Below are 115,343 nucleotides of genomic sequence, written 5' to 3' on the forward strand. Positions count from 1 at the left end.
AGCGGCGGCATGCGCGATCGCCGCCGCAGGCGCCGCTGCGCGGACCGTGCCGCCGCTAACCACGGCGACCGCGTCCGCCAGCGGCAGCAGCGCGTCGAGGTCGTGCGTGGCTACGACCGCTCCGCGCCCCGCCGCCCTATGCGCTTCGAGCACCGCGTACAGGCGGCGGATACCGACGGCGTCCAGACCCGCCGTCGGCTCGTCGAGCAGCAACCATTCCGGCTGACACGCCAGCAAGCAGGCGATTGATAGCCGTCGCTGCTGCCCGCCGCTGAGCGTCCAGGGATCACGCTCCATTGTCTCCAGCGGCAATCCAACCTCTGCTAATGCATGCTCAATCCTCTTCACGGCGCTTGCCTCATCCAGTCCGTAAGGCTTAAGTGAATACAAAAGCTCGTCCCGTACTGTCGCAGCAAACCACTGCGATTCAGAGCTTTGCATGGCTATGCCATACTTGAGCGCCACATTTCGGTTTATCTGTTTTCGTCTTTTTCCTTTTATCCAAAGGTCTTCATCGCCGAGCTCGATGTTGCCCTCCTCTACCTTCCGAATACCTGCCATCGTCTCTAGAAGCGTGGATTTACCAGCTCCATTGCAGCCGATTAACAGCGTAATTTCGCCAGCATTAATAAACATATTAATATCTTTAAGCAGCTCTTTTTTATCATTACCTTCGGCGACTACGGATACGCCGGTAAGCTTCCAATCAGATTTCATAGCGCTTCACCGCCTCTGCCAACATGTTCGCGGTGAAGGGAAATGGTCTCAATCGAACGCCTTGTGTATCCAGCTCCCAAGCTACCTGCGCCGCATATGGAGCCTCAAAGCCATGCTTCTCGCATAAGCTGTCATTCACTCCCGCTTTGGATCTGACAAACCAAGATTCGGCTTGCCCATCAAACAAAATAGTTCCCTCGTCCATCGCAATGATCCGATCGCCTGGCCGCAGCTCTTCCAGCTTCTGTGTGATCCAAATAACCGTCACTCCCGACTGCTGCAGGCTTCTTACCTGTTCCAACACGGAGCTCGCAGACTCGGGATCCAGCATAGCCGTCACTTCATCAAGCACCAGTATAGGTGTTTTCGCTGCCAAACAACCAGCTATAGCAACAAGCTGCTTCTGTCCCCCGGAAAAGGTTTCAATCGGCTGGTGAAGCCGCTCGCCCATGCCCACATTCCTCAGCGCACACTCTGCTTCATAAGGTATGTCCAGCGTCTCCAGCCCATTCTGCTCAAGCATAAGCACGACATCCTCCCAAGGGGTCGCCCCGATCATCGCAGCTTCGGGCTGCTGCATGACTATGGGGATCGGCTTGCCTAGCGCTGCAGTCTCAATGCTGCGTAACACTTGGCCAGTGACACCTGCAATACGGTAACCAGCAGCAACTTTTGCAACAGTACTTTTCCCGCTTCCGTTACGGCCTAAGAGCGAAATCCACTCCCCCTGCCTGATGGAAAGAGACACATCCTTTACGATTGGCTGCAGCATTTGTCCATCTAACAGCGTTGGCGGCGTCACTGTTATTTGCTTTAATTCGATTTGATACACATGGTTCAACTTTATTCACCCAGCCTCTTCCCCAAAACGATTGACTATGCTACAATTCGATTTGTTAACCTCACTTAAATATAAATGGTTAACAATAAAACCACAACTACATAAAGGAGTCGTTATCACCATGCAAAGCAATAATATTCGATCGCTTGTATTTATCGCCTTATTCGCAGCACTTTTTATCATCATGAGTTCACTTACAATTAAGTTTGGAGGCTCGTTTGTTCCAATTACCCTTCAAACATTGGCCGTTATATTAGCCGGCCTTTTCCAAACGCCGCGCAACGCATTTTTGAGTATATTTGTTGTCATTGTTCTTGCCGCTTTTGGCTTGCCTTTGTTCAGCGGCGCAGGCGGAATTACACATCTCATCGGCCATACCGGCGGCTTTATCTTCGCTTTTCCGTTTTGTGCGCTTTTAGTCAGCCTAGCGGTAGGAGCATATCTTCGCAGCTCGGTCTCAAAAGGAAATAAAATGATCGCATTTATCGCTTTTTTCGTTATTTTCGAGTTGTTCAGCTCATTAAGCGCTTATGTAACAGGGATTCCGTGGCTTATGCACGTTCTCGATTTTTCATTCCAGAAAGCAATGACAGTCGGTTTTTATCCGTTCATTATCGGCGATGCGTTGAAATCACTTGTAGGTGCGATTCTTGCCGTCTCTTTAACACCTTACATCGTATACATTCGCTCGTCAACCGCCAGCCTCAGCAGGCAGCAAACATCCTATAAAGCTTAAAATACACCATAATCGATAGAAAAACCGCTTATTCCTTCTTTGATCTTCATCAAGGAATAAGCGGTTTTTTACGTTATCACTGAAGTCAAGTGCTTTCTTAATGCTGAGTAAACATGTCAAAAAGCGCCTGTCCTATTCGGCAAGCGCTTCTGATTTGTGCTCTATTTGTTGTTTATCGCTTCGCTTAGTCGCTGCATTCTTCTGGAGCCGGCTCCGATGCATCCTCTACGCTGATCTTCTCGGAAACCGTGTCGCGTACAATGGATATGACGAGCTGCAGCAAGTAGTTGATATCCGTTTGGCTTTGCTGGAATTCAGAGACAATTGGAATGCCGTCAAGCTCATCCTGCAGCGTTTCCATTTCGCCTTCAATTTTTTTAACCATATCCGCGTTTTTGAAAGTCGTTTCGAATGCCACAACTTCCTTTTGTTTTTTCTTAATCTTCGTAATAAGCTGCTGTACGCGCTCATTGCCATTGATTTGCTGCTCCGCGCGGCGATAGTGCTGTACTTCCTCCGATGTGAAAATCAAATTGGCCAACTCTTTCGCTTTTTTCGAAATATCCTCACGAACGATTAAATCGCGGGTATGGAAGCTTGGAATTCCGCAGCCTTCCCCGTGATCATGATCGCAATGCGCTGCTTGATTTTCTGCTGTATGCTGCTCTGCCATTTGTCATCTCTCCTGTTTTCCCGTTAGCTAACGGCTTCTTGTGCGCTCTGTTCTACAGATTCGGCTTTGATATACCAGGTTTGAGCTTCTGTTACCTTAGCCATGACGAATTGTCCGATCCATTCCTTGGGACCTTCCAAATGTACTAATTTATTCGTGCGCGTGCGTCCCGAAAGGGTGCTCGCATTGTTCTTGCTCTCGCCTTCAATGAGCACCTCAACAATTTGACCTATCAACTGCTCATTCTTTTCTCTCGCATTAGCCGCGAGCTGTGCGTTTAGACGCTGCAGGCGCGCCTTTTTCACCTCTAGCGGAACATTGTCCTCCATGCCGGCGGCAGGAGTTCCTTCACGCGGAGAATATAAGAAAGTGTATGCTGAATCAAATCCGACTTCCTTAACTAGCGTCATCGTATCTTCAAATTGCTCATCTGTTTCACCTGGGAAACCAACGATTATATCCGAAGTCAGCATCGCGGTCGGTATCGCTTTTTTAATTTTTTCAACAAGCTCCAAATACATTTCACGCGTATACTTGCGGCTCATTCGTTTCAATATTTCAGTGCTGCCGGATTGAACGGGCAAATGGATATGCTCCACCAGGTTGCCGCCCGTGCCAAGCACTTCAATTAAATGATCGTCGAAATCACGCGGATGGCTCGTCATAAAACGGATACGCGGAATATCGATTTTGGACATGTCAAACATCAGATCGCCAAAGCGGTAGCTGATGTCCTCAAAATCCTTTCCGTACGCATTAACGTTCTGTCCAAGCAGCGTAATTTCTTTAAAGCCCTGTCTGGCCAGTTCGCGCACTTCAGCAATAACGTCCTCAGGCCGCCTGCTGCGCTCCTTGCCTCGTGTGTATGGAACGATGCAGTATGTGCAAAACTTATCGCAGCCATACATAATATTAACCCAAGCACGCATTCCTTCGCGTTTCTTAGGCATATTTTCAATAATATCGCCTTCCTTGGACCATACTTCAACGACAAGCTCTTTGCTGAAATAAGCGTTCTGCAGCAAATAGGGCAGCCTATGAATATTATGCGTTCCAAAGATCATATCGACAAAAGCATGCTTTTGCAAAATACGCCCGACAACCGATTCCTCTTGGGACATACAGCCGCAAACGCCTAGCAGCAGATCCGGCTTTTCGGTTTTCAGCGTCTTCAGGTGGCCAAGCTCGCCAAACACTTTATCCTCCGCGTTTTCACGGATTGCGCATGTATTTAGTAGAATCACATCCGCAAGCTTGCGATCCTCCGTAGCGGTATACCCCATCTCTTCGAACATGCCCTTCATAACCTCGGTGTCATGCTCGTTCATTTGGCAGCCGTACGTTTGAATCAAATAATGCTTGCCAACGCCCATCGTCCGCAGCTCGTCTGGTATCGCGAAGTCATAATGCACCTCGATATCCTCTTTGCCGCGTTTCTTCTCATCCTTATGGCTGGGTGCAGCATTTATATTGACGATCCTTCCTTTAATGCGGTAGGTCGTTGAATTCTCGTCTTGGTCTATCACTTTTGCATCGCTAAAATCAAAATATTTGGAGTAATCCTTAAGTTGGTTTTGCTTCTTGTCCGAAGCGAGCTGGTTACTATCCTTCGTCAATGCCGATTCACTTCCTTATGGGTACTAATAGTTGCCTCGTACGCTTGTATAGCCCAATTCAGTATTATACCAGTTAACGGAATAGAGGGTCAATAAAGGTCAAACAAAATCGGTCCTGAATTTCTTCACAAGTATATCCCATTGCATATTTAAGATGATTGAAAGTATGCGGCGAGTGTATTGAGATTAATGAATGAGCCGCATAGGCCGGATCAACGGATTTAATTTGTTCCTTTTCGATAGCTTCTTTAAAAAGCTCGCTGATCGTATGATGCAGAAATACATATGGCGGTGATTGAAAAAAATCGGATTTATCATCCTCCATTTTTTTGTAGGTATGCAGAACGCCCAGCCATTCCGATTTATGATCAATAAATGCTATAATCTTGCGCATCACTATGCTTAATCGCACTTGTACAGAAAGCTGTGTTCCCGTTTTTAAAATGTCATCGATCTCTTTGATGAAAACCTCGAAGTTTTCTTTCATCATATCCATACACAATTCGCCTTTGTTTGAATACCGACGATAAAGGGTGCCTTGTCCAATGCCTACCGATTTGGCGATTTGATGCATGCTGACCGATTCTACCCCATGCTCCGTAAACAAGTGATTGGCTGTATGCAGGATTGCTTTGCTCAATGCTTGTTTCGTTCTGCCGTTTTCTGGTGCAGTCATCGTTCCTGTCTCCTTTTCCCGCTTTACAAATGAAACGATTGACAATTGCTCAAATCGTCTTTATTATTCAGTAGTGCGGACAATTGTCCGCACATAGATGCGGTCATCTTTTATTGTAGCCTGATTCGTTAGGACAGGTCAACAAAAGGAAGAATAGACCCCTATAGAAGAGATAGGAGGAAATGAAATGGCTTCAACATCACAAAAAGCAGCACCCACTGGCGATCCCATGTCGATTCGCAATATTCTCCCCCCGCTACTCGCCATCATTGTCGGTATGTTTATGGTCATCTTGGATGGTACAGCAATGAATGTAGCTATGCCGGGCTTGATGGCTGATTTCAAAAGCTCAATGTCTCTCGTGCAATGGACGATAACGGGCTATGCACTTGCACAAGCCGCTGTTATTCCATTAGCGGGATGGATGTCTGATCGTTTCGGAGCCAAGCAAATTTTCTTGTTCTCCATCATTATGTTTACGATCGGCTCTGGACTTTGCGCTCTCGCAACAACTGCCGAGCAGCTTATTGTATTCCGAATCATTCAAGGTCTTGGCGGCGGTATGGTTGCTCCAATTGCAATGGCCTTTACTTTTAGACTCAGCCCTCCAGGCAAGCAAGGGGCTGTTATGGGTATGATCGGTATTCCGATGCTTCTAGCTCCTGCATTAGGACCTGTCGTGGCAGGCTGGCTTGTTGATTATGTATCGTGGCACTGGATTTTTATCATTAACCTTCCAATTGGCGTTATTGCCGTTATCGTAGGCATTCGCACTCTTCCTAAGGTTGAACGCAAACGCGTGCCTTCCCTTGATTTCTTAGGCATGATTTTTGCTCCTCTTGCATTCGCTATGCTCGCTTACGGTGTAAGCTCCGCAGGCGGCGAGGGCGGCGCAGGCAGCGGTTGGACCTCGCCTGAGGCTCTGATCGGCATGATTGTAGGCGGCATCGCTCTTATTATCTTTATTATCGTTGAGCTGAGCCGTAAAGAACCATTGCTTGAACTGCGTGTTTTCAAATCAAGCAATTTCACGCGCGGCATCATACTGCAATGGATCGTTCAAATCGCTTTGTTCGGAACATTATTCCTAATACCTATTTTCTTACAAATCGCCAAAGGCTACTCGGCGTTTGACACCGGTCTAATTTTGCTGCCGCAGGCTCTTGCAGCTGGTATATTCATGCCGATCGGCGGCAAGCTGTTTGACCGTTTCGGAGCGCGGCCTATAGTCATTACAGGCTTAGCCATTGTTACCGTCGCAGGCTTCATCTTAAGCCAAATTTCAGCAGAAACAACCCTTCTTACACTAATGATTCCGATTGCTATGCTTGGCGCAGGTATGGGCTTATCGATGATGCCACTTAACACGCACATCATGCAATCCGCTCCAAAAGAGCTGGTAAGCCGCGTTACTTCGCTTACTGCAGCCGCACAGCAGGTTATGACCTCTTTTGCGATCGCAGGATTGTCAACCATACTCGCAAGCAGAATAGAGCACTACGGTACGACTAATCCAGGACCGAATGTCGTCTATTCTTCTTATGGGGATACGTTTTTCATTCTAGCTTCTATTTCTATCATCGGTGCGATCGTTGCCTTATTGCTGCGCAGACCGAAGCAAGAGGTAGGCACAAGCCCGGATGAAAAGCCTGAAGTTTCCATGATGATGGGTCACTAAATTCAATTTTACTTATAAGGATCTCAAGCGTAAACGGCTGTCGCCGTCCTCTGTGGCAAAAGCAGTCGTTTCGCGGAGATATATAAGCACATTTATATGTGAAAACATATAAATTCTTATATATAAAAAAAGGCAGCTTCCAGGTCGTCATTGACGAAATGGAAGCTGTCTCTTTATATACCTCCATAAGCGACTTCATTTGCCATAGAGGACGGTGACAACCTTTTACCCTTGTTCAAGGCCTAATCTATAATTTCAGCTTTATCTCCGTTCTTCACGCCTGCCGCGTTCGCTTCATCAGTATCGATATGCATATCAAGCGCGAATTGATCAGATACGCGTGCAACTACATTTTCGAAAATGACACCGCGCTCGCCTGCAAAACGTACCCGAAGCGACTGCTTGTCCGCGATGCCAAAGCGCTCAGCATCGCTTGTGTGGAAATGAATATGCCGAGCAGCAACAATAACGCCTTCCTCAATGACAACCTCACCTGCAGGCCCCTGAAGCTTGATGCCCGCTGAGCTCTTTGTGTCACCAGATTCCCTAACGGGAGGATTTACGCCAAGCGCGAATGCATCTGTACGAGAAACTTCAAGCTGAGTCTGTTTTCGTGTCGGACCCAAGATTCTAACCTTCGCAAAACTGCCCTTCGGTCCAACAACAGCAACGGTTTCATTGGCTGCATATTGGCCGGGCTGAGACAATGGCTTCATTTCCGTTAACTCGTAGCCAGCACCGAACAGCAGCTCGACATGCTCCTGTGATAAGTGAATATGTCTGGCAGATACTCCGATTGGAACTTCTTTATGTATCATGTTGTCACTCTCCTGCTATATAATGAACGTTTTTCCTCAACCTTCGAAAGAAAAAGCATACGGCTGTTCAGCCGCATGCTCATCATACCACTTATTTAAATTCGGCAACAAGCTTCTCGAATTCCTCTGGGGTAATCTTGATATTTTGCTTGGCCAAGCCTTCCGCCTTGAAGCCCGTAACGAGATCCTCGTAAGACTTACGTGTTTTGTTTTGATAAATAAGACCAGTTAGCATGCCGTTTGTTTCCATGATCTTATTCATCGCTTGCACGCGATTCGTTGGATCGTAATCCGGGAATTGTTCCAGATTGACGATATTTTCTTTAAACCAATCATAAGTATTGATTTTGTTGAAGGTCACGCATGGGCTGAATACGTTGATTAGAGAGAAGCCTTCATGATTGATCCCCTCTTCAATCAGCCTTGTCAACTGCTTCAAATCGCTCGAGAACGATTGGGCTACAAATGTCGCACCAGCAGACAATGCGATTTCAAGCGGAGAAAGCGTTGATTCGATCGAGCCTTCCGGCGTCGATTTTGTTTTGAAGCCCTCTGCGCTGCGCGGTGACGTTTGACCTTTTGTTAAACCATAAATTTGGTTATCCATAACAATATACGTCACGTTCAGGTTACGGCGAATGGCGTGAACCGTATGGCCCATCCCAATAGCGAAGCCGTCGCCGTCACCGCCTGAAGCAATGACCGTAAGCTCGCGGTTAGCCAGCTTAACGCCCTGCGCGATAGGAAGCACTCGTCCGTGAATGCCGTGGAAGCCGTATGCGTTAATATAACCGGAAATTCGCCCTGAACAGCCGATTCCGGAAATAACCGCTAAATTCTCGGGCTCAAGTCCTACATTGGCTGCAGCCCGTTGAATAGCTGCTTGAATAGAGAAATCTCCGCAGCCTGGGCACCAGTTAGGTTTTACATTATTTCTAAACTCTTTGAACGTTGCCATCTAGACTCAACTCCTTGCAGGCTTTGTGAATGTCGGAAGGCAAGAACGGATTACCGTCGTATTTCAGCAAGCTCTCGATTTTTTCTGCGAAACCGGCATTCATTTTAATTTGAGCAGCGAGCTGTCCGGTAGCATTGTTTTCGATGACAACAACTTTTTTCGCCTTTTGCAAGTAAGGAAGCAGAGGTTTCGTTGGGAACGGGTGAATTTGACGAATCGTTATATGGTTTGTTGTTATACTATCACCTATAAGCATGCTTCTCGCCTCGTCAATTGTGCCGCCTGTGGATCCCATGCCAATAATGAGCAAATCTGGCGTATCATGAGGAGCATCCACTCGGATTGCATCGCGAATGTACATGTCGTTCAGCTTGTTCAAACGTTTATCCATCATGTTTTGACGGTTTAATGCGTTTTCGGATGGACGTCCCGTTTCATCATGCTCGACACCTGTTACATGATGCAGACCGCCCTTTTCACCCGGCAATACACGTGGAGATACGCCGTCATCCGTAAGCTCATAACGTTTAAATAAATCATGGCCTTCAAGCGCAGGCACATTTTCGACAAGCTTACCGCGTTTGATTTCTATCTTTTCATAATCGAGCGGTTCGCAAGATTGTTTGCCTAGAGACAACTGCAGATCCGTCATCAAAATAACCGGTACCTGATATTCCTCTGCGAGGTTAAAAGACTCTAACGTGTCGTAGAAGCAATCCTCGATAGATGCCGGCGCAATAACGATCTTCGGAATTTCACCGTGCGTACCGTAGACCATAGCGTTGAGATCGGATTGCTCTTGTTTCGTAGGAAGACCCGTTGACGGACCGCCCCGCTGCGTATTCACAATGACAAGCGGTGTTTCTGTCATGCCCGCCAAGCCGATTGCTTCCATCATGAGGGATAGACCTGGGCCCGCCGATGCGGTCATCGTACGAACTCCGGCATAGTTTGCTCCAATCGCCATCGTAACTGCCGCGATTTCATCCTCTGTTTGCACTACAGTACCGCCGAATTTAGGCAGCTTCTTAATCAAATATTCCATAATCTCGGAAGCAGGCGTAATCGGATAAGCAGCCATCAAGCGGCAGCCTGCCGCAATAGAGCCCAGTCCAATTGCTTCATTGCCGATCATGAACATTTTTTGCAGACCGTCAGCCGCGTCAAGCTTGAACTCGTCGAGCGGTCCGCCTGCTTGCTCAAGAACGAACTCGGCACCGCGTTTAACCGCTTCGATATTTTTCTCAACGATAGCCGCGCCTTTACGTCCGAATTCCTCTTCGACCGCTTTATTGAATACTTCAATCGGCAGTCCAAGCAGTGCCCATGACGCTCCGGACGCAACCATGTTTTTCATCAAGGATGTGCCTAGCTCCTCGGCCATAGCCGTAATCGGAACCGAAAATAGTCTTGCATTAATGCCTTCCGGTATCGTTGGATTGAACTTCGCATCCGCAACAATCACGCCGCCAAGACGCAGCTCCTTCGCATTCAAATCGATGCTTTCCTGATCGAATGCTACTAGAATATCTAAATCATCGGAAATCGCACGAATCGGTTTCGTGCTTATACGAATTTTATTGTTCGTATGTCCGCCTTTGATTCTCGATGAAAAATGCCGATAACCATATAAATAATAGCCCAAACGATTAAGCGCCGTAGAAAAGATTCGGTCCGTACTCTCTACGCCTTCTCCTTGTTGGCCCCCGATCTTCCAAGACAATTGACTAATCAAAATGCCCAACTCCTCTTTTTCTAGAACGTGCAAATATTCAATATCGTCAAGTAATTATATCGTAAAAGTCATAACAGTCACAACAATTTTAAAGCGCAGCATTACAAAAATCAAGATGTAAACGCTTAACAGAAACATAGTTTGTTTCGATCAATTCCATACCGCAAACAGATTGAACCATTTTTAAGAAAAAGGAAGATTTTTTCGGAGAAAACGCAGCGCGTTGCCGGACATAAATTGTTCGGTTTGCTTCTCAGTATACCTTTTCAACAGCGCATCCTGAAGAGCGATAAGCTCACCAGGATGTGTTAAGTCCTGCATGTATCGGTCAATGCCGTCAAAATCCGAGCCTAGCATGATATGGGATTCTCCGCCCAGCTCGCAGATATGCTCAATATGGCGCAGCAAATCATCGATGAGCACAACTTCTGAGCTCGATACAAACCAAGGCACGAACGTTATGCCAATCAAGCCTTGCTTCGCAATAATCTTCTCAATCTGTGTATCATTCAAATTGCGTGGGTGATCACAAATCTCCTTTGCGTTAGAATGTGATGCAAGGATCGGTTTTTGCGAATGCTCAGCGACGTCCCAGAATGCACGCTCTGACAAATGGGACACATCTAATAGTATATCCAATTTATTACATTCTTCTACTAATAATCTGCCTAAACTCGTTAATCCGCCGTTTCTCGGCTCCATCGCGCCGTCTGCAGCCCAGTTAGCATGGTTCCAAGTTAATCCCGCAGCGCGGATTCCTAATTGATGCAATATGCGAAGCAGGGGCATTTGCCCTTGAAGACCGTCAACACCTTCAAGCGACAACAGCGCTCCAATTTTTCCATTTGTTATACAGAAGTCCAAATCCTTAGCCGTCCGAATCCACATCATGTCCTCGCAAGTTAATACCATTTGGTGAAATCGATCCACGCTTTCCAGAATAGGCTCTAAACGCCCGTTCATCGATTGCGGAATATAGATCGCAAAAGTTTGTAGAATCGTCCCTGCTGCCTTTAAACGCTCGTATGTAACATCTAAACTGCCAGGCTTGCTGGCTTGAAAAGTAAGTTTTTCATTAATTAGCAGTTTGCAGAGCACATCGCAATGAAAATCTATTACTTTCATAGACGCACCTCACCATTCGTATGACTCGCAGCAAAAAAACCTGTCTACGACGTAAACAGGCGAATCATTTCATTTTATCCAATTGGCTTATTCATTTCCGCCTCTTGGACTTGCTACCGAGGTTCAACAATCAATTTGATTGCTGTTCGATCCTCCCCGTCAATAACAATGTCAGTAAAAGCCGGAATACAAATTAAATCCACCCCGCTGGGAGCGACAAATCCTCTAGCAATCGCAACGGCTTTGATTGCTTGGTTTAACGCACCAGCTCCAATGGCTTGCAGTTCCGCACCACCACGTTCACGAAGAACGCCAGCTAGCGCACCTGCAACGGAATTTGGATTGGACTTTGCTGAAACTTTTAATACATCCATAAAAAGAACCTCCCCTTGGACTGTTGGATGGATTCCACTTTTAAATAGTATTCGGGGGAGATTAAAAAATTCCTGCTTTTATTCCGTTAATTCACAAACAGTTCTGAATTGTCGGAACTTTTCAAAGATTCTAAGCGTTACATCAAAAGCCATTCATCTTCCGTAAGGCGTATTTTTTCAATTTTTCGCGCTTGTCCCGTTGCATCGTCAATCTGAACGGAAATCGCATGCAGATGCCACTTTCCTTCATCCACTACAAAACGGACAGGCAGCTGTGTAATGAATTTATGTAAAACAGCAGTTCGCTCCATGCCGAGCACGCCTTCTTTAGGACCTACCATACCAACATCCGTGATATAAGCTGTCCCGCCGGGCAATATCGTATCATCATTCGTTTGGACATGCGTATGTGTTCCAAGCACGATTGAGGCTCTGCCATCCAGATGCCAGCCCATTGCGATTTTCTCAGAAGTCGCTTCCGCATGAAAATCAACAAGAATATTGTTCGTCTGCTCTTTTGCTTCTTCGATCAACTCGTCCGCCTTGCGGAAAGGGCAATCAATTGGCGGCAAAAATGTGCGTCCCTGCAAATTGATGATAGCAAGCTGCTTTCCAGCGGCTTTAATAAAAGCCATACCTTGACCAGGAGCGCCTTCTGCATAATTCGCCGGACGTACCAGACGCGGTTCCTCGTCAATCCACTCGAATATATCTTTATTATCCCACGTATGGTTACCCATTGTGATGCCATGGATGCCCCATTCGAAAAATTCCTTAGCAATGGTTGCTGTTATTCCGCGGCCTGCAGCGGCATTCTCGCCATTCGCAATAATAATATGCGGATTATATTTACTTTTAAGTGCAGGAAGCACTCGTTTTAAAGCACTTCTGCCTACGTTTCCTACAATATCTCCGATAAATAATACGTTCATGTGAATACACTTCCTTTTTTTATGCGCCTGCAAACAGAAAAGTGGCTAACAAGCAGCCACTTTTCTGAAAAGCTGATATTTTATTGTTGATTACTTCGCATATTCAACCGCGCGTGTTTCTCGAATGACCGTTACCTTAATATGTCCCGGATAATCAAGTTCGCTTTCGATTTTCTTCGTAATATCGCGTGCAAGACGGAAAGCTTCTGTATCGTCGATTTTTTCTGGCTGCACCATGACTCGCACTTCGCGGCCAGCTTGAATCGCGTACGACTTCTCTACGCCCTCAAACGATTCAGAGATATCTTCAAGCTTCTCCAGTCGTTTGATATACGTTTCAAGCGTCTCACGGCGAGCTCCAGGGCGCGCAGCGGACAATGCGTCAGCCGCTCCTACGAGCATCGCGATTACGGAAGTAGCTTCCGTATCCCCGTGATGAGAAGCAATACTGTTTATAACGACAGGATGCTCCTTGTATTTCTTAGCAAGTTCAACACCGATTTCTACATGCGAGCCTTCCACTTCATGATCCAATGCTTTACCGATATCATGCAGCAAACCTGCGCGCTTCGCCAATGTAACATCCTGGCCAAGCTCTGCTGCCATCAATCCAGTCAAGTAAGCAACCTCTATGGAGTGCTTCAACACGTTCTGACCGTAACTTGTCCGATACTTCAATCGTCCCAAAATCTTGATTAAATCCGGATGCAAGCTGTGAACGCCAACCTCGAAAGTAGCTTGCTCACCGTATTCACGGATGCGCTCGTCCACCTCTTTACGAGATTTTTCAACCATTTCTTCAATGCGGGCAGGATGGATACGACCGTCAGCCACAAGCTTTTCCAAAGAAGTGCGGGCAATTTCGCGTCTTATCGGGTCGAAACCTGATAAAATGACCGCTTCCGGTGTATCGTCGATAATTAGATCGATACCAGTCAATGTTTCCAAAGCACGGATATTACGGCCTTCACGCCCAATAATGCGGCCTTTCATTTCTTCATTAGGCAATGTTACGACGGATACCGTCGTCTCAGCCACATGATCTGCCGCACAGCGCTGAATAGCTAGTGAAATAATATCACGGGCTTTCTTATCGGCCTCTTCTTTCGCTTGCTGCTCGATCTCTTTAATCATCTGTGCTGTTTCATGTCGTACTTCCTGTTCAACATTGGATAAAATGATCGATTTGGCATCTTCCGTTGTCAGACTCGAAATACGTTCCAATTCACTCAGCTGCTGCTTGTAAATGGAATCGATCTGCTCTTGCGTTTCTTCGATCCGTTTTTCTTTGTTGGCTACAGTTTCTTCTTTGCGTTCTAGCGCTTCTAACTTTTTATCCAGCGACTCCTCTTTTTGGAGTAAACGTCTTTCCTGACGTTGAGCCTCGTTGCGACGTTCACGAATGTCTCTCTCGGCTTCGGAACGAAGTTTGTGGACTTCATCTTTTGCTTCTAGCACGGTTTCTTTCTTCTGAGCTTCCGCTTCTTTCTTCGCATTTTCTACGATTACAATGGCAGCTTGCTCAGCGCTTGAAATTTTGGCCTCGGCAATCGACTTTCGAATAAAATAACCAATCCCAAAGAAAATTGCGCCAACAAAGAGACAGATCAAGATCCAAATGACCTCATTAGGCATCTTGTTCACCTCCTTGTTGCATACACCAAGGCACTGCTTGGGATGATATTAGGTTTTCAACCGGCTTCAAACCGTTTCAACAATTACTAATTTGACGAAAATAATCGTATTGAATCAACTTTTGGAAGGAAAATTGATTCAATATTGAAGGAATACAACCTCATTTTATCTTTTCGTAAAATCAATTGTCAAGCAAAAGCCCATCAACTTCCTCGAATGCATCATCTTCACCAATCAGATCTATCGACTTTATGGCTTCCTTCACGATATCTCCTGGAAAGCCGCTGCGCATTAAATACCCCATAAGCTTGCGCTTTTTCTCAAACGGCTCCCCTTTTATGGAGCGCCATTTCTTCTCTGCGGCCTTCTTCGCTGACGCTAATTCAACTTTATGGTCCAATGCATCGATCGCCTCTGCAGCGACTTCTTTCGACACGCCTCGCTGCGCCAGCTCTTGCTGGATAAAGCGTCGACCCTTCAGTCTGTTCTTAAGTCTTCCAGCCGCAAATTGACGTGCATATTGTTCATCATCCACAATATGTTCCTTTTCTAAACGGTCCAGAGCATATTGAATATTGTCTGACTCAAACAGCTTGCGGTTTAAATATTGCTCGATTTGTTTTCTCGTTCTCGGTCTAGCTCCTAAATAGGCGATTGCCAGCACGTAGGCACGGTAACGTTCATCTTCCATTCGTATTTCTTCGATTTGGACCTCCGTTAATAGTTGCCCCTTCGTCAAACGAAACCGAATTAATATATCTTCATGTACAGATAAAATCGGTTCCTCTGACTCGGCAAAGAGATGATATAATTTTCTTTCCTTCTTATCAAGACGAACCGATAAGATCATCCATTCTTCTTCATTTTCAGGGTCACTGTAAGCCACAGCGTACATCCTCTCTAAACACAGCTTCGCCGCCCCTAACAGGGCGGCGAAGCATGAATACGTATGCTATAAGATCATTTTATTCCAGATCTTCGAACTCTTCGTCGTCTTCATCAGGTTTGAAATTTGCCTGAGTCGCAGCTGCCGACATGTTACTCGCATCGCGAATTTGCTTCTCGATAACCTCTGCAACATCCTTGTGATCCTTCAAGTACTGCTTCGCATTCTCGCGCCCTTGGCCCAAACGCTCGCCATTGTATGAGAACCATGCTCCGCTCTTCTGAACGATATCCATCTCTACACCGATATCCACAAGAGTACCTTCTCTGGAAATACCCTCGCCGTACATGATGTCGACCTCAGCTTGTTTAAACGGAGGTGCTACCTTGTTTTTCACGACTTTAATACGAGTACGGTTACCAATCATGTCATTACCTTGCTTCAACGTCTCAATACGGCGCACATCTAGTCGCACGCTGGAATAAAACTTCAAAGCGCGTCCGCCTGGCGTTGTCTCAGGGTTACCAAACATAACGCCAACCTTCTCACGCAATTGGTTGATGAAAATAGCAATCGTCTTCGATTTGCTGATTGCACCCGAAAGCTTTCGCAAAGCCTGCGACATCAAACGAGCTTGAAGACCAACGTGTGAATCACCCATGTCGCCTTCGATCTCCGCTTTTGGTACAAGTGCAGCAACGGAGTCAATAACGACAATGTCAACCGCGCCGCTGCGTACAAGCGCTTCAGCGATTTCCAATGCTTGCTCGCCTGTATCCGGCTGAGAAAGCAACAGCTCATCAATATTTACGCCAAGCTTACTAGCATAAAGCGGATCCAGTGCGTGCTCCGCATCGATAAAGGCAGCTTGTCCGCCAATTCGTTGAACCTCTGCAATCGCATGAAGTGCAACAGTTGTTTTACCGGATGATTCCGGTCCATATATTTCAATAACACGTCCACGCGGCAAGCCGCCTATTCCTAATGCAATATCTAGAGCAAGTGAACCGCTAGGCACGGTTTCTACCTGCATGTGTGTGGATTCTCCCAATTTCATGATGGAGCCTTTACCAAATTGCTTCTCAATTTGACGCAAAGCCATTTCTAGTGCAGCGCGACGATCCGACAAGAAACTCACATCCTTCTTTATTTATAATGTTATGATACCTTTTTTCTGACGGGTTGACAAGCATTTTTTCGAACATACATTCGCCTTTTCGCTTCGCCCCCTCAAATGGACATAAAAAAACCGCAGCAAAGTATTCTTCGCCACGGTTCTTCCGATAACTAACTTTAATTATAACGGGCTAGCCCGCAATTGACAAACATTATTTATTTTTATTACTTCGAAATTTCCGGTACTTATTGAAGACTAAGTCCCAGACTATATTGTCAATATGAAATGGCCTTCGCTTCCGGAGCCAACCTCCCTCTCCGAGAGCAATGCCCATTTATTCGCCTTTATCCGCCTGAAGCGCCAGCCATAATCGGTACAATGCTGCTTTCACGGCGCGAAGCCTTATCATGCTTCTGCCGCCGCTTAAATTCAAAGTAAAAACTTCGGTATCTTTTCCCCGCATCGAAATGCCTACGTAAACAAGACCAACAGGCTTGCCCTCGGATTCCGCCGGACCGGCGACTCCTGTCAAGGATACGCCAAAGTCAGCATCTGAAAGCTCTCTTACCCGCTCCGCCATTAAAGCCGCTGTCGAGTCGCTGATCGCACCGGGCGCGCCCTCGCCTTCTAGCTGCGTCATCGGTATGCTTAGCAAGTGATGCTTCATTATATTGGTGTAAGTGACCACTCCTCCTACATACTCTCCACTGCTCCCAGGAACGTTTGTAATAAGCTCGGCCAATAAACCCCCGCTGCAGCTTTCCGCACTCGCCAGCTTGCGCCTTGAGGCTCTCAGAAGGTGTACAACCTCAACCTCGAGAGGTACGTCCTCCTGCGCATACAAGAACTCTCCCACTCGTTCCTTTATCTTTTCTACGCTTTCATCTATTTTCCGATCGGCATCGATGGCAGAGTTTGCTTTAGTCGAAACCCTTATGGAAACCTCGCCTTCCTTCGCGTAAGGAGCGATAGTCGGATCTACCTGACCGTCAATTAAATCAATTAGCTTCGCTTCAAGATTCGATTCTCCAATGCCTGCGAACTTTAATATGCGCGAATAAAGCGGCTTCGTTTCTCCCAGCAAAGAACGCAGCCATAGCTCGCCCGCTCCATCCATCATCGGCTTCATTTCCCTCGGCGGACCCGGAAGCAGCAAGTACAGCGTCCCATCCACGGATAAACCGTTACCAACTGCTAAGCCCGTTGTATTTTCTAATGGATCACTACCCTCAATCATCAAGGCTTGGCGACGGTTGCTCTCCACCATATGAATGCCGCGCGAGCTGAACATCTTCTCTATTTGAGTCATAGAAGGCTCATGGATAACGAGCTTGCGGTTTAAATATTCTGCTAAAACGTCCTTCGTAAGATCATCTTGTGTCGGACCAAGTCCACCCGTAAAAACAAGTAGATCCGCTCGGCCTCGCCCAATTTCAATCGCTTCCCGCAGCCTCCCGGCATTGTCACCGACAACCGTCTGAAAATAAACGTCAACGCCTAATCCCGCAAGCTTTTGAGACAAAAACTGCGCATTCGTATTTACGATTTGGCCGAGCAGCAGCTCTGTACCGACCGCTATGATTTCTGCTTTCATTATTCGAGATCCCCTCTGCGTCAATTGTAGATATGCCCAGAGCAATATAAGTAAAAGCATCCCTCCTTTGAACGGAAAGATGCTTTAACGTTATTCTACCGGAATCAAATGCTTGTTCTTCAAAAAATAATCAATGCCTGAGTATACCGTGATGGCGGCTGCTACCCAGCTTGCGATGACATCAAAAGGAAAATCAATGAAATTAAATGGGAAGTTGTTGATCAAAAGCGCAATAATCATTGTAATTTGAATCGCCGTCTTCCATTTTCCCCATGTGCTGGCAGCCATTACGGAGCCCTCTAAGAGCGCAATTTGACGAAGTCCCGTTACAGCGAATTCACGGCTAATAATAACTATTGCTATCAAAGCATTCAGCTTGTCCATTTCAACAAGTGAAATAAGGACAGCTGCAACAAGCAGCTTATCTGCTAATGGGTCGAGCAGTTTGCCGAGGTTGGTTACGATTTTGTTCTTGCGCGCTATGTAGCCGTCTAACCCATCTGTACTTGCCGCCACAATAAAAATGAGTGCCGCTGCGATTTGATTGTATGTAATGGAGAAGTCTGAAATGCTAAACGACCCCAAATCCACTTTGATAAGCAGAAAAAACATAATAATCGGCACTAAAAATATTCTGGCTAAGGTAATGCGGTTCGCCAGATTCACGCAATTCCCTCCTTAGATCGATCTAACTCATAGGTGTGCGTTACGCGAACCCTTTGTTCGTGAATGAATCTGGAATTGTGTTCCAGATGCGGACCATTTGCTAAGCAACCTTGAGTGACTGCATGTGTGCTTACTTTCATCTATGTATCCCCCAGATCCTTCTGTAAAGCTATCTCAACAAGTATAATACATGCCCATACACGTGTCAAAAGCAGCTATAGCCCCATTTTTCCCTCTATGCGCTATTAAACGAAAAGCTTCGTTTCTCGAATTCCGATGAAACGAAGCTTCGCTATTACGAGCGGTAGTTGGTAAATTGAAGTTCAACAGGCAGGTCCGCTTCTCTGAGAAGCTTCATAACGGCCTGCAAATCATCAAGGCTTTTGCCTGATACTCTAATTTGATCCCCTTGGATCAAGCTTTTTACCTTCAGCTTCGAATCCCTTATTAGTATATTGATCTTTTTGGAAACATCCTGCTCAATGCCCTGTCTAAGCTTAATCCGTTGACGTACCGTATTTCCGGAAGCGCCTTCGATTTTTCCGTAATCCAGGTTCTTAATAGGAACGCCGCGTTTCACCATTTTGGACAAAAGAATGTCAAGGACATTTTTCAGCTTGTAATCATCCTCGGATGCAACGACGAGTTCTTCCTTTTCGAGTGCGATGGAGCTTTTGCTCCCTTTAAAATCAAAGCGTGTTTCAATCTCCCGTTCGGCCTGCTTAATCGCGTTAGCCAATTCTGCCATATCCACTTTGGATACAATATCAAATGCATTCTCTGAAGCCATTAAAACCTCTCCTTTGGTACATTAATCATTATTCCGTTTGATTGCTTTCATTGTTTGGCGTTGGCGTTGCTGTTGCGTCTGTGGGAGTTGCTCCATCAGCTATCGGTTGAAGCAGCAGCTTCTTAGACCCAGCTCGGTCTCCGTCAGGGACCGGAACGCCATCCACCGTTATTTCTGTTAGATCAGATCTTCCCACATTGATATAGATCGGGCCGATGAGATCGTAAGACTCTACCGTTCCATCCTCTGCATTCGCCGAATACAGCTTTTCGCCTTTATTGCTGTTCGAGCGGACCTCCAGCCAGCTTCTGCCGCCTACGATTTTCACTTCAACCCTATGCGTTTTTCCAGCAGGCCCAATATCGTATTGATCAGCTTTTCCTACCTTACTGCCGAATGTAACCGTGGTTGGCGCTTCAGTTGGCGTAGGAGCAACTGGTTCGTTTGTCGGCGTAACTTCATTCCCGGCTTTATCTGTTTCGTCAGTCTTAACCGGCGGTTCAGAAGCTTCCGTAATATCAGTGCTGTTATCGACTTGTTTGGGATCATCCGTTTCGTTATTAATGACATACACCCAAATCACGACAACGATTAAAATCAGGAAGGACCACATCATGACGTTGAAACCGATTTTGCCAAGCCTCTCGGACGATTGTGATTTGACGCGACGCGGCGATCTCACGACGATCGGTTCGGAAATTTGCTCAGCCGGTGCTGCCGGCACCTCATGCTGATACAAACGAAGTACTTCGTCCGGATCAAGTCCAACAGCCTCTGAGTAATTTTTCACAAATGCGCGCACGTAAAAGGGACCGGGTAAAACCGTATGGTCTCCGCTTTCGATCGCTTCCAGGTACCGTTTTCTTATTTTCGTTGTTTCTTGAATATCATCTAGCGTTAATCCGCGCTGGTCTCTCGCCTTGCGAAGCAATTCTCCTAAATCAGACATGAGACGGCCTCCTTCCGATTAGAAATCGTCTGTATAGTTAGCTGTGAAAGATTCGTACGATATTTCTTCATCTGGCGTATTGCGTAACTCAACAATTATGTCAAAATGGCTGTAATCGAAATTTGATTCCTTAATGAAAATATCAGGATGCTCAATAACTTTAGTTGAAGGCATTGCCATAATTTCTTGAAGCAATCCATAATGCTTCTCATTTGAGCGGATCGTACTCACAATCCCATCAATAATAAAGATATTATTGGGCTGCATTTCATCCTCTGAGAGCTGGCTTCTAACCGTTTGGCGCAGCAGGGTTGAAGATACGAACGTCCAGCGCTTATTCGAGCATACGCTTCCGGCAATAATGGATTCCGTCTTGCCGACACGGGGCATCCCACGTAATCCTATAACCTGATTTCCATCCCGTTTAAACACTTCGCCCAAAAAATCAACCAAAATACCGAGCTCATCCCGCGTAAAACGGAATGTCTTGCGATCATCCGAATCCCGTTCAATGTACCGACCATGGCGAACAGCCAAAATATCGACAATTGTTGGCGTTCTCAGTTTGTTTACAGTTATATTATCAACCTTTTGAAGCATTTTGCCAAGCAGCTCGATCTTCTCATCGTCATCCGTCTGAAGAAGCATTCCCCTCGTTCTATCTTCCACACCGTTAATGGTCATAATATTAACCTCAAGCATACCTAATAAAGAGGCGATATCTCCGAGCAAGCCAGGCCTGTTTTTATGTATTTTGTATTCCATATACCATTGTTTCGACTCCAAAGCTGTCACCGTCCTAAACCTGTTCTTATAGAAGTATGTAAATGATGGATACTACGTCATGAAACATAATTCTACAATTTTCGTCACAATCCTGCAAGCCAAAAAGAAACATTGCAGAAAAGCCTCCTATAAGGAGGCTCTCCTGCTTCTGCTTCTACTTGAGGAAAATGTCGAATTAATAAAACAACTACGATTTTTGGACGAGCTTGACCATGAGGCTAGAAAGAGTTTTACGTTCTGCCTCGTCACCAACATCCCACAGCTGCTTTAAAATGCGTTCTTCCTCATTTTTCGGATCTACCTTCTCATCGAGAAAGGCACCGATTTCATAAGCCAGGCTTGAAATCGTTTCTTCCGTCATCCCGATCTTCTTTGCTTGAGATACACGGTCTGCCAAGAAATGCTTCCATGTGGCAAAATTAGAAAGGACAGTTGACATGTTTCTTCGCCTCCTAAAGGTATAGAAAAGAATCATCAACAGTCATATCATGTGTAAAAGCATCACTAATTATGCATAGGGTCTGTCCGAAAACATTCTTGGATCACGTGTGCCAACCGCCATTCGGACTGATGACCTGCCCCGTGATATACGATGACTCGGGCAAAGCGAGAAAATAAACAAGGGATGCGATTTCTTCCGTCGAGCCAAATCGGCCAACTGGAATCTCCTGCTCCAAGGCTGCCTTTTCCTCCGCGTTGAACCCGTCCATCATCTCTGTTTCAACAGCACCTGGAGCTACGGCATTGACCGTAACCCCAGTTGGCGCAAGCTCCTTAGCCAGCGCCTTCGTAAAGGCGTTCATGCCACCCTTTGTTGTTGAATAAAGCACTTCGCAGGAGGCGCCGGACATCCCCCAAATGGACGAAACATTTATGATACGGCCATAACGCTGCACAATCATATTCGGCATAAATAACTGCGAGCAAAGAAACATGCCTTTTAGGTTAACGGACATCACATTATCCCATTCTTCCTCCGAGACATCCATCAGCATGCCATAATGAGAAATGCCGCCGTTGTTTACCAGTATATCTGGAAGCATATTATGACTCTCCAGCTTCTCCCGCATCCGCTCGAGCTGCTCCTTGGAGCGCAAATCAGCAGATATCGTTAATACATTTGCACCAAGTGCCATGCAAGTTCGTGCTGTTTCGTTAGCTGTCTCATGAGACTGCAAATAATGAATAACGATGTTAACACCCTCAGCTGCAAATCGTTTGGCAATGGCTGCCCCGATCCCGCGGCCTCCCCCCGTAATTAACACCGTCATTTGCTGGAGCGTTTTCATTTTGACGGCTGTTCCACGATAGATACCGCAAGCTGATCGAAATCAAAATGCTCGCGCAGTCGCGCATTGACATCGTCAAGCGTACATTTTTCATAAAAATCGAGGACATCGAACATATCGCTGTCACGAAACCGGTATCTTGTAAATTCACCGGCAATCGCTTCTGGGGAATTGAGCATCCGCAAATATCCGCCGATTTTTTTTCGCTTGGATCTTTCAAAAGCCGTTGGTTCTATTCCGCTCGCCAAAGTACCTTCTACGGCCGCACGGATTTGCTTGATCAGCTCATCTGGATTTGGCGAATCACCGCCGATAACGGAGAATGCATAGCCCGTACTCGAATTGTACTCATGTCCGAAGGAATCGGAAATCAAATCATTCTCGTAAAGCTGCTGGTAAAGCTTAGAGCTAGGTCCAATTAAGGCTTCCAGCATCAGCTTTGTCGTTACTTCTTGACGCAGCAGCGTTTCACCGGTAAGACCCGTCTGCTTTTCTTTGAAACCGAGCATGCATTTAGGCAATGATACAGGAAGCTCCGTTACCTTTCGGGTAATTTTCACGGACTCCGGCTCCTTCTCAAAAAACCTCTCGATTGAACCCTGAGGCTCAAATGATTTGGTGCTCTGATTATCGCGAACGAGCTGGAAAACTTCCTCCGCCTTCACGCCGCCAACAACGAAAAGCAGCATATTGGAAGGATGATAAAAGGTTTCATAGCAGCGATATAACGTCTCTTTATCGATTTGTCTAATGGATTCTACCGTACCAGCAATATCAATATGGACGGGATGCACATGATAAAGCGCATCGATGAGTCCGAAATAGACTCTCCAATCCGGATTGTCTCGATACATATTGATTTCTTGCTCAATAATCCCCTTTTCCTTTTCTACGTTTGTATCCGTGAAATAAGGATTTTGAACAAAGTTGATCAATGTCTCCAGGTTAGCATTAATTTGCTCCGTCGCCGAAAACAAATATACGGTGCGGTCAAAGCTTGTAAATGCGTTAGCAGAGGCGCCTTGTGAAGCAAAAACAGCAAAAATATCACCTGTCGGCTCTTCGAACATTTTATGCTCCAAAAAATGAGCAATCCCGTCGGGCACCTTTACTGGCGGCTGATTGCCAACTGAAAAACGATTGTCTACCGAGCCGTATTTTGTTGAAAATGTCGCGTAGGTTTTATTAAACCCTTCCTTTGGAAGCACGATAACCTCTAATCCGTTATCAAGCACCTCGCGATATAGCGTTTCCTGCACATTTGGATAGCTAAGGGTTTGCATCGTTATGCCTCCTTCCGGTCACGCAAAAAGTAAATCGTATCGAGCTGCACGCGCTCGGCAACCTTCACAATATCCGCAGCAGTAACCGCCTGTACCTGCTCCAGTAGCTGCTCTGCACTTCTTTGCTTGCCTGTAAGAACGCCATTAAAATCATAAGCGATCATCTCATAAGCGGAATCTTGAAGCTCACGGAGATGATTGGATATCATGGCTTTCGTCTGATTCATCTCAAGCTCGGACAGATTTCCTTGGCGCATGCTTTCAAGCTGTTCTTGAATAATAACGACCGCTCTGTCGTAGTTGGCAAACTCAATGCCGGATTGTATGGTGCAAAGACCTTTATGTCCATCTAGACGGGAAGCCGCATAATACGCCAAGCTTTCCTTCTCACGTACGTTTAGAAAAAGCTTAGAATGAGGATATCCTCCCAAAATGCCATTGTACATTAAGGCAGCTGGATATTCGTCATCCGTGTAACCTACTCCGGTACGCAAACCCAAATTGAGCTTGCCTTGACTGACTTCCATTCGCTCCGTCACCTTTTTTACTTCTTTGACCGGATGATGCACGTTTGGCGTTGAATAGGAGGATGGCGAGCCGTTTTTCAACTTAAAGGCTTTGGATACAAGCTCCGTTACTTCCGCTAGCGTGGTATCGCCGACGACATACAAATCAAGCGCGGCTTGATCCAGCCATTGCTCATATTGTTTATAAAGCGACGAAGGCGATATAGAATCAATCTCTGCAAGCTTGCCAAGCGGGTGAAGGCGGTAATGCTCATCCGCGCACATTTCTTCCAAGCAGCGCTCTGCCGCATAGCGAATCTTATCATTCACGATAGCTTCTAAGCGTTTCTTAAGCGTTGTTTTTTCTGCATCGACATACTTTTGATGAAAGCCGTTATTCTCTAACAAGGGGTCCGTAACGACATCGCCTAAAAATTGTAGCGACTCGGCAAGGAGCGGCGTGTTCGATGACACAAACTCATCATTAATGACATCCATACGAAATTGAACGATTTGAGAATCGCCTCTTTTATATACATCAAAACCAAAACCTGCTCCATATAAATCGTCAAGCTTTTCCCGGAAAGAAATGGTTTCAGGCAAGTTTGCGGTTCCTCTTCTCAGTACAAACGGAATAAGAGCAACCGGCGTAACCGTTGCTTCATCGAGTGTGAGTCCCGCAAATAAGGAAATGGCAAACGTTTTGAATCGTTTTGTAGGCATCACATGCAGACGGATGCGCTGCAGCTGCCCTCTTTCGAATATGGACACTCGGTTTGCTCCTTTCATCGGCGTGTTATAGAGTAAATCTATTCCATTAGACAAATCACTATACCATTCTAACCTATAGGAAATGGAAGAAGCAACCACTGCTGCACAAGGCAGTAACGGCTGCTTCCTTTCGTGAAAGTCCTATTGTTACATACAAAAAATATGTTTGCCAATCGTTTTAATCTGCGTTCTCGTCCATATCCATTTCGAGGTAGCTGTCTCTGGATTAAAGTAGTAGAGGCAGCCGCCGGATGGATCCCAACCATTGATTGCATCTTCTACGGCTTCTCTCGCTTTGGCATTTGGAGTGAGCCAAATTTGGCCGTCAGCAACTGCCGTGAAAGCACCTGGTTGAAAAATAACGCCGTAAATTGTATTCGGAAAGCTTTGCGATTTCAAACGGTTAATAATAACAGCCGCAACCGCTACTTGTCCCTCGTAGGGCTCGCCTCGTGCTTCTCCATATACGGCATTCGCCATCATTTGGAGATCATTTTCTGTCAAGCCTAGACGGTTAGACTTAGCAATTGTTGTTTTGTTGCCTGTGGAGCTTGCTGTTTCTTTGCCGCTTGTTCCTGCGTTCGATGATGGCGGCGCTGCTGCAGTGGGCTTCCAAGCTTTTGTAGCTTCCCATAGCTTCAGCTTTGTTTTCGCACCGACAACTCCGTCCGACTTAAGACCGAACTTCCATTGGAACCATGTAACAGCATTTTTAGTGCTCGTACCGAATTTCCCGTCTATTTCGCCTTTGAAATATCCGAGGTGCTTGAGTCGACCTTGCAGTTCATTAACATCCTGTCCGGAAGAGCCTACCGTTAGGGTAGCATTGCTGAATGTTTCCGTTGCTTCTTCACGCTCACCGTGCAGGAATGAAAAAGAACCGAACAACAACAGTACGATAATCGAAGTCACTAAAATCAAACGATTTCTCATGATAGGATCTGCCTTTCTCTTGCAAGTTAGTTCGCTTCAGGTAGCGTTACCTAACTTTAGTATGAGAAATTCATTCCGCTTCTATGCACATTATTCGGTTTTCTGTAATCAACTTCAATTATGAGCTAACTTTGCCAGCCTGGAATTGATCCATCGTTATAAGCACTTCTCTTGGCTTGCTTCCTTCATAAGGCCCCACGATGGAGCGTGCTTCCATCTGATCAATTAATCTTGCAGCTCTCGTATAACCGATGCGCATTCTACGCTGGAGCAAGGAAACCGAAGCCTGCTTCGCTTCCAATATAATTTGTACGGCTTGATCATAAAGCTCGTCCAGGATCTCATTTCCTTCGGCCGATTCTTCCTCAACCTCCGGTACAAGATCTTCTTTGTATTCCGCTTCGGCTTGACCTCGCGCATAATTGACCAAGGTCTCAACTTCCTGATCAGATAAGAACGCCCCCTGTACCCGGATGGGCTTGGACATACCAACTGGCAAAAACAGCATATCACCCCGACCAAGTAATTTCTCCGCGCCGACCATATCCAAAATGGTACGCGAATCTACTTGGGATGAAACACCAAAAGCAATTCGGGACGGGATGTTCGCTTTAATCACACCTGTGATGACATCAACTGATGGCCGCTGCGTAGCAATGATGAGGTGGATCCCTGCGGCCCGTGCCATTTGCGCCAGCCTTGCGATCGAATCCTCTACATCATTCGCGGCTACCATCATTAGATCAGCAAGCTCGTCCACGATAACAACGATATAAGGAAGTACGGCTGCGGGATTATCCGCCATTAACGTATTGTAGCCTTCTATGTTACGCGTAGCGGATTTGGAAAACAGCTCATAGCGGCTCTCCATTTCAACAACGATCTTCTTGAGCGCGAGCGAGGCTCTCTTCGGATTCGTCACGACGGGAGCTAGTAAATGCGGTATCCCATTATATACATTTAATTCAACCATTTTCGGGTCAATCATTAGAAATTTCACTTCATCTGGCGCAGCCTTATACAAAATACTCGTAATAATTCCGTTAATACATACCGATTTTCCTGAACCCGTCGCTCCTGCCACAAGCAAATGGGGCATTTTGGCTAAATTGCCCACAATCGTTTGCCCTGAGATGTCACGTCCGAATGCAATTGACAGCTTTGATGCGGCATTTTGGAAAGTAGCTGTTTCCATAACCTCGCGCATCGTAACGACAGATACTTCCATGTTCGGCACTTCGATTCCAATGGCTGACTTACCTGGTATCGGAGCTTCCATCCGAATGTCTTTAGCGGCTAATGCAAGAGCGATATCATCCGTTAAGCCTACAATACGACTAACTTTAACCCCTGTAGCTGGCTGAACCTCATATCGCGTTACTGCCGGACCCCGAACGACATCGAGCACTTTGGCCCGAACACCGAAGCTTTCCAGCGTAGCTTCCAGCTTTCTGCGTGAGTCGTACATATCCGTCGCATCAGCGCTTTTGCCCATTAAGTTAGGTTTCGTCAGCAGTGAAAAAGGCGGCAGCAAGTACGGCTTGACTGCATTTGCCTCAACCACGGCTGCAGGACGCTTTGGAACCATTTGCGCTTGGCTTTCATCCACGATAAGCGCTTCAGAAGCATCGATAGCTTCAGCTGTTTTTATTGCTGATGTTTGATCCTCTGATTCCACTTCGTCATCCAGTTCATCCAATGCCTCATCATCTGGCAATGGATTAAGCGGCTCAGGAACAGGAAAGGTATCGTTCCATGGTTCCTGCTGACTTGACAAAGACGCATCATGATCAATAATTAATCCATCGCCTGCTTTTTCCCATGGCGCAGTGTTACCGTGCAATAACTCTTCTTGAACAGAAGCTGTATGTAAATCGGCGCCTGACTTCTCCCAAGGCGGTTCAATATCATTTTGCCAAGCGGGTTTATTTCCAGCGGACGACTCCGTCCCATTTGGTTCGAATACCCACTCGTCATGCTCCTCCGCCTGTGTACTCGATTCCTCGTCATTTTTATTTTGTCTCCAAGAGAAAAACAATGATTTTCTTTTCTTAGGTGGAGAAACAACATAACCTTCATGGTCATCATCAATGGTATCATCATCATCTAAATCTAATGGATCAGGACTTGTACTGTCTGTGGCTGATGCACGCAAAGTGGCTCTCTTTGCCCATTTAGCCGCAAGTAATTTAAACATTCGCGTTGCCCTGCTGCTTATGACTCTTCCTAATTCCACATAAGACTTGCCCGTCATCAGCATGATAGAGATCGCGAACATTACAAACATAATAAGCTTCGCGCCATAATAGCCGAATAATGAGAAAAACAAAGAGTATTGAATAGCGCCAACGTAGCCTCCGCTAATTTGCTTGTCTCGAATAGGTAAATCATTTTCGACAGGCACGTTTATTAATATCATTTGCAAATCACTGCTTAGCTGCCTGAATATCATCGTCCCGGTAAGGTCTGCGGTAGGACTTAACTTTTGGTCAATCTCTGATATTGAGCTCATCAGTGTAAACGCAAGCACCAAAATAAATATGCCCGTACGCTTATTAGTCCATCCCTTTGGCCAAGTTCGTTTAATCATGACTGCTAGTCCAATCACAATCCCTATTATTGCAAGCACGAAATAAAACTTGCCGAGCACAAGTCCAAATAATTTGGATAACGAGCGCCCGACAGCCGCTTCACCCGATAGTGCAATAATGGAGATTGTAATTAGCAAAATGCCATACACTTCGTATTTTAGGTTTGAGCCAATTGTTTTTTTTCTTCTCTTTTTCTTTGCCAAATCGGTCACCTCTGGTAAAAGATTATACCATAGGTGGGCAAATGTTCCTATGAGACATTCGTACGAACATCCGTTTGGCGTTACTGATTACTGATAGTGAACGATGGTTCCTGGCGATAAATTAGGATTCAGATAATCGTGCAAGTTGCATTCTATCAAACGTACAATTTTCCCCATTCCCGGCGCTACCGGCATTACCTGCATTTTCACTCCGTTAGACCAAACCTCTTGCAGGCTCTCCATTTCATCATTAAAGCCCTCCAGCACCAGCTCCAGTGGCATATTCGTATACAGCGTCATTGAAGAGTCACCTCGATTTTGGCGCTTTTAGAAGCTTCAATACGTCGGTTTAATTCCTTTAGCGCCTCGCCTAATCCGCCAACCGCATCGATAAGGCCGTGCTTGACCGCATCCGCGCCAATGACCGTTGTGCCAATGTCGCGTGTCAGCTCACCAGTCTTGAACATGAGTTCTTTAAATATATGCTCTGTGACATTGGAATGCGAAGTCACGAAACGCACGACACGCTCCTGCATTTTATCTAAATACTCAAAGGTTTGGGGAACTCCGATAACTAATCCGTTTAACCGAATCGGATGGATGGTCATCGTCGCTGTTTCTGCAATAAATGACATGTCGCCTGCTACTGCAATGGGAACGCCGATTGAATGTCCGCCGCCAAGTACAAGGGTAACGGTCGGCTTAGTTAAGGATGAAATCATTTCAGCAATGGCCAACCCTGCTTCCACATCGCCGCCTACCGTGTTAAGTACGATGAATATTCCTTCGATTTTATGATTTTGTTCTGCTGCAACTAATTGTGGAATAAGATGCTCATACTTGGTCGTTTTATTTTGCGGCGGCAAAACAAGATGACCCTCCACCTGTCCAATAATAGTCATGCAAAATATATTTGATTCTGTCATTGCCGGCGTAGCTGTCTGCCCCAGTTGCTGTATCGTCTCGACGACAGCATTCGCCTTTTTTTTCTCATCCGTGTTTGGATCGGGTTGCTCCGATGTTAAGTCCATCTGTGACTGCCAATTCATGTACAATCCCCCTCTTATGATATCGCTCGTCATAGTATGGGGTCTGGCGTCAAATTTATTCCGGATAAAGTCATGAAACGACATGTATGCAAAAAAAAGAGAATCGCTTGCGTCCGCCGCGGCAATTGCGGAATGGACAAGCGATCCTCTTCAGAAATGATATATCGATTTACACTTCCATAATAATTGGCAAAATCATCGGACGGCGGCGAGTCTGCTCGTACAAAAAGCGGCCAAGCGCATCTTTCACGTTCGTTTTGAGTGATGCCCATTCATTTACTTTATCATTCATTAAGCGAGTTAATGTCGATGTAACGATACGGTTAGCTTCATCCAAAAGACCTTCGGATTCACGAACATACACGAAACCGCGGGATATAATATCCGGACCAGACAGGATTGCGCCGTCTTGTTTGCTTAATGTAACCACAACGACCAAAATACCATCCTGCGATAACAGCTTACGATCACGCAATACGATGTTACCAACATCTCCAACGCCTAAACCATCAATAAGAACATTTCCTGCTTGTACTTTTGAGCCTTTGCGACCGTTTCCGTTTTGGAATTCAACTGTATCTCCGTTATCAATAACGAAAATATTCTCGCGTTCGATCCCAATAGCTTCTCCGAGTTTCGCATGCTGGCGAAGCATACGGTATTCACCGTGAATAGGAATGAAGTATTTAGGCTTAATCAGGTTAAGCATAAGCTTCAGTTCTTCTTGGCTTCCGTGACCTGAAACATGGACGCCGGAAACCGATCCATTGCCGTAAATAACGTTTGCGCCTAATCGGAATAATTCATCGACTGTACGACCAACATAACGTTCGTTACCTGGGATTGGCGTTGCAGCGATGATAACGGTATCACCTGGCAGGATGTCCACCTTACGATGCGTTGAACGTGCCATGCGAGTAAGTGCAGACATCGGCTCGCCTTGACTGCCTGTACACAAAATAACGACACGATCTGCAGCTAATTTGTTAACTTCTTCCGGTTCAATGATCATGCCTTCTGGAATATTTAAGTAGCCAAGGTCAGAAGCGATTCCAACGACATTTACCATACTCCGTCCGACTACGGCAATCTTACGGCGGGTAGCAATGGCTGCATTAATGATTTGTTGAATCCGGTGCACGTTGGAAGCGAATGTCGCAACAACAACGCGCTGTGATGATTTGCGGAAAATATCTTCCAAATTGTCGCCAACTTGTGCTTCCGACGGCGTGTAGCCTGGACGCTCTGCGTTCGTACTGTCTGAAAGAAGTGCCAAAACGCCGCGTTTTCCAATTTCAGCGATGCGCTGCAAATCAGCGAATTGCTCATTTACCGGAGTATGGTCAAATTTAAAGTCACCTGTATGGACAACAGTACCTTCTGGTGTATCCAAGCTAACGCCTACGGAATCCGGAATACTGTGGTTAGTTCTAAAGAAAGAAGCACGGATCGTGCCTAATTGAATTTCGCTATCTGCGTTTATGAGAATACGCTTAGTTTCTCCCAGCAAACCCGCTTCCTTCAATTTCCCCTCAATAAGTCCAAGTGTAAGTTTTGTTGCATATAATGGAACATTTAGGCTTTTTAGTACGTAAGGCAATCCGCCAATGTGATCTTCATGTCCATGCGTGATAATAATACCGCGAACTTTGTCGCGATTTTCTGTTAGGTACGAAATATCTGGAATTACAATATCAATTCCGAGCATGTCCTCTTCTGGAAACTTCAAGCCTGAATCGACAACAACGATATCATTGTTATACTGGATGACGTACATATTTTTTCCGATCTCGCCTACTCCGCCTAATGCAAAAATGAGCAGTTTATCCTGGTTGTTCTTCTTAGACAAGTGTATCTTTCCTCCTTAAAATTTTGCGAAGCAGCTGTTGCTCCGTAAGCATTCTGTTAAATTTTTCGAAGCATAATGGCTTCTAAAGCATCTAATTATTTTTGCGAAGCTAGAATGGCCTCGTAAGTATTGTCTTCATATGGAAACGCAAATTTGATCTTGTACTGATCCATAGGTGTTGTGATGCCGAATTTGAAGATACCTATGCATTTGTTTCGTCAGATGCCGCTCTGACGTTAAGTTCATTTCCAAATATTTGCCGCACCCAGTCACTTGAAATCATTATACATGAAGAAAAAGCTGGAATACAAGTGAAACACGATAAAGCTATTAACCAATATGCTTCCCAAAAAAATAAAACCGATGCTGGACGCACCGGTTGCAATAAACGATAACGTTTATTTATACCAATAAATTGCGTAGGAATGCGGCTTCTGCCTCGTTTACAGTAACAAGTGGCAGTCTTACTCCGCCCACAGAAATACCTTTCAAGCCTAAAGCAAATTTTACTGCAACAGGGTTGGGTACAGGATGAGGGCAATAAAACAAACCCTTGAAAACCGGATGTAAAAGACCGTTTATACGAGCAGCTTCCTGCACATTTCCACTCAGGTATGCATCGATTAGATCTTTCATCTGTGCGCCGACAATATGGCTGGCAACACTGATAATGCCATAACCGCCAACTGCTAACGATGGCAATGTCGCGCTATCGTCACCGCTATAAAGCTTAAAGCCCGCAGGAGCGCCGCTAATAATTTGTGTTAGTTGATCTAAATTAGCGCAATCTTTAGTAGCTACAATATTGTCAATTTGTGCTAAGCGAAGCGTCGTCTCGGCGGATAGATTCACACCCGTACGTCCTTCCACGTTATACAAAATGATCGGTAGCGCCGTTGCTTCCGCAATCGCCTTAAAATGCTGAAAAAGTCCTTCTTGGTTAGGACGGTTATAATAAGGTGCGACAAGCAAAATGCCGTCAACCCCAGCTGCTTCCGCATCTTTTGTCAAATGGATGGAATGGGCCGTATTGTTGCTTCCCGTACCAGCAATAATTTTGCAACGACCATTCGCATGCTTGACAGCAAATCGGAACAGTTCAAGCTTCTCTTCATCGGACAGCGTCGGCGATTCGCCAGTAGTGCCTGAAACGACAAGACTATCGCTTTGCTGCTCCTCAATTAAATAATCAATCAATCGGCCTGTCGTTTGCCAATCAATATGACCGTCCGCATCGAATGGGGTTACCATTGCGGTAATTAATCTTCCAAATTCCATCTGAATTCCTCCCAAAAGTGTTGCTCTCTATCGATGAAGCTCGAACTTCGCGTGGAGAGAACGAAGTGCCTCAGCCATATCCGCTTCACGTACGAGCACCCATATCGTTGTATTAGAATCGGCAGACTGCATGATAGAAATCCCTTGTTCCGTCAGCGCTTCCACGATACGCGCCATAACACCCGGTTCTCCATTCATACCTCCGCCAATTACGGAAACTTTTGCGCAGCCATTAATCGCTGAAGGCGAAAAGCCAGCCTCCTGCAATACATCGACAGCGCGTGTCGCATCATGATCAAATACCGTATAAATTGCGCCGCTAGGCGTTACATTAATAAAATCGACACTTATATGATGTTTTGCCATCGATTGAAAAACCTGCAGCTGCACATCGTTGCGGCCTTCGATAGCTTTCACTGAAATCTGAGTAATACCGGAAACATGTGCGATTCCCGTGACATGCCTATCCTTCACCGAAAGCTCTGCTTTCAGCTCCGCAGAATCGGTTACCAGCGTCCCTGTTTCATTTGAAAAAGTAGAACGTACCCGCAGCGGTATGCGAGCCTGTTGAGCAATCTCTACAGCACGAGGATGTATAACCTTAGCTCCCTGTCTAGCCATATTACATATTTCCGCATAACTGACGACAGGCAGCGGTTTTGCCTCCTCTACGATGCGAGGATCTGCCGTTAGTATACCATTTACGTCTGTATAAATATCAACCATTTCAGCTCGCAGCGCAGCGCCTAATGCTGTTGCTGAAGTATCGCTGCCTCCGCGGCCAAGCGTAGTGGTGTCTCCGTGTATCGTGCTTCCTTGAAAGCCGGTCACGATAACGACCGTTCCTGCACGCAAATGAGTGAGTACCTTATCTGGCCGAATTTCTTTTATTCTGGCATGCCCATATTGTTCGTCAGTTATCATGCCCGCCTGTCCGCCGGTTAAGACAACGGAAGAAATACCGTTTGCGATGAGTAAGCTGCATAAAGCGGCTGCGGAAATAATTTCTCCGCAGCCTAACAGCATATCCCGCTCACGAGCCGGCAGACTGTTACCGTTGTCTCGAATAACCTGCAATAATGTATCCGTAGCGTAAGGATCCCCTTTACGCCCCATAGCAGAAACGACAACGACAACAGCAAAGCCATTACTGCGTTCTCTGGTAATGTGATGGATAACGTGTTCTCTGGCGTGATCGGTTGATAAAGAGGTGCCCCCGAATTTTTGAATCAGGATGCGCATATTATGATCCTCCGTAATCGATCCCAGGAAGAAGCAAACGGCTACCCTTAACTTAATACATTAACCTTTTGCGATATGTTCAGCGATTTGAACGGCATTCCATGCAGCGCCTTTGAGCAGGTTATCGGATACGATCCACATATTAAGTCCGCGATCAGAACCTAGATCGCGTCTCAAGCGGCCAACGAATACATCCGGCTTACCGGCAGCATCGGTCGCAAGCGGGTATTGCTGGTTAGCAGGATCATCTACGAGCGTTATACCCGGTGCATCTGCTAGCAGCTGCTTAACCTCTTCCAAATCGTAGTCGTTTTTGAGCTCAACATATAGAGATTCCGAGTGACCGTATACGACAGGAATACGAACGCAAGTGGCTGTAACCTGGATAGATTCGTCACCCATTATCTTTTTCGTTTCACGTACCATTTTCATTTCTTCCAGCGTATAGCCGTTATCTTGGAATTTATCGATTTGAGGAATCGCATTAAAAGCAATTTGATGCTTTACTGGCAAAGCGCCAACAGGCAAAATAGCCGGGTTAACCTCTTCACCACTTAGTGCTGCTTGGGTTTGACGCAGCATTTCATCGATTGCGCGGCTGCCGGCACCGGAAACAGCTTGATAGGTTGAAACGATAATACGCGAAATGCCATAACGATCTTGAAGCGGCTTAAGCGCTGCTACCATTTGGATAGTCGAACAATTCGGATTAGCGATTATGCCCTTATGCTCGCTAACCTTCTCGATATTAACCTCAGGAACCACAAGCGGAGTGTTCTCGTCCATGCGGTATGCATTTGTATTATCGATACATACTGCGCCATGCTCAACAGCATGTGGAGCTAGTGCCTTTGTAACGTCGCCGCCAGCACTGAACAAAGCAATTTCTATGCCTTTAAAACTCTCCGGTGTCGCTTCTTCAACCGTTAACTCTTGGCCTTTAAACGTAATTTTTGTGCCTGCTGAACGAGCAGACGATAATAGCTTAAGCTCTTTAATCGGGAAGCTTCTGGATTCAAGTAATTTTAGTATTTGTTCTCCTACTGCGCCTGTTGCCCCTACTACTGCAACATTAAACAATTTCTGATTCGACATTTGCTGCCGTCTCCCCCTCTATCCATGTGTCATTAGTGACGTTCGACAAGCAGAGGCTGCAGCTGTTTGCCCTGTAAGGCAGCTTCGCATGCTTCCAAGACCAAATCCATTCTGGCAACAAGCGAATTAGGCTTCTGCACAGGGTTATCTTGGCCGAACGGAACAAAATAAATATGTTTAGCCACTAGTAGCTTCGCTATATTAGCGGCATTCAAACCAAGTCCATCATTGGTGGAAATGGCAAGCACCAGCGGCCTTCCATTGCGCATTTGCGCTTTGGCAGCCATAAGCACTGCGCTATCCGTTATTGCATTTGCTAATCTGCTTGTAGTGTTGCCTGTGCAAGGTGCGATGACGAGAACGTCAAGCAGTTTAGAAGGCCCTAGCGGCTCCGCCTGCACAATCGTTGATATAATCTCATTTCCAGTAATTTCTTTAAGCTGTGTTTGCCAATCCTCGGACTTTCCGAATCTGGTGTCCGTTGTCATAATCGTATTCGAGACGATCGGCACGACATTCGCACCCGCATCGACGAACCGTTTAATTTCCGGCATAACTTCAGCAAATGTACAATGTGAGCCCGATAAAGCATAACCCACCGTTATTCCAGCCCAATTCATATCCCATTCCCCCGCTTAATCGTATCGTCCAAAATCAACTGTGATAAGCAATCCGCTATGATACGTCCAGCTGTTTTCGGTGCGACGATACCGGGAAGTCCGGGTGCGAGCAGAGCCTTGATTCCGCGTTTCTCAGCGAAGCGGAAATCTGTGCCGCCTGGCTTCGAAGCGAGGTCAATTATTACGGCTCGCGAAGGTAAATTTGCGATAATTTGTGCTGTGACTATCATAGTCGGAATTGTATTAAAAAGCAAGTCAATATTGCTTACATGATGCAACAAACCACTGATGTAGAAAGGCTCAAACCCCATTTCTGAAGCTCTCGCAAAGTGCTCAGAACGACGTACTCCGACCTTAACTTTAGACCCTAAACCTTGAAGAGTTCGGGCCATTGTAAAGCCGGTTCTGCCGAAGCCAAGCACCATAGAAGAGGAACCGTGAATCGTGATATCCGTATTCTGAATCGCCATCATCAGTGCACCTTCTGCTGTCGGTATGGAATTGTATATCGCAACATCATCACGGTCAAACAGTTCAACTAATGATAAGGAATATTTCTCGCATAGCTGGCGTAAATAAGGTTTTGCCATCCCTGTATAAACCGTACAATGCTTTGGCAGCCTTGAAAAATGACTATCCGTCACTTGCATCTGGCGGTCACTAAAAACAGCGTGAATTACACCTTGATCATCTGTACCTACTGCGGGCAAAAGCAGCGCGTCGACAGATTCAAACAATTGTTCCTCAAATTCCGCATGTACTGCTCCGTCAAGCGATGAATGCAAGCCATCAAAGCCTGATACGGTGACGGAAGCATCAAGCTCTGTCAGCTTGCGTATCACCTCAAGCTGCCTTGCATCACCGCCAAGCAAAAGCACTTGGACGCCTGTAAGCATTAAGCTTCACTCCTTTCTTGCTAATAGCTTTAGATCATCTTATGCTTGCGCCCAGAGCGGGGTGAAAAAGAAAAAAAAAGATCGGGCCATTGGCCCGATCTTTTAGAATGCTTATCATATTATGGGTATTCCCCGATTAAACACCAGTATGGCCAAAGCCGCCAGCGCCGCGCACCGTTTCCGGCAAATCCTCTGCTTCAGTTATAATGACTGCCGGAACTAGCTGAAATACCATTTGAGCGATCCGCTCACCCCGCGTGATGGTAAAGGGCTGCTGGCCTAGATTAATAAGCAGCACTTTCACCTCGCCGCGGTAATCCGCGTCAATCGTTCCCGGAGAATTCAAGCATGTAATTCCATGCTTATATGCAAGACCGCTTCGCGGTCTAATTTGTGCTTCAAGCTCTCCTGGCATCGCCATAGCAAAGCCTGTTGGAATAAGCTGGCGTTCACCCGGCTGCAGGATTACAGCTTCTCCAACGGCTGCCTGCAGATCAAATCCGGCAGCCCATTCTGACATTTTTTTGGGCACCGCGATGTCTTCATTGCCTTCTAGCCTTTTAAACTGTACTTGATACAAATTGATTCCTCCCAAGTTGCGCTGCTGCTTTATCATTCGAGCCAACCATAGCAACGGAGAAAGGCACGGACAGCATACGTTTTGTAACCTCGACCACATCAGCCATATCCACCGAGTCGATTCGCTTCAATAGCTCGTCAAGCGTGTAATGTTGACCAAGCATGAGCTCATTTTTACCTAATCGGTTCATTCTGCTGCTGGTGCTCTCCAAACTTAAAATCAAGCTTCCCTTCAGCTGCTCCTTGCCCCGGTGTAATTCATCTTCTCCTAAGCCTTTGACAGACAGCTCGTTCAACTGTTCCATCGTCAAATCCAGTACCTCTTTGGTTTGCTTTGGTGCCGTTCCTGCATAAAGGGTAAACAAGCCTGTATCCGCGTAGGAAGTATGATAAGAATAGACAGAATAAGCGAGTCCGCGCTTCTCTCTGATTTCTTGGAAGAGCCTGGAGCTCATTCCTCCCCCCAAAGCATTGTTGAGAAGTATCATGGCATACAAATGAGAATCTGAAATGGAGCAGCCCGGGAAGGAAATACATAAATGATTCTGTTCCGTTTTCTTTTTGTAGAACAAGTAATCACCGTGGAATGCTGGAGCCGTAACGATCGCTGAAGCTGGCTTGCTATTTTTGAAACTCCCAAAATGCTTCTCCATCAGAGCCAGCAGACTTTGCTCCTCCACGTTGCCGGCAACGCTGATAACTACATTCTCAAGCGTATACGTATCATTCATATATCCGCGAAGCGTCTCGGAGGTCATAGCCGTTAAACGTTCCTCTAGACCCAAGATCGAATAAGCTAGCGGGTGATCGCCAAAGGCAGCTCGCGAGGCTTCGTCATGCACTTTATCATCGGGTGTGTCTTCGTACATGGAGATTTCCTCAAGAATAACGTTTTTTTCCTTAGCAAGTTCTTCGGGATCTAACTGGGAATTAAAAAACATATCCGAAAGCGCGTCCACTGCAAGCGGCAAATGCTCATCAAGCACTTTAGCAAAATAACACGTATATTCCTTAGAGGTAAACGCATTAACGTTCCCGCCAATGCCGTCAAATAAATCAGCAATATCCTTTGACGTACGGCTTTCTGTACCTTTAAACAACATATGTTCGATAAAATGTGAGATGCCGTTATTTTCAGGTGTCTCATTCCGGGAACCCGTTTTTACCCATATCCCAAATGACACGGATCTTACAGTCGGTATGTATTCGACAACAACACGTAATCCGTTACTAAGCGTGTATTTGTTCATCATTCGTCCTCCTTATGTGTTGTTTGGCAAAAAGGACCTTACGGACATTTTCCCGGCGTTTCGCCTCACAAAACTAACTTCGTATGCATGTGCCTATAAACATGAATGTTTTTACTATAGCAGAATCAGTCTGCTCGCTCAACAGCAGCCGTAAGACGCTTAGAAGAAAGCGTCTCACTTACCGTGCCAATGGCATATCCCTTCTCTTTCGCCGTTGCAATAATGCCTGCAAGCGCATCACGCGTGGATGATGTTGGATGCATTAAAATTAGGGAGCCAGGCTCAAGCTTCTGTGCTATTTTACGAACAATGGTGTCGGCAGCCGGTTTTTGCCAATCAATCGTATCGATTGTCCACAGCACCGTTTTCAATCCCATCTCCTCGGCGATTTGAACAGTTGCTTCATTAAAAGCTCCTGATGGAGGAGCAAACCATCTGTTATTCACGTTTAGAGAAGATTTTAAAAGCGCTTCTGTCTTCGCGATTTGGTTATACTGCGCCTGTCTGTTTAACGCACTCATATCAGGATGCGTATAGGCGTGATTGGACATCTCATGTCCATCAGCCTGTATGCGTTTCGCAATCTCTGCGTTTTTATTAAGCCAACTACCGTCAAGGAAAAAAGTAGCTTTTACCTTTTCTCTTTTAAGTGTTTTTAAAATAGAATCGATGTATTCATTGCCCCAGGCCACATTAATCATTAGGGAAATCATTTTTTTATTCGGATTTCCGCGATAGATCGGATGCGGTCCAAGGTCGTTAAGCTTAATTTCCGGCTCCACCTCTTTAAATATGTATGAAATTGATTCTGCCGGCGGAGCCAGTAAAGCTGCCTCCAAAGTTTTCTCTACATCAACTTCCAAACCGTTATACCCAGGGATCGCTCGCCACACACGATCTATCCTCGCATTTACAGGAAGGATGTTGCGCTTCTCGGCTTCAGCATTGATGAGTGAAAGCAGTCTTTCACGCTCTGGCTGTGAATTCGAAAATTGCACAGATGCCGTTTTTACTTCTCTATATTTCAATGAAGCAAGAAATTGTGAGACATCATCATTCATGCTTACGAACGCCAGCAACAAGAGCATACTTGCTGCAATAATCGCTGCTTTTCTTACCATCATAACTTCCACTCCCATTGTCGTCCTCTTGTGCCTATTAAGCTTGACCTTATTCCAGCATGTTAATTCATATGTATGAAATGTTGGACGAGATTATGCAAGCGGATAGTGATTAAGGAAATGGAGCACGTTCGTAAATAAAGCAAAAAAGAGCCAGATCAAATCTGTCTCTTTTCTTCTCTTGTAGCTATTACCGTTTATGCTTATCAAGGCTCATCACGTTTATTGTGAGGAAACCTCAGGTGTCATCAATACTTTTGCAGACAAATTAATACGGCCTTGTTGATCAATTTCAGTTACTTTAACCTTAATTTGATCACCGATGTTCACGACATCTTCCGTCTTGGCAACACGTTCAGTCGACAGCTGGGAAATATGGACAAGTCCATCTTTATTCGGCAAAATCTCAACGAAAGCACCGAACTTCTCCACGCGCTTAACCGTACCTACATAAATTTCGCCAACAACAACTTCCTTCACAATGCCTTCGATAATCGATTTAGCCTTCTGGTTCATCTCTTCATTAGAAGAAGCAATGAATACCATTCCGTCTTGCTCAATATCGATTTTAACGCCTGTTTCTTCAATAATTTTATTGATGATTTTTCCGCCGGCGCCAATAACATCACGGATTTTATCCGGGTTAATACGCAGCGTCAAAATCTTAGGCGCATATTTGGATAAGCTTGTTCTAGTAGTGGGAAGGCTCTCAAGCATTTTACCAAGAATGAAAATACGTCCTTGACGGGCTTGTTCTAAAGATTGCTCCAAAATCGCACGGTTAATGCCGGCAATTTTGATATCCATTTGAATAGCCGTTACGCCTTCAGCTGTACCTGCAACCTTGAAGTCCATATCCCCAAGATGGTCTTCCATCCCTTGGATATCCGAAAGAATTGCGAAATGATCGCCGTCTTTGATAAGACCCATTGCGATACCTGCAACAGGGGCTTTAATTGGTACACCTGCATCCATCATCGCCAGCGTGCTTGCGCAAATGCTTGCTTGTGAAGACGAACCGTTCGATTCAAGAACTTCAGATACGAGACGAATTGTATATGGGAACTCGGCTTCAGACGGAATAACTTTCGAAAGCGCACGTTCACCAAGTGCACCGTGACCAATTTCGCGGCGACCCGGCGGACGAAGCGGACGTGCTTCACCAACGCTAAATGGCGGGAAATTATAGTGATGCATAAAACGTTTCGTTTCTTCAGGAGAAATGCCATCTAAGATTTGAACGTCACCCATTGCTCCGAGCGTACAAATGCTAAGCGCTTGCGTTTGTCCGCGAGTGAACAGTCCCGTTCCGTGCGTACGCGGTAAAATCGCAACATCACAGTCAATTGGACGAATCTCATCAAGCGATCGACCATCTGGACGAACCTTGTCATGCGAAATAAGGCGACGAACCTCTTCTTTCACGATGTCATAAAGGACTTCCTTTACATCGGATAGAAGTTTAGGCGTATCGATATATTGCTCTTCAAAATGTGCAACTGCCGCGCTATTAACCGCATCAATCGCATCTTGACGAGCATGCTTCTCTTCGACTTTAATCGCTTCAACTAAACCAGCGGAAGCATAAGCACGAACATCGGCATTGACTTGTTCATTTACGGTATGTAGCTTAACTTCCATTTTCGGCTTGCCAGCTACTGCCTGCAGCTCTTCAATTTTCGCGACGATTTTTTTGATTTCATCATGACCGAACATAATCGCCTCAAGCATTACTGCCTCAGAAACCTCGTTCGCTTCGGCTTCCACCATCATGATTGCATCTTTTGTTCCGGCTACTACGACAAAAATGTCCGTTTCCTGGCTTTGCTCAACTGTCGGATTAATAACGAATTGACCATTCACGCGACCAACGTTAACTCCGCCAATCGGCCCTTCAAACGGGACATCGGAAATGGACAAAGCAGCAGATGTGCCGATCATTGCCGCAATTTCAGGAGAACAATCCTGATCCACGCTCATTACAATGTTCATAACTTGTACATCGTTCCGGAAGCCTTCCGGGAACAACGGACGAATAGGCCTATCCGTAAGTCGGCTGGACAAAATCGCCTTCTCGCTTGGACGGCCTTCACGTTTGATAAATCCGCCAGGAATTTTACCGACAGCATACAAACGCTCTTCATAGTTAACGGTCAGTGGAAAGAAATCCAAATCTTTCGGACCTGCAGATGCTGTAACCGTACACAATACGACAGTATCGCCATATTGCACGGTTACTGCAGCATTCGCTTGCTTAGCAAGACGGCCTGTTTCGATGGATAGCGGTCTTCCGCCAACTTCCATCTCGATTCGTTGTACCATTATATCCCTCCTATAGGTTTTTATATTTTTAGTATATTTCGCTGCAAAAGGCAGTTTTTTCCGAGGGTTTCCCTATTACAAAAAGCAACCCGAATCCGCTCATCCGATATTCCCGGACGGCTGGACAACCAGGTTGCTTTTCATTACGCATGTTTTAGCGGCGTAGGCCGAGTTTTTCGATCAATGCGCTGTAACGTCTAACATCATTGTTTTTAAGGTAAGCAAGCAGCTTACGGCGCTGACCTACCATCTTGAGCAAACCACGACGGGAATGATGATCTTTCTTGTGCTCCCGCAAATGTTGAGTCAAGTTAACGATGTTTTCAGTCAGGATAGCCACTTGAACCTCCGGAGAACCGGTATCAGTTGCATGTGTCTTATGCGTCTCAATCAGTTCGTTTTTACGTACTTGTGTAATTGCCATCCTAATTCACCTCCTTCTTGATAATCGCCATTAGCCACGAAGCCGTCGGTGAGAACGGGCATCCAAGCTAAGGTTAAGTTAATGGATCGATCATGCAAAATGCATGACTACTCACAACGTTGTATAGTATAACACATATGTTGGACAAATGTCGAGAAGCATATCTATTGACATTTGGATCGTTAATTATAACCGAGTATTTCCTTCGCTTGCCTTGAATCAGATCCGATTTGCTCGATTAATTCCGTAATAGAATCGAACTTCTTCTCAGAGCGGATAAACGAAAGAAATTGCAAACGCAATTGCTCGCCGTATATATCGGAATCAAAATCAAACAAATGAGCCTCCATAACCGGAAGCAGTTCATGCTTATTAAAAGTTGGCTTTAAGCCAAAATTCATTACGCCTGGGTATGCTTTATCACCGATCCAAGCCGTTATCGCGTAAACGCCCAATCTTGGTGTTATGTATGGACCGTTTATTTGTAGGTTTGCAGTCGGAAAACCGATAGTCCGTCCTCTTTTGTCTCCGTGAACGACGCTGCCCGTCACTTCATACGGACGTCCTAGCAGTAGTTCAGCCAATTCGATGTCGCCTTGCTCAAGCGCTTCTCGGATATAAGTACTGCTGACCTTAATACCGTTCTCGAACAGAGGCTCTATTACATGTACGGAAATATCGGGATGACCTAGCTGCTTTAATGCTTCCGAGTTGCCTAAGCCTTTATGACCAAAATTAAAGTCAAAGCCGACAACCACATTTTTAGCACGCAGCGTACGCAGCACCTCATCAACAAATCGCTCAGGAGATACTAAAGCAAACTCAGGATCGAATTTCATAATGAAAACAAGATCTACTCCAAGCTCAGCGAATAATGCTGTCTTGATATCCAGAGGCGTAAGACAACGATAGTATTGCTCTCCTTGTCCCAGCACTTCCTTTGGATGCGGATCAAAAGTAAAAACCGCCGATAGCATATCGGAGCCTTTTGCCTCATTAACGGCTTGGCGAATGACGTTTTGGTGACCGCGATGGACACCATCAAAATGACCGATTGCTATGGAAAGCGGTTTGTCCAGCGATAACGTGGACAAACCGTTTAAAGGAAAACTTAATGGGATAATTTCCAACGCTGAAACACCTGCATTTCCTTTTAACTTTCTACATCGATATGCTATGCTGAAAAAACCTTAACCGGCTTGAGTACGGCCGCTCTCAGGTCTATCTGAAAAATACCAAGAAACGAGCTATGATCGTTATAAAGACGAATAAGCTGTTCATCTTGAATAACGGCAGGATCAATGTCCGAGTGAGTGAGACTGACCTTTTGTCCCAATAGAGCTAGTTTACCTATGGATTCAGGCACGACTGTGCGCTCCAAATGGGTTATGGCTTCATCTGCGGCAATTAAATGTCCGCTTAGTTCACCGGATTGCTGCAGCTCCTCGATTTGCTCAAGCGTCAAGCAGCTTTCCTTCGTAATGCCTCCTGACATCGTTCTCGTCAGTTGAGCCATTGCTGCAGGTACTCCCAGGGTTTTGCCGATGTCAACACAAAGTGTTCGGATATATGTACCTTTAGAGCATACGACTGAGAATGTGATGCTAGGCTGATCAAGCTCCAGCTGCGCGTCCAGAAGTTCAATTTGATGAATCGTTACTTTCCGCGATTTTCGCTCGACCGTCTTACCTTCTCTTGCAAGCTCATACAACCGTTTGCCGCCAATTTTGACTGCAGAATACATGGGGGGAACCTGTTCGATCTCACCAGTAAAACGAGCCAAAGCACGGCGAACCTCATCTTCCGATACCGTTATCACTTCCTGGCGCTCAGTCACTGTTCCGGTTAAGTCTTCCGTATCTGTGGCTATACCAAGCTGTAATACCGCTTCATAAGATTTAGGCCTTTCCTGCACATATTCAACAACTCTCGTTGCACGTCCGAGACATAGAGGCAATACACCTGTCACCATAGGATCAAGCGTTCCTGCATGTCCAATCCGCTTCATTTTTAGCAATCGGCGAACCTTAGCGACCACATCGTGAGAAGTCCAGCCCTCAGGCTTCCAAACTGCCAAAATGCCGTCCATCGTTTAAACCAACGCCTTTCTGACTGCATCCACTAAAACAGTTATCGAACCCGTTAATGGACCTTCAAGTCGACAGCCTGCAGCCCGCACATGTCCGCCGCCGCCAAATGCTTGCGCAATAGCAGCAACATTTGCTTTCCCAGCGGAGCGTAAGCTTGCTTTAACTGCACCGTCTTCTGTTTCTTTGAATAAAATACCGACCTCAACCCCATCAACATTAAGGGCATAATTCACGATACCTTCTAGATCTTCAGGCACAGCACCCGTATTGCGTAAATCGTCCTTCCCGATATAAACCCACCCAATCTCCAGGTTATCCGTAAAGGTCAGTCGGTTCAACGCAATTTGGAGAAGCTTTAGCTTTGCCATCGTCATTTTTTCAAGCAGATGATCGGCCAGTTCATTACCTAATACTCCAAGAGCAAGCAGCTGCGATGCAATTTGCATGACACGAGGACTCGTATTGGAATACCGAAAGCCGCCTGTATCGGTTAATAATCCAGTATAAATGGCCGTTGCGCATGCCAAATCGCAAGAAATTCCTGCTCGTTCAATTAAATCAAACAAGATTTCTACGGTAGCTGCAGCTTCTGCCCGAATGATATTCACGGTTCCAAATCCATTGTTCGTTGGATGATGGTCGATATTAAGCAGCTTTGCATCTGGTGCAAAGCTGCTTGATACCTCGCCAATTCGTTTGAAATCCGCACAATCAATCGATATAATTGCATCGAATTTCCGATCTGGAGCTGCTTGCTTATAGCTGATAATCGAATCGAATTGATCTAAAAAATTTAGTCTTGACGGGAGCTCGCTTTCATTGACCAGAACAAAGGATTTACCCAACTTCTGAAGAAGCCAGCCTACGACGACAGTTGAGCTAATTGCATCACCGTCTGGCTGTACATGGGATACGACCAAAAAATCATCATAAGTCCTCATGAATGCTAAAGCATCATCCAGCTGCTTCAAATAGCTGCCTTGTTCCATCATCGAGCTGAGTTCCCGCTATTAATGTTTTCAAGCAAAGCCTCGATACGGCTGCCATACTCAATACTGCTGTCAAACTTGAACAGCAATACTGGAGTGTGGCGTAGGCGCATACGCTTGCCAAGCTCGGTGCGGATGAATCCTGTACCGCTCGCGAGAGCTTTAAGCGTAGCTTCCTTCTGCTCTTCGCTGCCTAGCACGCTTAGAAATACTTTAGCTTGCGAAAGATCGCTTGATGTTTCAACACCAGTAACGGTGATAAAACCGATTCTCGGATCTTTAAGCTCTGTCTGTATAATTTGGCTCAGCTCTTTCTTAATTTGCTCGCCGACCCGTCCTACCCGGATTTTCGCCATACTATACTCACCTCTCTACTGTTTCCATGACAAACGCTTCAATCGTATCGCCTTCACGAACATCGTTATAACGATCAAGCGTTATGCCGCACTCGTAGCCTTGTGCAACCTCTTTGGCATCATCTTTGAAACGCTTAAGGGAATCAATCTTACCCGTGAATACAACAATGCCGCCGCGAATCAGACGCGCTTCTGCTGAACGAGTGATTTTACCGGATGTAATCATACAACCTGCAATTGCGCCAACCTTTGTAACTTTAAATACGTTACGAACTTCTGCGTGACCAATAACAACCTCTTTGTAGATCGGATCAAGCATGCCTTTCATGGCTTGCTCAATTTCATCGATTACATTGTAAATGACGCGGTGCATACGCACATCGACTTTTTCTTGTGCAATCGTTGCTTCCGCTTGTGGATCAGGTCTAACGTTAAACCCGATTACGATCGCATTGGAAGCTGAAGCTAGGATGATATCTGATTCCGTGATCGCGCCAACACCGCTGTGGATGATTTTTACGCGTACGCCTTCGATATCAATTTTAGCAAGCGAGCCTTTTAGTGCTTCTGAAGAACCTTGAACGTCTGATTTAATAATTACGTTCAGGTCTTTAATTTCACCATCTTTGATATGGTTATACAGATCATCAAGCGTTACGCGTGTATTGGCACCCATATCCGATTGACGCTGTTTAATGGAACGGCGGTCAGCAATATCACGGGCTTTACGCTCATCTTCAAACACCATGAACGGATCTCCGGCTTGCGGAACTTCAGTTAAACCAGTAATTTCTACAGGAGTCGAAGGACCGACTTCTTTTAAACGACGGCCTTTATCATTGACCATAGCTCTGATACGTCCGAAACAGTTACCAGCAACGAAAGCATCACCGATTTTCAAAGTACCGTGTTGAACGAGAATACGGGCAACCGGACCTTTACCTTTATCTAGCTCAGCTTCAATTACTGTTGCGCGAGCACGCTTGTTCGGATTGGCTTTGTAATCATTTACTTCTGCCACAAGCAAGATCATTTCAAGAAGGCCTTCAAGACCAATTCTTTGTTTAGCGGAAACCTCGACGAAAATCGTATCGCCGCCCCACTCTTCCGGAACGAGCTCATATTCAGTCATTTCTTGTTTGATTTTCTCAGTGTTTGCTTCCGGCTTGTCAATTTTGTTAACAGCAACAATAATTGGGACACCTGCAGCTTTAGCATGGTTAATCGCTTCGACAGTTTGTGGCATGATGCCGTCATCAGCTGCTACCACTATAATCGTAATATCCGTAACCTGTGCACCACGAGCACGCATAAGCGTAAACGCTTCGTGACCCGGTGTATCGAGGAAAGTGATTTTTTTATGGTTAATTTCAACTTGGTAAGCACCGATATGCTGCGTGATTCCGCCAGCTTCTCCGCCTGTTACGTTTGTTTTACGAATCGCATCAAGCAAAGTTGTTTTACCATGGTCAACGTGACCCATAATCGTAACAACTGGAGGACGTGATACCAGATCCTCATCTTCGTCTGTTTCTTCAACCGTCTCGAAGGAATCTTCCTCTACAGGAATTTTCACTTCAACCTCAACGCCGTAATCGGTAGCGATTAGATGAATCGCATCCATGTCGATTTCTTGGTTAATTGTTGCCATCACGCCTAGGAAAATCAGTTTTTTGATAACTTCTGATGCATCCTTATGCAGCAATTTTGCCAACTCGCCAACGGTCATTGTTCCGCGAACGATAATTTTCTTAGGTGTATTGTCAATTTTCTCGCGTGGCGGTTGCTGTTGGAACTTGCCGCCGCGACCCTTTTGGCCTCCACGGTTATTGTTCCCTCTAAAACCACCTGGTTTGCCATCTTCAAATCTTTTTTGACCAGGTCTTGCATTTCTATTGTCATTGCCGCGTGCTTGACCTTGTGCCGGTTTGGAGTCAAAACGGCTTTGGCCGGATGAAGCTGGACGGCTAGTTGCATCTTGACGCGGAGCGCTTGGACGGCTTGCTGTATTCCCTTGGCCGCCTTGCGCCGGACGGTTTTGCCCAGATGATGCTGGACGATTCCCTTGACCGCCTTGACCTTGGCTTGGGCGGCTTGAACCTGCACCGGATTGCGCCGGGCGGCTTCCTTGTCCGCCTTGGCCTTGGCTTGGACGGCTGGAATTGCTGTTTCCTTGTGATGGACGGTTGTTGCTGGATGATTGCGCTGGACGACTGGTTTGCTGTCCTGCTGGTCTTTGTTCGGACTGCTGTTGGTTGGTTTGTGGTTTCGTATTAATAGAATTCATAGGCCCCTGTCTGTCTTGATTAGAATTTTTTACTTCTTGTACTACTGGCTGCGGCTTGCGTTCCTGCTGCTGCGGCTGCTGCGATTGCGGCTTGTTTACAGCAGGCTGTGCGGAGGAAACAGACACATTTGTTGTTTCCTGTGCCCGTTTAACGGCAGCATTTTGTTTAATGTTGCGAAAAAAACCTTCGACTTTATTCACCATTTCATTTTCCATAACACTCATATGGTTATTAACCGGCAGATCAAGTCGTTTTAGTATCGTTATAATTTCTTTGCTGCTCATATTAAGTGACTTGGCATACTCGTAAACACGCAGCTTATCTTTATTATCCTTGCTGTCTTGTTTATTGTCCAATATGATCCACCTCCGTATTATGGCTCAGATGACTCGCAATCATTTTTCCGAACTTCATATCGGTTACCGCAAGCACAACCCGTTCTGGCTTACCTATCGCCTTTCCTAGTTGCTCACGGTCGAATGCTTCGGCGAGTTGTATTCCGTAGGTGTTGCATTTGTCACGAAACTTTTTCTTCGTATTTTCTGAAGCATCTCCTGCAATTATAACGAGATGCACCTGTTTATTTCTTACAGCTTTGAGTACGATTTCGTCGCCTGTAATCAGCTTTCCCGCACGCATAGCCATGCCAAGCTGTGATAAGCTCTTATTCTGCTTCATCGCTTATCAGCTCCTTATTCGCGATAAACTGCTCCTCTACCGCTACAAAATCCTGTGCAAGCTGATCGTAAATATGCTCGCCAACATGCTGCTTCAGCGCTCGATCAAGCGCTTTGGATTTTTTCGCTAGTTTAAAGCAGCTCACTTTTCCGCATAAATACGCACCGCGGCCTGCCTTTTTGCCTGTCAAGTCTATCTGCACCTCTTCGGCCGGTGTCCGCACAATCCGAATGAGTTCCTTCTTCGGCTTCATGTCCTGACAAGCGACGCATTTGCGAAGCGGTACTTTTCTCGGTCTCATTGTACACCCCTCCTCTGCCAGCTGAATTGACGCTTATAACTATTGAGACAGCTTAATCGATGGAAACCGAATCCTGATGCATAATCGTAGTCAAGGATTTCGGACGGCCATACTCCTGCTCTGCTTGCGTCTCACTCTTAATATCAATTTTCCAGCCAGTAAGCTTGGCAGCTAGCCTCGCATTCTGTCCTTTAATACCGATAGCAAGAGATAACTGATAGTCAGGCACAATAACACGAGCCATCTTCTCCTGTTCGAACACAATAACCTCAAGCACCTTTGACGGGCTGAGTGCATTCGCAACATATTCGTCCACGCTTTCAGACCAACGAACGATATCGATTTTCTCACCTTTAAGCTCGTTTACGATCGTCTGAACGCGCAGTCCTTTTTGACCAACGCAAGAACCCACTGGATCTACCTCAGTATTACGGGAATGGACCGCAATCTTGGAGCGGAAGCCTGCTTCGCGGGCAACCGACCGAATTTCAACAACGCCGTCATAGATTTCAGGCACTTCAAGCTCGAATAGACGCTTAAGCAATCCTGGGTGCGTACGGGATAAAATAATTTGAGGACCTTTAGTCGTATTTTCCACTTTTGTGATATATGACTTCACACGATCGCCGTGCTTGAACTTATCTGTTGGCATAAGTTCTGTCAATGGCAATACAGCCTCGACCTTACCAAGATCCACAAATAGATTGCGGACGTCTTGACGCTGTACGATACCGTTTACGATGTCTTCCTCTTTATCGATAAAAGCGTTATAGATCAGTCCGCGCTCCGCTTCACGAATGCGCTGCGTAACCACTTGCTTCGCTGTTTGAGCGGCAATGCGTCCAAAGTCACGAGGCGTAACTTCAATATCAGCGATATCATCGATTTGATAGTGGGGATTGATTTCACGAGATGCCTCAACCGTAATCTCAAGACGCGGATCAAGAACCTCGTCAACGACCGTTTTACGGGCATATACTTTTATGACGCCAGTATGACGGTTGATATCAACTCGCACGTTTTGTGCCGTATTAAAATTTCTTTTGTAGCTAGAGATCAGCGCCGCCTCAATGGCTTCCAGGAGTACGTCCTTCGTAATCCCTTTGTCTCTTTCTATTTCCTGTAATGCTTCTATAAAATCCATGCTCATTGGACTGGATTTCCCCCTTTCAATATAAAAAGCGAATATTTAGAATACGATAGCCAGTCTTGCTCCGGCCACCTTATCATAAGGAATCGTATACTCTTTCTTGCCCGTACGCACAACGGCATTTTCTCCATCAAATGAAAGCAGCAGCCCCTCAAATTCTTTAGCGCCGCTGATCGGTTCATATGTCGTTATGTAAACGTGTTTACCGATAGCTTTACGTACGTCTTCTTCCTTCCTAAGCGGTCTTTCAGCTCCAGGAGAAGAAACTTCAAGAAAGTAAGCGTCTGTAACTGGATCGTTTTTATCCAATTGCTCGCTCATAAATTCGCTGATGCGGCCGCAATCATCAATATCGATGCCGCCCTCTTTATCCACGAATATGCGAAGAAAATAATTGCTTCCTTCTTTGACATACTCAATATCAACCAGTTCAAATCCATTGCTGCTGAGGTATGGCAGGACCATTTCCTGGACAGCGGCTTTGATTTTGGATGTACTCAAATTCAGTTGACCTCCTGTTTATACGCACTATGCCATTTTGCCGATTACAAAACGTAAAGAGTGGGTTTCCCCACTCTTCTGCATCAAAGTCTTTATCATCATCATTGCCAGAAAAATTATAACATAACCGCACTATAGTGACAAGAAATCTTTTCTACATCAACCATATCTAGAACAGGGAAAGCTGGTTAGATTCCGGCAATCCACGGAAGCAGCCCATGTTTCCGAGCACCTCGATTATGGTCTTTGTCGCCTTGGATTTCATCTGGAAATCTTCGATGGAAAGATACTCGCCATCATTTCTGGATGCCGCGATGTTGCGCGCCGCATTATCCCCAATGCCGGCAATTGCAGCGAAAGGCGGAATAAGAGATTCGCCGTCCACAAGGAACTTCGTTGCATCGGAACGATAAAGGTCAATTGGCTTGAAAGAGAATCCGCGAGCTGTCATTTCAAGAGACATTTCCAGCTGTGATACCATGTTTTTCTCTTTCGGAAGCGCATTAAACCCTTTCGCTTCGATTTCGATCAACTTTCTCAAAATCGCGTCATACCCTTGGCAAAGCAGCTCTAAATCAAAATCATCTGCTCTTACTGTGAAGTAAGTAGCATAATACTCAATTGGATAATAGAGCTTGAAGTACGCTGTCCGTACCGCTGATATGACATATGCGGCAGCATGTGCTTTCGGGAACATATATTCAATACGAAGGCAAGAATCGATATACCACTGCGGTACTTTGCACCGCTTCATTTCATCGATCCATTCCGGTGTTAGCCCTTTCCCTTTACGCACGCTTTCCGTAATTTTAAAGGCAAGACCGGCATCCATCCCTGCTTTGTAGATGAGGAAAAGCATAATGTCATCCCGGCAGCCGATTACGGTTTTAATGTTGCATGTCCCGTTTTTGATGAGCTCCTGGGCATTTCCCAGCCATACGCCCGTACCATGCGACAATCCGGAAATTTGAAGCAAATCCGCGAATGACGAAGGCTGCGTCTCTTGAAGCATTTGACGAACAAACTTCGTGCCCATCTCAGGAACACCGTAGGTTGCAACGGACGACCGGATCTTCTCACCCGGAATATTGAGTGCGTTCGTTGAGTTGAACATGCTCATGACTTTAGGATCATTCATCGGAATCGCTGTTGGATCGACGCCTGTTAAATCCTGTAGCATCCGCATCATGGTCGGATCATCGTGTCCGAGTATATCGAGCTTAAGCAAGTTCTCATCAAACGCATGGTAATCGAAATGCGTCGTTTTCCATTCGGCATTCACATCATCAGCCGGGAATTGTACCGGCGTAATGTCTTCAACCTCGATGTAATCAGGAACGACGACGATACCGCCTGGATGCTGGCCCGTACTTCGTTTTACGCCCGTACAGCCGCTTGCAAGTCTGGCAAGTTCTGCGCCGCGCCATTTCTTGCTGTGCTCCTCTTCGTACTTCTTCGCGAAGCCATATGCGGTTTTCTCAGCAACCGTACCGATAGTTCCTGCCCGGAAAACCGCTTTTTCCCCAAACAGTACTTTCGTGTAGTTATGGGCAACCGGCTGGTAATCTCCGGAAAAGTTAAGATCGATATCGGGAACCTTATCGCCTTTAAAGCCTAGAAAAGTTTCGAACGGTATGTCTTGGCCTTCGCCCTTCATCGGCTTCTCGCATTTCGGACATAATTTATCCGGAAGGTCAAAGCCGCTTGGTATGCTGCCGTCCAGAAACCATTCGCTGTGCCTACAATCCGAGTTTTTGCACAAGTAATGTGCAGGAAGCGGATTAACTTCGGATATCCCGAGGAACGTAGCTACGACCGATGAGCCGACGGATCCCCTCGAGCCAACCAAATAGCCGTCTGCATTCGACTTCTTCACGAGCTTCTCAGAAATCAAATAGTTCGCGGAAAATTTAAACTTAATGATCGGAATAAGTTCTTTCTCCAGCCTATCGATGACGACCTGCGGCAAATCCTCACCGTACATTGATTTCGCTGTGTCATAGCAGGTGTTGCGGATTTCCTCGTCGGCGCCTTCGATATCAGGAGCGAACAGCCCTGTAGGAAACATATCGTACGGCTCGAATCGGTCAGCAAGCTCTACGGTATTCGTAATGACAACCTCGCGAGCCCTCGCTTCCCCTAGAAAAGCAAATTCCTCTAACATCTCCTCCGTTGTTCGGAAATGTGCATCGGGCTTTCTTATGCTTTTCAGCGGGCTAAACCCCGTAATACCATGAATCGTAATATCACGATACATTTTATCGCGTGGATTCAGATAATGAACGTTGCCAGTCGCAATGACCGGTTTCCCCAGTTCGTCTCCGATTTGGCATATCCGACGGTGGGCCTGCTCAATCTCTGCCCGACTGCCGACAAGCCCCTTCTCAACTAGATGCATGTAAAAATCTATTGGTTGAATTTCGAGAACATCGTAAAAACGAGCTACCTCAAGTGCTTCTTCATACGATTTGTTCAATACCGTTTCAAAAAACTCGCCCTTCTCGCAGCCCGAAATGACGAGTAAACCTTCGCGGTGCGCCATAAGCTTCGTTTTCGGCATTGTCGCGACGCGTTTGAAATGTTCTGTGTGCGAAAGAGAAATGAGCTTGAATAAGTTTTTCTTGCCCACTGCATTTAAAGCATAAATATTGCTATGGAAAGGACGTGAATTTGATAAGTCAATGCCAACGTAATCATTAAGCTGATGAAGATTCGTTATATTGCGTTCAGCTGCATCCGCTATCAAGCCGTAGAGCACGCCGCCTAGGGCGAGTGAGTCATCTACCGCGCGGTGATGATTTTCAAGACTGATTTTGTATTTATCAGATAACGTGTTTAACCGATGATTTTTGAGGGTCGGGAAAATAAATCTAGCCAGCTCAAGTGTATCAAGCACAGGATTTTTGACCTCAGGTATGCCAAATGCTTTGCAATTCGCTTGAATAAATCCAATATCGAATCTCGCATTATGCGCTACGAGTACGTCATCCCCGATGAATTCGATGAACTCGCGCAGCTTCGGCTCAATCTCAGGTTGTCCCTTTACCATATCATCATTAATATTAGTCAACTGCTGAATATGGTATGGAATTTTTTCATGCGGATCGATCAGCGTCGAGAACCGATCGATTTCCTTGCCATCACGCATTTTAACGCCGGCAAGCTCAATGATTTTATTATTAATAACAGACAAACCGGTCGTCTCTATATCGAACACGATATAGGTTGCTGTTGCAAGAGGCTCCGGCCTGGATTCGAGTACCATTGGAACTGCGTCGTTAACTACATTTGCCTCAACGCCGAACAGCACTTTGATGCCATGCTTTTTGGCTGACTTATTCGCATCCGGATAACATTGCACATTGCTGTGATCCGTTACGGCAATCGCCTTATGCCCCCATTTAGCTGCAGTCTTGATATAAACGTCAACAGGCGTAACCGCGTCCATCGCACTCATTGTCGTATGAAGATGAAATTCGACGCGCTTTTCTTCCGCTTTATCCATGCGGTCAGGAGGTGATTTGACCTCGTGCAAATCATTTGGCATCATCACGAGCTCCGGCTCCTGCATAAAGCGGTCATATTCGATTCTTCCGCGTGCTTTGATCCATTTTCCATTCGATAGCTGACTTAATATCTTCACATCATCTTTCGTTTTAGCAAACATCTTCATTGCGATAGAATCGGAGAAGTCAGTCACATTGAACGTAAACAACGTACTGCCGTTACGGAGCTCTTTTACATCTAAGCCAAATACAGCGCCCTGTACGGTAATTTTCTTTTCTTCTTCAATAATGTTCATCAAAGGAACAGGCTCTTCCCGAATATCGTAACCAACCGCAAGCTTAATCTCTGCGTCATCTACAAGGTCAGACTCTGATTGGGAACTCGCCATGAGCTCTTGAACATACTCACGTTCTTCCTGCACAATTTTAAGCGCGTACTCATCCAAAATTTCTTGCCTGGACTCGCTGACAATCATTTTAACTTTGCAAGCGCGCTGAAAATAGTCATTATAAAATCGGATAATTTCATCATCAAGACGTTTTTTCCGTGCAAGCTCCAAACCCGTATTATCGAGTAAGGACAAAGTTAATGTTTCGCCTTCTACCGCTATCGTTGCTTTCTGCAGCCATCCATTAACCGAAGCGATCTCGCGCTGAGCCCACTCCATAAACAAGCCCCAATATTGCAACACGATAGACTCTGTCTCAACGACAGAATCATATATAAATAGAAACTTGACAGCGGCAATATGCTCAAACTTTACTCGGGTTGCTTGACAAAGCCCGTTATAGGCCTGTAAAGGCACCATGGACGTTTTGCGGATGCAAAACGTCCATTCACGGTTACTGTTGCTTACTATAACTTGCTCAATATATCCATCTTGGAAATAAGATTGTATAAGTTCTTGCGGCAGCCCCGACTGCTGTAAAAGCATCTCGAAGCGCTGCCGATTATCCGCGGTTTGGCCCAAAAAAATCAACCCCTTAAGATCCGAACCGAACTAGCTTCAGTCCTTAATAAGCTCTTGCAAATACGACGGTATGCTTAGCTGAATCTCCGCATACGAGACATGTTCCTTTTTGAACAGTCGGTTCAAACGGAATGTTGCGACTTGTTGCTCCTGTTTCTTCCTTTACCTGCTTCTCGCATGCGGCAGATCCGCACCAGCCTGCTTCTACGAAGCCGCGTTGCTCTTCCAAGAAGCTCTTCATTTCATCAAGCGTATCCACCGAACGTGAATTATCGATACGGAACTGCTTCGCTCGGTTAAACATTTCATGATGCGTTTCTTCCAGCATCGTTTCTACCTCAGCAATAAGGTTCGCTTGCTGCACAACGCGTTTTTCACCCGTAATACGGGAAACGAGTACAACTTGTCCGTTTTCCATATCACGTGGTCCAAGCTCTAAACGAAGCGGAACGCCCCGCATTTCGTATTCATTGAATTTCCAACCCGGGCTTACATCTGCACGGTCGTCTACGCGTACACGTACGCCGGCTTTTTTGAGCTCAGCATAAAGTTCATCCACGCGACCTACAACCTGTTCGCGCATTTTAGCTGGACCGATCGGAATCATAATCACCTGAGTCGGAGCTACCTTTGGAGGCAGCGCAAGACCGCGGTCATCACCGTGAACCATGATCAGAGCTCCGATTAATCTCGTGCTAACGCCCCAAGAAGTGGTGTGTGCAAACTGCAAAGTATTTTCGCGATCAAGAAATTTAATATCGAAAGCGACTGCGAATTTAGTACCCAGGTAATGGGATGTTCCAGCTTGTACAGCCTTCCCGTCTTTCATCATCGCTTCGATCGAATACGTATCTACAGCGCCAGCGAAACGCTCGGAAGGTGTTTTCTCACCTTTGATCACGGGAATCGCTAGAAACTCCTCAACAAACTGTGTATAGACATCAAGCATCTGCATCGTTTCTTGACGTGCTTCTTCTTCATTTTCATGAGCCGTGTGGCCTTCCTGCCACAAAAACTCACTCGTACGAAGGAATGGCATCGTGCGCTTTTCCCAGCGGACAACGTTTGCCCATTGGTTAATTAGCAGCGGAAGATCACGATAGGATTGAATCCATTTCGAATACATATGGCCAAACATCGTTTCCGATGTCGGCCGTATCGCAAGACGCTCTTCAAGCTTCTCGCCTGCTGCTTCAGTTACCCACGGCAGCTCAGGGTTAAAGCCTTCGACATGCTCTTTTTCCTTTTGAAAAAAGCTTTCTGGAATAAACAACGGGAAATAAGCGTTGCGATGACCCGTTTCTTTGAAGCGGCGGTCAAGATCCCGTTGAATATTTTCCCAAAGCTCATAGCCCTCTGGGCGGAAAATGATACAGCCTCTAACAGGCGAGTAATCCATAAGCTCAGCTTTTTTTATTACATCAAGATACCATCTAGAGAAATCTTCGCTTTGTGGCGTGATTTCGGTTACGAACTGTTTATCCTTCGACATGAGCGACCAATTACTCCCCTCTTACCAATCGTAAAATATCATTATAGGTTACTACGAGCATGAGCAGCATGAGCAGCGCAAAGCCAACAAAGTGCACCATGCTCTCGCGGTTTGGATCGATTGGACGGCGGCGAACCGCCTCGATTCCTAAGAATATCAAACGGCTGCCATCGAGCGCCGGTATCGGCAGCAAATTAAAGATACCTAAATACAAGCTGAGCAGCGCAGTCCATGATGTCAACTGCACGATGCCTTGTTGTGCAATTTGGCTTGTATATTCCATCGTTCGTACAGGCCCGCCAAGATCATCAAGTTTGAACTCCCCGAAAATAATCTTTTTGAAGCCGTCAAAAATGCTAATCGTCATATTTTTCATCAGCTTGCCCGCGCCAGAAAAGGTTTCTCCGAATGTTGCTGGGCGAGTAGGTATTGCCGCGCTGATGCCGACCTTGCCTACGCCCTCTTCATTCGGTACAGGCGTAATAACGACCTGTTGGGTTTTGCCGTCACGAATAATATCCATACGGATGGGTACATTCGGAGATTTTCCGATAATATCAATCATTTTGTCAAAATCGGCGCCGATTTTTTCTCCGTTAACGGCATCAATCACGTCGCCCTCTTTCAAGTCTACCTTAGCAGCAGGCATTCCCTCTGAAATCTGGCCTACGAGAAGCTTATCCGGTGACTCAACCGGAATACCGGCCATTTGGATATAGGCAGCAAATAATGCGAAAGCAAGCACGAAATTCATGAGCGGCCCGGCAAAAATCGCAAGTGCACGCTGCGAGACCGTTTTACTTCCGAATTGTCTGTCGATCGGAGCGATTTGGGTCTCTTTGCCTTTTGTTATCATTAAAGCAGTCGGGTGGACGGAGAACGTCTCACTCTCGCCTTCAACGTCTAATGTTACTGAAAGCTTACGCTCCAAATCAATGGTAACTATTTCACCGCGAATAACACCGCTCCGCTCATCAAGGCGGTCCAAATAAAGCCGTGTTACTTTATTATCTTTCAGACGAACCGCAATGGTTTGTCCTGGCTGGACATCGACAATTTCCGGATCCTCTCCCGCCATGCGAACAAAACCACCGGCAGGTATTAATCTCAGCGTATATCTTGTCTCACCGCGTTTTACCGAGAAAAGCTTCGGTCCGAAGCCTATTGCAAATTCGCGAACCAAAATGCCCGCTCTTTTTGCGAAATAGTAATGACCCCATTCATGAATCGTCACAATCACGAAAAAGACGAGAATCGTCAAAAAGACAACCTGAATCATGTGCATTAAGCTAAAGCCTCCTGTTCGTTACGGCCTGTACATAGATTATCATTATTCTCCCGTCCGATACAAGAGAACCGGTTTTTAACCGATTTTATGCGGATTCAGCGATACGGCGCGCCCATGCATCCACTTCTGCAATCATCTGCAAATCGTTTATATCAGATGCTTCATGTTGACCGACTACCTTTTCCAAAATCCGTTCAATGTCAAGAAACGTAATTTCTCCTTTTAAAAAGCGCGCGACAGCAACCTCGTTTGCAGCATTGAACACAGCTGGCGCCGATTGTCCAAGTCTACCGCACTCAAAAGCTAAACGCAGGCATGGATATCTTTCAAAATCCATCTCTCGGAAATGAAGCTTGCCGATTTGCGCAAGGTTAAGCCTCTCAGTAGGCGTTGCATTTCGCTGAGGATAGGATAAAGCATATTGAATCGGTACACGCATATCAGGCAGTCCAAGCTGCGCGATAACGCTATTATCGGAAAACTCCACATAAGAGTGAATGATGCTCTCCGGATGAATAATGACATCTATTTGATCGTATGTAACATCGAACAGCCATTTCGCTTCGATGACCTCAAGCCCTTTATTGACCATAGTCGCAGAATCAATCGTGATTTTCGCGCCCATTGACCAGTTCGGGTGATTAAGAGCCTCAGCCACAGTCACGCCTTCGAGCTGCGCTCTCGTGCGGTCACGGAAGGACCCGCCAGATGCCGTTAATGTAATTTGATTGATAGACTTGCGATCTTCGCCATTCAAACATTGGAAAATCGCAGAATGCTCGCTGTCGATAGGCAATATCGATACGCCTCGCTCCTTAGCACGTTCCATCACGATGTGGCCCGCTGTAACCAATGTCTCTTTATTGGCTAGACCAATCGTTTTACCCGCATCAATTGCCGCTATCGTAGCTGGCAAGCCTCTGCTTCCCATGATTGCCGTAACTACAATGTCAGCATCTGTGCCCGCTGCCACCTCAATGAGTCCTTCTTCCCCATAAACAATCCGCGTACCCGCAGGAATCTGCGAACGAACGGTATCAGCGTCTGCTTTAGATGCCAGACTGACGATTGCAGGTTTGAATTGGTTGGCTTGTTTAATAATTAGATCAACATTCGCACCTGCAGATAATCCCACAACCTTATAACGTTCTGGATCATGAGCAATGATGTCCAACGTCTGTGTTCCGATCGAACCTGTCGAACCTAAAATGCTTATTTTTTTCATGCACATCCTCCTGACTTATACGGGCAGCAGCTCTGTAAGCACTAACAGCGGAAATACGATAAGCCAGCTGTCGCATCGGTCAAGCACACCGCCATGTCCCGGTAACAACGTACCTGTATCCTTAATATCTCTGACCCGCTTATACGCGGATTGTATTAAATCACCAAATTGGCCAGCTACAGCAGCAATTAATCCGATTAGCAATGCTTTCGGCAATGTAACAAAATCAGGTGAAATCACTGCAAATGCAGCGGATACAATTAAGGAAAGCAATACGCCGCCCAAAGCGCCTTCAATCGTTTTGTTCGGGCTGATCGAAGGCCATAGTTTTGTTTTTCCAATAGCTCGTCCCGTAAAATAAGCACCGATATCCGATGCCCAAATACATCCAAAGGACAAAAACGTCCATAACAAACCATGAGGATCAATTTGGCGAACCTCGCCCATTGCCGCAAAGCCATAACCTACATATAAAGCGCCTAGCAACATAAGTGCGGCGCCATCAATTGTTGTTCTATTTTTGGTAATCACGGTGATTGCAAGCAGTAAGAAAGCAAGTATCCAAAGAATTGTCAGAGGTGAAGGTATGCTAATTCCCCACTCTGACCATGGAAGCACAAACAGTAGCACGCCCGCATATCCGAGCATTGAAGACGGATGCGACCATGCTACACCATTCATGCGCGCATATTCAGTAAAGCCGATAATTGCAAGTAACACAAGAAGACTGCTGTATAACCATCCGCCGACTACGGTTAAGCCAATGAAGCCTACGCCTGCCACTACGCCCGTAATAATTCGTTGTCTCAATGAAAAGTCACACTCCGTTGCTTGAAGCTACAATCCACCATATCTACGCGCACGGCGTTGATACTCCAAAATCGCTTCTTGAAAATGTGCTTCCGTAAATTCCGGCCAATACACATCCGTAAACCATAATTCACTGTAAGCAAGCTGCCACATCATAAAATTACTTAAACGTAATTCCCCGCTCGTTCGAATAAGCAAATCCGGGTCCGGCAGTCCACTCGTAAGCAAGCGGTCAGACATGACTTTATCATCAATATCATCGATTATTAAATGTCCTTGCTGTACTTCTTCGGCGATGCTTTTTACTGCTTCAAGCATTTCCTTACGGCTTCCGTAATTTAATGCGAAATTGAGAACAAGCCCGGTATTATTAGCAGTCTTAACGATTGCTTCTTCAACTGCACTTATCGTAAATGACGGTAGATCCTCTTTGTGTCCCATCATCCGAACCTGCACGTTGTTTGCAATCAGTTCTTCTAATTCAATCTCAAGAAATTGCTGGGGAAGTTTCATGAGAAAATCCACTTCAGCCTTAGGTCTCTTCCAGTTCTCCGTAGAAAATGCATATAGCGTCAAATATTTGACGCCAAGCCGATCTGCTGCAATGGTAATACGTTTGACCGCTTTCATCCCAGAATGATGACCTGCCATTCGTGGCAATCCACGATCTTTAGCCCAGCGACCGTTTCCATCCATAATAATCGCAACATGCTCAGGCACGTTTTCTGTGGCCACAGAATCAGTCGGCTGTAAGGACGATTTGCCTAATTTGGCCCAAAGTCGCTCGATCATCTTACTTCCTCCCAACTGAAATCAAAACCAAACCCCGCCTGTCGGAGGGGCCCAGAGATCATTATACTTCCATAATTTCTTTTTCTTTAGCAACTAGCACTTTATCTACTTCAGCAATAAATTTATCGGTTGCTTTTTGAATATCCTCTTGGTGACCACGTGACTCGTCTTCAGAAATGGTTGTTTTCTCAAGCTTTTTCACGCCGTCATTCGCATCGCGGCGAATATTGCGGATGGCTACCTTAGCCTCTTCACCAAGCTTTTTCGATGTTTTCACAAGCTCAGCACGACGCTCTTCCGTAAGCGGAGGGATAGAAAGACGAATCGAAGTGCCATCGTTAGAAGGCGTAAGGCCAAGATCCGATTTCATAATCGCTTTCTCGATCGCCGACATTGACGATTTGTCCCATGGTTGAATGAATAATGTACGGGAATCAGGTGTACTGATGTTAGCAAGTTGATTGACAGGCGTCATTGACCCGTAATATTCCACTTGAATACGATCAAGCAAAGCTGAACTTGCTTTACCCGCGCGCAAAGAAGACAAATCACGTTTGAGCGCCGAAATTGCTTTATCCATACGTTCTTCTGCGTTTTTTTTCAGCTCTTGTGGCATTATTTCGCACTTCCTCTCACTATCGTTCCGATTTTCTCACCCAGCACGACGCGTTTAATATTCCCTTTCTCCGTAATTGCAAATACGATAAGAGGAATATTATTATCCATGCAAAGCGATGCTGCGGTTGAATCCATTACGCCTAAATTACGATTTAGCATATCGAGGTATGTAAGCTCCTCAAACTTCTCAGCCGTGCTATCCTTAAATGGATCTGCGGAATAAACGCCATCCACTTTATTTTTCGCCATCAAAATAACTTCCGCCTCGATTTCAGCCGCACGAAGAGCTGCTGTCGTATCCGTAGAGAAGAACGGATTACCGGTACCAGCCGCAAAAATAACTACGCGACCCTTCTCTAAATGACGAATGGCACGACGTCTTATGTACGGTTCAGCGATCTGTTGCATCGCGATCGATGTTTGCACACGAGTTGGGACATCGATTTGTTCCAGCGCATCTTGAAGTGCGAGTGAATTCATAAGTGTAGCCAGCATCCCCATATAATCAGCTGTTGCACGGTCGATTCCTTTTGCAGAACCAGCAATGCCGCGCCATATGTTACCGCCGCCGACTACAATGGCTACTTCTATGCCAAGCGCTACGACTTCCTTCACCTGATCAGCAATTGAAGATATGACTGTTGCTTCTATTCCATAGCCTTCTTGACCTGACAATGATTCCCCGCTGACTTTTAACACGATACGTTTATAAACAGGCTGCTCCAACGTTAATACCTCCATCATGCACCTCAATAGATGAGGTCCTTCAAATATGTTCTATTCATACAAGCAGGCGGGGCGGACGCCCCGCCCCGCCTGTGCGTTCGGATTAATGTTTAACTTGAGCCATAACTTCTTCTACGAAGTTGTCTACTTTTTTCTCTAGACCTTCACCAAGCTCATAACGAACGAAGCGACGGATGGAAATGTTTTCGCCAATTTTGTTGATTTTTTCATTAAGCAAAGTCGCGATTGTTTTGTCTGGGTCTTTAATGAACGATTGCTCAAGCAGACAGAACTCTTCGTAGTATTTCGAAATACGGCCTTCGACCATTTTTTCAACGATTTTTTCCGGTTTGCCTTCGTTAAGTGCTTGAGCTTTTAGGATCTCGCGTTCTTTTTCAAGCTCTTCCGAAGAAACTTCCTCGCGACGCACAAATTTAGGGTTAGCTGCTGCAATTTGCATAGCTACATCTCTAGCGAACTCACGGAATTGATCTGTTTTAGCAACAAAATCCGTTTCGCAGTTAACTTCAACGATAACGCCGATACGGCCGCCAGCGTGGATATACGATTCAACTACGCCCTCAGTTGCGATACGGCCAGCTTTGTTCGCTGCAGCCGCCAAACCTTTTTCACGTAGGAAAGCAATTGCTTTCTCGATATCGTTGTTTGTTTCGTCAAGAGCTTTCTTGCAATCGAGCATCCCTGCTCCAGTTCTTTCCCGTAGTTCTTTTACCGCGCTAGCACTAACTGCCATTGTAAGCCCTCCTATGAGTTTTATGAAGCCTTTATTAACTTCATAATAATTTGGTTAGTTTGAACCTAATCAAGCCGCTATACAGATAAACTATACAAGCTGCTTAGTTTTAGTGATTTACATTCGAAAAAAGGGCAGTGAGAGGTTTATCACCATCTGACCACCCTTTGTTGACTATCTAAAGTCTTTAAATTAAGCCGTTGTTTGCTCGCCTTGGTTAGCTTCAACGATTGCATCAGCCATTTTCGACGTCAACAACTTAACGGCACGAATTGCATCATCGTTACCTGGAATTACGTAGTCGATTTCGTCTGGATCACAGTTCGTATCAACGATACCAACGATTGGGATTCCAAGTTTGCGAGCTTCTGCAACAGCAATACGCTCTTTGCGTGGGTCAATAATGAACAACGCGCTTGGCAAACCTTTCATTCCTTTGATACCGCCAAGGAATTTCTCCAAACGGTCTTTTTCTTTACGAAGAATGATAACTTCTTTCTTCGGAAGAACCTCGAAAGTGCCGTCCTCTTCCCACTTCTCAAGTTGTTTCAAACGATCGATACGTTTTTGAATCGTTTGGAAGTTAGTAAGAGTACCGCCGAGCCAACGTTGGTTGATGTAGAAGTTGCCGCAACGTTCTGCTTCTTCTTTCACGGAATCTTGTGCTTGTTTTTTTGTACCTACGAACAGCATTGTGCCGCCGTCTGCAGCAATCGATTTAACAAAGTTGTACGCTTCGTCAACTTTCTTAACCGTTTTTTGCAAATCGATAATGTAAATCCCGTTTCTTTCTGTGAAGATATAACGATCCATCTTCGGGTTCCAACGACGAGTCTGATGACCGAAGTGTACCCCAGCTTCTAGTAGCTGTTTCATGGAAATAACCGCCATTTCCTCAACACCTCCTGTAATGGTTTTTTTAGTGCTCCTCCGCTAGTCGCATCTTTCGTCAAAACTTCCGCCGGGCGGAAGCACCATTTGACAAAATTGACCTGCGTGCGTTTTTAACACCGTGAATTAATATACCATAAATACATACTGCTTGCAACATTCCTTTGAGAAAAGATAGGTTAACTATTTTTTTTACTAGAGGTTAAAGCATCAGCTTGTTCTTTCGTAAGCGGTTCACCGGTTACAATAGCAATAGCAGCATCATCCGTTATGTTTTCCTGAAACAAAAAATAACCGGCGCGAACCAGCTGCTTGGTTTTTTTCATTTTATTAACGAACACTGCTTGGTCTTCAATAATGTTTTGGGATGCGAGCAGCTCTGCCGTCTTTGACAGACCTAAGCCTGCTTCTATTCTGATCACATGCTTAATAGGAGCCTTCTGTTCTGGTGAAATAGTTGGATTAATCTCGTCTTTGTCCGACTTGCTTGACTCTTCTTTCACTGGAACTGCGGTTGCAGCCGGCTTTGACTGCGAATCCTCCACCCCAGTATTGATCTCTTGGTCAAGCTGCATGGAATCGCGCTCTGCCTTTAACAATGCATCGACCTCCACTTGCGTGTACGACCTCTCATCTGCCGAAATATCTTTTTCATACAGCCTTTGCCGGCTCTCTTCACCAGAGAGCATAAGCTGAAACAACAAGGCTCCAATAATTATGCCCGTGCCTAACCCGAATAAAAAAGTACGATTTTTAAGCATGGGCGGCCCCCTCTTGCTTAGCTAGCTGAATAATAAGTTGTACTTCACCTTTATTCATACCGAGTTTTTTGGAAATGATCTCAATTGATTTCCCTTGCTCATATAGCACGAATATTTCCTTATATCTTGATTGGATCGTTTTCGGTTCGGGTGCAGCTTCCTTTTCCAGCTCCGGCTGCTCTATTTCATACTGTTGTTGTTTAAACGTATCTACTGTAGATGCAAGGGATGGAATTTCCACCTGCCTCCCAGTTGGTCCCCCACCGGAGTGAATCAATTGCAGCTGTTCGGTAAGCTGTTCACATTTTTTCTCCAGCTGGGCAATTCTTTGGTCTTTGCGTGAAGCATCCGTCTTTGATTCTAGTTGAGCATTTCTTACTAAAAGGACAAGTTCTTCATTGTCCTTCTCCATATTTTCCATAAACTGCTCTAACGCAGTCTCCATGTTTTGCATGGCTTGCGGCGGTAACGCTGTATCCTGCTTCTTCCGAGGCATTACAAAGGCACCAACAATTACAACCGCTCCGAGTAATACAATATATTGCAAGTATGGCTGCATCGTACATAGCCTGCCTTTCAAATAAAGCCTTGGTTTATAACTTAATATCAACCCTATGTCCTTTAAATGGATGAGTAGGGGGATGCTCTTCCACATGATCCTCGGGTGCTGTTTCTAATGGTTTGCGCCTTGCCTTTTGATAGGCATTCCCCTGCTGCCTTTCTTGATCATTACGAATATGTGCTCCGTTTGATTGTTCCACGGCCGTATTCTTCCCACGCAAAAGATCGGTTTGCTTTGTTGTTTGAGCAGCTAACATATTTTGATCTACGACTGGCTTATGAATAGCTTGACCATGCTTACCGCTAAACTCTTGCGTTCGTGGTACTGACATTTGCAAATCAATGGATTTAAACGTCAAAATTGCTCACCCCTTTCGACCATTGACAAGGTGCGGCATTAATTAGAGTAAGGAACTAGAACGATATCGCCTTCGGAATATCGAAAGGATACACGTTGTGATGAATCCTTCACAAATTTCGTGTATCTGCCAATAACAAGCTTCGTCCCGCCAAATACGATATTGCTAACGTCAATCTTCGAGCGGTCCGTGTTCTCCAGCGTTCTCTCAATCTCAAGAATCCGAGTTTTTGTTTGATCATTTTCAAGCAGAGTCTGGCGCTTGGATGTCGTTAATTTGATTCTTAAAGCTAGCTTTTCAGGCGTGAGCTGACCTGCCGCTGCCAGCTGGTCGAGGATAGCAAGCGCCTTATCCGTCTTGTCCAAATTGTCCATATATTGTTTCAGTTTTGTTCGCAGATCCTGCAGTTCTGTCCGGTATTCAGGATTAACTCCAACCTCTATTGTCGTAGCCGTTGACATTGAGTTTCCGATTGTCCGTGCGCTGACCATATCGCCAGCCTGCACAAGTCCACCCACGATTAATCCCTTTGCGCCAGAGCAAATAACATTTTTCCCCGCTCTTACATGAGAATGCATAATGCTTTGAGACACAAGAACCTCTTCGCCGGCTATGACATTTCCTTCTTGGATGAAGCTGCTTCGCACGTTGCGTCCTGCTTTTACAAAGCCCTTATTGCCTCCCAAAATGCCACCTGTTATCTCCACAGAGCCTTCTGATTCAATTTCAGCTCCTTCAACACCGCCAATCACTCGTATATCCCCGGATGCCTTAATGCGGAACCCGCTGAGAACATTTCCTCGAATGACTACCGTACCAACAAAATCAATATTTCCTACGCTGTAATCGACATCGCCGTTTACTTCGTATACAGGAAATACATTGATTTTCTCTTTTTCCGTCAATGCAATGAGTCCGTCTATGGCAGAATACATAGCGGTCTGCTCATCATTCAAAACAACGTTCTTGCCTACTTTAAAGCGAACATGCTTACCTATCTTCGGAGGAATATCTTCACCCGTGACCGTTTTACCGAAAGGACCTGGCGTAGGCTCATAGCGTTCCGCAATCAATTGTCCCCGTTTTACATTTTTCAGCTGCACAACCTCTTTGAAATCGACCTTACCATCCTCAAGCTCGGTTGGGGCTTGGTTGTTTTTATTCATATCGTACGCTAGCTTCACATACCCATCCTTACCGGGTAAGGGCGCCTCCCCTTGAGCGATAAGCGTCTGCTCTCTACAATACGCGAGAGGATTAGTGCCAATCTGATTCAGAACTTCTCTCCGGAGACCATAAACGATTCCTTTGCTGCGCAAGAAACCCTCTAACTCATCGCCATTACATTCGAATTCATCTGACATCCTGCTAAATGTTAAAAAGGCAGACAGCTTATCGGCTGATGTCTGGATGCGTAGAAATGATTCTAATTGTAGATTATCCACCTGACTCCTCCTCTCTTAATGCTGCATGAGTTGATCTTTATGCTTAGCCAAAGCTCCTCGCAGCCGTAAAATAGCTTTTGAATGGAGCTGGGAAATTCTCGACGGTGATAGTGACATTACTTCCGCAATTTCACTCAATGATAATTCCTCATAATAAAACAGGGAAACAACGGTGCGTTCCTTTTCCGTAAGACGGTCAATACCTTTAACTAATGATTCCTTTATATAAAACTCATGTACCTTGTGGTCCGGGTTTTTTGCTTTGTCATCGATGAGAAGAGACATTCTTGTTTCTGATTCCTCTTCACGAATTGGATCTTCAAGAGAGCAGACTGTCGTAACCGCGATATCTTGAAGCATATTCGTAAATTCTTTCTCAGACAAATCAAGATATTTGCTGATCTCAGCATCCGTTACGGAACGCAAATATTGCTGCTCTAAATGCTGATAAGCCTCTTCGACTCTTTTCGCCTTTTCACGAACGGAACGCGGAACCCAATCTCCTTGCCGTAGGCCGTCGATGATCGCACCGCGGATGCGCCAAGAAGCATACGTTTCAAATTGCAATCCGCGGCCGTAATCAAACTTTTCAATCGCATCAATTAAACCCATTACACCGTTACTTGCAAGATCGTCTTTGATGACGTTTTTTGGAAGACCGATAGCCATTCGATTCGTTACATAATCAACAAGCGGCAAATATTGTTCAATAAGACTTTTCTTAGCTTCCAAATCGCCCTGTTCTCTCCAGGCTTGCCACATCTGCAAGTTTGTCAAATGAGGGGGTTTCTGCTCAATCATCGACTCACTCTCCTGTCAGGTGACGAATGGCTTTAACCAATTCTTCAGGCTGTGTATTTTTTGTAGATAATAATTGTGGCGGGCTCAGTGGCTTAAAGCCGGCAGCATCTTTATTCTGAGCAAAGGCTTTTGGAGCAACTGCCCCATCCTGTAGCTGTGATTTTAACATATCATTTAGATCATCAGACTCGTCTGGCGTTTGCAGATCAAGCTGTGTGCCTCTACTACTTTCATCTTCCGCTAAATCGCCTACAATTGAAGGAGGCTGAAGAATGTATGCCAATATTGCTCGCACTCCAAAAGCAAGAACAAAAAAAGCGATGAAAGCATACATACTTCTAAGCAGCATAACAATAATCGGATTGTTTCCGATTGAGAAAGCTACCGTCAGCACGGTGCCGAAAATTCCAAATACGACATTCCATCGCCATGTTCCCAGCATATCAAATCTCCTTTGTTCCAAACTGCACACTTCTTATTGATAGCATCCCGCTAACGCTGCTAAATTCAATCGTCCGCCCAAAATTCCCGCCCGTATCTTGCGAAATGATTGGGATTTTAAATCTGCGAAGTACTTCTGTACAGGATTCCACGTTGCGAGGCCCAATTCTTAAAGAATCCGCATGCCCAGACATGGCAAACATTTGTGCGCCGCCAGCCATTTTTGCTTTCAATCTCACAACGTGTGCACCGGCTGCCAACATTCGATCAAGCAGCTCAGGTATGGCTGTATCTGCATACTTAGCCAAATTGATTTTGGTCTCACGGGCAATTTCTGAAGATGGCAGCATCACATGAGCCATTCCGGCTATTTTCCGTATTGGATCATACAAAGTAAGCCCAACACAAGATCCTAAACCGGTCGTTTTGAGTATCGCTCCATCTGTTGCAATATTTAAATCAGCCATGCCGACTTTGACCAAACTTTGTTGTATCATTCGCTAACGACTCCCAAAGCCCTAAAAATTTTCTCAAACGACTCCGGATCTGGAATGAGGAAGAAGTGTCCTTCAAGCGATTGGCGATCCTCCAAAAATGTCGTTTCGATCAATAGGGCCGAGTCTCCCATTTCACCGTACTGCATTAAGCCATAGCTCAGTACGGCTCCTGCCATATCAACTGCAATAGCAGGAACGGATGGTGCCATCGATAATTGCGTAAAGTCAGCCAAGGAGGAGAGATAAGAGCCAGCCAAAATATTGCCGATCTCGCAAAGGGCTGACAACTCCATTTCCGAATATCCCTCTTGCTCTTCGATATTCATTGCCAGAAGCTGACGTAAAATGCGCCTCGCAGATTCTTCCTCTATAATGAAGAACATATTACCAGGTGCTTCCCCTTCCACTCGAAGAAAAACAGCAATGACGATTTGCTCAGAGCCGCCCACACGCTCAGCGATTTCTTCAAATGGAAGCAAGCTAACCTTAGGAACAGCCATATCCACGGGTTTGTCCAATAAACGCGATAATGCAGTAGCAGCGTTACCTGCCCCAATATTGCCGACTTCTTTCAAAACATCGAGCTCGAAGGCTTCAAAGCGGCTAAATAGACTCACTTGCTAAACCTCAAGCTGTTCGATTTGAATGATTTCGTTCTTGTTCAATACCTCAGACAAATTGAGCATGATGAGAAGTCGACCTTCACCAAGCTTCGCAATGCCTCTTAAGTATTTAGCTTTAATGCCTCCGACAATTTCTGGCGGCATGTCGATGGAATCCGTATCGATGTCGATAACATCATTTGCGGAGTCAACGATAAAACCAACCTCGATGTCAGCTACGGCAACAACAATTATTCTTGTATTTTCTGTCGGCGTTGTTTCTGAAAGGCTAAACCGCCCTCGAAGATCAATGACAGGAACGACTACGCCGCGCAGGTTAATAACCCCTTTGATAAAAGTCGCTGTTTTGGGGACGCGTGTAATTGGAGATAATCTTTCAATCGTGCGGACCTTATCTACTTCGATTCCATATTCTTCGCTTCCAAGTGCAAACACGATAACCTTTAATTCTTCTCCCATCGTAAAAACCTCCCTATTTGATAAGCGCATTCGGATCAATAATTAGTGCGACATAACCATCGCCGAGAATGGTTGCGCCGGAAACCGCATCGATGTTTGTTAAATATTTACCCAAAGTTTTAAGAACGATTTCACTTTGACCGATAAATTCATCAACCATGACTGCTGCCCATTTTTCGCCTTTTCGCACCACGACAATTTCAGTCTCATTCTCATCGTTTTCATTAAAATCAGGAGAATCAAGTACTTTGCTTAGTGATACTAAAGGAATGATTGCATTTCTAAACTCAATCATCTTATTGCCGTGTACATTTATAATTTGTTCCCTGCGAATAATGCCTGTTTCAACGATTGAAGATAAAGGAATCGCATATTTTTCCGAGCCCAGCTTGATCAGCATAGCCGAAATGATAGAAAGCGTAAGCGGAAGCTGTACGGAAAACTTAGTGCCTCTGCCAAAAGCAGAGTCTATCGTTACGTTACCGCCTAACGAAGTGATTTTGGAACGTACGACGTCAAGTCCTACACCGCGACCTGAAATATCCGAAATCTTATCTGCAGTACTGAAGCCTGCTGCAAAAATCAGCATATTAATTTCATCTGGAGACAATAGCTTCGCTTGTTCTTCGGTAACGACACCATTTTTAATCGCGGTTTTAAGCACACGTTCATGATGAATTCCGCGGCCATCCTCTTCGACTTCAATAAAGACATGGTTCCCGCTGTGATAAGCACGCAAGTAAATTGTCCCTGTCTCTGACTTGCCTGCTGCAATCCGCTCATCAACGGTTTCAATACCATGATCTACTGAATTTCTCAACAAATGAACAAGCGGGTCGCCGATTTCATCGATTACCGTGCGATCGAGCTCCGTGTCTGCTCCTGTAATAACAAGATCAATTTTTTTATCAAGCGATTTAGCCAAATCTCTTATCATGCGCGGGAATCTATTAAATACGGAATCAACTGGCACCATGCGCAGCTTAAGCACGATACTTTGCAAATCCGAGCTAACACGCGTCATATGCTCAACTGTTTCTGTTAAATCATTGCGTTTGATTTCACTTGAAAGCTGCTCGAGTCTTACCCGGTCGATAAGCAATTCACTAAATAGGTTCATAAGCGTATCGAGTCTCTCAATATCCACTCGAATGGTTCTTGATACGTTGGCAGGCGCAGCTTGTGCAGCAGGTGCTTGTACCTTGGTAGCGGCATCACGCGGCGTTTCCGTCTTAACAGATGCCTGCGCAGCAGGCGCAATCTCCTCGACTGCTTCCACTGCAGCTGCGGCATTTGATTGGCTGAGCACAGCCAATGATTCAGCATCGAGCTGAGTTACAACAGCGGATTCAATTTCCGAAATATTAAGAAGCTGCGCTTGAAGATCTTCCTGCGTCAAGCGGCAAATCGTAAAAACAGCGAAGGTGAAATCAAATTTTTCCTGCTCGATATCTTGTACCGACGGATCAGATTTAATTACTTCACCATTACGTTCGAGAAGATCAAACACCATATAGGCACGTACCGCTTTAAGCATGCAATTATCACGGATTGCTATCTGAATGTGATATACTTGATGGCCTGATTCAATCGATTGCAGCAATATGGAAGATTGGAACTCATCCAGCAGCATCGCCCCTGATGCGCTTGGAGTTGCGGTATTTGGCGCTTTAGCGGCTACGGTAGGTGCTGCCATCGCATTGCTTGCACTATAGTCGCTCTTCAATATGATTTGAAGTGACGCAACAATGGCTGTGACGTCAGCTTTACCGGTACCGCCGCCTACGATATCCTGAACCATCGCTTCGAGTGCATCAAGCCCTTTGAACAAGGTGTCAAAAATAAAGCTATCCATTTTAAGCTTGCTATTGCGAACGAGATCCAGCACGTTTTCCATTTCATGCGTCAGTGCGGCCAAATCTTCAAAACCCATAGTAGCTGACATCCCTTTCAGCGTATGCGCTGATCGGAAAATGTTTTGAACGATACTAAGCTCCTCCGGCTCGCTTTCCAGTCGAAGCAAATTTTCATTTAAGGATTGCAGGTGATCATTAGATTCATCGATAAACATCGATAAATAGGCATTCATATCCATTTCCTAGCACCTCCTGTTAGTATGTTTAAGCGATTGGAGCCTATTTATTTCATCACTGCTTGCACGAGTTGTGAAGCAATGTCTTGAAGCGGTAATATTTTGTAGACACATCCTGCTTCAACGGCAGATCTTGGCATACCGTAGACGACACATGTTTCTTCTGCTTCTGCAATGGTCGTTTCTATGCCAGACTCTACCAGAAGTTTCATACCCTTCGCCCCATCGCTGCCCATCCCCGTCATGATAACAGCATGACGTTTAAGTTCTCGATATGGCGTCAATGATTCAAACAAAACATCCACTGATGGGCGATGACCGTTTCGTTGAGGCTGCTCAGTGAGCAGAATCGTGAAGCCTTTCGAATCTTTGCAAAGCTCCATATGAAATCCGCCGGGCGCGATATATACAACTCCAGCACTCACTCTCCCACCTTGTTCTGCCTCAACTACATGAAGCTCGCTAAAACTATCTAGTCGTTGTGCAAGCGATTTTGTAAATCTAGGAGGCATATGCTGCACGATAAGGACAGGAGCTGGGAAGTCAGCCGGCAAGGAAGTAATGACCTCATGCAGCGCTCTTGGGCCACCTGTAGATGTGCCAATCGCTACGATATGCTTGAAAGTCGATACCGAACTGCTAGACATTCCTTTTCTAATTATAAGCGGCTCAGTTTGCTGAGGTTTTACATCAGGCTGCACGGTTTTGCCGACTGATTTACACGTTACAACCGTTGACTTTGCTTCGTTAGACGCAACTTTCTCAGGCTTAGATTCTTTTTGTTTTGTATGTAAAGGGGGTGCCGATCGCTGCGGCCTTTGCTTGCTATCCTCTTTCGGAAACAATGGTTTGTCCCGATCTTTAATCGGAGTAAGCAGCGGTGCAAGTGTTGGCTCCACATGTTGTACGGGCTTTTCTATGGCTGCAGCTAATTCCTGTATGGCTTGAATTAAAATATCGATTACCGACTCATGCTTTTCACTGATAGTAATTGCAGGTTGATGCCGCTTTGTTAAAACGGCAATACGTAATTTTTCAAGTAAAAAATCGCCAACCTGGTGAATATCATTTGAAATCGCGCTAGAAGGTTTTCTAATAAAGTCAAAAGCTCCGAATTGCAGCGCTTTAATGGTTTCTCTCGTGTTATCTTCGCTAATTCCCGAAAGCATAATAACAGGAGTCGGATTTTCTTTCATAATACATTGCAATGCTTCTATTCCGTTCATCAAAGGCATTTCCAAATCTAATGTAACGGCATCCGGTTTCCATTCGCGAACCGCTTCTATGGCTTCTTGACCATTGGCAGCGGTAGCAACAATCATAAACTGAGGATCTTGAACAATTAGATCACTTATAATCTTCCTCATGAATCCGGAATCATCAACAACAAGCACGCGATAAAGAACCATAATATTTCCTCCTCACTTTCAAAGGATTATCTTGAGAGTCTGAACATTTTATGCAAAAATCCTTTGACACCGCCGCTTGGCACCGAGCTCTGTGGGATTTCTAGAAAATGCTTCGCGATCCGATCAATGGCGATCGAAGCTTCGCTCCCCGGGTATGCCACAGTAAACGGAATTTGTCGTTTTACAGCTTTAGAAACGTTCGGATCATCTGGCAAAATACCTAAATGAGGCAAATCTGATTGTAAAAATCGCTGGGATACCATACTGATTTTTTCCGCGGTCTGCTTCCCTTCACGCGTATCGGTAGCACGGTTGACCACTAATTTGAATTGAACGTCTACTTCCATGGTTTTGACCATTTTAATTAAGGCATAAGCGTCTGTTATTGACGTAGGCTCAGGCGTTGTTACCACAATCGTTTCCTGTGCGGCAGTTATAAACTTAACGGTTTCCTTCGAGAGACCGGCACCTGTGTCAAACAATATAAGATCATATTTGCCATGGAGCTTGTTAATCTCATCCGCAAACCGATCAAGCTGCTCCGTGGATAGGTCCATTAGATCTCGAAATCCGGAACCGCCTGCGATAAAATGAAGTCCCTCAGGGCCCTCCTGCACGATTTCCCAAATCGTTTTTTCTTGTTTAAGAAGGTGATATAAATTGTAAGTGGAAGACACACCCATAAGCACATCAATATTCGCCATACCGATGTCTGCATCAAAGACGAGCACTTTTTTCCCTAGCCGCTGAAGTGACAAAGCGAAATTCAGGCTGAAATTCGACTTACCGACACCGCCCTTCCCGCTAGTGACCGTTACGACCCGAGTCGTTCGTCCTTCTTCTTGCTGCTCTTGCTGCTTGACTAAATTACGCAACGCTTCAGCTTGATCCATCATGGGGCATTACTCCTCAGAAGCTGGCGGATGTACGATTCAACTTGAAACTTCTCAATATCGTCTGGAACGGTTTGGCCGCTTGCCATATAAGTCGGAAGCAATTCGTAATTCATAATCAGATTAAATATGGCTCCATAAACTGATGTTTCATCAAGCTTCGTGAAAAGCACTTTTTGAACGCCATACTTGCAAAAGTGATCTGCGACCGCAGCCATATCCCGTGTTTTTCCAGTCATGCTAAGCACCAAGACCGTTTCACTTGGTTCTGATGTTTGAAGCAGGCTGTTCACTTCAGAGACATGAAGTTCGCTGCGGAAATTCCGTCCTGCAGTATCCATGTAAATCAGTTCACGCTCATCCAGTTGCTTGAAGGCGCGTGGCAAATCCATTTGCGAGAATACAACCTCAAGTGGTACGTTCAAAATGTTGGCATAGGTTCTGAGCTGATCGACGGCCGCAATTCGGTATGTATCAGAAGTAATAAAACCGACTTTTTTACCATGCTTGATGGTTTGCTCTGCAGCCAGCTTTGCAATCGTAGTTGTCTTGCCTACACCAGTTGGCCCGACAAAATGAACCACCCTTACCTGATTGCTAATTCCGCTGCCGCTGTAAGGTTGAAGCCATTCTTCAAGCTGCGAGGCAGCATGCTCCCAGACATGTTCTTTACTAAACTCGCTGCCTGCTTCTGTTTGCTTGTCCATGATTGCTTGGAGCAGACGATCAATCCATTTTGTTTCCATCTCTTGCTCGATCAAGTGTTCGTTAAGCCTTATCAGATGCTCAGACATAGCTGCGGCTTGCGTTTGTTGTTTGGATAGTTTTACCATATATTCTCTTAAATCTCTGATCTCATCAATGATAAACTGTTCACGTTCGCTGCTGTGCTTCGGTTTCTCGACAGGAGGTGCAGCGGGCGCCTCCATTACGGCTGTAGCTGTCCGCTGTGCCGTTTGCAAAATTTGCTCCACCGCGGCATCTACTTGTGGGTTCGACACCCGCTGAGGCTGAGCTGGAATATTCGCTTGATTTGATTCAATGGCGGCTATAACCTCCATCTTTTTCTTGCGGAACATCCCCATAAAGCCGCCAACCTTAATTTCTTTCGTATTTAAGATCACAGCGTCTTTGCCAAGCTCACTTCTGATCAATGTCACAGCTTCTGGCAGTGCATTCACCACATAACGTTTTACTCTCATAAATTCACCACCCCGACGCTTTGAACTTCGATGTTGGGTTCAAGCTCACTGTAAGAAAGCACAGGCACATCTTGCATGGTTCTCTCTACAATTTGTCTCAAATACATTCGGATTGTAGGTGATGCGAGAACGACTGGCTGTTGACCGGATTGAATTTGACGATTTACATGCTCGTTCAGCTTCTGATAAATCTGCTGAGTTGAAATGGGATCTAATGCGATATAGCTGCCTTGATCCGACTGCTGAACGGATTCAGCGATTTTCTTCTCAAGCTGAGGGCCTACCGTAATTACGCGCAGGGTATCGCTGCCCGATGAGAATTGCTGCGTAATTTGTCTGGACAATGATTGCCTCACATACTCGGTTAAAATATCCGGATCCTTCGTATAATTCCCGTGGTCTGCTAACGCTTCAAAGATAGTAACCAAATCTCGTATGGATACCTTCTCACGAAGCAGCTTAGACAATACTTTCTGTATGTCACCGATCGTTAGAATCGATGGAATTAACTCGTCAATGAGTGCAGGATAAGATTCTTTGACGTTTTCAACAAGCTGCTTCGTTTCTTGACGACCTATCAGCTCATGGGCATGACGTTTAATAATTTCAGTCAGATGAGTTGCCACCACGGATGGAGGATCGACTACGGTATAACCGGATAGCTCAGCCCTCTCCTTCATCTGCTCATCAATCCAGATGGCAGGCAAACCGAAGGCGGGCTCCGTTGTTTCTATCCCCACTACCGAATCGTCCTCAAAGCCCGGGCTCATCGCTAAATAATGATTAAGCAGCAAGTCACCGCGAGCAACGGTATTTCCTTTGATTTTAATCACATATTCATTTGGTTTTAATTGAATGTTATCCCGAATCCTTATGACAGGAACGACGAGTCCCAGTTCTAGCGCACATTGCCTCCGAATCATGATGATTCGATCAAGCAAGTCTCCGCCTTGCTGTGTATCGGCAAGCGGGATCAGTCCGTAACCAAATTCGAATTCGATTGGATCGACCTGCAAGAGACTTATTACACTCTCAGGGCTGCGAACCTCTTCAATTTGTTGTTCTTCAACAAGCATATCCTCTTGCTCCTGCTGCTTGTGGATGGCCTTCTGCATGTACCAGCCACCAAAAGCAAGCATGATCGCAAATGGCCAGGTTCTGATCGGACCAATCGGTGTAAGGCCGAGCAAAGCAATCGTCCCTGCAGCAATAAACAACAGCTTAGGATATTTGAAAAGCTGTGCGGTAACATCTTCTGCCAGATTGCCCTCAGAAGCTGCTCTCGTAACAATAAGACCCGCGGCCGTCGAGATTAGCAAAGCTGGTATTTGGCTGACGAGACCGTCACCGATCGTTAAGATCGAGAACGTGGAAAGCGATTCGCCAAAGCTTAAGTCGTGAATGGCCATACCGATAATAAATCCGCCGACTAAGTTAATGACAAGAATGATGATGGACGCTATCGCATCACCTTTTACGAATTTACTGGCACCATCCATAGCGCCATAAAAATCAGCTTCCCGTTCGATTTTGGAACGGCGTGCTTTCGCTTGTTGTTCGTTTATCAGGCCAGCGTTCAAATCAGCATCGATACTCATTTGTTTACCTGGCATCGCGTCCAGCGTAAACCTTGCTGCAACCTCTGCTACACGCTCAGAGCCTTTGGTAATTACGATAAACTGAACGACTACGAGAATGAGAAAAACAATGAAGCCGATTGCAATTTGTCCTCCGCCAACCCAGCTGCCAAAGGTAGCAACAACTTCTCCGGCTTCCGCATGAGATAAAATGTTTCTTGTTGTTGATACGTTTAGCGCTAGTCGGAACAGGGTAGTAATTAATAAAATTGCCGGAAATATGGAGAAATCGAGCGCTTCCTTTGTATTCATTGCGATAAGCAAAATCATCAATGCCATTGAAATGTTCAATATAATTAGAATGTCTAGTAGTAGGACTGGGATCGGGATTATCATCATGAGCACAATTCCAATTACGCCAAACAGTACTACAAAGTCCTTTGCTTTCATGATTCCGTCTCCTCCCGTGGTGTTATGATGATTTTACTCGGCCCTTCATTTTGTATACGTATGCTAGCACCTCGGCCACAGCTTGGAACAAGTCTGGAGGAATGACGTCTCCGATTTCGGCTCGTTCATAAAGCGCTCTGGCCAGTGGTTTATTTTCCATTGTGACAACCCCGTTTTCTTTTGCTATTTCTCTAATGCGAAGCGCTACATGATCCATCCCTTTTGCTATGATCTTTGGCGCCTCCATTTTCGTTGCATCGTATTTCAATGCGATAGCAAAATGGGTTGGGTTGGTAATAATGACATCCGCTTTTGGCACCTCTTGCATCATGCGCTGCATCGCCATTCTTCGTTGACGCTCCCGAATTTTCCCTTTTATGAGAGGATCACCTTCAGATTTTTTGTATTCATCTTTTATATCTTGCTTAGACATTCTTAGGCTTTTGTTATGCTCATAGGTTTGATAGAAAAAATCAGCTAACGCAAGTGCGGTAAGCACTGCTCCGATCTCAATGCCAAGCTTAACGGTCAGACCTGCTGTAAAGGTGAATATTTGTTGTATAGGAAGGCTTGCTAATACTAATATGCGGTCCCAATCCTTAGAAATGGTCAAAAATACGAGAACGGCAACGATTAGGAGTTTTAACACGCTTTTCAAAAATTCCACGACTGTCCTTGCCGAGAAAATTTGTTTAAAGCCGTTAAGCGGATTTATCTTATCTAATTTCATTTTGAGAGGATCACCGGTTAATAGAAACCCGAACTGTACAATGTTGCCTAAAATGCCGATAAGAACGGTTATTGCAAAGATCGGTAATAAAATAAGCAGAAGTTCAATCGTAACATCGTTGAAAAGCGACATAACATTTCCGGTTGTTAAGTCCATCAAAAGCCAGTCTTCAAACAAATTTCCAAACATCATCATGATATGTTCTTTGAAATAGCCGCCCAGCATGATGAACCCCATAAACATAAACAACAATATAAAAGAGCCTGGCAGGTCTGAAGATCTGGCAATTTGACCTTTCTTTCTCGCCTCATCCTTTTTCTTTGGAGTGGCCTTTTCCGTCTTTTCCTGACTGAAAAGCTGGAGATCAAGCTCTAGCCGGTAATTATGCACGAAAGCATCCTCCTATGGCCCTTCAGGCGGCGGTCCTTGCACGATACCGAATAACTGCTCCAATGAATCAAACATGATGGAAAACAATCTTTCAAATATCCCAGCAAGACTTGGCATTAACAAAATAAGCAAAAACATGCCAATAATGAGCTTGAGCGGAATTCCGATTACAAAAACATTGAATTGAGGAGCAGTCTTAGTCAAGAAACCTAATCCCACATCCGTCAAAAACATGGCTACAATAAGCGGCGCTGCTACTTGTATGGCTAATAAAAATGTGTTTCCAACCATTCTCGTTAAAAAATCCGTCACGCTGCCACTCATCAACCTGCTGAACAAATCATTCGATAACGGCATCCATTGATAGCTGTCCATGAGCCCTGTCAATAAAAAATGGTGGCCGTTCATCATCAGAAATATAACGATAATTAACATGTACTTGAAGTTGCCGAGCAGCGGAGCAGAAGTGCCTGTATGGGGGTCTACGATGTTTGCCATTGCAAATCCAACTTGTAAATCCATAAAGGCGCCTGCCGTTTGAACCACTGTGAAAAACAAGTAAACAACATAGCCCATCATTACGCCGACCAATATTTCACGAAACAGCACCAACACGTACTCTGCGTCCGGAACAATCGTCTGCTTCATTCCATACGTTAAGAAAACGATAAATGAAATAAAAAATCCAAGTCCGATCTTGAAAACATTCGGGACACCACGTGATGAAAACACAGGCGCTACGACGAAAAACGCAGTTATTCGACAAAAGATTAACAAAAAAATAGGAAAACCTTGTACGATCGCGTTCATCCACTCACAACCTAACCGATGTAATTATGAAGATTATTCAGCAGATTGTAAGTGAAGTCGATAACCGTATTGAGTATCCATGGGCCAAAAATAATGATGGACACGAAAACCGCTACAATTTTCGGAACAAAAGCCAGCGTCTGCTCCTGAATCTGAGTTGTTGCTTGAAATATGCTGACGATTAACCCTACGACCAAAGCAAGAACGAGCATTGGCGCACTGGCTTTCAAAACCACGAATACAGCCTCTCCGGCTAATCCGATTATGAAATCAGTACTCATCGAACGTCCCTCCCTGCTAGTATCACGTGTTGAAGCTTAACAATAAAGATTTTACGATCAAGTACCAGCCATCCACTAATACAAAGAGTAGTAATTTAAAAGGCAATGAGATCATAACCGGCGGCAGCATCATCATCCCCATCGCCATCAACGTACTTGCGACAATCATATCGATGACTAAAAAGGGAATGAAAATCATGAAGCCCATTTGAAAAGCCGTTTTGAGCTCGCTAATAGCATAGGCAGGAATTAATACCGTGATCGGAATATCTTCAAAAGAAGCTGGCTTCTCCGTTTTGGTGTAATTCATGAAGAGCATCAGGTCTTTTTCACGCGTGTGAGAAAACATGAATTTCTTCATAGGCACGGAGGCTTCTTGAAAAGCCTCTGTTTGCGAGATTTGGCCTTTTAGATAGGGCTGAAGCGCAACCTCGTTTACTTGCGAAAAGGTTGGTGCCATGATAAAAAAGGTTAAAAACATGGCAAGACCAATGAGCACCTGATTGGGCGGCATTTGCTGCGTTCCAAGCGAGGTTCTTACAAAGCCTAGAACGATTACAATTCTAGTAAAGCTAGTCATTAGCACCATAATAGCCGGGGCGACGCTTAAAACAGTTATCAATAGAAGAATGGATAATGCGCTTGAATCAGGTGTTTCTCCATTCCCGTCACCGATATTGATGGATATGTCGGGCAATGGCTCTGCAAAAACCTGCGTATGTACGAACATCGCAAGAAGCTGTACAGCAACGATTGATATCCACCATTTATTTTTCATCGTCCATCAACCGTTCATTTGATTTAGAGTCATGCAGTAACGATTCCAATTGTTGTTTGCGGTCTGCTTGCTGACTAAGCTTGTTATGTAGCAAATCTTGAAAAGAGGATGCTTTGTTCCATTGCTCATTTGATGGCTCAGGCTCGTTCTTTTTGTTCCGATCCCTTACCTTATTCAGCAGTTGAGTAACAAGGTCTTTTGACCAAGCTGATTCCTGCTGTCGCTCAAGTGAGGCGATAACAGCGTTCACTTGTTCAGGATCATCGAGTTTATCAATTAAAGTAATGTTTTCACTGACACCTACGATATATATCCGTCCTGCAATTTCAACGACTTGGAGCGAATTGTTTTGTCCAAGCGCAATGCCGCCGAGCGAACGAAGCGATCGATTCGTTCCCCACATGCGGTTGCGCTGAGACAGCCATTTAATAACAAAAATAATCAACACGATGACGATGGCTAGCGAGATGATCACCCATACCAAGCTGCCTGCCAGATCCTTTGAACCTGTAAACACCATCTGTTCATCATTGTTTGCGCTGCTGCCGTCTACAGCAGCAGCCGCAAAACGAGGCCATATCGCCATCCCAAGTGCAGACACCATTGAAATGCGCGAAGCTATGTTAAACATAATATCTAACCGTTATCCGAGTGTTTTCTTGATCGCTTCAATTACGCGATCGGCTTGGAACGGTTTGACGATGAAGTCCTTTGCGCCTGCTTGAATCGCATCAATTACCATTGCTTGTTGACCCATTGCTGAACACATAATTACTTTAGCATTGCCATCAAGCTTTTTAATTTCCTTCAACGCGGAAATACCATCCATCTCAGGCATTGTAATATCCATTGTTGTCAAATCCGGTTTTAGTTCCTTGTACTTCTCAACCGCCTGGGCGCCATCTTGGGCTTCACCGACGACTTCGTAGCCGTTCTTTGATAAAATGTCACGAATCATCATGCGCATGAAAGCTGCGTCGTCTACGATAAGAATGCGGTTTGCCATCTTTTTATCCTCCTAGGATGCTATTGTAATTTTTGAATGCGGTCCCATTGGCTTACGATATCCGTTACGCGAACACCAAAGTTTTCATCGATAACAACAACTTCGCCTTTGGCAATCAGTTTATTGTTTACTAGGATGTCAACCGGTTCACCAGCTAGCTTGTCCAGCTCGATAATCGAACCTTGTGACAGCTCCAAAATATCTTTTATCTGCTTCTGGGTCCTTCCTAATTCTACCGTGACCTTAAGCGGTATGTCGAGAAGTAAATTGAGGTTTGTTTCGTCAGGTTGAATAAAGGGCGCATTGCCAAAATTAGCAAATTGAACAGGTTGTACATTGACATTACGATTAGCTGCATGACCGTATGTATGCGGTCCTGGCGGCTGCATGGACATATCATAGCCAGCTGCCGGAGTTTGGTACTGTGTAGGCGGCATTTGCTGCATTGGAGGCGCCATATTCATTTGCGGCGGCACAGCGTTCATATAAGCCGCAGCAGCTGTTTCCTGCATTGCTACAGCTTGTTGCGCCACAGGCGCTGTAGGGGCCGCTTGAGCAGCTGTAACAGGCGCTGGTGCTGCAGCCTCATCTACTACTCCCATTAAGATATCAACCATTTGTTTTGCAAATGGAATTGGAAGAAGCTGCATAATAGTAGAATCGATAAGATCGCCAATTGTCAAACGAAACGAAATTTTAATAAACAAATCTACCGGCGGCAAATGGTCCATGCCATCTCCGTTATTCACATCCAAAATATCAATGCCGGGAGGTGAAATGTTAACGAAACGGTTGAAAATCGTAGACATCGATGTGGCAGAAGAACCCATCATCTGATTCATGGCTTCTTGTACCGCACTGATATGAATTTCATTAAGCTCTTCGATAGTAATGTTGTTACCATCTCCGCCAAGCATCAAGTCAGCAATGATTTGAGCATCCTTTGTTTTAATAACCAAAGAGTTAATGCCTTGAAACCCATCTACGTACTGCACGCTTACGGCAACATGCGGTTTAGGAAAAATGTCTGGCAGCTCTTCTTTTTTTACAATGGTGACTTGCGGAGTCGTAATATCGACCTTCTTGCCAAGCAAAGTCGATAATGCGGTCGCAGCGCTGCCGAAGGTAATATTCCCAATTTCCCCGAGTGCAGACTGTTCCATTTCATTTAAGAAGTCTGAAAGCTGAGATCCGACCTCAGAGGTCTGTTCCGGTTCCGGCTCACTTACGGATTGACGAAGCAATGCATCAATTTCCTCTTGAGACAAATAGTCTTTACTCATCATAATCTTCTTCCACTCCCTCAACGACAATCTCATCTACTTGAACAGCTATCCGATCCTTAACGGAGCCTGGACTGCCAATGAACTTAAGCTTGTCTCCAACTTTAATTTTCAGACCATCATTGACCGACTTATTGAGTGAAATGACATCGCCGATATTCAATCCAAGGAATTCTTTTATCGTAAGCGATGATTCACCAAGCTCAGCTACAATCGGAAGCTTAGCTTTGTTTACCCGCTGCTCCAGAATTTCAACTTCTTCAGGCGCACGAGCCTTCTTCTGCGACACAAACCAATGATGTACAGAAAGTCTGGACATTATCGGTTCAATGACGACATGGGGGATACATAGGTTAATCATACCTGTGGTGTCGCCAATTTTGGTGCTGAAAGAAATCAGAGCTATCGTTTCGTTCGGAGATACAATTTGCATGAATTGCGGATTAGTCTCCAAAGCTTCAAGTCTCGGAGAAATGTCGATGATCGTTTTCCATGCTTCCTGCAAGCTTTCAAACGTTCGACTAAAAATACGCTCCATGATAATCGTTTCAATCTCAGTCAGGTTGTTGATCTTGGACGGCGCTACACCTTGTCCGCCTAACATTCGATCAAGCATGGCATAAGCCACGTTTGGATGAACCTCAAGTACCATTCGACCTTCCAGCGGCTCCGCTTCAAATATGTTCAAGATCGTCATCTTAGGAATCGAACGTATAAATTCGTCATAAGGCAATTGCTCGACCTGCACGACATTTATTTGAACAAATGTGCGAAGTTGCGCTGAGAAATAGGTTGTCAAATATCGCGCGAAGTTTTCATGAATCCGTGTCAAGCTCCTAATGTGATCCTTCGAGAACCGAACGGCGCGCTTGAAATCATACAAACTGACTTTGCGTGTCGTCTCTTCCTTTTTTAAATCTTCTGCATCCATTTCACCGGAATCCAACGCAGCAAGTAGCGCATCTATTTCATTTTGCGATAAAACATCAACCAAATATCTCACCTCCTTCGAGGAATGTCGGCGTAGTCAGTTAAATTTCAGTAATAATAAAGTTTGTGATTTCTACTTTTACCAATTTCCCTTTTGGAATGATTGGAGTAATAAGATTTAATAGCTTAGACTCAAGCGCATCTTCGCCTTGTGAGCCTTGAAGTTCATCGGCAGTCATATCTGCCAGGGCACGGTTAATGATAGGTCTGACTTCGATCTCGATGATCTTGTCAAATTCTTCCTTCGCTTTCTTGCCATCCAGCTGGAAAGCAAAGCTAAGCACAACGACATACTCCGGATCTTTCAGGTTTCTTCTGAAATCTTTTAATTCAGAAGTAACCTCCACTCGCTCATCCGCAGACAAAGCCTTGACCTCAATGGTTTTTGTCTCCGTAGCTTGCTCCTTCGGATCCGCAAAAAAGGATTTAAACAATATGATAGCAACAATAGCGATTAATGTGATGGATAATAAAATAGTTATTAACCATGGAATCATTTTTTTCATGATGAGGGACCCTCCGTTTGCTCACTCTTCTGGGCCGCCGCAACGAGGCCAATTGCACGAAGATACTGTTGATTAAGCAACAACAGCTCTGCTGTCTTTTCTTTAACGACCAATTTTTTTCCAGTAGTAAGCGTTATAACAGTATCAGCAGCTTCTTCTATTACTTCAATTAATAATGCATTTATTGTGACTTTTGTTCCGTTTAAACGCGTTACAGTAATCATTAGTAACCCCCCTCGCACTAGGGGAGGCACTAAGCCTCCCGCTCGTTATGACTTACCTATCTTTTTAAATTAACAACCTCTTGCAAGATTTCATCAGAAGTTGTAATGATACGTGAATTCGCTTGGAAACCACGCTGCGCAACGATCATTTCTGTAAATTCCGCGGTCAAATCGACATTGGACATCTCAAGCTGACCAGAAATAATGGCGCCTGTGCCAAGCTCAGGATCACCCGCAAAAGTCATGAAATCTTCAATAGAAGCATCGGGATTAGCATTAGCAGTTACTCGGTACATGTTCCCGCCAAGCTTCTCAAGACCGCTTGGATTTACGACCTTAGCCACTCCCAGTTGGGCAACGGCTTCGGTGCCGTCAGCCGTAACGCCCATTATCGTGCCATCCTGGCCAATGGAAAATGCCGTAATCGCTTCATCAAGCACGATTGGCTCCTGATCCACGCTAAGCACAAAATAGCCGTCGCCATTAACAAGCTGTCTATTCGCATCCAGTGTAAAGTTACCCGCACGGGTAAGCAGCATTTCAGACTCATCGCTTGCTCTTACGACAAAGAAACCATCTCCGTCAATACGCAGATCAGTCGGTTGGTTAGTCGTCATCGCGCTGCCAGCAGTATGTACTGTATCAATGGAACCTATGGATACACCTAAACCGATTTGTTTTGCGTTCACGCCGCCGCGTACGCCTTCCTCAGGTGCGGTAACACCCGCAACTGTTTGACTTAGAATATCCTTGAACATAACGCGGCCTGCTTTAAATCCAACCGTATTAACGTTCGCGATATTGTTACCAATGACGTCAAGCTTTGTTTGAAAACCACGCATACCGGATACGCCCGAATACATCGATCTTAGCATTTTGGTTATTCCTCCTGGAACATGGATTAAAAGCTTTGAGCATAAAAAGGATGTATGCACTATCATTAAGCTGCTTCATTCGGTCCACAGCTTGAGGCTTCCTGATAGGTCCAGCCTTACGATAAAATAATAGCGCTATCGATTTGTGTGAATACGTTGCTCTTCATTTGACCGCCATCCATTGCTGTCACAACTGTGCGGCTTGGAACGTTCACAATCATTGCGATATCACGAAAAACGATTAATGAATCCTGAGCTCCCTTTGACGCAGCCTCTTCCACAGCGTTAATAATTTTGGTGAGCGATTCTGGCTGCAATTTAATGCCTCTCTGCTGCATTCGCACCTCTGCATGATGACTGAACTTAAGAACCTTGGCATTAAGCATATCTTGAAACTCTGTTGACTGCGATGTACGGCTTATGGGCGCTTTGCTAGCCTGTAGTGGTGTAGACTTCACAGGAAAGATATGACCGATTTTTACGCCATCATTCATTAGCTCTCAGCCCCTTCCCCAGCACTTGCCGAAGTGGAAGCATCTTTCTCCGCCGAACTTTCGTCCTCTTCTGTTTCTTCTTCTATTTCGCTATCCGTTTCCGAGATAGATGTGACATAATCGAGTGCAACCTCGGCCCCGCCTACTCGTGCATAAAGGATGCCTTCCTTCGAGATTATGGAGTCAACAATCCCCTTAACGGTAGTAACTTCGCCGGCATCGTCATATTCATTCCATTCAATCGTTTTACCGATCAGGCTCGATGCTGAACCAATGTTCTGACGCATTAATGTAAGCTCGGTAGACATGTTCATAAGCTGCTCGACAGATGTAAATTGCGCCATTTGTGCGATAAAATCCTTGTCCTGAAGCGGCTGCATGGGGTCCTGATTACGCAGCTGTGTGACAAGTATGCTTAGAAATTGGTCTTTTCCAAGTGTATCTGTGCTTTTTTTGTTAGCTGCGGCCTGCACGTTCGCCTGACTATAGTTAGGCCAAACTACGCGAGTAGAAACGCTATCTGCCATTTCCGATCACCTCCGATCATTTTAACAATACTTCTGATCAGCTATGCCTTAACGTTTATTCCCCTGCCAAATCCAAGACCTTGAATAGTCACTTGTTCAATCATCTCAGCTTCAAATATACCGTCGTTTGAGCTCTCTTCGATATTGAATACCTGACGATTAGAACCCTGCTGTTGACTGCTGCCTTGACCTTGATGCTGCTGCGAAAGCTGCGAGGTGGATTGCCCTTGTGAAACCTCCAGCTTATCTACCATTAATCCCTGCGCCTGGAGCGCCGAGCGCAGTTGAGCCATTTGATTGTCCAGCATATCTTTGGCCATCACATTATCGGTTTGGAAGATTGCAGTCAATAAACCGTTTTGCATCGTAATCCGAACATCTACCTGACCGAGATGCTCTGGGAATAACATGATCTTCGCCTCGGAAACACCGTTAACCGTTGTCAAATCAAACTTTTGAATGATCATGCCTGTCATAGATTGTGCAAACTCATCCGCAGCGACAAACGAAGTCATTGCCGTTGCATTCACAACTAGCGGAGTAATGCCGCGCGTCGTTTCTGGATTGCTTCCGATCTGCAGCTGTGGACTTATCTCAAGTGAGGAAACCGCTGCTTCCGATTCTACAGTTTGCTCCATACTATTTGCCGCTGTAGTGGATAGAAAGGCTGGGTGAACCGTTTGTTGTGATAGACGCTGCAAAAGTGTCCCAACTTCAGCTTGTGGTGCTTGCTGCACGGTAAACAGTTGTTGTGTAAAGGCCGTCGATTTCGTTTGTGACTTTGTTGTATCCACCGTTTCGCCTTCCAAAATCGCTGTTAACGTATGTAGCTGCTGTGCAACCAAAGCGGATGGTTCCTGTTGATGAATAAGCTTCGAAGTGCCCTGCTGTAGCATGACCTGCACTTGAATCAATGTATCCTGCAGTTTTGACTTTATATTCGCTGCAACTGTTATTGCTTGTGGTACCGTTAGAGTCCCATCCTCTAAGGAAGATTGCTTATTCGATTGTTGGATGACGGGAACCGGTAATCCGAGAAGCGCCAGCAATGCATTCATTTGATCCAGTACATCGGCTAACTGTTGAAGCTGCTCACTATCTTCAGCAGGAGTTTCGGTCTCATTTGAAGTCGGAGCTTCAAGCTGCTCTAGCAAACCGTCAATGATCGACATGAGATCTGATAACGTAGGAGCAATTTCGGCAGCGCCGCCTTCGATTGCTGCTTCTTTATTTACAACAGCTACTAAAGGCGCGGTTTGCGCAATTCCTGAATTAGAAGCAGTTTCACCGTTGATTTGTTGCACTAATGTTTTTTGAAACACATCACCGCCAGCACTCTTTCCTGCTTGTGTATTTGCGTTCGCCAGTGCTTGCGGCTGCGTTGAGGCAACCTGCGGAACCATCATTTCCATTTTTCTCACCTCCTTTCAAATTGGGGGTATAGATGGTTAGGAGAACGATTAGCTTCCTGTCATTAATTTCGCGACCATTTGAGCGGTTAGCTTTTCATCAATCCCAGACATTTCCGCTATAATGGCCGATCTGGTTTCATTATCCACCGCGTTTAGAACGCGAAGGACCTTGCTCGGACTGACTTCCACCATTTTGATTAACAATTCCCCTGCACTCTTAGCATCCATCGCTGTAAATGTTGCACTCAACTGCTCTTGATCAAGAACAGAGGATGCGGGTTTTGTCACAGGCGTTTTTAGAGATTCAAGTTTGGCTTGAAGCGCAGCAATCTGCAAATCCTTTGCTTTTACATTATCCTTCAGCTTCATTGCTGCATCCGCAGCCGTCTGAGGATTCATTTTCTCCATAATGCGGACCCGGTCATCAGGGCGCATATTCGCGAACACGAGCACCATTTCATCCAAAGTCATGCTTTGCAGAATCGGCGCAGCCTTGCTTGGCGTAATTTTGGAGAACATGCTGGCTAACTCTTGAATCTTGGCTTGGTATTGCTCGTCCTCAAGCGACTGCTCATCATTCGCGCTCTTCAATTGAGAGTTATCGTTCTCGAGGTTCTTAACCTCTTGCTCAAGTGAAGTCTTCGTTTGATTGGCTGCGGCAAGTTCACTTTCAATCTCCGTTAGCTGGGCTTGCAGATCAGCAATCTTAGCGGACATATTCGATGTCTTCAATTCATCATCATTTGTTAACCCGCCTGCAACCTTCGGTTCAGGAAGCACGTCTTTAATGAAAGGAATTGAATTTCCGGCCTCAAGCATTTTATTGCGAAAATCATTATTGAACAAGGTATACAATACGCCTAGCAGCACGATTGCAAATAATATAGGCGTCATCAAAAACATAATTCGTTCAAGCGTGCTGTAGCCTTGCTTCTCGTTTTCCGTACCCGCCAATTCCACTCACTCCCTCTAGTCGGTAACACGCATCACTTTATGGGGTTGGTATCATGAAACGGACGCTTGCCAGCTCATCCAGCTCGTTCTGCTCTTTTATTTGCAAAGCATACTGGAACCGGTCACGCGCATGATCTTTTGCTTTAAGCCACACTTTCTCATCCTTCATCTTGTCTGAAAGTTTAAGTCTGCTTTGCTCAACCGCATTTTGTGCATGTAACACATCTTTCAATTTACTTTTTATGCAAGCAACTAAATAATCCAAGTATTGCTGGATAACCTGAAGCTCGGATAATGGAACTGAAATTTGAGCAGCTTCTTGTAATTTTTCTTCCCAATCCTGTTTTTTCGCACGCAATAGCGCAAGGGAAAGCTCCTCGGCAGTTAAATCGCCTATTGCAGATGAAAGCATCCATTCTGCTTGCGTCTTTTCGCTGCCCTTCAAATCGACAACCCTCTGGAATGTGTAACTAAACGCTGCCATTTAAAGGTTCAACTCCTGTAGAAATGATTAATTAAATGAGATTGTGCTTCCTCTAAGCTTACTTTTTCATTCGTTTTTTGCTTAGTGTAGTTTTGAATAGGATCAATAAATTGAAGGGCCAAATCAATTTCTGCATTTGTTCCTCGTTGGTACGCCCCTATATTGATCAAATCTTCCGAATCTTTATAAACAGCAAGAAGTTTTTTTAATTCATTAGCGGCATCCTGTTGTTCTTCGGTTACGATTTCCTTCATAACCCGACTAACTGAGGCTAAAACATCAATCGCAGGAAAGTGACCCTTATGAGCTAATTGGCGACTCAAAACAATGTGACCATCGAGAATTCCGCGAACGGCGTCTGCAATTGGTTCATTCATATCATCACCATCAACAAGAACGGTGTAAAAAGCAGTAATTGAACCTGACGGCCCCGTTCCAGCACGCTCTAGAAGCTTAGGCAGCGCTGCGAATACAGATGGCGTATAACCGCGTGTAGCCGGAGGCTCGCCGATTGCTAATCCTACTTCACGGAGGGCCATCGCATATCGCGTAACTGAATCCATCATCAGCATGACATTCAAACCGCGATCCCGAAAATATTCAGCAATGGAAGTTGCAATCAACGCGCCCTTTATACGAATCAGTGCCGGCTGATCTGATGTAGCCACTATGACGACTGAACGAGCTAGACCCTCTTGTCCAAGGTCTTTCTCAATAAATTCCAGCACCTCGCGGCCGCGCTCGCCAATTAAGGCTATTACGTTTACATCGGCTGATGTATTGCGGGCAATCATGCCGAGCAGCGTGCTCTTACCGACACCAGAACCTGCGAATATCCCAACGCGCTGTCCACGCCCTACGGTAAGCAGGCCGTCGATTGCTCTCACGCCAATACCAAGCGGTTCAACGACCCGAGGTCGCTTAAGCGGATTACTAGGCTCGTTATGGGTTGAATAATGAGGCATTCTTCTAGGCAGAAACGAGCCGTCTAACGGATTTCCTAAACCGTCTAACACTTTGCCTAACAGCTCAGATCCAACCTGGACAGTTAACGGTTTACCAGTACCAACAACATCACAGCCTGGGCTTATAGCGTGTAAATCGCCTAATGGCATCAAAATAACCTTGTTATCTCGAAAGCCTACGACTTCTGCTTTAATCGGCTTTGCGCCCTTGGATGGATAGATGAAGCAAACATCACCTATACTAGCGTCCGGTCCTTCTGATTCAACGGTTAGACCGATGACCTGCGTAACTTTCCCGTTAACTCGCACGGGATCAAGCGGCTGCAAATGCTCAATGTATTTGAGGACATCCAGATTATTCACTATCATCGAAATGACCTCGATCTTCGCTGCTATGATGAGCAAGATGGATTAATTCCCGCTTTATCTCAGCCAGCTGCGTATCAATGCGGGCATCGATGCTGCCAAAAGCGGACCGTATAACGCATCCGTTATCCTTCACAGTCGAATCAGGCAGAATCTGCAATTCTGCTTGTGAATCGATAGCGAAATGAAGCTCTTCCCTGGCAGCTTGTACAAACGCGAGCAGACCTGGCGCGACACACAACGTAATAACGCCTTGTTCTCTTCGACGGGAGAGAGACTTCCTAATCAGCTCGATAGCCATATCAGGTGCTAAAGTTAGTTGTTGTCCGATAATTTTTTCTGCAATTGCACAGCTAAGCTCGACAAGGAAAGGCTCTGCCTCTTGAATAATTTGCTCTCGCATTTCAAATGCTGTTTTGAGCACATCGGTTGCTTCGGCAAGCTTTTGCTCCCAGATTTCCCGCAGCTCTACTTCTGACTGCGCTGCTCCTTCCGCATAGCCAAGCTCATAGCCAGCTTGTCTAGACCGTTCGGATTCTGCTTCGTCATCTGTTCGCTTTTGCAGCCACCACACATCGATTTGCTGTTGTGTTTCGGCTAATAGCCTTTCACTCTCTATTGCGGCTTCACGCAGTCTTTCTTCCGCATAGAGCTGGGCATCATTCAAAATTTGATCTCGCAATGTAATGGTTTCTTCATCAGGAGCAGGCGGAACCTCCACTTCCTGACTAAGTGTTTCATTGATTTCAAAATTCCGTTGATGCAGCCACTCCAGCTGCTTCAATTGGTCAAGAGTAATCACACTCGATGATTTGATCAAATTAGACAATGATATCGTCTCCTCCACCACGGGCGATGATGATTTCACCAGACTCTTCTAATCTGCGGATTGTTGCTACGATACGTGTTTGTGCCTCTTCCACGTCACGAAGCCGCACGGGACCCATGAATTCCATTTCTTCTTTGAAAGTCTCGGCCATGCGCTTGGACATATTACGGAAAATCGCTTCTCGAACCTCTTCGCTCGCCACTTTAAGCGCAAGCTGAAGATCTGCGTTCTCGATATCGCGTATAATCCGTTGAATGGAACGATTGTCGATATTGACGATGTCCTCGAATACAAACATCCGTTTTTTAATCTCTTCTGCAAGCTCTGGATCTTGTATTTCAAGTGCGTCGAGAATCGTACGCTCTGTTCCACGGTCGACGCCATTCAAAATTTGAACGATGGAATCGATACCGCCGGCATTTGTGTAATCCTGCGTAACCGTTGCGGATAGCTTTTGCTCCAAAACGCGCTCTACCTGAGAAATAACCTCTGGCGATGTACTATCCATCAAAGCAATTCGTCGTGCTACCTCTGCTTGCTTCTCTTGCGGAAGCGAAGAAAGGATATGCGAGGATTGTTCCGATTGCAAATAAGATAATACTAGAGCAATGGTTTGTGAGTTCTCATTTTGAATAAAGTTCAAAATCTGAGTTGGCTCTGCTTTTCTCGCAAAATCAAAAGGTCTTACTTGTAGGGTTGCTGTCAAACGATTAATGACTTCTAAAGCTTTCTGTTCGCCAAGCGCTTTCTCTAAAATGTCCTTAGCATAGGAAATACCGCCTTGCGTGATATATTCCTGAGCCATGCATATTTGATGGAACTCACTCAGAATGGTTTCCCGGTCCAAGCTGTCTACTTTCCGGACATTTGCGATTTCAAGCGTTAGCTGCTCAATTTCTTCCTCGCGTAAATGCTTGAATATTTGTGCGGAAACTTCAGGTCCAAGCGTAATAAGTAAAATGGCTGCTTTTTGTCGACCCGATAAGCCCTGCATGGATTTTGACACATGAACCACCTCTATTCATCCACAAGCCATGTGCGAAGAAGATTAACAAACTCATCTGGTTTTCGTTTGGCGAGTGTTTCAAGATTTTTCCGAGCCTGACTGTCGTTGTTAACACTTTCCAAATCAAGAGTAGGGTATTCCACTTTAGCAGGAGCAGCCAACTCAATTTCTTCCTCGGCAGCCTTTTTACGTCTGCGCGTTAGGATTACAATTAATCCGCCGATGATTGCAAGAGCTGCAACACCGATACCGATTAACCAAGGCGTTGAAAGTACGCTTGATTGATTATCAGAACTACTACCAGAGAAAGTGCTTGCAATAAGAGCTACTTTTTTCGCCATTAGTTCATCATTCGTCACATCTTGGCCTGAATCCGCAAGCTGTGCACGTACCAAAGCGGTCAAATAAGTCATTATAGCTGTTTTACTAGCCTCATCTTGAATTTCCGACTCTTCGATACCGATACTAATAGAAAGGTCTTTTAATACGAAGGGTCCGGAAACGATGTTGCTGCTTATCCGTGAAACATCATAATTTCGAATTTGAGAACTCGTTTCAGATGAGCTTTCACCTGTCGTTGCAGTTTCATATCCTGGAACATCCGTTTCCCCAGTACCAGCAACACCGCCAGCTTCTCCAGAGGAACCCGTTGATGTACTGTTGTTTATTTCTTCACTAATAATTATCCCGTTATTGTTATTGTTATCTAATGGCTTTACAAGTGATTCTTGCGATGTCTTCTTATCGAAGTTCATGCTGCTTGAAACTTGGATAACTAAGTTATCCACGCCAACGATTGGTCCTAAAAATTGTTGAATGTTTTTCTTCAATTCCGTTTCATACTTCCGTTGAATAAGGAATTGTGACTCGACAGCATCTGAATTGTTAGCTATACCGCCGTCTGTCTCCGAAAAAGTCAATTCCCCTTGCGGACTGGAGATCGTAATATCTTTCATCGCTAAATTGGGAACAGCAGTCTTTACAAGGTTGTAATAGCCATCGATTTCTTTCTGGCTTGGTCGGTAGCCTGACATGAACCTCATCATGATCGAAGCAGATGCTTGTTCTGCGTCTTCAGGTGAAAGGAATACGCTTTCTTCAGGCAAGTTTACCAAAACCTTTGAACTGTCAACGCCCTGCATGGCATTAAGCAGCTGTTGGATTTCGCCATTCAACGCATTAAGATACTTTACGTTAAATTCATTTTCCGTTGTACCGAATTGACTTGAGCTTGAATTAAATGCTTCAAACCCGATTGAACCGTTTTGGACTAATCCTTGAGACCCCACATCAACTTTAATTCGTGCAGCTTCTGTGCTTGGAACCGAGATGCTTTTTCCATTGTTGCTTAGCTCGTACGGGATCCCGCTCCCATCCAAGTAAGTCATGATGGCGGCGGCGTCTGTTGTATCCAAATTTTGAAAAGCAATTTCGTATTCCGTTCTCGTAAATACGATTGTTAACAAAATAATTGTTAACAACAATCCACTAATGGAAGCCCCCAACCAAATTTTTTGTTTTCTGCCCATTTGGCCCCAAAATTGAGTAAGCCTACTTCTAAATTGGGCGATTCTCTCGTTCACGTTGTCACCTCACCCAAATACTATGCTAGATCAAAATTACGGTTAGATTTGCATCCGCATCATTTCTTGATATGCTTCAACCACTTTGTTGCGGACTTGTGAGGTAAACTGTAAACTCAGCTGTGCTTGCTCCGAAGCGATTAACACCTTTGTAACATCAACTTGGCCAGTTAAGTATTTGTCATTAAGCTTATGAACGTTCTGCTCTTGATTGCTAACATTATCAATCGCCGTTTGTAAATATTGACCAAAAGATTGTGTTAATTGTGCCGGAGTCGCTTCTTGCACCGATTTATTTTCTAGGAGTTTGGCAGGTTGAACCGGATTAAGCGACATCGATTGTATCATCAATATTCCTCCAATTCATCACATGATATTTCCGTACATTTATTTACCTATTTCTAATGCCTTTATAAACATTGATTTGGTTGCGTTCAATGCGGTTACGTTTGCTTCATAGGAACGCGTCGCAGCTATCATATCCACCATCTCTTTGGTGACGTCCACATTTGGCATATTAACGTAACCATTGGCGTCAGCATCAGGATGCGTCGGATTATAAATAAGCTTGTTTGGCGATTGATCCTCTTTGATTCTTGTAACCTTCACGCCTTGAGCAGCTGAGCTCCCGTTCATTTGCTCGGAAAGTACGCTTGAAAAGGATTGCTGCAGCGGTTCCATAACAACCATTTTCCGCTTATAGGGCTGGAATTGTCCGTTTACAAAACTTCCACGCGTCGTTTCTGCATTAGCAATATTAGAAGATATAACATCCATTCTCAGACGCTGCGCTGACAATGCCGATGCACTGATATCAAATCCCGTGGACAACTTCATCGTTAGGCTCTCCCCTCAATTGCTGTACGCATCATTCTCACGTCATGATTAATTTGTTGGACATAAAAGTTATAGCTTAGTTGGTTTTTTGCTAGCAAAGACATTTCACGATCGATATCAACATTATTTTCATTGTTGTTCATCGAAGTTGTTTCATCGGTGATTAGTTTGGGTATAGGTACATTAGATGAAGCTAATCCAATGGACATATGCTTTTGATTGGTCCGTTTACCGACCAAATGCCCTTGCGTATTGCCCATCGTTTGCTCTAATAATTCCTCAAACAGAACCTCAGACCGTTTGAAATGCGGCGTATCACCGTTTGCCACATTGTTTGAAATGACGCGTTGCCGCATTTCTGCTGCCTGAAGCGCACCTTCCATCCTTCCAAATGCAGCGCCATTCAACAAATTCACGTAGTTTCACCACTTTCACATAGGAGATCTCCTTAACGTATTCAACAGATTACAGTTCATTCCTTCTTTGTTCGACACTAAAAATTAAAAAAATGAGATTACTATGTCGATTTTTGCCGACATGATAATATTCAACAATTTCCTAAATTATTACAATAAGAAAAAAGCCCTATCTTTGGTAGAAGATAGGGCCGAAATGGTCTATACGACCTATTTTATGACTTCATTTTATCCAATTCTTGCAACAATTGGTGGTTTAATATCTTAATGTATGTGCCTTTCATCCCTAATGATCTAGTTTCGATCACGCCTGCACTTTCCAACTTCCGCAATGCGTTCACAATTACCGATCTTGTAATTCCTACCCGGTCCGCGATTTTGGATGCGACGAGCAGTCCTTCCTTACCATCCAGCTCTTCAAATATATGCTCAACAGCTTCTAATTCACTGAAGGATAAAGATCCTACCGCAACTGACACGACAGCGCGACTGCGTACCTCTTGTTCTATTTCCTCAGTTCGCTCACGTAAAATTTCCATGCCTACGATTGTAGAACCATATTCAGCCAAAATAAGATCATCGTCATCAAACGTGCCTGACAAGCGGGTTAGCACTAAAGTCCCAAGACGATCTCCACCGCCGATAATAGGCACTACCGTCATAATTTCTTGATCGCCTAAACGTGGAAAGGTTTCATAAATACCTGAATCCGGCTTCACGTTCGTCATCGACTCCTGCATGTCAAGAAATCGGACATTGCTTTCTTGCGGGAAACGAAGCTCATCTACGGATAGGGACCGCATGAATTCATGATCATACGCATCAACAGCTGAGCAGCCTAATATCTTACCTCTGCGGCTAACGACGAAAACATTCGTCTGAATCGTCGTGCAGAGCACCTCCGCCATTTCCCTGAAGCTAAGCGCTTTGCCGGCCGCGCGCTGCAGCAGTCGATTCAGTGTTCTTGTCTTTGTTAGTAAAGTCATTCTCTTGCCTCCCAAAACTCATAACAACTACAGTATATATTGACTCAAATCGCGATTTTGTGCAATACTTCCTAGCTTTTCTCGTACGTATTCCGGCGTGATTGTCATTTTTTCAAGCGACAGCTCGGGTGCTTCAAACGATAAATCCTCCAGCAGCTTTTCCAAAATGGTATGCAAGCGACGAGCGCCAATATTTTCAGTATTGCGATTCACATCGGCAGCGATGGACGCGAGCTCATGGATCGCTTCTTCCGAAAACTCGATTTGGATTCCTTCTGTTTCAAGCAAAGCGGAATATTGTTTTGTCAAAGCATTTTTCGGCTCTTTCAAAATACTTACAAAATCATCCAAGCTGAGGCTGGTCAGCTCTACCCGAATCGGAAAGCGTCCTTGAAGCTCTGGAATCAAATCTGATGGTTTTGCGACATGGAATGCGCCAGCAGCGATAAACAATACGTAATCCGTTTTAACTGGGCCGTATTTGGTCATAACAGTCGATCCTTCAACGATTGGAAGAATATCCCTCTGAACGCCTTCTCTGGACACATCCGGTCCTGAGCCGCGCGATGGGCTAGCAATCTTATCAATTTCATCTATGAAAATAATGCCGGATTGCTCCGCCCTCGTAATCGATTCCGTAATGACATCATCCATATCGATGATTTTGTTGGCTTCCTCTTGCGTTAACACCTTGCGCGCTTCCTTAACGGGCAGCTTGCGTTTCTTCGGCTTCTTCGGCATTAATTGCCCAAACAGCTCTTGCATATTCATGCCCATACCTTCCGGTCCTTGGCCTGACAGCATATCCATCATATTTGGAGCAGAATCCTCTACTTCAATTTCAATGATTTCATTTTCGAGCTTCCCCGCAGCTAACTGCTCTTTGATTTGCGAACGTTTTTGATGCAGCGCATTTTCTACTTCCGGCTCTTCTTTAGGTTCATCGGTCTGCTGTTGGTTGCCAAAAAGCATTTCAAACGGGTTTTTTGAAGATTTCGGTTTAACGGCAGATGGAGCCAGCAAAGCCACGATACGCTCATTAGCAAGCTTTTCTGCACGATCTTTAACCTTTTCGGTTTTTTCTGTTTTCACCATGCGAATGGCCGTTTCAACGAGGTCGCGTACCATCGATTCAACATCCCGTCCGACATAGCCTACTTCAGTAAATTTTGTGGCCTCAAGCTTCACGAACGGCGCTTTCACGAGCTTCGCCAAGCGGCGCGCGATTTCCGTTTTACCTACTCCGGTTGGTCCGATCATCAAAATATTTTTCGGAACGATTTCATCGCGCAGCGTATCATCAAGCAAGCTTCTGCGGTAACGATTGCGCAGCGCAATGGCTACTGAACGTTTCGCCGGTTTTTGTCCAACGATATACTTATCAAGCTCCGCTACAATCTGACGAGGTGTCAGTGCATCATTTCCCATTATAAAATCCCTCCGATTTATATATCTTCACTATGACTTCCCGAAGCTTGTTTTACCATTCTAGGCCGTATCGTTCAATTTATTCGATTTCTTCAACAATAATATTGTGATTAGTGAATACGCATATTTCCGCAGCAATCTCGAGTGATGAGCGCGCAATATCGCTAGCTGCCATTTGAGGCGCATGCCTTTGAAGCGCACGTGCGGCAGATAAAGCAAAGCTTCCGCCTGAACCGATGGCTAATATCCCGTCATCAGGCTCTATGATCTCGCCATTTCCGGAAATAAGCAGCAAGCCCGTTTTATCCATTACAAGCATCATAGCTTCAAGTCTGCGCAGCACGCGGTCAGAGCGCCACTCCTTCGCAAGCTCGACGGCAGATCTTTGCAAATTGCCATGATGCTCCTCCAGCTTAGCCTCAAATTTCTCGAACAGTGTAATCGCATCTGCAACAGAGCCTGCAAATCCTGCGATAACCTGACCGCGATAAAGTCTTCTTACTTTTTTCGCAGAATTTTTCATGACCATGCTGTTCCCGAAAGTCACCTGTCCGTCCCCGGCAATAGCGCCCTTACCTTCATGACGAACGGCACAAATCGTTGTAGCGTGAAATTGCATTTCCATTGCATTGCCTCCTCAAGGTTCCATATTGAAAATAGATTGCGATGCCTTCACTACGAAATATTACTGCATATGTTCCTTTTTAAATTGCGCAATGCCTTCAAGCGCACGATTTGCAATCATTTCATTTTTCTCTTTTTTGCTCTTCATTCTTTTCTCAAGAGGCGGGAACAGACCGAAATTGGCATTCATAGGCTGGAAATGCTTAAAATCTGCTGTTGTAATATAATGAGCCATGCTTCCAAGCGTAGTGTGCTCGGGCAGCACAACCGGTTCAAGGCCACGAGCCAATCTTGCTGCATTCATACCCGCGATCAAACCCGAAGCAGCAGATTCCACATAACCTTCAACACCAGTCATTTGGCCTGCAAAGAACAACGTTTCGCGATTATTAAGCTGGTAAGTTGGTTTAAGCAGACGCGGTGAATTAATAAACGTATTACGGTGCATTACGCCGAACCGAACAAACTCCGCATTTTCCAAACCTGGTATTAAGGAGAATACACGTTTTTGTTCGCCCCATTTAAGATGCGTTTGGAAACCTACCAAATTATATAACGTACCTGCAGCATTATCTTGGCGCAGCTGAATAACAGCATGAGGAAGCTTGCCCGTATGCGGGTTGATAAGACCTACTGGCTTCATCGGCCCGAACAATACGGTTTGCTTGCCTCTGCTCGCCATAACCTCGATTGGCATACAGCCTTCAAAGTATACTTCCTTTTCAAAATCTTTAACTTCAGCTTTCTCGGCTGTCGTAAGCGCTTCATGGAAAATTTCAAACTCTTCTTCCGTCATCGGGCAGTTCAAATACGCCGCTTCCCCTTTGTCGTACCGAGAAGCTAAATAAACCTTATTCATATCAATTGAATCTTTTTCAACGATAGGCGCTGCTGCATCGTAGAAATAAAAGTATTCCTCACCGAGCAGCTCTTGAATTTGGGAGGATAAGCCAGGCGCCGTAAGCGGTCCTGTTGCAATAACTACGATCCCATCCGTAGGAATTTCCGTTACTTCCTCATTGCGCACTTCAACTAACGGATGGTCATGCAGCCTGCGCGTAACTTCACCGGAAAATCCGTCACGGTCGACCGCTAGAGCTCCTCCGGCAGGTACTGCATGCTGATCGGCACAGCTTAAAATTAATGAATCCAGCTGACGCATTTCTTCTTTCAAGACGCCAACCGCGTTAGCTAGACCATTAGCACGCAAACTGTTGCTGCACACTAGCTCCGCAAATTGATTGGTATGATGAGCAGGTGTTTTTGTGACCGGACGCATCTCGTACAATACGACAGGGACTCCTTGAGATGCAATTTGCCAAGCAGCCTCGCTGCCTGCTAATCCTGCTCCGATGACGGTTACTTTTTGTGGTTGTGACAAAATAAGTTCAATCCTTTCAAGATATAATTCACCTAGTTGGCCCTCGTGGGCTTCTACCATGCCTTCAAAGGTTTCAAAACCTTTATTAACCCTTAATTATATAGTTCTTTAATTCAAAAGCTTCCGAACCCACCCAAACCCTCCCTTCCAAGGGAGGGCCCCAAGGGCGCTGCCCTCTGGACACCCGAATCCGTAACACGTTGAATGTTAAAGAGACGCCGAGATGTTTGGTTGGTGCTTGGAACGCTTTCGTCCCTCCGGGACACGCTTTACGTTTGAAGCGAATAGATTGTTAATTTGATCATTTCTGATTATTTATAACAATCCAATGCCCGCAATAGAAAAATGTTCTTTTATCTCACATTCCCAAAATGAGATTAGTCCTTTGCTAAGATATTTATAGCAGATCTTTTCAAGTTTCCATCACAATAGATGATATTGAGACTCTACTTATATAACCTATTGTATCAAGCTGCAAGGATAAATCTCAACTTATGCTGTTCTTCAGCGGATTACTTCCTCATTTTAAAAGGATACCCGTAAAAATAACTTGCCCGTTTAACAACGGTGTCCTCCCTGGTTAGAGGGAGGACGGGTTAGGCTCGCTTCATTAGATTGCGGTTTATCTGTGAGTACTTAAGCTAATGCTTAATCGGTATCCGTACCCTGTTCGTCTTCGTCAAGCACCTCTTCCGAATAGTCGCAGGTTGGACAAAGCAGCTTTACGCCGCTCCGATTCCGCTTTTCTACGAGCTTAGATTGCTCGCATTGCGGACATGGTTTGTTTGTTGGTTTGTCCCAAGATACGTAATCACAGCCTGGATATTGGTCGCAGCCATAGAAAATACGTCCCTTTTTACTGCGCCGCTCAATGATTTTTCCTTCAGCGCATTTCGGGCATGTAACGCCAATATCTTTGACGATTGGTTTGGTATTGCGGCAATCCGGAAAGCCCGAGCATGCCAAAAATTTACCGAAGCGTCCCATTTTGTATACTAAATGACGTCCGCATTTTTCGCAAATCTCATCTGACACTTCATCCTGAATCTCGATTTCTTTCATTTCATCCTCGGCCACTTCCAGCCGCTTCTCGAAGGACTCATAAAAATTCGCAAGTACCTTTACCCAGTCTTCCGTGCCTTCCTCCACATGGTCGAGATTTCCTTCCATGTTTGCTGTAAATTCAGCATCCAGTATTTCCGGAAAAAATTCTTCCATAAGCTGAATAACTAAATCGCCAAGCTCAGTAGGCATGAATTTTTTCTCTTCCATGGCAATGTATCCGCGCTTTTGAATCGTTTCGAGCGTAGGCGCATACGTACTTGGCCTTCCTATTCCGAGTTCTTCAAGCGTTTTGACCAATCTAGCTTCCGTAAATCGCGGCGGCGGCTGTGTGAAATGCTGCTTAGGATCAACCGATTCCGAGCTGATTACATCACCTGAAGCGAGAGGCGGTAAAAACTTATGCTCTTCTACCGTACCATCATCATTGCCCTCCACATAAACCTTCATAAATCCGGCAAACTTCACTTTAGAGCCTGTTGCCCTAAACACCGTATCGCCTGCCTCCAAATCAACCGTCATTGTATCGAGCACCGCAGATTGCATCTGGCTGGATACGAAACGTTCCCAAACCAGCTTATATAAACGGAGTTGATCTCGGCTCAAAAACGGTTTCATCGATTCCGGATCCCTTAGAATGGAGGTCGGCCGGATCGCTTCATGCGCATCCTGTGCGTTGCTGTTTTTCTTCGTATATACTCTAGGCTGTTCAGGCACATAATTCGCACCGTATTTTTCCGTAATATATTCTTTGGCTTCTTCTTGCGCAATTGGCGATATGCGAGTGGAGTCAGTCCTCATATAGGTGATCAAACCGACTGTACCTTCTTTGCCAAGCTCAACGCCCTCATACAGCTGCTGCGCGACTGACATTGTCTTAGAAGCCCGGAAACCCAGTTTCCTTGCCGCTTCCTGCTGTAGGGAGCTTGTAATGAATGGAGGAGCAGGGTTGCGAAGACGTTCCTTCTCCCGCACTTCAGAGACGGTAAACTGGCTGCCTTTCATCGCGCTGAGTACTTCCTGTACTTCAGCTTCCTTGCCAAGCTCCCGCTTCTCGCCATTGATCGAATAATATTTGGCATCGAAAGGAATGCCTGAATGACTAAGTTTCGCAGTAATCGACCAATATTCCTCAGGCACGAATGCATCGATTTCATTCTCTCGATCAATTATGAGCTTAACAGCAACCGATTGAACTCGACCGGCAGACAAGCCCTTTTTCACTTTCTTCCACAGCAGCGGACTTATCTTATAACCAACCAATCGATCCAAGATCCGTCTCGCCTGCTGCGCGTTAACTAAATCCATATTAATTTTCCGCGGAGTCTTAAATGCGTCCTTTACCGCCTGTTTCGTTATCTCATTAAATACAACGCGGCATGTATCTGTCTCATCCAGCTCCAAGTAGTGTGCCAAATGCCAAGCAATCGCTTCTCCTTCGCGATCCGGATCGGCTGCCAGAAAGACATGTTTTACTTTTTTGCTGGCATCCTTTAATTCCTTAAGGATACTGCCTTTACCGCGTATCGTTATGTATTTTGGATTAAAATCATTATCAACTTCGACGCCGATCTGGCTTTTGGGCAAATCGCGAATATGTCCCATTGAAGCTTTAACGATATATTTGCTTCCAAGATATTTCCCTATCGTTTTGGCTTTTGCTGGTGATTCGACGATAACTAATGAATCTGCCATGTAAGGCGCCTCCTCTCTCCATTGCAAGCTATAAAGCAATATATATTGATCCGGGCTGCAATTCAATTTTTCGTTTTATACATAAATTTAGCAGAAGTGCGTTCAAATGTCCAAACGGAATGGCCGAGAGCTCATGCAGCTCATTGATTGACAATGGTTGATCTCTCAAATAAGCGATCAATTTACTTTCCTCTGCCGATACCGGAGATCCGCTATCTACTGGTTTGGATAGGTTCGTTTTTTCTGCTGTTTTGAAGGCACTTATCGCGGCTGGCAGCCAATCCAGCTCATCAATAATGTCGCCTAAGCCCGTTATCAGCTTCGCTTCGCCACGCTTGATGAGTTCATTCGGTCCTTCACTCTTAGGCGATGAGATCGGACCGGGTATCGCAAACAATTCACGAGACATATCTGAAGCATGCTGTGCCGTGATAAGCGATCCGCTTCTAGTCGCTCCTTCCACCACAACCGTTCCTACTGTTAATGCCGCAATAATGCGATTACGCTGAGGAAACTGACCTGGGTGCAGCGGCGTCCCGATCGGGGTTTCTGAGACGAGCAACCCTTGTTCTGCAATTTTATGAAATAATGATAGATTCTCAGGCGGATAACATTTATCGATCGGAGTCGGCAGAACGGCAATCGTCCCGCCCGGACCGTTCAGCGCGGCTTCATGAGCCTTGCTGTCCACCCCTCTCGCTAGACCGCTCACGACCGTCAAACCCGCATGGGAAAGCTCTTTTGCCAATGTCGTCGCAGATTGCCTTCCATACGCCGTTGGCACCCTTGTTCCAACAATCGCGATAGCAGGTCTTTGCAGCAGTTCCAATCTTCCTCTAGCATACAAAACCCAGGGCGGCTGCGCTATTTCTCTTAATATTTTTGGATAGGCGACATCGTATGGCGTCAAAGCAACCGCATTCGCTTTGGCGACCGCTTCGGATGGATCCTCTGTTAAGATCCAAGGCCGCTCGGCATACCGCTCCGCTGCAGCTTTCGCTTGGCCGCGATGCAAGCCTATTGCTAGTAAATCTTCTATGCTCCATGATCGTTTATTCCAAAACTGATGCTGAACGGCCTTCTGAATCGCATGCCATCCAATACCAGGAATTTCGTGAAAAGCAATGACCATTTGTCTACGAATATCTTGAATTTGAACCATTTGATCCAACCCCTTCTTCACTCGGGCTGGCCTGCATTCTTATCTATTGTGCGTTACGCGGCATAAGATTGCAAGTCAACCGCTAAAATAATGACAGCGGATAAATAAAAAAGCAACCTTCCAACTCCCGTTTTCGGGTGGTTGAAAGGTTGCTTACCTTACATCATTCGATTTAATTATTTACGCGTAATACATTTTTCAAGCAAACCTTGCTCTTCAAGAACACTCACAAGCGTAGATCCCATCTCAGATGGTGTCGGAGCTACTTTAATGCCGCACGCTTCAAGCGTTGCGATTTTTTCAGCAGCAGTTCCTTTACCGCCTGAAATGATTGCGCCTGCATGTCCCATCCGTTTGCCTGGAGGCGCTGTTGCGCCGCCGATGAAGCCGACAACCGGTTTTTTCATGTTCGCTTTAATCCACTCAGCTGCTTCTTCTTCCGCAGTTCCGCCGATTTCGCCGATCATGATTACCGCATAGGTATCTGGATCTTCGTTGAAAAGATTCAAGATATCAATGAACTCGGAACCTTTAACCGGGTCGCCGCCGATCCCTACTGCAGAAGATTGACCAATGCCGCGAGTCGTCAACTGATGAACCGCTTCATAAGTCAAAGTTCCTGAGCGAGAAATAACGCCTACGTGACCAGCTGTATGAATGTAACCCGGCATGATGCCGATTTTGCACTCATCCGGCGTAATAACGCCTGGGCAGTTTGGTCCGATAAGAACGGTTTTGCTGCCGTCCATGTAACGTTTTACTTTAACCATATCAAGCACCGGGATGCCTTCAGTAATACAAATGACAAGATCAAGCTCAGCATCTACAGCTTCCATGATCGCATCAGCAGCAAATGCTGGCGGAACATAGATAACTGAAGCGTTAGCGCCTGTAGCGGCTTTCGCTTGAGCGACTGTATTAAATACAGGCAATGATACGAGCGTGCCGTTATCAAGTGTAATGTCAACGTTCGTGCCACCCTTGCCAGGTGTTACGCCGCCTACCATTTGCGTACCGTATTCCAGTCCGCCTTTTGTATGGAACAAGCCAGTAGCGCCTGTAATCCCTTGGGTAATGACTTTTGTATCTTTATTGACCAAAATGCTCACTCTTAACTCACATCCCCTGAATGAATTCGTATGCGGCATTAGCCACACAGCAAGTTATCTTATTTCACGAGAGCGACAATCTTCTGCGCGCCGTCCGCCATGGAATCCGCAGCCACGATGTTCAATCCCGATTCTTTCAAAATGTTTTTGCCGAGGTCTACGTTCGTACCTTCAAGACGTACAACGAGCGGACGGTCAAGACCGACTTGCTTCGCTGCTTCGACAACTCCATTAGCAATAACGTCACAACGCATGATGCCGCCGAAAATGTTAACGAAAATACCTTTAACCTTTTCATCCGACAAAATGATTTTGAACGCTTCCGTTACCTTCTCAGCAGTCGCACCGCCCCCTACGTCTAGGAAATTGGCAGGGTCGCCGCCGTAATATTTGATAATATCCATTGTCGCCATAGCTAGGCCTGCACCGTTAACCAAGCAACCGATGTTGCCGTCAAGCGCGATGTAGCTAAGGTCGTATTTGGATGCTTCGATCTCTTTAGCATCTTCTTCTTCCAAATCGCGCAGCTCAACGATATCCTTGTGGCGGTATAGCGCATTGGAATCGAAATTAAGTTTCGCGTCAAGCGCAATAACTTGTCCGTCGCCAGTTACGACAAGCGGATTGATTTCTGCGATAGAAGCGTCTTTCTCTACGAAAGCCGTGTAGAGTGAAAGCATAAACTTAACCGTTTTGTTGACAAGCTCATTAGGGATGTTGATTGCGTATGCCAATTTGCGAGCTTGGAAAGCTTGCAGGCCAACAGCAGGATCAACGATCTCTTTGAAAATTTTCTCCGGGGAGTGTTCAGCCACTTCTTCAATTTCAGTGCCGCCCTCTTCCGAAGCCATCATAACGACACGACCCGTACCGCGGTCCAAAACTACGCCGATATAATATTCTTTTTTGATGTCGCAGCCTTGCTCGATCAGAAGACGTTTAACTTCTTTGCCTTCCGGACCTGTTTGATGGGTAACGAGCACTTTGCCTAAAATTTCGCTGGCGTATGCGCGCACCTCGTCGATGCTTTTTGCTACTTTAACTCCGCCCGCTTTACCACGGCCACCTGCGTGAATTTGCGCTTTCACGACAACTACCGGTGTTCCGAGCGCTTTAGCCGCTTCAACAGCTTCGTCTACGGAGAAGGCTACTTTACCTTCTGGTACGACGACACCATACTGTTTCAGGACCGCTTTCCCTTGATACTCATGGATATTCATTGTTGAAATCCTCCATTTCACAGACTGAAATCAGTCATATGTACACAAACCTCTATTATTGTAGCACCTTTCCCCATCCGTTACCTTATTTTCATACATAATAAATACGGCTTTTTTGATATGGGTTTCATCTCAAATTGAGATTAAATAAATAAAACCTGCTGGATACGGGCATTTAAGAGTCTGGTAACCACGCCATCTAGTATGACCCAATCGCTGTTATCATACGCGAATTTTTTAAACATTGACAATTTGTTGAGAACTAATCTATGATATTGGCAAATTCATAAATACGGACCAGAATCGTAAGGAAGCACCTTCATTCTCATACATGGGGGTGCTTTTTGTTATGTTCAATATCATTCAAAGTGCAAGTGTATATGGGGTAGATGGCAAAAGCATATCGGTTGAGGTTGATATTTCAAGCGGTTTGCCGCAAATTAACATCGTCGGGCTCCCCGATCCCGCGGTTCGCGAATCGGTCGAGCGCGTGAGGGCAGCGCTGAAGAACAGTGGCTTTACTTTCCCCATGGACAGAATAACGGTTAACCTAGCTCCAGCCGACTTGCGCAAAGAAGGCACATCGTTTGATTTGGCCATTGCAGCCGGTATCCTGACCGCAAGCGGACAAATAAGCGCAGCTCCCTTCGAAGGCACACTCCTTATAGGAGAGCTTTCGCTAAATGGCAGTGTCCGGCCGGTTGCAGGTGTATTAGCCATGATCGAACAAGCGAAACGACTTGGCTTTAAGCGTGTTTTATTGCCTAGCGGCAACGTGAATGAAGCCGTTTGGATATCGGATATGGAGCTTTATGCGCTCAATCATTTGAATGAGCTGGATTTACTCAAGAAGAAACAAGCGGACTGGGATCACATACGTGTTGTTCAAGGAAGTGATTCTGCATTTGATTGTATGCAGAGTAAAGATATTTTAAATAAACAGGATGAAATCGGCGATTACGGCGATGTTATTGGTCAGCATCAAGCCAAACGCGCTATGCTCATTGCAGCATCCGGCAAACATAATATTTTGCTAAGCGGACCACCCGGCACGGGCAAAACGATGATGATACGGCGTTTACCCGGTATTTTACCGCTGCTGAACGAGCAGGAAGCGCTGGAGGTTACCAAAATCTACAGTGTCGCAGGTAAGCTCCATGAAAGCTCTCATGGCCTGATTACGCAAGTTCCCTTCCGCGCTCCGCATCATACAATCTCTTCGGGCGGCTTAATCGGAGGCGGCTCCATCCCCAAACCAGGCGAAGTAACCCTGGCACATCGCGGCATTCTCTTCCTTGATGAATTGCCTGAGTTTCCAAGGCAGGTGCTTGAGGTTATGCGGCAGCCGCTTGAGGATAAAATCGTGACCATTTCCCGTTCGAAGGCTGTGTTTCAATTTCCGGCAAATATTATGCTGGCCGCCTCTCTCAATCCTTGCCCCTGCGGTTATTTTGGCCATGAGTATGGCGACAAGCGCTGCACCTGCAGCTCAACTCTAATTAGTCGTTACCGGTCAAAAATTTCGGGTCCGCTGCTAGACCGGATCGATTTGCAGCTTGAAGTACCCCGTCCGATTTCATTAGATCAGCACTTATCCGGTCCATCTCTTAATACGGCTCAGATGAAGAGCATGGTATTGCAAGCAAGAGCCTTCCAGCATGCACGTTCATCTGAATCTAACATCAAAACCGCAGGCGAACTTACGGGCGCAGCTTTGCGTAAGGCCATACTCATTAAGCCTGAAGCGGTAAGCCTGCTGGAAAATGCTTTTGAAGCACTCGGCATCAGCATGCGTGCTTATGACCGAATGCTGAAGCTGGCACGAACGATTGCCGACTTAGAAGCAAGCGATTACGTTGAAGCAGCGCATATTGCCGAGGCTATTCAATTTCGCGGACTTGACAAGCCAGTACCCTAAGGACGAAGAGAAGGACTCTCACGGCGTGTTGATAACTCCAGTGAAAGTCCTTCTTAAGTTGTCCCGCTAAAAGGCTCCTTGATAATGCTTGCATTCAATTATTTTGTCATCTATACGATTTATCGTTACAGTAATGACATCAAACCGCAGGGAGGCATCTAAGCGTCCAATGCTTCGCAAATAAACTTGAGCCGTATTTCTTACCTTCTGCTGCTTACGGTAATCGACGGATTCGACCGCTGAGCCGAACCTTCCGCCTTCCCTTCTCGCCCGCACCTCAATAAATACAAGCCTGTTCTCTTGTTCTGCGATAATATCGATCTCTCCGCTGCGGCAGCGCCAATTGCGTTCTGTAATGGTATAATTCGACTCCATTAAATATTCGCAAGCTAACTTCTCGCCAAGCTCACCCGTTAGCTTCCTTGTATCTCGCTTGTTCTGCGCGTAAAAGTTACCGGTTTCTTTATCCGTCAATCATATCCCTCGCTTTGCGGTCTGAGCGATAGACAAAGCTCAAAATTTCAGCAACTAATGTGTATAGCTCAGCCGGGATCTCTTGATCTATATCAAGCTTGGAGAGGACCTCCACAAGCGAGGAGTCCTCTTGAACGGGAATGCCATTTTCCTTTGCCCGTTCGAGAATGAGATCCGCAATATGGCCTTTTCCTTTGGCTACCATGACCGGGGCCGTGCGTTCTCCAGGTTGGTAGCGCAGGGCAACCGCTTTTTTGACTTTTGCTGGCTGCGGCTTGTTCTCTTGGTCGCTGCTCATATTCGATAGTCCACTCCCTTGTAACGATTCGAAGAAAAAGCGGACATATCGGTCATTTGGTTATTCTTAACAGCTAACGCGGATGCCGATGTTTCATCCTGCTTATTTTCGCCCGCCTTTGGCAGTGGCGTAGTACGCAAAGAAAGCAGCTGATAGCCTGCATTCTGAAGGCTGCCGGCGATCTCGGATCGAGATGCCTCTGCAAGCGCTGATATTGCCGGATGATCATTCCATAGGTTCAAGCTTACGATTTTATCCATGACATTCACATCAACCATCGTATCGCCAAGCGTATTCATGGATAGATTGAAAAGCAGTCTGCAATTTGAAGAGTCTAGTTCCCCTTTGCTTCCGCGCCTCGTCTGAATATGTACGGATGCGGTTTGCTTTCCATCTTCACTGTTAAGAGGGATATACATCGTCACATGTGTAAGAACCGAGTTATTTCGTTCAGGCGTCAATAGAAGCTGCTGGCCCGTTATTTGTTGAACAAGCTGCTGCGCTGTCTCTTTTACTGCTGGCGGCGTATTATCCGCAGATACGAGTGCCAGAAGGGCGCTTTTTAGAGATTCCTGCTGTACTGGGGGCGATGAGTCCGGCAATTGAATCCCGTCTGCTATCCCTGAGGCTACGGTTGCTGCCGCCCTCTCGACTCCCAGCTTGAAGTCTTGTAGCCTTATGTGACGTTGTTCTGGGTTTTCGTCATCTCCCGGCTTCACTGCGTGATCAACTTCAGCTGATTGAGCAGCTTCTTGCTTGATAGTCGCCTCGGGTTGAACCGCAGGCATAACTGGGGGGCTTTGAACATTCAAAACTGGCTTGACTGTTTTTTTCCCGGAAGCCGCCTCGTGCGATGATGCCGCAGCTGCCGCTTGATTTTGTTGGCTCGGTTGAGAATCATTTGTTATTGTCTTTGCAAGCTGAAGCTCATGATCCACTCCCATCCATTTCATCATCTGCCCAAGCCAATTGGGTTGATTGGCAGCTCTGACAGCTTGCGGCATGGATTTTTCTGCGGAACCGTCTTCGGCAGAATCGCCCATTCCTACATTCGCTTGCTGTGATTCTATCTTCACGTTTGATGCATTCTGGATTTTGGCAGCAAGCGGCTCTTTTCCAGCGTCACCCTCCAAGCTTGAGGAATCGATCACCGCCGCCGCCCCGCGAAGGAGTTCCATCCCTTCCGACAAAAGGGCTTGTACGCGAACTGCCGCATGATTTAAAGGCTTGCTCTCCGTATCCGTACCTTTTGATCCGCCTAACTGCAGCGTTGTAAGCTGATGCTGCAAAGTATCCAGCAGCTCATGTGCGCTTCGTCCAAACATAACCTGCTGCATGGCTCCCACCGTAGCTCCTGTCATAGGAAGTCCGCGTTTAAAGGTAGCGGAGGCGGCCTGCATCCATTGCTCTGCATCGCCTCCTGGTGGCATCACCAAGGCAGCCTTCTGAAATGCTTGCGCGACCTCGCGATTTAGGATTACGCCTTCTTTGCGCAAATCCTTCACTAGCTGAGCTGCCCACTTTTGTTCAGGCAATGCCAGCTGCTTTGCCCATTCCTTGAACGTATCCTCTGGCAAGCCTACTTGACCGGGTTCAATCTGTTTCAGCATCACAAGCGCTCCGCTTGATTGCGGCCGCACCTGCAGCATTGCTGTTTGACCCGCTTGTAAGGGCTGCTCCAGCTTTGCCCGGACCTGCACACCGTTAATTTGGACCAGTGCTTCGTTATTTTCCATCACCTGCAGGATGACTCCCCGTACGATCTGTCCAACCTTAAGCTCTACCGCTCTTGTATCCGCACTTGAAGCTTCACCCAAGAAGCTTCGCATCATTTGACTAATATTCATCTGTTCATCCGCCTCCGCTGCTCTTGCGCCAATTTGAGCGTACCTTAATGCGCTCCTTGCTGTCCCCTATGTATCTTCTAACGACTGCGTTAACCTATAAGCCTTATATCGGTCATCATGTGCAAAGCATGAAGCTATTCATTCCAAAAAGTCCTTCTACGAACAAAATAACGCCCGACAATTACACTAGGCATCCTTTGCCTGGTACAATCAATCGAGCGTCATATATCTTCATTTTAATTGCAAGGGGCCGTTAAAAAAGCAACAATTGCTCCTTCGTAAACAAATTGCCTAGAAACGATCTGCGATGCAAAGGGCTTGGCCCATTTTCTATCAATCGTTCTCGGTGCAGCTTAGTTGCATAGCCTTTATGAATCGCGATCCCGTATGCAGGATAATCCTGCTCCCATTCCGACGCGCAAAGCCTATCGCGTGTAACCTTGGCTACAATTGAAGCGGCTGCGATACTCTGGCTCGTTGCATCCCCTTTGATAATGGATTGCTGCGGCAGAGACACATCCACCTTCTCCGCATCGATAAGCAAATAATCAGAAGGAATTTGCAAGGACTCTACGGCAATTTTCATGGCAAGCCGAGCAGCCTGCTTTATATTGATACGGTCAATCGTTTCCGCATCAACGCGAGCGGCCGACCAGGCGACGCATTCCTGCAAAATAACATCATAAAGCTGGTCACGCTTTTTCTCAGAAAGCTTCTTAGAGTCATTAACTCCTTCAATCACCAGCCCAGGCGGTAAAATAACGGCAGCTGCGACAACATCTCCGAACAAACATCCCCGCCCTACCTCATCTACGCCCGCAATTGCTTTATAACCTTCCTGCCATAACGACTGTTCGTATTGCAGCACGTTACGTTCCCCCGTTTCACATCAATAAGGTGGAGCTTCCAGCGTAATCCGTCCCAGCTTTCCTGAGCGCAAATCACGTAAAATAATTCCTGATGTCTTCTCCAAATCGACGTGGCCGCCGCTAATCAGACAGCCTCTACGACGCCCGATATCTTCCATTACGCGAACGATTTCATCCGAGTCCGATGCATCCTTCGGCGGAGTTTCAAGTTCGTAACGCTCTTTTATGTTAGGCCAGTAGCGATCCAGCAGCTCACGCATTGCAAAAAAAGCAATATCGTCAACGTTCAAGATTTGCTCTCTAATCGCGCCTGTCATCGCAAGCCGATAGCCGACAAGTTCGTCCTCGAATTTCGGCCACAAAATGCCTGGCGTATCGAGGAGCTCCATTTCCGTACCGATCTTTATCCACTGCTGCCCCTTCGTCACACCTGGACGGTCGCCTGTTAAAGCAATCGCACGGCCGGCGAGTTTATTGATCAGCGTCGATTTCCCGACATTCGGTATACCGACAATAAGGCCGCGAAGAGCGCGCGGGTTAATTCCTTTGTTGATTTGACGGGCAATTTTCTCATGTAAAATCTGCTTCGCCTTTAACGGAACCTCGTTTACTTTCGTCCCTGTAGACGAATCAATCGCAATCGATTCATGACCTTCATTACGGAAATAGGCCATCCATTGCTCCGTTGTCTTAGGGTCAGCCAAATCGGATTTGTTCAATACAATCAATCTTGGCTTTCCGTTCAAAATTTCCTCAATCATCGGATTGCGGCTTGAGAGCGGAACACGAGCATCCAACAGTTCGATGGCAAGATCGATTAGTTTCAGCTTGTCTTGTATTTGCCGTTTCGCCCGTGTCATATGTCCCGGGAACCATTGAATGGTCATTTACTCACCTCATTTAGTCCAGTGCTTAATAAACTCTAATTTGTTCAGCGGCCAAAAAATGATATCAGCGCGGCCCACTACCTCTTTATCGGATACAAATCCGATCACCCGGCTATCCGTGCTGTCGCTCCGGTTATCGCCAAGAGCAAAAATCGTATCCTCAGGAACTACAAGTTCAGCTACATCGGAAGTCGATCCTTTTTCATTATAAAGCCTGCCTTCAGCATGTGCTGCCTCAACGGCTTCTTTAATATAAGGCTCATCAATTTTCTTATCATTAATATAGAGGTCATCGCCGTCGAGCCTTATTTTGTCGCCTGGTACGCCTATAACCCTCTTAATAAATTTACGGCCTTGCTCTGGAACATCGAATACGACGACTTCTCCAAATTTAGGCTCGCGAATCGTATACAATATTTTATTTACAATCAATCGTTCGCCAGTCTCAAAGTTCGGCTGCATCGAAGGTCCGTCGACGATGAATGGGGAAAACAAAAATTGACGTATTAGAAATACGAGAACGACTGCGATCACTAATGCTTTGATCCATTCTACGATTTCTTTATAAGCACCGCCTTGCTTGCCAGAGCCGGAAGCATGGACAGCTGCTCGAGTAGGTATATTTTGCTGAAAATCCGCATGGTCCTGCGTATCCTTTAAATCATGATCATTGCCTGTCCCGTCATTTCGCTGCTGAGAGTCCACTCTGCCCGCCTTCTTCCCATATGCTGTAGTATGTAAATGACCTTTGAGAAAAAACGAAAAGGAGCTTGTTTGCGCAAGCCCCTCTTGTCGTTTGTTCTTAACGAATTTCTTTAATACGAGCAGCTTTTCCGCGAAGACTACGTAGGTAGTACAATTTCGCGCGACGTACTTTACCACGGCGAGCCACTTCGATTTTTTCGATTTTAGGCGAGTTAAGCGGGAAAGTTCTTTCCACACCAACACCGTAGGAAATTTTACGCACTGTAAAAGTTTCGCTAATACCACCGCCGCGACGTTTGATTACAACGCCTTCGAACAATTGGATACGCTCACGAGTTCCCTCGATAACTTTTACATGAACTTTTAGCGTGTCACCAGGACGAAAGTTCGGTAGACCTTGACGCAGGTTTTCTTGCGCAATTGTTTGCAAAAGATTCATTTGATTCACTCCTTCCGCCATAGACGTTCTTATAAGCTCACCGAATTCCTCTGAACCGGGTCATCGCTGATAGCGGACCGTCCGACTTTTCGAACAACATTAAAAATATTACCATAGTCAGCCCAATAATACAATACGATTTTTTATTCCTATTTCATGTATACTGAAATATGACAAACACCGACAGAAGAGGTGAATGATTTGCACCAACTTAATAAATCTGTTTCAGCGATTAAAAAAGGGGGAATAACGGCTGTTCTTTTACTGTTAGCTTTCTCCGCACCTACTCGAACATTTGGTGAAGCAACCGCTTTCAAGGATACGAATGGTCACTGGGCAGGCTCCTATATCTCCTGGGCTGTCGATCAAAAATTAGCACTGGGCTATGGCGATGGCTCCTTTAAGCCCAATAATCTTATTAATGAAGCTGAATTTTTGGCAATGCTGTTAAGAACATATAACCTAGCAGTTGAATCACCGTCAACCGGCAGCGTTTGGTCAAAGCCATATTACGATTATGCAAATAATCATGGCTGGCCGCTTAGTCCTTCACCGCAAAACAAGGAGTTACGTCGAGGAGAGGCGGCTCTCCTGCTTGCTTCAGCAGCGAACGGGAAAGCTTTCACGGAGCAAAGCGCCATCCAATGGCTGCTCGATGAAAAAATTTCTAACGGCCGAACTTCAGCGACAGTTACGGGCTTCAGCCCGGATGGCAAGCTTACCCGCGCAGAGGCGCTAACCTTCTTTTACAACCTAAAGCAGCACTCAAAAACACTATCGGATGCAAAAATTATAAAGACAAACCATTCACTCGGCGGCATCTCATTAAATGAAACGCTGGAGAAACTCCAGAATACGCTTGGCAAACCTTCACGCATTGATCCAAGTGAATACGGTTTCTCCTGGCATGTTTATCGCAGCAGCTATAGTCATTACATGATGTTCGGCGTGCAAAACTCCAGGGTTGTGGCGCTCTTCTCGAACGCAGGCGACGATTGGGTAAGTCCATCCGGAGTAAAAATCGGACAAACGATTGAAAGCGCCAAGAAGCTTGTGAAAAACGCAGTTAGCCCCGAGCATAAGGATGACTATTACGCGTATACCATAGGCGGCGAACAAATCACCCTTTTCTACGACAGCCAGGACGCAAATAAAATTGCAGGTATCATGCGAATGAATCAATCGGTCTCCAAACCTGTTAAATCAGCTTATGCAAGCAAGCTTGAGTCTGCTTTTGAACAGCAGCTCTTCGATCTTGCAAACGCGGAGCGTGCCATCCGCGGCATACCTCTCTTGCAATGGGACAAGCTCGCTGCCGCTTCCGCGCATAGTCACAGCAGCGATATGAATAATCGCGACTTTTTTGACCACACCAACCCGGACGGTTCCTCACCGTTTGATCGCATGAAAGCAAAAGGGGTTATCTACCACTCAGCGGCAGAAAATATTGCTGCTGGCTATTCAAATAGCATATTCGCTCACTATGGTTGGCTCAATTCCAAGTCAGGACATCGCGAAACGATGTTGGACAGCAAGCTCAAGCGACTTGGTACTGGCATTTCCGTTGGTGGAAGCTATCAAACCTATTATACCCAAAATTTCTACACTCCATAATACGGCTAACACAGCTAATATTAAAATAAAAGCAGCAGCGAAAGTCCGCTGCTGCTTTTATTCTTATCTGGACTAGTTACTTGTCCTTTTTAGACGTTTGCTGCCTCTGCTGAGCAGTCAGCCACTTGCGTTCCTTGTCAGTCAGCTCAGCGCTCTCCAGAAGGTCTGGTCGCCGCTCCAGCGTCCGCAGGAGCGATTGCTCGCGGCGCCATACCTCGATATTCGCATGGTGCCCGGAAATTAAGACATCGGGAACCTCCCAGCCGCGAAATTCAGCAGG

General features: G+C 45.6%; 114 protein-coding genes (1 of these 114 running past the window's edge). 4 read left to right on the plus strand and 110 right to left on the minus strand.

Annotated features, from left to right (window positions below):
• The coding region (locus RCO25_RS01985) for an ABC transporter ATP-binding protein (RefSeq protein WP_308994482.1) at positions 1 to 717 on the minus strand (717 nt) is incomplete at its 3' end.
• A complete protein-coding gene (locus RCO25_RS01990; protein WP_308994724.1) occupies positions 707 to 1,549 on the minus strand; it encodes an ABC transporter ATP-binding protein in 843 nt (280 codons plus the stop codon). The genes RCO25_RS01990 and RCO25_RS01985, both read right to left, overlap by 11 nt.
• Positions 1,550 to 1,679: 130 nt before the next feature.
• Between RCO25_RS01990 and RCO25_RS01995 the strand changes: the two genes are divergently transcribed.
• Positions 1,680 to 2,294, plus strand: coding sequence for a biotin transporter BioY (locus tag RCO25_RS01995; protein WP_308994483.1), 615 nt, complete (start codon positions 1,680 to 1,682; stop codon positions 2,292 to 2,294).
• Positions 2,295 to 2,478: 184 nt separating this feature from the next.
• Here the strand turns inward: RCO25_RS01995 and RCO25_RS02000 are convergent, their stop codons facing one another.
• The 3 genes from RCO25_RS02000 to RCO25_RS02010 form a co-directional block, all read right to left on the minus strand.
• Complete coding sequence (locus RCO25_RS02000) at positions 2,479 to 2,967, minus strand: YlbF/YmcA family competence regulator (RefSeq protein WP_308994484.1); 489 nt, start codon at positions 2,965 to 2,967, stop codon at positions 2,479 to 2,481.
• Between the two features lie 23 nt (positions 2,968 to 2,990).
• Positions 2,991 to 4,583, minus strand: a complete 1,593-nt coding sequence (gene miaB, locus RCO25_RS02005) for a tRNA (N6-isopentenyl adenosine(37)-C2)-methylthiotransferase MiaB (protein WP_308994485.1) — start codon at positions 4,581 to 4,583, stop codon at positions 2,991 to 2,993.
• Positions 4,584 to 4,656: 73 nt separating this feature from the next.
• Positions 4,657 to 5,259, minus strand: a complete 603-nt coding sequence (locus tag RCO25_RS02010) for a TetR/AcrR family transcriptional regulator (protein WP_308994486.1) — start codon at positions 5,257 to 5,259, stop codon at positions 4,657 to 4,659.
• A 187-nt stretch (positions 5,260 to 5,446) separates the two neighbouring features.
• On the opposite strand from RCO25_RS02010, the gene RCO25_RS02015 reads away from it, so the two are divergent.
• Complete coding sequence (locus RCO25_RS02015; protein WP_308994487.1) at positions 5,447 to 6,937, plus strand: MDR family MFS transporter; 1,491 nt, start codon at positions 5,447 to 5,449, stop codon at positions 6,935 to 6,937.
• 242 nt (positions 6,938 to 7,179) lie between these two features.
• On the opposite strand, the gene pduL is transcribed toward RCO25_RS02015, so the two are convergent.
• The 97 genes from pduL to sucC all read right to left on the minus strand — a co-directional run bounded on the left by pduL (position 7,180) and on the right by sucC (position 106,012).
• Entirely contained in the window at positions 7,180 to 7,755 is a 576-nt protein-coding gene (gene pduL / locus RCO25_RS02020; RefSeq protein ID WP_308994488.1) for a phosphate propanoyltransferase, read from the minus strand.
• Positions 7,756 to 7,846: 91 nt separating this feature from the next.
• The gene (locus tag RCO25_RS02025) at positions 7,847 to 8,713 is read right to left on the minus strand and encodes a 2-oxoacid:ferredoxin oxidoreductase subunit beta (protein ID WP_308994489.1); all 867 of its coding nucleotides are present in this window, start codon (positions 8,711 to 8,713) and stop codon (positions 7,847 to 7,849) included.
• On the minus strand, positions 8,691 to 10,448 hold the full coding sequence (locus RCO25_RS02030; RefSeq protein WP_308994490.1) for a 2-oxoacid:acceptor oxidoreductase subunit alpha: 1,758 nt from the start codon (positions 10,446 to 10,448) through the stop codon (positions 8,691 to 8,693). Before RCO25_RS02030 ends, RCO25_RS02025 begins: the two co-directional genes overlap by 23 nt.
• 183 nt (positions 10,449 to 10,631) lie before the next feature.
• Positions 10,632 to 11,573 carry a dipeptidase gene (locus RCO25_RS02035; protein ID WP_308994491.1) on the minus strand — a complete coding sequence of 314 codons (942 nt, stop codon included), beginning with the start codon at positions 11,571 to 11,573 and terminating at the stop codon, positions 10,632 to 10,634.
• A gap of 113 nt (positions 11,574 to 11,686) precedes the next feature.
• Positions 11,687 to 11,947: a stage V sporulation protein S gene (locus RCO25_RS02040; protein ID WP_006036664.1), complete on the minus strand. Its 261-nt coding sequence runs from the start codon at positions 11,945 to 11,947 to the stop codon at positions 11,687 to 11,689.
• Positions 11,948 to 12,084: 137 nt separating this feature from the next.
• The gene (locus tag RCO25_RS02045) at positions 12,085 to 12,879 is read right to left on the minus strand and encodes a TIGR00282 family metallophosphoesterase (protein WP_308994492.1); all 795 of its coding nucleotides are present in this window, start codon (positions 12,877 to 12,879) and stop codon (positions 12,085 to 12,087) included.
• 90 nt (positions 12,880 to 12,969) lie between these two features.
• Positions 12,970 to 14,514 carry a ribonuclease Y gene (rny, locus tag RCO25_RS02050; protein WP_308994493.1) on the minus strand — a complete coding sequence of 515 codons (1,545 nt, stop codon included), beginning with the start codon at positions 14,512 to 14,514 and terminating at the stop codon, positions 12,970 to 12,972.
• Between the two features lie 181 nt (positions 14,515 to 14,695).
• Positions 14,696 to 15,400: a regulatory protein RecX gene (locus tag RCO25_RS02055; RefSeq protein WP_308994494.1), complete on the minus strand. Its 705-nt coding sequence runs from the start codon at positions 15,398 to 15,400 to the stop codon at positions 14,696 to 14,698.
• 79 nt (positions 15,401 to 15,479) lie between these two features.
• Positions 15,480 to 16,529, minus strand: a complete 1,050-nt coding sequence (gene recA, locus RCO25_RS02060) for a recombinase RecA (RefSeq protein WP_308994495.1) — start codon at positions 16,527 to 16,529, stop codon at positions 15,480 to 15,482.
• A 322-nt stretch (positions 16,530 to 16,851) separates the two neighbouring features.
• Positions 16,852 to 18,111 (minus strand): competence/damage-inducible protein A, encoded by a 1,260-nt coding sequence (locus tag RCO25_RS02065; RefSeq protein ID WP_308994496.1) that lies wholly within the window; start codon positions 18,109 to 18,111, stop codon positions 16,852 to 16,854.
• A gap of 90 nt (positions 18,112 to 18,201) precedes the next feature.
• Positions 18,202 to 18,777 (minus strand): CDP-diacylglycerol--glycerol-3-phosphate 3-phosphatidyltransferase, encoded by a 576-nt coding sequence (gene pgsA, locus RCO25_RS02070; RefSeq protein WP_308994497.1) that lies wholly within the window; start codon positions 18,775 to 18,777, stop codon positions 18,202 to 18,204.
• 295 nt (positions 18,778 to 19,072) lie between these two features.
• Positions 19,073 to 19,567 carry a YajQ family cyclic di-GMP-binding protein gene (locus RCO25_RS02075; protein ID WP_308994498.1) on the minus strand — a complete coding sequence of 165 codons (495 nt, stop codon included), beginning with the start codon at positions 19,565 to 19,567 and terminating at the stop codon, positions 19,073 to 19,075.
• A gap of 28 nt (positions 19,568 to 19,595) precedes the next feature.
• Positions 19,596 to 20,516 carry a helix-turn-helix domain-containing protein gene (locus RCO25_RS02080; protein ID WP_308994499.1) on the minus strand — a complete coding sequence of 307 codons (921 nt, stop codon included), beginning with the start codon at positions 20,514 to 20,516 and terminating at the stop codon, positions 19,596 to 19,598.
• Positions 20,517 to 20,534: 18 nt separating this feature from the next.
• Positions 20,535 to 21,302: a DUF3388 domain-containing protein gene (locus tag RCO25_RS02085; RefSeq protein WP_138751528.1), complete on the minus strand. Its 768-nt coding sequence runs from the start codon at positions 21,300 to 21,302 to the stop codon at positions 20,535 to 20,537.
• 187 nt (positions 21,303 to 21,489) lie between these two features.
• A complete protein-coding gene (locus RCO25_RS02090; RefSeq protein WP_308994500.1) occupies positions 21,490 to 21,741 on the minus strand; it encodes a DUF3243 domain-containing protein in 252 nt (83 codons plus the stop codon).
• Between the two features lie 103 nt (positions 21,742 to 21,844).
• Positions 21,845 to 22,591, minus strand: a complete 747-nt coding sequence (ymfI, locus tag RCO25_RS02095) for an elongation factor P 5-aminopentanone reductase (protein WP_308994501.1) — start codon at positions 22,589 to 22,591, stop codon at positions 21,845 to 21,847.
• Positions 22,588 to 23,874: an EF-P 5-aminopentanol modification-associated protein YfmH gene (gene yfmH, locus RCO25_RS02100; protein ID WP_308994502.1), complete on the minus strand. Its 1,287-nt coding sequence runs from the start codon at positions 23,872 to 23,874 to the stop codon at positions 22,588 to 22,590. Before yfmH ends, ymfI begins: the two co-directional genes overlap by 4 nt.
• Positions 23,875 to 23,876: 2 nt before the next feature.
• Positions 23,877 to 25,169, minus strand: a complete 1,293-nt coding sequence (gene yfmF, locus RCO25_RS02105; protein WP_308994725.1) for an EF-P 5-aminopentanol modification-associated protein YfmF — start codon at positions 25,167 to 25,169, stop codon at positions 23,877 to 23,879.
• A 129-nt stretch (positions 25,170 to 25,298) separates the two neighbouring features.
• Positions 25,299 to 26,084, minus strand: coding sequence for a spore cortex-lytic enzyme (sleB, locus tag RCO25_RS02110; RefSeq protein ID WP_308994503.1), 786 nt, complete (start codon positions 26,082 to 26,084; stop codon positions 25,299 to 25,301).
• 118 nt (positions 26,085 to 26,202) lie between these two features.
• Positions 26,203 to 28,878, minus strand: a complete 2,676-nt coding sequence (locus RCO25_RS02115) for a DNA translocase FtsK 4TM domain-containing protein (RefSeq protein WP_308994504.1) — start codon at positions 28,876 to 28,878, stop codon at positions 26,203 to 26,205.
• Positions 28,879 to 28,965: 87 nt separating this feature from the next.
• Positions 28,966 to 29,178, minus strand: a complete 213-nt coding sequence (locus tag RCO25_RS02120; protein WP_308994505.1) for a YlzJ-like family protein — start codon at positions 29,176 to 29,178, stop codon at positions 28,966 to 28,968.
• Entirely contained in the window at positions 29,175 to 29,909 is a 735-nt protein-coding gene (locus tag RCO25_RS02125) for a ClpP family protease (RefSeq protein WP_374992047.1), read from the minus strand. The genes RCO25_RS02120 and RCO25_RS02125 overlap by 4 nt, the downstream gene beginning before the upstream one ends.
• Before the next feature lie 187 nt (positions 29,910 to 30,096).
• Positions 30,097 to 31,776, minus strand: coding sequence for a ribonuclease J (locus RCO25_RS02130; protein ID WP_308994507.1), 1,680 nt, complete (start codon positions 31,774 to 31,776; stop codon positions 30,097 to 30,099).
• A gap of 402 nt (positions 31,777 to 32,178) precedes the next feature.
• Positions 32,179 to 33,054 (minus strand): 4-hydroxy-tetrahydrodipicolinate synthase, encoded by an 876-nt coding sequence (dapA, locus tag RCO25_RS02135; protein WP_308994508.1) that lies wholly within the window; start codon positions 33,052 to 33,054, stop codon positions 32,179 to 32,181.
• A gap of 27 nt (positions 33,055 to 33,081) precedes the next feature.
• Positions 33,082 to 34,296 carry an aspartate kinase gene (gene dapG / locus RCO25_RS02140; RefSeq protein ID WP_308994509.1) on the minus strand — a complete coding sequence of 405 codons (1,215 nt, stop codon included), beginning with the start codon at positions 34,294 to 34,296 and terminating at the stop codon, positions 33,082 to 33,084.
• Between the two features lie 60 nt (positions 34,297 to 34,356).
• Positions 34,357 to 35,391, minus strand: coding sequence for an aspartate-semialdehyde dehydrogenase (gene asd, locus RCO25_RS02145; RefSeq protein WP_308994510.1), 1,035 nt, complete (start codon positions 35,389 to 35,391; stop codon positions 34,357 to 34,359).
• Positions 35,392 to 35,423: 32 nt separating this feature from the next.
• Positions 35,424 to 36,011: a dipicolinate synthase subunit B gene (locus tag RCO25_RS02150; RefSeq protein ID WP_308994511.1), complete on the minus strand. Its 588-nt coding sequence runs from the start codon at positions 36,009 to 36,011 to the stop codon at positions 35,424 to 35,426.
• Entirely contained in the window at positions 36,008 to 36,907 is a 900-nt protein-coding gene (dpsA, locus tag RCO25_RS02155; protein WP_308994512.1) for a dipicolinate synthase subunit DpsA, read from the minus strand. The genes RCO25_RS02150 and dpsA overlap by 4 nt, the downstream gene beginning before the upstream one ends.
• Positions 36,908 to 37,043: 136 nt before the next feature.
• The gene (gene dut, locus RCO25_RS02160; protein WP_308994513.1) at positions 37,044 to 37,487 is read right to left on the minus strand and encodes a dUTP diphosphatase; all 444 of its coding nucleotides are present in this window, start codon (positions 37,485 to 37,487) and stop codon (positions 37,044 to 37,046) included.
• The gene (locus RCO25_RS02165; protein WP_308994726.1) at positions 37,468 to 38,736 is read right to left on the minus strand and encodes a M16 family metallopeptidase; all 1,269 of its coding nucleotides are present in this window, start codon (positions 38,734 to 38,736) and stop codon (positions 37,468 to 37,470) included. The genes dut and RCO25_RS02165 overlap by 20 nt, the downstream gene beginning before the upstream one ends.
• A gap of 125 nt (positions 38,737 to 38,861) precedes the next feature.
• Entirely contained in the window at positions 38,862 to 39,860 is a 999-nt protein-coding gene (locus RCO25_RS02170; RefSeq protein WP_308994514.1) for a polysaccharide deacetylase family protein, read from the minus strand.
• A 219-nt stretch (positions 39,861 to 40,079) separates the two neighbouring features.
• Positions 40,080 to 42,179, minus strand: coding sequence for a polyribonucleotide nucleotidyltransferase (gene pnp, locus RCO25_RS02175; protein ID WP_308994515.1), 2,100 nt, complete (start codon positions 42,177 to 42,179; stop codon positions 40,080 to 40,082).
• Between the two features lie 154 nt (positions 42,180 to 42,333).
• A complete protein-coding gene (gene rpsO / locus RCO25_RS02180; RefSeq protein WP_053375765.1) occupies positions 42,334 to 42,603 on the minus strand; it encodes a 30S ribosomal protein S15 in 270 nt (89 codons plus the stop codon).
• Between the two features lie 182 nt (positions 42,604 to 42,785).
• Complete coding sequence (locus tag RCO25_RS02185; protein ID WP_308994516.1) at positions 42,786 to 43,733, minus strand: bifunctional riboflavin kinase/FAD synthetase; 948 nt, start codon at positions 43,731 to 43,733, stop codon at positions 42,786 to 42,788.
• A 44-nt stretch (positions 43,734 to 43,777) separates the two neighbouring features.
• Positions 43,778 to 44,692, minus strand: coding sequence for a tRNA pseudouridine(55) synthase TruB (truB, locus tag RCO25_RS02190; protein WP_308994517.1), 915 nt, complete (start codon positions 44,690 to 44,692; stop codon positions 43,778 to 43,780).
• A 3-nt stretch (positions 44,693 to 44,695) separates the two neighbouring features.
• Positions 44,696 to 45,685 carry a DHH family phosphoesterase gene (locus RCO25_RS02195; RefSeq protein ID WP_308994518.1) on the minus strand — a complete coding sequence of 330 codons (990 nt, stop codon included), beginning with the start codon at positions 45,683 to 45,685 and terminating at the stop codon, positions 44,696 to 44,698.
• Positions 45,682 to 46,038 (minus strand): 30S ribosome-binding factor RbfA, encoded by a 357-nt coding sequence (rbfA, locus tag RCO25_RS02200; protein WP_308994519.1) that lies wholly within the window; start codon positions 46,036 to 46,038, stop codon positions 45,682 to 45,684. Before rbfA ends, RCO25_RS02195 begins: the two co-directional genes overlap by 4 nt.
• Before the next feature lie 7 nt (positions 46,039 to 46,045).
• Positions 46,046 to 48,610: a translation initiation factor IF-2 gene (infB, locus tag RCO25_RS02205; protein WP_374992048.1), complete on the minus strand. Its 2,565-nt coding sequence runs from the start codon at positions 48,608 to 48,610 to the stop codon at positions 46,046 to 46,048.
• Positions 48,611 to 48,671: 61 nt separating this feature from the next.
• Positions 48,672 to 49,004, minus strand: coding sequence for a L7Ae/L30e/S12e/Gadd45 family ribosomal protein (locus tag RCO25_RS02210; RefSeq protein ID WP_308994521.1), 333 nt, complete (start codon positions 49,002 to 49,004; stop codon positions 48,672 to 48,674).
• A complete protein-coding gene (gene rnpM, locus RCO25_RS02215) occupies positions 48,991 to 49,305 on the minus strand; it encodes an RNase P modulator RnpM (protein WP_308994522.1) in 315 nt (104 codons plus the stop codon). Before rnpM ends, RCO25_RS02210 begins: the two co-directional genes overlap by 14 nt.
• A 52-nt stretch (positions 49,306 to 49,357) precedes the next feature.
• Positions 49,358 to 50,455 (minus strand): transcription termination factor NusA, encoded by a 1,098-nt coding sequence (gene nusA / locus RCO25_RS02220; protein ID WP_308994523.1) that lies wholly within the window; start codon positions 50,453 to 50,455, stop codon positions 49,358 to 49,360.
• A 39-nt stretch (positions 50,456 to 50,494) separates the two neighbouring features.
• The gene (gene rimP / locus RCO25_RS02225; protein ID WP_308994524.1) at positions 50,495 to 50,956 is read right to left on the minus strand and encodes a ribosome maturation factor RimP; all 462 of its coding nucleotides are present in this window, start codon (positions 50,954 to 50,956) and stop codon (positions 50,495 to 50,497) included.
• A gap of 169 nt (positions 50,957 to 51,125) precedes the next feature.
• Positions 51,126 to 55,433 carry a PolC-type DNA polymerase III gene (locus RCO25_RS02230; RefSeq protein ID WP_308994525.1) on the minus strand — a complete coding sequence of 1,436 codons (4,308 nt, stop codon included), beginning with the start codon at positions 55,431 to 55,433 and terminating at the stop codon, positions 51,126 to 51,128.
• A 43-nt stretch (positions 55,434 to 55,476) separates the two neighbouring features.
• Positions 55,477 to 56,925 (minus strand): proline--tRNA ligase, encoded by a 1,449-nt coding sequence (gene proS, locus RCO25_RS02235; RefSeq protein ID WP_308994526.1) that lies wholly within the window; start codon positions 56,923 to 56,925, stop codon positions 55,477 to 55,479.
• A 10-nt stretch (positions 56,926 to 56,935) separates the two neighbouring features.
• Positions 56,936 to 58,210, minus strand: a complete 1,275-nt coding sequence (rseP, locus tag RCO25_RS02240; RefSeq protein ID WP_308994527.1) for an RIP metalloprotease RseP — start codon at positions 58,208 to 58,210, stop codon at positions 56,936 to 56,938.
• Positions 58,211 to 58,298: 88 nt separating this feature from the next.
• Positions 58,299 to 59,438 (minus strand): 1-deoxy-D-xylulose-5-phosphate reductoisomerase, encoded by a 1,140-nt coding sequence (locus RCO25_RS02245; protein WP_308994528.1) that lies wholly within the window; start codon positions 59,436 to 59,438, stop codon positions 58,299 to 58,301.
• 15 nt (positions 59,439 to 59,453) lie between these two features.
• Positions 59,454 to 60,248 carry a phosphatidate cytidylyltransferase gene (locus tag RCO25_RS02250; RefSeq protein WP_308994529.1) on the minus strand — a complete coding sequence of 265 codons (795 nt, stop codon included), beginning with the start codon at positions 60,246 to 60,248 and terminating at the stop codon, positions 59,454 to 59,456.
• 27 nt (positions 60,249 to 60,275) lie between these two features.
• Positions 60,276 to 61,040: an undecaprenyl pyrophosphate synthase gene (locus tag RCO25_RS02255; RefSeq protein ID WP_308994530.1), complete on the minus strand. Its 765-nt coding sequence runs from the start codon at positions 61,038 to 61,040 to the stop codon at positions 60,276 to 60,278.
• 61 nt (positions 61,041 to 61,101) lie between these two features.
• A complete protein-coding gene (gene frr, locus RCO25_RS02260) occupies positions 61,102 to 61,656 on the minus strand; it encodes a ribosome recycling factor (protein WP_308994531.1) in 555 nt (184 codons plus the stop codon).
• Positions 61,656 to 62,384: a UMP kinase gene (gene pyrH / locus RCO25_RS02265; protein ID WP_138752926.1), complete on the minus strand. Its 729-nt coding sequence runs from the start codon at positions 62,382 to 62,384 to the stop codon at positions 61,656 to 61,658. The genes frr and pyrH overlap by 1 nt, the downstream gene beginning before the upstream one ends.
• Positions 62,385 to 62,487: 103 nt before the next feature.
• A complete protein-coding gene (tsf, locus tag RCO25_RS02270; RefSeq protein ID WP_308994727.1) occupies positions 62,488 to 63,162 on the minus strand; it encodes a translation elongation factor Ts in 675 nt (224 codons plus the stop codon).
• Between the two features lie 168 nt (positions 63,163 to 63,330).
• Positions 63,331 to 64,029 (minus strand): 30S ribosomal protein S2, encoded by a 699-nt coding sequence (rpsB, locus tag RCO25_RS02275; RefSeq protein WP_053375748.1) that lies wholly within the window; start codon positions 64,027 to 64,029, stop codon positions 63,331 to 63,333.
• A gap of 179 nt (positions 64,030 to 64,208) precedes the next feature.
• Positions 64,209 to 64,790 (minus strand): hypothetical protein, encoded by a 582-nt coding sequence (locus tag RCO25_RS02280; RefSeq protein WP_308994532.1) that lies wholly within the window; start codon positions 64,788 to 64,790, stop codon positions 64,209 to 64,211.
• Positions 64,783 to 65,349, minus strand: coding sequence for a DUF6115 domain-containing protein (locus RCO25_RS02285; protein WP_308994533.1), 567 nt, complete (start codon positions 65,347 to 65,349; stop codon positions 64,783 to 64,785). The genes RCO25_RS02280 and RCO25_RS02285 overlap by 8 nt, the downstream gene beginning before the upstream one ends.
• A gap of 34 nt (positions 65,350 to 65,383) precedes the next feature.
• Positions 65,384 to 65,710, minus strand: coding sequence for a hypothetical protein (locus tag RCO25_RS02290; protein WP_308994534.1), 327 nt, complete (start codon positions 65,708 to 65,710; stop codon positions 65,384 to 65,386).
• Between the two features lie 38 nt (positions 65,711 to 65,748).
• The gene (locus tag RCO25_RS02295; RefSeq protein WP_308994535.1) at positions 65,749 to 67,155 is read right to left on the minus strand and encodes a flagellar assembly protein A; all 1,407 of its coding nucleotides are present in this window, start codon (positions 67,153 to 67,155) and stop codon (positions 65,749 to 65,751) included.
• A 15-nt stretch (positions 67,156 to 67,170) separates the two neighbouring features.
• Positions 67,171 to 67,956: a FliA/WhiG family RNA polymerase sigma factor gene (locus RCO25_RS02300; protein ID WP_308994536.1), complete on the minus strand. Its 786-nt coding sequence runs from the start codon at positions 67,954 to 67,956 to the stop codon at positions 67,171 to 67,173.
• Between the two features lie 4 nt (positions 67,957 to 67,960).
• Entirely contained in the window at positions 67,961 to 68,398 is a 438-nt protein-coding gene (locus RCO25_RS02305) for a hypothetical protein (protein WP_308994537.1), read from the minus strand.
• Between the two features lies 1 nt (position 68,399).
• Positions 68,400 to 68,894 (minus strand): chemotaxis protein CheD, encoded by a 495-nt coding sequence (locus tag RCO25_RS02310; RefSeq protein ID WP_308994538.1) that lies wholly within the window; start codon positions 68,892 to 68,894, stop codon positions 68,400 to 68,402.
• Positions 68,891 to 69,511: a chemotaxis protein CheC gene (locus RCO25_RS02315; protein ID WP_308994539.1), complete on the minus strand. Its 621-nt coding sequence runs from the start codon at positions 69,509 to 69,511 to the stop codon at positions 68,891 to 68,893. The genes RCO25_RS02310 and RCO25_RS02315 overlap by 4 nt, the downstream gene beginning before the upstream one ends.
• A 3-nt stretch (positions 69,512 to 69,514) precedes the next feature.
• Positions 69,515 to 69,976 (minus strand): chemotaxis protein CheW, encoded by a 462-nt coding sequence (locus RCO25_RS02320; protein ID WP_308994540.1) that lies wholly within the window; start codon positions 69,974 to 69,976, stop codon positions 69,515 to 69,517.
• Between the two features lie 13 nt (positions 69,977 to 69,989).
• Entirely contained in the window at positions 69,990 to 72,071 is a 2,082-nt protein-coding gene (locus RCO25_RS02325) for a chemotaxis protein CheA (protein ID WP_308994541.1), read from the minus strand.
• A gap of 44 nt (positions 72,072 to 72,115) precedes the next feature.
• Positions 72,116 to 73,477: a protein-glutamate methylesterase/protein-glutamine glutaminase gene (locus tag RCO25_RS02330; protein ID WP_308994542.1), complete on the minus strand. Its 1,362-nt coding sequence runs from the start codon at positions 73,475 to 73,477 to the stop codon at positions 72,116 to 72,118.
• Between the two features lie 26 nt (positions 73,478 to 73,503).
• Positions 73,504 to 74,373, minus strand: coding sequence for a MinD/ParA family protein (locus RCO25_RS02335; RefSeq protein ID WP_308994543.1), 870 nt, complete (start codon positions 74,371 to 74,373; stop codon positions 73,504 to 73,506).
• Positions 74,370 to 75,572, minus strand: a complete 1,203-nt coding sequence (gene flhF, locus RCO25_RS02340) for a flagellar biosynthesis GTPase FlhF (RefSeq protein ID WP_308994544.1) — start codon at positions 75,570 to 75,572, stop codon at positions 74,370 to 74,372. The genes RCO25_RS02335 and flhF overlap by 4 nt, the downstream gene beginning before the upstream one ends.
• A complete protein-coding gene (flhA, locus tag RCO25_RS02345) occupies positions 75,569 to 77,599 on the minus strand; it encodes a flagellar biosynthesis protein FlhA (protein ID WP_308994545.1) in 2,031 nt (676 codons plus the stop codon). Before flhA ends, flhF begins: the two co-directional genes overlap by 4 nt.
• A 22-nt stretch (positions 77,600 to 77,621) precedes the next feature.
• Positions 77,622 to 78,719 carry a flagellar biosynthesis protein FlhB gene (flhB, locus tag RCO25_RS02350; protein WP_308994546.1) on the minus strand — a complete coding sequence of 366 codons (1,098 nt, stop codon included), beginning with the start codon at positions 78,717 to 78,719 and terminating at the stop codon, positions 77,622 to 77,624.
• A gap of 12 nt (positions 78,720 to 78,731) precedes the next feature.
• Positions 78,732 to 79,529, minus strand: a complete 798-nt coding sequence (fliR, locus tag RCO25_RS02355) for a flagellar biosynthetic protein FliR (RefSeq protein WP_308994547.1) — start codon at positions 79,527 to 79,529, stop codon at positions 78,732 to 78,734.
• An 11-nt stretch (positions 79,530 to 79,540) separates the two neighbouring features.
• A complete protein-coding gene (fliQ, locus tag RCO25_RS02360) occupies positions 79,541 to 79,810 on the minus strand; it encodes a flagellar biosynthesis protein FliQ (RefSeq protein ID WP_053375731.1) in 270 nt (89 codons plus the stop codon).
• Between the two features lie 22 nt (positions 79,811 to 79,832).
• Complete coding sequence (gene fliP, locus RCO25_RS02365) at positions 79,833 to 80,540, minus strand: flagellar type III secretion system pore protein FliP (protein WP_308994728.1); 708 nt, start codon at positions 80,538 to 80,540, stop codon at positions 79,833 to 79,835.
• Between the two features lie 37 nt (positions 80,541 to 80,577).
• Positions 80,578 to 81,174: a flagellar biosynthetic protein FliO gene (locus RCO25_RS02370; protein WP_308994548.1), complete on the minus strand. Its 597-nt coding sequence runs from the start codon at positions 81,172 to 81,174 to the stop codon at positions 80,578 to 80,580.
• Between the two features lie 57 nt (positions 81,175 to 81,231).
• A complete protein-coding gene (locus RCO25_RS02375; RefSeq protein WP_028611027.1) occupies positions 81,232 to 81,594 on the minus strand; it encodes a response regulator in 363 nt (120 codons plus the stop codon).
• Between the two features lie 20 nt (positions 81,595 to 81,614).
• Positions 81,615 to 82,880, minus strand: coding sequence for a flagellar motor switch phosphatase FliY (fliY, locus tag RCO25_RS02380; RefSeq protein ID WP_308994549.1), 1,266 nt, complete (start codon positions 82,878 to 82,880; stop codon positions 81,615 to 81,617).
• On the minus strand, positions 82,870 to 83,871 hold the full coding sequence (fliM, locus tag RCO25_RS02385; RefSeq protein WP_308994550.1) for a flagellar motor switch protein FliM: 1,002 nt from the start codon (positions 83,869 to 83,871) through the stop codon (positions 82,870 to 82,872). Before fliM ends, fliY begins: the two co-directional genes overlap by 11 nt.
• Before the next feature lie 37 nt (positions 83,872 to 83,908).
• Positions 83,909 to 84,373, minus strand: coding sequence for a flagellar basal body-associated FliL family protein (locus RCO25_RS02390; protein ID WP_308994551.1), 465 nt, complete (start codon positions 84,371 to 84,373; stop codon positions 83,909 to 83,911).
• A complete protein-coding gene (locus RCO25_RS02395) occupies positions 84,370 to 84,597 on the minus strand; it encodes a flagellar FlbD family protein (protein WP_308994552.1) in 228 nt (75 codons plus the stop codon). The genes RCO25_RS02390 and RCO25_RS02395 overlap by 4 nt, the downstream gene beginning before the upstream one ends.
• 56 nt (positions 84,598 to 84,653) lie before the next feature.
• Positions 84,654 to 85,472, minus strand: coding sequence for a flagellar basal body rod protein FlgG (gene flgG / locus RCO25_RS02400; RefSeq protein ID WP_308994553.1), 819 nt, complete (start codon positions 85,470 to 85,472; stop codon positions 84,654 to 84,656).
• A 116-nt stretch (positions 85,473 to 85,588) separates the two neighbouring features.
• Positions 85,589 to 85,966 (minus strand): TIGR02530 family flagellar biosynthesis protein, encoded by a 378-nt coding sequence (locus RCO25_RS02405; RefSeq protein ID WP_308994554.1) that lies wholly within the window; start codon positions 85,964 to 85,966, stop codon positions 85,589 to 85,591.
• Positions 85,966 to 86,493 carry a flagellar hook capping FlgD N-terminal domain-containing protein gene (locus tag RCO25_RS02410; protein WP_308994555.1) on the minus strand — a complete coding sequence of 176 codons (528 nt, stop codon included), beginning with the start codon at positions 86,491 to 86,493 and terminating at the stop codon, positions 85,966 to 85,968. The genes RCO25_RS02405 and RCO25_RS02410 overlap by 1 nt, the downstream gene beginning before the upstream one ends.
• A gap of 41 nt (positions 86,494 to 86,534) precedes the next feature.
• A complete protein-coding gene (locus tag RCO25_RS02415; protein ID WP_308994556.1) occupies positions 86,535 to 87,905 on the minus strand; it encodes a flagellar hook-length control protein FliK in 1,371 nt (456 codons plus the stop codon).
• Positions 87,906 to 87,953: 48 nt separating this feature from the next.
• Positions 87,954 to 88,859, minus strand: a complete 906-nt coding sequence (locus RCO25_RS02420) for a magnesium transporter MgtE N-terminal domain-containing protein (RefSeq protein WP_308994557.1) — start codon at positions 88,857 to 88,859, stop codon at positions 87,954 to 87,956.
• Between the two features lie 37 nt (positions 88,860 to 88,896).
• Positions 88,897 to 89,343 (minus strand): flagellar export protein FliJ, encoded by a 447-nt coding sequence (gene fliJ, locus RCO25_RS02425; RefSeq protein ID WP_308994558.1) that lies wholly within the window; start codon positions 89,341 to 89,343, stop codon positions 88,897 to 88,899.
• An 8-nt stretch (positions 89,344 to 89,351) separates the two neighbouring features.
• On the minus strand, positions 89,352 to 90,677 hold the full coding sequence (gene fliI / locus RCO25_RS02430; protein ID WP_308994559.1) for a flagellar protein export ATPase FliI: 1,326 nt from the start codon (positions 90,675 to 90,677) through the stop codon (positions 89,352 to 89,354).
• Positions 90,664 to 91,503 carry a FliH/SctL family protein gene (locus RCO25_RS02435; protein ID WP_308994560.1) on the minus strand — a complete coding sequence of 280 codons (840 nt, stop codon included), beginning with the start codon at positions 91,501 to 91,503 and terminating at the stop codon, positions 90,664 to 90,666. The genes fliI and RCO25_RS02435 overlap by 14 nt, the downstream gene beginning before the upstream one ends.
• Positions 91,496 to 92,497, minus strand: coding sequence for a flagellar motor switch protein FliG (fliG, locus tag RCO25_RS02440; RefSeq protein WP_308994729.1), 1,002 nt, complete (start codon positions 92,495 to 92,497; stop codon positions 91,496 to 91,498). The genes RCO25_RS02435 and fliG overlap by 8 nt, the downstream gene beginning before the upstream one ends.
• A gap of 23 nt (positions 92,498 to 92,520) precedes the next feature.
• On the minus strand, positions 92,521 to 94,092 hold the full coding sequence (fliF, locus tag RCO25_RS02445; protein ID WP_308994561.1) for a flagellar basal-body MS-ring/collar protein FliF: 1,572 nt from the start codon (positions 94,090 to 94,092) through the stop codon (positions 92,521 to 92,523).
• 42 nt (positions 94,093 to 94,134) lie between these two features.
• On the minus strand, positions 94,135 to 94,440 hold the full coding sequence (gene fliE / locus RCO25_RS02450) for a flagellar hook-basal body complex protein FliE (RefSeq protein ID WP_308994562.1): 306 nt from the start codon (positions 94,438 to 94,440) through the stop codon (positions 94,135 to 94,137).
• Between the two features lie 39 nt (positions 94,441 to 94,479).
• The gene (gene flgC / locus RCO25_RS02455; RefSeq protein ID WP_308994563.1) at positions 94,480 to 94,929 is read right to left on the minus strand and encodes a flagellar basal body rod protein FlgC; all 450 of its coding nucleotides are present in this window, start codon (positions 94,927 to 94,929) and stop codon (positions 94,480 to 94,482) included.
• Between the two features lie 2 nt (positions 94,930 to 94,931).
• A complete protein-coding gene (gene flgB / locus RCO25_RS02460; protein ID WP_308994564.1) occupies positions 94,932 to 95,345 on the minus strand; it encodes a flagellar basal body rod protein FlgB in 414 nt (137 codons plus the stop codon).
• Positions 95,346 to 95,560: 215 nt separating this feature from the next.
• Positions 95,561 to 96,331 (minus strand): GTP-sensing pleiotropic transcriptional regulator CodY, encoded by a 771-nt coding sequence (codY, locus tag RCO25_RS02465; RefSeq protein WP_308994565.1) that lies wholly within the window; start codon positions 96,329 to 96,331, stop codon positions 95,561 to 95,563.
• A 27-nt stretch (positions 96,332 to 96,358) separates the two neighbouring features.
• Positions 96,359 to 97,759, minus strand: coding sequence for an ATP-dependent protease ATPase subunit HslU (gene hslU / locus RCO25_RS02470; RefSeq protein ID WP_308994566.1), 1,401 nt, complete (start codon positions 97,757 to 97,759; stop codon positions 96,359 to 96,361).
• Positions 97,760 to 97,838: 79 nt separating this feature from the next.
• A complete protein-coding gene (gene hslV / locus RCO25_RS02475; RefSeq protein WP_308994567.1) occupies positions 97,839 to 98,384 on the minus strand; it encodes an ATP-dependent protease subunit HslV in 546 nt (181 codons plus the stop codon).
• A gap of 60 nt (positions 98,385 to 98,444) precedes the next feature.
• Positions 98,445 to 99,764, minus strand: coding sequence for an FADH(2)-oxidizing methylenetetrahydrofolate--tRNA-(uracil(54)-C(5))-methyltransferase TrmFO (trmFO, locus tag RCO25_RS02480; RefSeq protein WP_308994568.1), 1,320 nt, complete (start codon positions 99,762 to 99,764; stop codon positions 98,445 to 98,447).
• A gap of 648 nt (positions 99,765 to 100,412) precedes the next feature.
• Positions 100,413 to 102,521: a type I DNA topoisomerase gene (gene topA / locus RCO25_RS02485; protein WP_308994569.1), complete on the minus strand. Its 2,109-nt coding sequence runs from the start codon at positions 102,519 to 102,521 to the stop codon at positions 100,413 to 100,415.
• Between the two features lie 28 nt (positions 102,522 to 102,549).
• Positions 102,550 to 103,683: a DNA-processing protein DprA gene (gene dprA, locus RCO25_RS02490; RefSeq protein ID WP_308994570.1), complete on the minus strand. Its 1,134-nt coding sequence runs from the start codon at positions 103,681 to 103,683 to the stop codon at positions 102,550 to 102,552.
• Positions 103,684 to 103,859: 176 nt separating this feature from the next.
• Positions 103,860 to 104,792, minus strand: coding sequence for a succinate--CoA ligase subunit alpha (gene sucD / locus RCO25_RS02495; RefSeq protein ID WP_053375706.1), 933 nt, complete (start codon positions 104,790 to 104,792; stop codon positions 103,860 to 103,862).
• A gap of 59 nt (positions 104,793 to 104,851) precedes the next feature.
• Positions 104,852 to 106,012: an ADP-forming succinate--CoA ligase subunit beta gene (sucC, locus tag RCO25_RS02500; RefSeq protein ID WP_308994571.1), complete on the minus strand. Its 1,161-nt coding sequence runs from the start codon at positions 106,010 to 106,012 to the stop codon at positions 104,852 to 104,854.
• A gap of 349 nt (positions 106,013 to 106,361) precedes the next feature.
• Between sucC and RCO25_RS02505 the strand changes: the two genes are divergently transcribed.
• Positions 106,362 to 107,930, plus strand: a complete 1,569-nt coding sequence (locus tag RCO25_RS02505; RefSeq protein WP_308994572.1) for a YifB family Mg chelatase-like AAA ATPase — start codon at positions 106,362 to 106,364, stop codon at positions 107,928 to 107,930.
• Positions 107,931 to 107,996: 66 nt separating this feature from the next.
• On the opposite strand, the gene RCO25_RS02510 is transcribed toward RCO25_RS02505, so the two are convergent.
• From RCO25_RS02510 to rplS, 7 genes are all read right to left on the minus strand, one after another.
• Positions 107,997 to 108,404, minus strand: coding sequence for a YraN family protein (locus RCO25_RS02510; RefSeq protein WP_308994573.1), 408 nt, complete (start codon positions 108,402 to 108,404; stop codon positions 107,997 to 107,999).
• Positions 108,394 to 108,702, minus strand: a complete 309-nt coding sequence (locus RCO25_RS02515) for an EscU/YscU/HrcU family type III secretion system export apparatus switch protein (RefSeq protein WP_308994574.1) — start codon at positions 108,700 to 108,702, stop codon at positions 108,394 to 108,396. Before RCO25_RS02515 ends, RCO25_RS02510 begins: the two co-directional genes overlap by 11 nt.
• Positions 108,699 to 110,549, minus strand: coding sequence for a hypothetical protein (locus RCO25_RS02520; RefSeq protein ID WP_308994575.1), 1,851 nt, complete (start codon positions 110,547 to 110,549; stop codon positions 108,699 to 108,701). The genes RCO25_RS02515 and RCO25_RS02520 overlap by 4 nt, the downstream gene beginning before the upstream one ends.
• A 253-nt stretch (positions 110,550 to 110,802) precedes the next feature.
• The gene (locus RCO25_RS02525) at positions 110,803 to 111,417 is read right to left on the minus strand and encodes a ribonuclease HII (RefSeq protein WP_308994576.1); all 615 of its coding nucleotides are present in this window, start codon (positions 111,415 to 111,417) and stop codon (positions 110,803 to 110,805) included.
• Positions 111,418 to 111,438: 21 nt separating this feature from the next.
• Positions 111,439 to 112,305, minus strand: a complete 867-nt coding sequence (gene ylqF / locus RCO25_RS02530; RefSeq protein ID WP_308994577.1) for a ribosome biogenesis GTPase YlqF — start codon at positions 112,303 to 112,305, stop codon at positions 111,439 to 111,441.
• 9 nt (positions 112,306 to 112,314) lie between these two features.
• The gene (lepB, locus tag RCO25_RS02535; RefSeq protein WP_308994730.1) at positions 112,315 to 112,926 is read right to left on the minus strand and encodes a signal peptidase I; all 612 of its coding nucleotides are present in this window, start codon (positions 112,924 to 112,926) and stop codon (positions 112,315 to 112,317) included.
• Positions 112,927 to 113,107: 181 nt separating this feature from the next.
• Positions 113,108 to 113,449 carry a 50S ribosomal protein L19 gene (gene rplS, locus RCO25_RS02540; RefSeq protein WP_053375699.1) on the minus strand — a complete coding sequence of 114 codons (342 nt, stop codon included), beginning with the start codon at positions 113,447 to 113,449 and terminating at the stop codon, positions 113,108 to 113,110.
• A gap of 201 nt (positions 113,450 to 113,650) precedes the next feature.
• Between rplS and RCO25_RS02545 the strand changes: the two genes are divergently transcribed.
• Positions 113,651 to 115,063, plus strand: coding sequence for a CAP-associated domain-containing protein (locus tag RCO25_RS02545; protein WP_308994578.1), 1,413 nt, complete (start codon positions 113,651 to 113,653; stop codon positions 115,061 to 115,063).
• 76 nt (positions 115,064 to 115,139) lie between these two features.
• Here RCO25_RS02545 and trmD read toward each other — a convergent pair whose 3' ends face one another.
• Positions 115,140 to 115,343, minus strand: partial view of a tRNA (guanosine(37)-N1)-methyltransferase TrmD gene (trmD, locus tag RCO25_RS02550; RefSeq protein ID WP_308994579.1) — the 3' end only. Its footprint extends 549 nt past the window's final position; only the last 204 of its 753 coding nucleotides appear in the window; its start codon lies beyond the right edge, outside the window; it ends in the stop codon at positions 115,140 to 115,142.

Origin of the sequence: Paenibacillus sp. LHD-38 (genome assembly GCF_031157315.1) — a bacterium.
In the GTDB taxonomy this organism is placed as follows: domain Bacteria; phylum Bacillota; class Bacilli; order Paenibacillales; family Paenibacillaceae; genus Pristimantibacillus.

Coding starts and splice junctions, on each gene's coding strand:
- RCO25_RS01995 (WP_308994483.1), top strand. CDS start 1,680: ATGCAAAGCAATAATATTCGATCGCTTGTATTTATCGCCTTATTCGCA.
- RCO25_RS02000 (WP_308994484.1), bottom strand. CDS start 2,967: ATGGCAGAGCAGCATACAGCAGAAAATCAAGCAGCGCATTGCGATCAT.
- RCO25_RS02010 (WP_308994486.1), bottom strand. CDS start 5,259: ATGACTGCACCAGAAAACGGCAGAACGAAACAAGCATTGAGCAAAGCA.
- RCO25_RS02015 (WP_308994487.1), top strand. CDS start 5,447: ATGGCTTCAACATCACAAAAAGCAGCACCCACTGGCGATCCCATGTCG.
- pduL (WP_308994488.1), bottom strand. CDS start 7,755: ATGATACATAAAGAAGTTCCAATCGGAGTATCTGCCAGACATATTCAC.
- RCO25_RS02025 (WP_308994489.1), bottom strand. CDS start 8,713: ATGGCAACGTTCAAAGAGTTTAGAAATAATGTAAAACCTAACTGGTGC.
- RCO25_RS02035 (WP_308994491.1), bottom strand. CDS start 11,573: ATGAAAGTAATAGATTTTCATTGCGATGTGCTCTGCAAACTGCTAATT.
- RCO25_RS02040 (WP_006036664.1), bottom strand. CDS start 11,947: ATGGATGTATTAAAAGTTTCAGCAAAGTCCAATCCAAATTCCGTTGCA.
- RCO25_RS02045 (WP_308994492.1), bottom strand. CDS start 12,879: ATGAACGTATTATTTATCGGAGATATTGTAGGAAACGTAGGCAGAAGT.
- rny (WP_308994493.1), bottom strand. CDS start 14,514: ATGCCTAATGAGGTCATTTGGATCTTGATCTGTCTCTTTGTTGGCGCA.
- RCO25_RS02065 (WP_308994496.1), bottom strand. CDS start 18,111: ATGAAAGCAGAAATCATAGCGGTCGGTACAGAGCTGCTGCTCGGCCAA.
- RCO25_RS02075 (WP_308994498.1), bottom strand. CDS start 19,567: ATGGCTTCAGAGAATGCATTTGATATTGTATCCAAAGTGGATATGGCA.
- RCO25_RS02080 (WP_308994499.1), bottom strand. CDS start 20,516: ATGTCTGATTTAGGAGAATTGCTTCGCAAGGCGAGAGACCAGCGCGGA.
- RCO25_RS02090 (WP_308994500.1), bottom strand. CDS start 21,741: ATGTCAACTGTCCTTTCTAATTTTGCCACATGGAAGCATTTCTTGGCA.
- ymfI (WP_308994501.1), bottom strand. CDS start 22,591: ATGAAAACGCTCCAGCAAATGACGGTGTTAATTACGGGGGGAGGCCGC.
- yfmH (WP_308994502.1), bottom strand. CDS start 23,874: ATGCAAACCCTTAGCTATCCAAATGTGCAGGAAACGCTATATCGCGAG.
- yfmF (WP_308994725.1), bottom strand. CDS start 25,169: ATGAAAGGAGCAAACCGAGTGTCCATATTCGAAAGAGGGCAGCTGCAG.
- sleB (WP_308994503.1), bottom strand. CDS start 26,084: ATGAGAAATCGTTTGATTTTAGTGACTTCGATTATCGTACTGTTGTTG.
- RCO25_RS02120 (WP_308994505.1), bottom strand. CDS start 29,178: ATGACGCTGTATACGAATATGCCACTGGAGCTGGTGCTGGAGGGCTTT.
- RCO25_RS02125 (WP_374992047.1), bottom strand. CDS start 29,909: ATGGACTTAACATCGGAGCAACCCGATCCAAACACGGATGAGAAAAAA.
- dapA (WP_308994508.1), bottom strand. CDS start 33,054: ATGGAATTTGGAAGATTAATTACCGCAATGGTAACCCCATTCGATGCG.
- dapG (WP_308994509.1), bottom strand. CDS start 34,296: ATGCGCATCCTGATTCAAAAATTCGGGGGCACCTCTTTATCAACCGAT.
- asd (WP_308994510.1), bottom strand. CDS start 35,391: ATGTCGAATCAGAAATTGTTTAATGTTGCAGTAGTAGGGGCAACAGGC.
- RCO25_RS02150 (WP_308994511.1), bottom strand. CDS start 36,011: ATGAATTGGGCTGGAATAACGGTGGGTTATGCTTTATCGGGCTCACAT.
- dpsA (WP_308994512.1), bottom strand. CDS start 36,907: ATGCTTACAGGCGTCCAAGTGCTTTTGCTTGGCGGTGATGCAAGGCAG.
- RCO25_RS02165 (WP_308994726.1), bottom strand. CDS start 38,736: ATGAACAAATACACGCTTAGTAACGGATTACGTGTTGTTGTCGAATAC.
- RCO25_RS02170 (WP_308994514.1), bottom strand. CDS start 39,860: ATGATGGTAAGAAAAGCAGCGATTATTGCAGCAAGTATGCTCTTGTTG.
- pnp (WP_308994515.1), bottom strand. CDS start 42,179: ATGGTACAACGAATCGAGATGGAAGTTGGCGGAAGACCGCTATCCATC.
- rpsO (WP_053375765.1), bottom strand. CDS start 42,603: ATGGCAATTACACAAGTACGTAAAAACGAACTGATTGAGACGCATAAG.
- truB (WP_308994517.1), bottom strand. CDS start 44,692: ATGGACGGCATTTTGGCAGTTTGGAAGCCTGAGGGCTGGACTTCTCAC.
- RCO25_RS02195 (WP_308994518.1), bottom strand. CDS start 45,685: ATGATGGAACAAGGCAGCTATTTGAAGCAGCTGGATGATGCTTTAGCA.
- rbfA (WP_308994519.1), bottom strand. CDS start 46,038: ATGGCGAAAATCCGGGTAGGACGGGTCGGCGAGCAAATTAAGAAAGAG.
- infB (WP_374992048.1), bottom strand. CDS start 48,610: ATGAGCAGCAAAGAAATTATAACGATACTAAAACGACTTGATCTGCCG.
- RCO25_RS02210 (WP_308994521.1), bottom strand. CDS start 49,004: ATGAAGCAGAATAAGAGCTTATCACAGCTTGGCATGGCTATGCGTGCG.
- rnpM (WP_308994522.1), bottom strand. CDS start 49,305: ATGAGACCGAGAAAAGTACCGCTTCGCAAATGCGTCGCTTGTCAGGAC.
- nusA (WP_308994523.1), bottom strand. CDS start 50,455: ATGAGCATGGATTTTATAGAAGCATTACAGGAAATAGAAAGAGACAAA.
- proS (WP_308994526.1), bottom strand. CDS start 56,925: ATGTCGAAGGATAAACAGTTCGTAACCGAAATCACGCCACAAAGCGAA.
- rseP (WP_308994527.1), bottom strand. CDS start 58,210: ATGCACATGATTCAGGTTGTCTTTTTGACGATTCTCGTCTTTTTCGTG.
- RCO25_RS02245 (WP_308994528.1), bottom strand. CDS start 59,438: ATGAAAAAAATAAGCATTTTAGGTTCGACAGGTTCGATCGGAACACAG.
- RCO25_RS02255 (WP_308994530.1), bottom strand. CDS start 61,040: ATGATCGAGCGACTTTGGGCCAAATTAGGCAAATCGTCCTTACAGCCG.
- frr (WP_308994531.1), bottom strand. CDS start 61,656: ATGCCACAAGAGCTGAAAAAAAACGCAGAAGAACGTATGGATAAAGCA.
- rpsB (WP_053375748.1), bottom strand. CDS start 64,029: ATGGCGGTTATTTCCATGAAACAGCTACTAGAAGCTGGGGTACACTTC.
- RCO25_RS02280 (WP_308994532.1), bottom strand. CDS start 64,790: ATGCTTAAAAATCGTACTTTTTTATTCGGGTTAGGCACGGGCATAATT.
- RCO25_RS02285 (WP_308994533.1), bottom strand. CDS start 65,349: ATGCAGCCATACTTGCAATATATTGTATTACTCGGAGCGGTTGTAATT.
- RCO25_RS02300 (WP_308994536.1), bottom strand. CDS start 67,956: ATGATTGAGCAGAAACCCCCTCATTTGACAAACTTGCAGATGTGGCAA.
- RCO25_RS02305 (WP_308994537.1), bottom strand. CDS start 68,398: ATGCTGGGAACATGGCGATGGAATGTCGTATTTGGAATTTTCGGCACC.
- RCO25_RS02310 (WP_308994538.1), bottom strand. CDS start 68,894: ATGATACAACAAAGTTTGGTCAAAGTCGGCATGGCTGATTTAAATATT.
- RCO25_RS02320 (WP_308994540.1), bottom strand. CDS start 69,976: ATGGGAGAAGAATTAAAGGTTATCGTGTTTGCACTTGGAAGCGAAGAA.
- RCO25_RS02325 (WP_308994541.1), bottom strand. CDS start 72,071: ATGGATATGAATGCCTATTTATCGATGTTTATCGATGAATCTAATGAT.
- RCO25_RS02330 (WP_308994542.1), bottom strand. CDS start 73,477: ATGGTTCTTTATCGCGTGCTTGTTGTTGATGATTCCGGATTCATGAGG.
- RCO25_RS02335 (WP_308994543.1), bottom strand. CDS start 74,373: ATGATGGATCAAGCTGAAGCGTTGCGTAATTTAGTCAAGCAGCAAGAG.
- flhF (WP_308994544.1), bottom strand. CDS start 75,572: ATGAGAGTAAAACGTTATGTGGTGAATGCACTGCCAGAAGCTGTGACA.
- flhA (WP_308994545.1), bottom strand. CDS start 77,599: ATGAAAGCAAAGGACTTTGTAGTACTGTTTGGCGTAATTGGAATTGTG.
- fliR (WP_308994547.1), bottom strand. CDS start 79,529: ATGAACGCGATCGTACAAGGTTTTCCTATTTTTTTGTTAATCTTTTGT.
- fliQ (WP_053375731.1), bottom strand. CDS start 79,810: ATGAGTACTGATTTCATAATCGGATTAGCCGGAGAGGCTGTATTCGTG.
- fliP (WP_308994728.1), bottom strand. CDS start 80,540: ATGTTCGTACATACGCAGGTTTTTGCAGAGCCATTGCCCGACATATCC.
- RCO25_RS02370 (WP_308994548.1), bottom strand. CDS start 81,174: ATGGCGATATGGCCTCGTTTTGCGGCTGCTGCTGTAGACGGCAGCAGC.
- RCO25_RS02375 (WP_028611027.1), bottom strand. CDS start 81,594: ATGGCAAACCGCATTCTTATCGTAGACGACGCAGCTTTCATGCGCATG.
- fliY (WP_308994549.1), bottom strand. CDS start 82,880: ATGATGAGTAAAGACTATTTGTCTCAAGAGGAAATTGATGCATTGCTT.
- RCO25_RS02390 (WP_308994551.1), bottom strand. CDS start 84,373: ATGAAAAAAATGATTCCATGGTTAATAACTATTTTATTATCCATCACA.
- RCO25_RS02395 (WP_308994552.1), bottom strand. CDS start 84,597: ATGATTACTGTAACGCGTTTAAACGGAACAAAAGTCACAATAAATGCA.
- flgG (WP_308994553.1), bottom strand. CDS start 85,472: ATGCTAAGATCGATGTATTCGGGCGTATCCGGTATGCGTGGTTTTCAA.
- RCO25_RS02405 (WP_308994554.1), bottom strand. CDS start 85,966: ATGAATGATGGCGTAAAAATCGGTCATATCTTTCCTGTGAAGTCTACA.
- RCO25_RS02410 (WP_308994555.1), bottom strand. CDS start 86,493: ATGGCAGATAGCGTTTCTACTCGCGTAGTTTGGCCTAACTATAGTCAG.
- RCO25_RS02415 (WP_308994556.1), bottom strand. CDS start 87,905: ATGGAAATGATGGTTCCGCAGGTTGCCTCAACGCAGCCGCAAGCACTG.
- fliJ (WP_308994558.1), bottom strand. CDS start 89,343: ATGGCAGCGTTTAGTTACACATTCCAGAGGGTTGTCGATTTGAAGGGC.
- fliI (WP_308994559.1), bottom strand. CDS start 90,677: ATGATAGTGAATAATCTGGATGTCCTCAAATACATTGAGCATTTGCAG.
- fliG (WP_308994729.1), bottom strand. CDS start 92,497: ATGCAGGGCTTATCGGGTCGACAAAAAGCAGCCATTTTACTTATTACG.
- fliE (WP_308994562.1), bottom strand. CDS start 94,440: ATGATACAATCGATGTCGCTTAATCCGGTTCAACCTGCCAAACTCCTA.
- flgC (WP_308994563.1), bottom strand. CDS start 94,929: ATGAAGTTGTCCACGGGATTTGATATCAGTGCATCGGCATTGTCAGCG.
- codY (WP_308994565.1), bottom strand. CDS start 96,331: ATGACTTTACTAACAAAGACAAGAACACTGAATCGACTGCTGCAGCGC.
- hslU (WP_308994566.1), bottom strand. CDS start 97,759: ATGGGAAATGATGCACTGACACCTCGTCAGATTGTAGCGGAGCTTGAT.
- hslV (WP_308994567.1), bottom strand. CDS start 98,384: ATGGAAATGCAATTTCACGCTACAACGATTTGTGCCGTTCGTCATGAA.
- topA (WP_308994569.1), bottom strand. CDS start 102,521: ATGGCAGATTCATTAGTTATCGTCGAATCACCAGCAAAAGCCAAAACG.
- dprA (WP_308994570.1), bottom strand. CDS start 103,683: ATGGTTCAAATTCAAGATATTCGTAGACAAATGGTCATTGCTTTTCAC.
- sucC (WP_308994571.1), bottom strand. CDS start 106,012: ATGAATATCCATGAGTATCAAGGGAAAGCGGTCCTGAAACAGTATGGT.
- RCO25_RS02505 (WP_308994572.1), top strand. CDS start 106,362: ATGTTCAATATCATTCAAAGTGCAAGTGTATATGGGGTAGATGGCAAA.
- RCO25_RS02515 (WP_308994574.1), bottom strand. CDS start 108,702: ATGAGCAGCGACCAAGAGAACAAGCCGCAGCCAGCAAAAGTCAAAAAA.
- RCO25_RS02520 (WP_308994575.1), bottom strand. CDS start 110,549: ATGAATATTAGTCAAATGATGCGAAGCTTCTTGGGTGAAGCTTCAAGT.
- ylqF (WP_308994577.1), bottom strand. CDS start 112,305: ATGACCATTCAATGGTTCCCGGGACATATGACACGGGCGAAACGGCAA.
- rplS (WP_053375699.1), bottom strand. CDS start 113,449: ATGAATCTTTTGCAAACAATTGCGCAAGAAAACCTGCGTCAAGGTCTA.